Origin of the sequence: Shinella sp. AETb1-6 (assembly GCF_009826875.1) — a bacterium.
In the GTDB taxonomy this organism is placed as follows: Bacteria; Pseudomonadota; Alphaproteobacteria; order Rhizobiales; family Rhizobiaceae; genus Shinella; species Shinella sumterensis.
This window is the reverse complement of the sequence record NZ_WUMM01000009.1, coordinates 1-113681: the sequence shown is the minus strand read 5'-3', so window position 1 is coordinate 113681 and position 113681 is coordinate 1. Positions and strand designations below refer to the sequence as shown.

The window sequence follows — 113681 nt, the reverse complement described above, 5'->3', positions numbered from 1 at the left end:
GGCCTGCACGAGATCGGCCAGTTTGTAGAGGAGCTTACCGCGGGCCGTCGGCGTCATGGCCGGCCAGGCACCGATCCACAGTGCGCGCTGCGCGGCTTTTACGGCGCGGTCGACATCGTCTTCGCGAGCTTCGGGCATCGCGGCCCAGACGGTACCCGTCGCGGGGTCGATCGAGTCGAACCGCCCCGCACCATCTTCAAAAGCTCCATCGATATATTGCTGAAAGCTCTGCATGGCCGCCTCACCGGAACGCCGGCATGACATCGGCGATGAAGCGCTCGAGCGACGCCTTCTTACGCTCGAAGCTCATGCCCGTGTCGATCCAGAACGAATATTCGTCATAGCCGAGGTCTTCGTAGACCTTCAGCCGCTTGATCACGTCGTCCGCCGTGCCGATTGGCATGTTCTCGCGCATCTTCTGCGGCGAAAGGTTCGGATTGGCGGCGAGTTCTTCCTCGTTCAGACGCTTGATGAGACCTTGCTCGATCGGCCGCTCGTTCTTGAACCAGGCGAAGAAATAATTGTAGTAGGCGCTCACTTCCTTGGCGGCCTGCGCGATATCGGCCTCGTCCGAGCCGACATAGGTATGCAGCAGCAGCATGATCTTCGGCCGGGCAATGCCGGTTGCCTTTTCACAGGCCGCGTCGAACCGCTCCATGAGGCTGGCGATTTCGGCTTCGCCATTGGCGAGCGGCGTGCACTGCACATTGCAGCCGTTGGCGACAGCGAATTCATGGCTGTTCGGATCGCGGGCGGCGACCCAGATCGGCGGATGCGGCTGTTGCACCGGCTTCGGCGCGGAGGTGGTCTTCGGGAATTTCCAGAACTCGCCCTCATGAGCGTAGTCGCCGGTCCAGAGCCCCTTCACGGCGGGGATCAGTTCGCGCATCCTCAAGCCCGCACCCCAGGGGTCGAGGCCAGGCAGCAGGCGCTCGTATTCGAAGCTGTAGGCACCGCGCGCAATGCCGATGTCGAGGCGACCGCCGGTGATGATGTCGGTCATCGCCGCCTCGCCGGCAAGCTTGATCGGGTGCCAGAACGGCGCGATCACCGTACCCGTGCCGAGACGCACATTCTTGGTGCGGCGGGCGAGGTCGGCAATGTTGACGAAGGGGTTCGGCGCGATGGTGAAATCCATGCCATGGTGCTCGCCGGTCCAAATGGCATGCATGCCGCCCTTGTCCGCGATCTCGCAAAGCGCAATGAACTCCTCGTAGAGCGCCTGATGGTTCTGGCTGGCATCCAGCCGTTCCATGTGAACGAACAGGGAGAATTTCATGGCTTACCCCTTTGCGGCCACGGCGTGCACCCGGCCCTTTTCCTGATTTCCGAAGTAGACGCCGAAATTGCCGAGCGTGCTTTCCGCCCCGTAGCGCTTGACGATGTCGCGCACGGCGCTATCGGCGATCTCAGCCACCGGTGGAGCCTGGATGGGAAAGAACCGGCCATTTCTTACCGCACCCTGACCCAGTTCTGCGCGGTACACGACATGCTGCCTGCCCGTCTGAGTGTCCTCGTAGACGGAGTAGAGAAGCCCGGTCGTGAACGTCAGCCCTGCCGTCTCCGCGACATGCCGCTCAAGGACTTCCATTCCATCCCCCTCGGCCTTTTCGACGAAGGGGAGCGTCCAGCCTCCCTTACCGTCCTCGACCAGCAGGATTTCGCCGTTCCGTACGGCGACTGCCCCCAGAAGCAGGCATTCGGCCGAAGCGAGCAGGCTCTTTTCGGCGAGCGCGGGCGTGAAGTAGCCACCGCGGGCATAACCGAGACCGGTCTTGCCGCTGTTGTCGAACGCTTCGACCCGGCCGAGAAGAATGACATGATCGCCGGCGTCGACGACCGCATGCATCACGCAATCGAACCACGCGGCAACGCCTGCAAAGACAGGTGATCCAAAAGGGCCCCTCTGCCATTGGACCGCCGCGAAGCGATCCTCGACAGGGCGCGCGAACGCATTGGAGACATCCTTTTGCCCTTCGGACAGAATGTTGACGCCAAAGCCCTTGGCGCCGGTAAGCGCCGCATAATTGCGGGAGGTCTTGGCAAGACACACAAGCAGCAGCGGCGGATCGAGCGAAACGCTCGTGAAACTGTTGGCGGTGAAACCAATCGGCGAACCTGCATCATCGACGGCCGTCACGACGGTGACCCCGGTCAGAAACGCACCGAAGGCGTCGCGCAGGGCTCTCGCATCTGATGTCATGCTCTTCTCCCTGTTCACAGGACCGGATGTTTCAACGTGCGGCCAACCACTCGACAAGGGCCCGATTCACCTCGTCAGGCGCTGTCAGGTTCACCATGTGACGGTGCCCCTCGATCACCACGGCTCGTCCTCGTCGGGCGGCGGCGGCCATGTCCCGCGCCATGTCGGCCGTCGAATTCAGATCCCCATCTCCGGTCAGGAACAAAGCCGGACACTCGACCTCGCCCCAGCAATCCGCATAGATGGAATCTCCGCTGGCGAAGGCGGAATAGGCCGCGGCGTAGCCGGCAGGATCGACGGCCTGCAGCAGGTCTCGCACCAGAGCATAGGCTTTCGTTCGCTCTTCGTCCTCGGCAAACCAGCGCGCGAGTGGCGCCACCCGGTCGAACTCGCCCGAGCGGATTTCCCTTGCCCGCGCCTCCACCGCATTGCGCGCGTCGAGCCCGCGACGGTGCACACTATTCAGCAACGCCACGCGCCGCACCTGTTCGGGGGCTGTCGCAACGATACCGCCCGCAATCAGCGCGCCCATCGAGTGCCCAGCGACATTCACCTGCCCCAATTCCATTTCTTCCAGGAAACATCGGAACCATTCGACGTAGCTGGGCAATCCAGGAGCACCCTCCAGCGCGTCCGAACAGCCGTGGGCGGGGAGGTCGACCGCGATCACGCGAAGGTCGTTCGCCAGCCGGTCGATCTGCGGCTGCCAGGCCTCAATGCGCATGCCGACACCGTGGATGAGAACGAGGGTTTCATCACCCTTGCCCCGTTCCAGGTAGGCTGCGCCAGAAGGCGTCTTAGACCGCGGCAGGGTTTGCAACATCGTGACCCAGCTCCTTGAGGTCCTGGTACCGGTCGCCGATGCGGTGATGGGGACGGCCGCCGATGGAGGCACCAAGCGCGATGACGATCTCGTCCGCGGCAGGCGCATCCGGGATCGCGCATTGAATGGTGAGATAATGCGAACGGCGACCTTCGTCATTCTTGTCCATCAGCGGGATCATGATCGGCGCATTCGCCGGACCGCGTGTGTTGCAGAAGGCAAGATAGGACTTTGCACCGACGGCGCCGCGATAGTGATTGCCGAAGCGAAGCGTGTGAATGAGAGCCGAGGCGTGTTCGATTTCGCCGTCGAGACCGACGACAGCTGACTTGCCATAAGCCTCGACAGCCTCGCCGGAGCCGGCTTCGTCGATGATCATCCCAGTCAGGAGTTCGCCGATGACGGGTGCTACGGCATGGATCTCCGGCTTCAGGTCCTCCACGAAGCCGCGGCCAGCCCAAGGGTTTTTCACGACAGCCATCGCGGCAATGAGCTTCAGCGGCTTGGCCGCCTCTCTGCCGCCTTCCACGAAGGTCGTTTCCACATGCAGCAGCGTTTTCCGGACCAGCATCACCGAGGCATCCTTCTGTCATTCATCCGCCTACATCTTGGTATACCATCAGACAACGTGTCAAGCCATTGTCTGAAACCTTTTTTGGCGCTATGACTGTGCTGATGAAAGATAACGCCGAAAACCTTGCCGCCCTCCGCATTGAAACACCGCCCGCGACGCTTCGGGAGATCGCGCTCGATCGCATGCGCCGCGCCATTATCGGCGGCCTGTTCCAGCCAGGCGAACGTCTTGTAGAGCGAACGCTGTGCGAACAACTCGGCGTTTCGCGGTCCGTCATCCGCGAGGTTATCCGCCACCTCGAAGCGGAGGGTCTCGTCGAGATGCTGGCGAAACAAGGGCCGATCGTCGCGACCCTTGACTGGGATGATGCACGTCAGATTTACGAGATTCGCGCCGCGCTGGAATCGACCGCTGTTGCAGATTGCGCGAAAGTCGCCGGACCCGAGATTAAAGCCGCGCTTCGCAAGGCGATGAGCGAATTAGAACGCACATCCAGACAGAACTCACCGGTCGGCGTGCTGGACGCGACGACGGAGTTCTACAAGATCGTCTTTGAAGCCGGCGGTAACAATATCGCCTGGGAAATCGTCAGCCGACTGAACAGCCGCATCTCGCGCCTGCGTGTAATGACCCTCTCGACATCGAACCGCATGGCATCAGGGCCTTCGCAGATCAGGAAAATTTTCACGGCGATCGATGCCAATAATCCAGATGCAGCTGCGGCGGCCTGCCGTGCCCATATCGAGGCGGCGGCGGAAATCGCAAAGACGATCCTTGCCTGATCCTCAAATTTGGAGCGGATGGGTGACCCGGAGACCGCCGGAAGATCAAGGCATGTCTATAGTCACGTGCGAGGGGCGTCGTAGCGATTATCTTCGCTGCCCTTTTTTTCGTGCGGTGTCCTTCATCACATCCGATGGAGAGCAAGATGATCAGCGCCGATCTGGGAAACCAGCTCGAAAGCTATATCCAGCAACTCGTCGATACAGGTCGCTATGGTTCGAAAAGCGAAGTCCTGCGGGAAGGTGTGCGACTGGTCCAGGACCGCGAGACCCGGCTTCTAGATCAAGGGCGAGGACCTGATGCATGTGTCGGCGAAAATCGATCGCCACGCTGCGATTGAGCGATTGGCCGTTGGTGCCGCCGCCGCGGGCGGTGACCCTATGCAACCAGAGGCAGGGGTCCCTTTTGGGCTCTGACGCACATTCGATGATCATGCCCGGCATTGTAGCGGGATAACTTCTTGAACCAAAACGACTTTAAGCCTTGCTCGGAGCCGCCGAGCTACAACGCTGCTATAAACTGCCGGCGTGTATAGAAAAGCCCGCAATATCAATTACTTCTTTCATATCGAATGCCGAGAGCATCATCGAATGTGCGTCAGAGCCCCGTTACGACGCCGATTGACACTTTGACCTGTCAGCTCAGGATAAACTTGGCATTCGTCTTCGGGTCATGAATGATGTCAGGATCGATATCGAAGACGCGCCGGACATGCTCTCTCGTCATGATGATGTTCGGCGGCCCCTGCTGCACAAGTTTTCCCGCCTTGAACATGACGATATGATCGGCGTGCCGGGCCGCCTGATTGACGTCATGGAGCACGGCGACGACGGTTTTCCGACGGGATTTCACCAGCGCGGTTATGAGGCTCATGATTTCGGCCTGATGCGCAAGATCCAGGAACGTGGTGGGTTCGTCGAGGAGGAGGATCTCCGTCTGTTGCGCGAGTGACATCGCAATCCATGCACGCTGTCTCTGGCCGCCGGAGAGGTTTTCAAGCGGCTGTTCCCGCAGATCCGCCATGCCTGTCAGTTCGAGTGCTTCGTTGACCGCTTCCTCGTCCGCTCCGGACCAGCGCGAAAACAGACTTCGATGCGGGTATCGCCCCTGGCGTACAAGATCGGATACCGTAAGCCCCTCCGGCGCAACAGGACCTTGCGGCAGGATGGCGATGCGTCTTGCGCTTTCGCGCGCCGTGAACCTGGCGAGCGGCTTGCCATCGAGCAGGACAGTGCCTGCCTTCGGTTTGAGCAGGCCGGCACAGGCTCTCAACACCGTCGATTTGCCCGAGCCGTTGCGGCCGAGCAGGACGGTGAACGCCTGCGGCGGGATTTTGAGGTCCAGCTCTTCGACGATCATCCTGCTTCCGTAGCCGAGCGACAGCTTGTCGAGGCGCAGGCCAGATCCTGCTTCGTTGTCATTGAGCGGCATGGCGGCGTCCCCAGAGAAGATAGCCAAGGAAGGGGGCGCCGATCAACGCCGTGACGATACCGGCCGGCAACTGCGCCGGGGCAATGACGGTCCGTCCAATAAGGTCGGCCGCCATGAGGAGCAGCCCGCCCACCAACGCAGATGCCGGTATCATGCGCGCATGGCCGGCCCCCACCATCTTGCGGGCGACATGCGGCGCGATCAGGCCGATGAAGCCGATCAGACCGCAAGCGGCGACTGTCGCACCCGATATGGCCGTGCACAGCAGGATCAGAAAGGCGCGACCAAGATTGACACGCTGGCCGAGGCTTGCCGCGATATCGTCGCCGAAACGCATGAGATCGAGCTGGCGGAAGGCGAGACAGGCCAGCGCCACGGGCACGACAAGCCATGCGGCCAGAAGGCGCAGTGTTTCCCAGCTTGCAGCGTAGACACTGCCGGAAAGCCAGATCATCAATCGCTGCACATCCGCTACGTCGGAAAAAGCGATGAGGAAACTGCTTCCGGCGCCAGCAAGCGAGCCGAGCGCGATGCCGATCAGCACGATGCGCAGCGACGAGGTGCCATTTCGCCAGGAGAGCGCAAAGACCGCGGCAGCCATCAATGTCGCCCCGGCGAAGCCGGCCACTGGCAATAGCGTTGCCCCCGCGCCCTTCAAGCCGACGATGACCAGTCCGCCCGCCAAAGCCGCGCCCGCGTTGATGCCGAGAATACCGGGCTCGGCGAGAGGGTTGCGCATCACCGCCTGGGCGATCGCTCCTGCAATGCCCAGCGCCATACCAGCGGTGAGCGCCATCAGCGCACGCGGCAGACGCAGATCGAGCACGATCATGCGGATCTGCTCTGTCGCACTGCCATCGACAAGGCTTTCAAGATCGGCGCGCGAAACCGTCTGGTCGCCGAGAGCCAGGCTGGCGAGCAAGAGGGCTGGAACGCTCAGGAGCGCGACAGCCAGGACCACGTGCCGGGACGTCATGAACTGTGCAGCCGGTAACGGGCGAGCCACAGGAAGAACGGCGCGCCGATCAGCGCCATCGTGACGCCGACGGGAAAGTCCTGATTGGCGAACAGGCCGCGTCCGATCATATCGGCGATAACCAGCAGCAATGCGCCTCCGATGGCGCTGTAAGGCACGATCCAGCGATAATCGGCCCCGACCGTAAGGCGTGCGATGTGCGGCATGACAAGGCCGACAAAGCCGACGGGTCCCGCAAGCGCCACGGCACTCCCGGCGAGCAGCACCACGATGGCCACTGATATCGTGCGCCACAACAGCGCGCTCTGTCCCAGCGCGCCAGAGATGTCGGAGCCAAGGCTGAGTGTCGTGAACTGCCGCCGCAGCAAAAGCGCAGCCGCAAGACCCATGGCGATGTAGGGGGCGACAGCCATGACCTGCCCCATGGTTCGCCCCGACAGCGACCCGACGGTCCAGAGCCTTACGGCGTCGAGCGTCGCCTGATCGAAGATCAGGATGGCCGCGGTCAGCGAGGTGAGGAAGGTGCCGATCACCGCTCCTGCCAGAACGAGTTTCAGCGATGTCGGTCCGCCCGGCCCGAGTGATCCGAGCGCATGGACTGCGAAACCGGCGATGGCCGCACCACCGAAGGCGTACCAGATGAGGCCATTGCCGTCGCTCATCGAGCCGGTCATCTGAAGCGCCATGGCGGCGACCACGGCGAAGGCGCCGCCGGCATTGATGCCGAGCAGGCCGGGCGAGGCCAGGGGATTGCCGGTCGCCGCCTGCATCACCGCCCCGGCAACGGCGAGTGCTGCGCCCGCCATGGCACCGGCCAGCACACGCGGAAGCCTGAGCATGGTGACGACGAGGTGATCACGGGACCCGTCGAAGGCAAAGATTGCCTCGCAAATCGTCATCAGCGAAAGCCGCGACGTGCCCGCGCCGATCGCCAGCGCCGCAACCAGAATGCAGACGCAAAGCAGGATCGCGAGCCCGAGCGCCCGCAGGGGGTCTGCGTGCCTCTCTGTCACGGCGCATTCACGATGTAGCGTTCGACGTCGTCGAGAACGCGATGGGCGGAGGCGACCCCGTGAAAACCCATCCAGGTGGCGCGATTGACGCGGTAGGCCCGGCCGGCCTGTACGGCCGGCAGCATCTGCCAGAATGGATTTTCGGTCGTCGCGGCCTCAAGGGCATCGTCGGGCGCCTGATCGTATCCGCTCACGACCACGTAGAGCAGTGTTTTTCCATCGAGAAGGCCGATCTCCTCCCAGCCTGGACGCTTGAACGCGGTATTATCGGTGACCGTTTCGTAAGCCGTGCGCTGAACGCCCGCTTCGCGCAGCACGGCATAGGGTGCATAGGCGGCCGGGCCGGAGACATAGACATGGAACCCTGACGGCGTGATGCGCAGGATGGAGACCGGAAAATGGGGGACACGCGCGCGTATGGCCGCGACCCGGACTTCATAACCCGCGAGCAACTCTGCCGCGGTGTCCCTGCGGCCGGTCATATCCGCCAGGACCTGCAGATGGTCCTTCCAGTTCCGGACATCGATCAGCACGGTCGGCGCGACCTTTTCGAACATGCCGCGGACCTGGGCGTGCAACGTGGCGTCACCGATGATCAGATCGGGCTTCAAGGCAACGATACGCTCGAGGCTCGGTTGCCTTGCGTCACCGATATCCGTGACCGATGCCTTTTCCGCTGACCTACGCAGGTCTGGATCCTGCGCCGTCATCAGCGGCGCGCCGACAATCGGCAAACCGAGCTCGAGCCCCATGCCGAGATTGTAGAACGGATCGAGCACGACAATGCGGGATGGCGCCGTGGGCACGCAAACCGGCGCGCCGAGGACGTGTTCCGATATCGCCCGTCCCTGACATTGCGCAGCCGCTGGCGTCAGCGAAAGCAACATCGCCAGAGCGGAAATGATAAGGCACAACGCCGTTTTCATGCCGTGAAATCCCATACGTCGCGGCTGGAGCGATAGCCAAGGCATCGCTCCAGCCCGCATGCTCAGAACTTGACCTTGAGGTTCATGCCGACGCGACGGCGTTCACCCAGCGTGGCAGCGATATTGTTGTCGTTGTAGACGAAGTACTTCTCGTCCAGCAGGTTCTGCACGAAAGCGTTGATCTCCCAGCGCTCCGTCTTGTAGCCGGCCTGCATGTTCACGATCCAGCGGTTGTCCAGATAGTCGTGCGGCAGGCTGCCGAGCCGTGCCAGATAGCGAGACGTGTATTTTGCGTCTGTGCCGACGAAGACGCCGTTGTCGAACGTATAGCGCGCACCCAGCCCCACGGTCCATTCCGGCGCCTCCGGGAACGGCAGCCCGGTAAGGTCACCGTAAGTCAGATCGTTGAAGTCCTTGAACTCAGTGTGGACATAGCCGAGCGAGACGAAGGTCTCGAGATTGTCGTTCACCTCGTACGAGGGCTCGATCTCGAAACCCCAGGCTTCCGACGAGGCGGCATTGAGGATGCGGCGGGTCGTCGCGTCGGCCGGGTCGAGCTGCATCTGGACCTGCTGGTCGCTGTATTGGGTGAAGAAGACGTTCGAGTTCAGTTTCAGCCGCTCGTCCAGGAAGCTCCCCTTGTAGAAGATCTCGTAGGTCGAAGCCGTTTCCGGCTCATAGGTATAGGCTGTCGCGCTGGCAGAATTGTAGCTCGCGCCTCCGGTGCGGAAGCCCTGCGAATAGGTGACGCCGACCGTCTGGGTGTCGGTGAGGTCCTTCGAAAGGCCGATCTTGGGCACGAAATTGACTTCATCGAACGACGCGCCATAATTGGTGAGTACGGTCGTCGTGCCGCCCAATGGCTGGGTGCGGACGAGATGCTGGGTGATGTCCTGGTCAGTGTAGTCGAGACGGCCACCAAGGGTGACCTTCCATGTCGGAACGAACTCGTAGGTCGCCTCGCCGAAGATAGCGGCGTTGAACGATTTCTGGGTGTTGTGCTGGACTTGGTTACGACCGATCGTCGGCGTCAGCGGGATTGTGCGATCGTAGAAGTTCTTCTCGTCTTCATAGGCGAAGTAGACCCCGCCGACCCAGTTCCACTTTTCACCCGAGTAGTTCAGGCGCACTTCCTGCGATGCGATCCATTCCTTGTAATAGCCGTGATAGGTGTTGACCTCCCCTGCCGTGCCGTAGTTCGGCGAAAAGCGATCGGTGTCGGAATAACTGAAAGCCGATAGCGACGTCAGCTTCAACTCATCGGTGATATCGTGAGTTACGTCCAAGCCCACATTGTGTACGCGGGTTGGCCTGTATTCGATATAGGCCGGAATCTGGTAATCGCCGCGCTCTTCATCGAAGCTGAAGCCCAGGGAACCGGCCGGACCGCCGATGTCGCGGACATAGGGATCATCGTGCGAGAAGGAATAGCTCAACAGAGCGCGCGTTTCAGGCATCTCCGCCGGCTGGAAGAGGACCTTGCCGCGGATCTGATAATAGGTGTCATGCGTGAAATCGCTGTAGCGGTCGTAATTTTCGAATGTCGGGTAATTGATATCATTCTTGCTGCGCTCGAACTCCCCGGCGATACGCAGGGCGAGCACGTCCTCCACCAGCGGCGTGTTGACCATGAACGCCGTGCCATGGAGATTGCCCGTGCCGACCGTTCCGGAAAGTTCTCCCTCGCGCTCGAATACGGGATCCTTGGTTTTGACGTAGACGGCGCCCGCCATGGAGGCGCGACCGGACAGCGTCGACTGCGGACCCCGATAGACTTCGAGTTGTTCGACGTCGAACAGCCCGCGGGCGCCGCGCCGGGCACCACGCACCGTTTGCTGGACACCATCGACATAGAGTGTCGCAAGCGGCGCGCCACCGGGAACAAGCCCCTCGGAATTGACGCCGCGAATGACAAAACCTGCGTCGGTCCAGTCGCCGTCCATGACGTTGGCCATGCGCTGGAAACCATCGCGGATATTGCGGACCTGGCTGTCGGCAATCTCATTGGCGGTCAGGATTCCGACACTCGCCGAGGTATCATTGAGGGTCGTCGCATTGCGCGAACCATAGATCATGATCGGCGCCAGAACGGTATCGCCCGACAGGGCTGCGGTATCACCAGTGGTGACCGCCGACGTGCTGGCGATGGTAACGGTATTGCCGTTGGTGAAGCGGTACTGAAGATCCGTACCCGACAAAAGGACGGAAACAGCCTCGGACGCGGTCATGGAACCACGGACCGGGCGCCCATTCAGCGACGCCGCAGACGTTTCGTCAAATATGACGGCGAGGCCTGAGATCCGCCCGATATCGTTCATGGCCTGGCGAATGGGTTTTGCCGGAATATCGAAACTGTAGACCTGCTGTGTCGCGGTCTGCGCCATCGCGCTCCCAACGGCGAGTGGACCAACATCCACTGCGCCAAGCACTGTCGTCGCGAGCAGCATAGCCGCGTTGCGCCCCAATCTTCCGGTCTTCATCAAATGCCCCTATTCCCTCAGATCATTCGGGAATGGCGACAGATCCCCTTCTATCGGTCTGCCGTCATCCTGTTGAGGTAACGGAGCTGGCCGGGGGCCACCCTCATCAGAAAAGCGAAAAATTCAAACTTTTTGCACATAGACAAAAGAGCCGTTCAGGGCCTGACGATGACGAGGCGGCCCGCAACATCATTCATCGTGAATCCGACCAGTGACTGAACGGACGCAAGTGCCGCATCCGGGTCATCGACCGAGAAACTTCCGCTTACCCTTCTTTCCGCGAGCGTATCGGAAAGAAGCACAATTCGGCCCGGACGGTAGCGCTCGATCTGCCTGAGGACGTCCACGAGGCGGGCATTGTTGAACACGAAACGCCCATCATGCCAGGCTGTGCGCTCTCCAAGATCGACCTTCTGCGACCTGCCGATCCCGGAGGCGCTGTAGGCGACACCTTCTCCAGGCGCGAGGACCACACGCTGTGATGTCGCAGTGCCGGTGACCTGCAGACTGCCGCTTTCGAGCGTCACCGACACGCCGTCATCCTGCACCGCGACATCGAAGGTCGTGCCGAGAACCCTCGCCTCTCCGTCCCCGGCCTTCACGATGAAGGGGATATCGGATCGCTTGACCGTGAAGGATGCGGTTCCGCGCAGGAGTTGGACACGTCTTTCCGACGTCCCCATATCGACATCGATGGCCGTGTCCGCATCCAGGAGGATCGTCGAACCATCCTTCAATTCGACCGTGCGTCGCTCGCCGCGGGCCGTGACATAGTCGGCCTGAAGATCCTGAAACACGTTCGGTCTCTCAAGCCACATCCACGCCCCCGCCAGACAGGACATCAGACAGAGGCCGATGATCGCTCCGGCCTTGCCTGATGCCTTCTTCTCACGCATGCGCCGGACATTATCCAGATGACGTGAGAGGGTGTGTTCCTCCTCACGTGCCACGTCTGCGCCCGGCCCGCCAGCCGAGGACCACAGGATCTGAAGGTCGTCATAGGCGCGTCCGTGTGCCGGATCGGCGTTCAACCACGCCGCGAAGTGGTCACGATCGGCCCGCGAAGGCTTGCCGTTCATCCGGGTGAACCAGGCGACGGCTTCCGCTTCGACACCCGACAGGTTTCCGGCCGCCTTTTCATTATCTGCCATGGCCGTTATTACCCTAGATAGCGGAGGCAAGCGCTCGATCGATCTTCCCGTTCAAGATGATAACGGAGCGAAAGGCGACCGACCCTCATGCTGGAAGCGTTATTTGAAGCTTTCCCGGCAGGCAAGCAGGGCTTTCGCCATCTCGCGCTCCACCATGATGTAGCTGAGGCCCATCGTGGCGGCAATTTCCTGGTAAGTGCAGCCATGAACGCGGTTCAGCAGGAAGACGTGGCGGGTACGCTCCGGCAGGCGCCTGATGGTGTCGTCGAGATGACGGATGCCGTCCCTGGCTTCGACGATCTGGAGCGGCGTTGCGACTGGCGCGGCATATTGGTCAGCGGTGATCTTATCCGCCAAGGCCTTGTGACGCTTCTCGACGCGCAGCTGATCGATCGCCGAGTTGCTTGCGCAGCGGCTCAGATAGGAGGGCGTCAGCACGACATGTTCCTTGGCCTTCTCCCAGATTCGCGCGAAGACCTCCTGCACCACATCGGACGCCTGAGACGGGCCGACCTTACGCGTGACCATACGCTCGAGCCGGCGGCGCTCGGTCTGGTAAAGCCTCTCGATTTCGTCGGATCTGCTTGTCACTATGTCGGCCATGCAACGCCCATGCTACAAATTCACGCGTCAAGCATGCACATAACAGCGAAAAGTGGAATATAAAAATCATCTTTAAAGCCGGATGCAGTCAGCTTTCCGACGCGCTGTTGCCCTGAAACATCATCTTCATGTTGGCTGTCCGGCCGTCAGCAAGGCGACGTGTCTGCGCATGGTATCGAGCAGCTCGGCGTCGCGGATTTCCGGCTTTTTCAGAACGCAGGTCGAGCACAACGCGCCCTCCGCAACGGTGTAGTACCGACAGCAGCCACCCCTTGCCCGAAACGTCCAGGAACCGATTGGCTTGCGGTTATCATCGTGCAACGTCAGATCGAAGAAATGTAATTGCTTGTTATAAAGCGGCGAACCCGTGTGTTTGACCACGCGCATGGCGTCTTGCCGCGCCTGACTGAGGCAGTTGAGGTGTCGGCCGACCTCCAGCCATCGTCCGGCGACAGCGTCGGCGACCAGCCGCCACAGAGCAGGGCGGCCTAGACCGGACCTTTTCACCAGAACCTCGATCAACGCTGAAAAATGATTTTCGATGGCGACCCGGAAGGCATCGCAAAGCTCTCCTCGGCCAGGAAGAAGCGTCGCATCCGGATGATGACCAAGAGACAGTCGGTCCGTCGAAAAACGTTGGGAAAGGTAGCGGATATCGGCGCGACGAACGTCATGAACCTCGCCGTCGTGATCATGGCGGTCGTCGAACATCCGCAACGCAATGCGTTCAGGCGTCAGATCGGGCACGATACCCGATGCGGCGACGAGCGGGATCGTCGCCAACATGAAGACATAGCAGTAATCGATCATCATCAAGGCGGCACATGTCTTGTCGTCCATATGGCTGTGATGCGTGCGTTCATAATTCATGAAAGCGTCGATGGCAGCGGCATCGTCGAAAAACGCACGCGCCGTCGTCCAACTCTCCTCCATGCCCCCGCATTCTACACGGAATTCGGACCAGAAAGGGGACTGGGCGCCCAAAGCCTCTTCCAGTGGATGATGGTCCTGATCGGAAAAACTCAAATACCCCTGCCCCAGCCATCGAACGCGCCCTACATGTCAAAGCATGTGAGACAGGTCCATTCCCAACATGACGTGTTTCATATGCATAACGTCTGCCGGCGAGTGTTACCCTCACGTGGGATAAATCTACGAACGACAGCAGCAGCGGGCTTGTGTTTGGCACTCGGCAGGATGCAACACCGTCCCCCGGTGCCGAAGTGCATCATCGGGCGTTTTGTCATTATAGAGAAATGGCCCAATCATCGCGCAAAACAGCGAAAATCACGTCGAGGGACCTCAGCACCGACTCTCAGCACGGCGGCTGGGCATGATGTTTCCGCGCCGGAGGTGTCGGGCGACGGCTCGCTCCCTCTCTCGCCAGCGTCTGGTGCTCGGGAAAGGGCGCGCCTATTCTCGCCTGCATCATTGTTGCTGCTGGCGCGATCCTGCTCGGATCTTAGGATTTCTGCGACACTTGACCCCTTGACATAGAGTGCGCTCTAACCTGTAGCTTCCCGTGCGTCGTGACGAAAGAAGGGCGTTCATGAAGATTGGCGAACTGGCGAAGCGTTCGGGACTGTCGGCCCATACCATCCGCTACTATGAGCGGATCGGGCTGCTTCCCCATGCCGACAGGGACCAATCGGGCCAACGTGACTACGACGCATCAATCCTGATCTGGATAGAATTTCTCGACCGCCTCAAAACGACCGGGATGCCTATCCGAGAAATGCTGCACTATGCAGCCTTGCGGGAGCGCGGCGTCGGCACGGAAGCGGAACGCAGCGCATTGCTCGAACAGCACCGCGAGCGCGTCCGCGCCCATGTGGCCGAACTGCAAGCCTGCCTTGTCGTCCTCGACACCAAGATTGCCGGATATGCCGGCAAGGAACAGAGGATGAAGGACTATGACGCACCAATCCCCGAGCGCCGGCGAAAGCCGGCTGGAACGCGGCAAGCGGGTACTCGCTGAAATCGACGGCGCGGCCGGCCACAATGTCGTTGCCGCTCTGGCCGACATTGCCCCCGACTTCGCGAACTACCTCTTCGAGTTTCCGTTTGGCGACATCTACAGCCGTCCCGGCCTCGATCTGCGCGCCCGCGAGATCGCCACAATCGCGGCGCTGACCGCGATGGGAACCGCGACCCCGCAATTGAAGGTCCATATAGAGGCGGGGCTGAATGTCGGGCTGACCAAGGACGAAATCACCGAAACCATCATACAGATGGCTGTTTATGCCGGCTTCCCGGCGGCGCTCAACGGACTGTTCGCCGCCAAGGAAGTGTTCGCCGCCCGGTTCCCCGTCCAGCAGGAGCAAGCGGTATGATGAACCCTCTTCGTTTTCTGAGCGCCGCCGGCGCTCTCATCCTCGCCGTGGCGCCTGCTTTCCCCATCATGGCGCCGACGGCCGCATATGCGAACACGGCCGTGCCGGAAAAGCTATGGGACGGCTTTAGTTCGCCGGTCGGCATGGCGTTCGATGCTGCCGGCAATCTGTTTGTGGCTGAATGGAGTGCCGACCGGGTTTGCGCATCGACCCGGCCGGCAACCGCACGACGTTCGCGGATGGGCTTTCCGGCCCCTCCGGGCTGACCATTGGCCCTGATGGCATGATCTATGTTGCATCCTATTCCCGCGATGAAATCTATCGCTTTACACCAGCCGGCGAGCGCAGCGTGCACATGACCGGCATCGCGACACCGGCCGGCTTGAGCTTCGACAGGTCCGGCCGGCCTGTATGAATGGAAGAAGAAGTTTGCCGCGTCGAACGCCAAGGGCAACGATGAGGCCGAGGAGATCAGGCGGCTGAAGAAGGAACTGGCTCGCGTCACCGAGGAGCGAGACATCTTAAAAAAAGCGGCTGCGTACTTCGCCAGGGATGCAAAGTGCGGAGCCGTTGCGCGAAAAGATATGCCGTTTTGGGCAGACGCCTGCCCTTAGGACTGTGTGGCGGATGGCATTTTCGGCATATCTTCTGCTTCACCTGAGGCGCCCAGAGGCTGATAAGAGTCATCACTGCCATGGCCGACGCGGCAATGGATCTGGTGGCGCTGGCAAATCTCGTCAAAAATTGCACTGCTTTCCGGTAACGGTGCAAAACTTACAAAGGACTAAATCGATCAGTAAAAGCCAGCGAAGCGCTTTAGGATACGATCAGCTTCCATGCAGAAGAGCCTATTATTCCTGCAAGCGTCTCCAGAGAAAGCAAACCAAGTGCGCACGACCCTCACCATCAAGAACGCAGCCGCCTCTATCTTGGGCGCCATCGGGATCGCTCTCGCCGTTTGGACGCCGGTTCATGCGGCGACCCGGGACCAGACCGTGCCGGCTTGGCTGGAAGGGCATGTCGGCGAGGAAGACGGCCAGATTGCGCCGGTGGTCCTCAAGCGGGCCCGCGCGCTGTACATGCGAAAGGTCCGTGAGGGGACTGTCAGGAACCCCTGCTACTTCGCCATGGATGCGACGCGGCCGGCCGATCTCGGCGAAGGGCATCTCGGACGACGCTTCTACACCATATGCGAGGCGGAGCAGGCGTTTCGAGCCGTCCCCTCCGGCCATGGCAGCGGTCGCAATCTGAAAGGTGTCCTGGATTTCTCGAACGGCAGGACATGCGCCGCCAATTTCGGCAATGCCGAAGGATCCAACCTTACGGCCGGCGGCGCCTATATGACGAGCGAGGTCAAGACGTCGTTCAAGGGAATCTACCGCGACCAAAATCGGCAGGATGCTGCATTGATCCGCTCCTTCGTCCAGTTCGACGGCGAAGGAGAAACCGCCAATGCCCGCAGCCGCGCGATCGGGGGACATGCAGCCCAGCTCGTCAAGGGCATATGCCTTCGCAAGAGTCCGGGCGACGCGCATGCGAACAAGGATGGATATGTGCTGTTCGGCAAGCTGGTCGACTATGCCGCAGGACGCAGCAATGGCTGCACAAGCTGGTCCGCCTCCGACGCCAGGCAGATCATCCCGATGGTCAGGGATAACCCCACGACCCTCTACATCTATCCCGAATCCTCCGACATCGACGCCGTCACGAAAAGGGTGAAAGCCGGCGGCAAGTTGCCGGCGACCGGCGCCTATTGGAACGCGACATGCCTGAAGCAGATCGGCGCGCCGCGCTTCCTGCCGGCCAGCAAGCTCGAACCGATCATTGCGCAATACCAGGCGGATCATCCCGCGCCCGAACCACGATCGCTGCCGATCTGCGAACCGTAGCGGCGGCTACGACACGCCACCCGAAACGAGCAGGCCGCAGAGCATCGTCGCGCCGAACAGAAAGACGGCGCAGGCCCCGGCAAGTTCGAGGCCCGCTGTGAAACCTTGCGCTGCGCCCACCTTCGACAGGGCGAGCCGCGAAAGGAAACCGCGCGCCAGCACCGACAAGGCGGCGACGAAGATGACGGTCAAGGCAGTTCCCGCCGCCATGGCCACCACGGACATAGTCCCGGCCAGCGCAAGATGGCGTGACAGCGCAAAGACCAGCACGATCAGGGCGCCCGAACACGGGCGCAGGCCGATCGAAAGGATCGCTTGAAGCTTTTCCGTCCGGGACGCCCCCGGACCGGCCGTTGCCAGGCGATCGACGGGCAGGCATCCGCATGCCGCATCGTGCCGGTGAGGCCCCCTCACCTCCTCGCAGGCAAATGAGCCCGCCGGCCCCTCCACCCTTCCCCATCGACGCGCAAACAGCCGGCCTTTCGAAACGAGAAGGGTCAGGCCCAGCAGGGTGATCAGGCCGTAGCTGCCCATTTCCAGCTTGTCGGTGAGCGATGTGACCTGCGCGGCGGTCGCATCGAACAGCGCCGTCGCGGTAAAGATGATCGCGATTGCGGAGGCTGCCTGCAGGGCGCTGGCGAGCAGCGAGATCAGCACTGCCTGCCGCAATCGTTCTCCGGTCGCAAGCACGAAGGACGAGATGACGGCCTTTCCGTGTCCCGGACCCACCGCATGGAAGATCCCGTAGAGAAAACTCAAGGCCACCAGCCAAAGGCCCGCGTGCGGATCGCTGGAAAAGGCATCGAGGCCCGACGTGAGCTTCTGATAGAACTCGGTCTGCAACCGGATGGCAGCCAGATAGAGCGGCGCGGCCGGCCCCGAGATGCCGGCACCGGCAGGCGAGTCAGGCGTGGCGATGCCGAACGGACTTGTTGCGGCCAGCGCCACGCCATGTGCCGCAAGCGAGACGGCGAGCGCCAGCGCGATACGCAGGTCTTTCATGGGCATTTGACCGTGAAAATATTGGCAAGCCCCACTGCCGCATCCCTCAATGCCGACGGCAGGTCGTGCTCTTCGGCAGGAATGGCAGCCAGCGTTGCCATGATCTGATCATCGAGAGGCTTGGGAGGAATATAGGTTGCGCGGCAGCCTGACCCCGGGCCAGCGAGCTTGATCGCCCCCTGTTCCGGGAAGGTGTAGGCAACGAAATATTCCGGGTCGAACACCTCGATCTTAACGTCGTCATCGATGGGAGCCGGCGTCTTCAGAGGCATGCTGAAACTCAGGGTCAAGCGGCCGTGGGAGAAGCGATAGACGTAGTCCCGCGGCGTGGAAAGCTCCACTTCCACACCGTTTCGCGTAACCCAGGTGAAGAAATGGTAGTCGGCCAGCGACTTCATCGAGGTCTCGGCGAGGGACCTGAGTTCCGATGGCTCCAGCTTGCCGTCATGGTTCTTGTCGAGCCCGATGACCGCGAAGGACGAGAAAGGCTTGTCGAACGTCCACTCGTTCCTCACAGCCGTCAGCTGATGTGGCGCATCAAGGTCCAGGATCACCCGCCCGTCGGCAAAGACGTGTGGATGCGCCATTGCTGGAACAGTCAGCGCCACGAAGGACGCGGTCACCAAGGCATAGATTCCGGACTTGCTAATCACGATGAGGAGGCCGTTATTGCGCAGATTTCGGTGGTCGTAAGTGGGAGCTGAATTACGGCAATTCGATGGGTTCACCGGCGGAACTTGAATCGGCCGCGGCACATAAACCTCCGCAGCGGACAGACAATATAGGCGTGACAACGAGCAGCGGTCAGCCCGCCGTTTTCTCATTGTCCCCCAACAATTCCTGAAACCGTAGCAGACGGCCGGCATTGGCAAGCACCAGCAGCGTGCTGAGATTGTGCAGGATCGCGGCAACCAGCGCGCCGGCGACCCCGAGCAGGCCGAACATCGCCGCGATCATGATGCCGACGGTCCAGCCGAGGCCGATCACCACGTTGGCCTGCAGGATGCGGCGGCATTTGCGGCTGAGGCGCATGCAGGTGCCGAGCCGGCGCAAATCGTTGCCGACGAGGATGACGTCGGCCGAGGCAAGCGCGATGTCCGCCCCGCCGGCCCCTATGGCGACGCCGACGACGCCGGCCTTCAGCGCCAGCGAATCGTTGATGCCGTCGCCGACCACCAGCGGCCGGAAGCCGGCCTCGATTTCCTGGGTGACCGCTGTCAGCTTGTCTTCCGGCAGGGCCTGCGAGGCGACGCGGGCGATGCCGACCTCTCTCGCCACCGCCTCGGCGGCGCTGCGCCGGTCGCCGGTCAGCAGCATCTGGCGGCCAACGCCGAGGCTGCGCAGGTCAGCCAGCGCCGTGCCAGCCTCCGGCCGCGCCGCGTCGGAGAGCAGCAGCCAGGCGAGGAAAGTTTCGCCGAGCGAAAGCCCGACAATGGGGCCGTCCCAGACCGGCGCAGGCGGGGTCCCGACCCGCAATTGTGCAAACAGTTCCGGCCGGCCGAGCGCCGCCACCCCGTGCGCCGTCTCGGCGACGACGCCGAGCCCCTGCTGTTCGCGCACCGCCGCCAGCGGATGGCGGGCGTCGGGTGCGACGGTTGCCGCCAGCGCCCGGCTGACGGGATGGCTGCTGGCAGCGCCGAGGCTTGCGGCGAGCGGCAGAATGTCGGCCTCGACCGCACCCGGTGCCAAAAGAATATCCTGCAAATGCAGCGCGCCATAGGTCAGCGTGCCGGTCTTGTCGATGACCAGCGAGGTCAGGTCGGCGAACTCCTCCAGGAAGGCGGAGCCGCGCACCAGGATACCGTGGCGGGCGGCGACGGCGACGCCGGCAATGGCGGTGGCCGGGGCGGACAGCACCAGCGCGCAGGGACAGGCGGCGACGATCACCGCCAGCATGATCTCGGAATTGCCGGTCGCAAACCAGCTCAGCGCCGCCACCAGCAGCACCAGCCCGATATACTGGCCGGCATGGCGATCCAGAAGCCGCGTCACCGGCGGTTTCGAGCGCTCGGCACCCTGCATCAGGGAAATCACCTTGCCGAGCGTCGAATCCGCGCCGGTGCGGGTGACTTCGACGGACAGCAGCCCGTCGAGATTGATGGCCCCGGCGAAGACGTGCGCGCCGGCCATTGCCTCCACGGGTATGGATTCGCCGGTGATCGGCGCGGTGTCGAGGCTCGCCTGTCCCGTGAGCACGATGCCGTCGGCCGGAACCCGGTCGCCGGCGCGCACCTCGATGCGGTCGCCGGGCCGCAGCTCGTCACCATCGACTTCGGTGACGCTGCCGTCCGGTTCGATGCGCCGGGCGTGGCTTTTCGTCAGGTCGCGCAGGGCGGCGATCGCCTCCTGCGAGCCGACGATGCTACGTTCCTCCAGCGCATGGCCGACCGTCATGATCACCGGCAAAAGCGCGGCGGTAAGCAGGTCGCCGGTCGCCCATGCACCGATGACGGCAAGCGCCACCAACTGGTCGGTGACGCCATGTAGATCGGGATCGCGCAGGCTGCCGGCGGCGGCCGCGAGTACGGGAAGGCCGACCAGCAGCGAGGCCGCACCCAGCAGCAATTGCCCGACACCCTCCTGCCCGGCCAACATCCACGGCCACAGCATGCCGAGCACCAGCAGCCCGGCCGCCGTCATCGCCAGCACGATGCGGCGGGCCGCGATGCGTTTTTCTGCCGCCGTCAGCGCGCCGCCGCGCAGGATCGGGGCGTGGCCGTGGGAATGGATGTGGCCGCCGGTCATGTCGCTCATTTGTCACCGCCCTGCAGGATGAGATGCCGGCCCATGGCCGGATCGACCGTCGTAACCGAGCGAGCCTTCGCCAGGATGCCGGCGATGCGGTCGCGATAAAGCCGAGACAGAAGGCCCGTGTCGCTCTGCACCATCTGCGATAGGCTGATTATGGCGGCGGTGTCCGCCTTGGCCCGGGCGATGCGTTCGTCGGCGCCGGCTTGCGCCGCCTGGATGGTCTGGTTGGCGGCTTGCGTGGCGGCCTGCGCGGTCTTCGCCGCATCGTTGCTGGCGCTCGCAACGGCCTGGCGCGCTTCCTGGCTGGCGGTGAGCACGGCATTGAAGGCGGCAACCGCCGGTTCGGGCAGCGCCGAGCGGATATCGACGCGCTCGACGCGGATGCCGAGCCCGGCGCCGTTTTCCTGCAGGGCTGCAAGGCTGCGGTTGATGCCCTCGACCAGTTCGCCGCGCAGCCGCTCGCGGCGCTGGACGGCATCGCTATCGGCCCCGATCAGTTCGGGACGGGCAACGAGGATGCTGTCAAGATCGCGGCCGGCGCAGAGCAGGATCATGTTGCGCGTCGCCAGCCGGTTGAGCGCCGGCGTGATATGACCGGCCTGCAGCACGTAGCGCTCCGGGTCGGCGACCTTGTAGAAGACGCTGACCTCGAGCCGCACCACGCCGGCATCGCCGGTGAGCAGATAGCCCGTACCCGCCCCATCCTGCACTGGCTGTTCAAGGACACGATCCGGCGCGGGCACCAGCACGACATCCTCGAAGGGTCGCGGCCAGGCGAACAGCAGCCCGGCCTGCTGCAGGCGCTGCACCGCGCCGAAGCGGAAGACGACGGCCTGGTTGTCCGGCCCGATCTCGCGGATATTCGACACCGTCCAAGCGAGTGCGGCAACAACGGTCACGGCATAGAGAATGCGGAACCCCAGCCGCCCGGCCTGCAGCCAGGGGCTGTCCTCGCTGCCTGTCCGTTCCCCCGATGCTATGGATGCGTGCTCGTTCATTTGCCGCCGCTTTCCCCGGCCGTGCCCGAGGGTAGGCCGTCCGTCAGCATACGGAAGGGGGCGGCATCGGTGCGCAGGATCAGGCGGGTCTTCTCGCCGATGACGGCGCCGAGCGTATCGAGCGAGCGCAGCAGTTCGTAAAGCTGCGGGGCAGCCGCATGGGCCTTGCCGTAGATGGCGGCAGCCTCGGCGGTCGCGGCGGCTTCCGCATCGGCGGCCTTGACGCTGGCATCGGCCTGCAGGATGCGGGCATCCCGCTCCGCCGCCGAGCGGATTTCGGCCGCCTGCCGCCTGCCGTCGGCGGTGCGCTCGACGGCGATGGTTTCGCGCTCGGCCCGCATCCGGTCGATGGTGGCGTCGAGGGTGACGGCCGGCAGGGTGACACTCTCGATGCCGACCTGCGCGACGCTGATGCCATAGGTGTCGCGCAAGGGCCGCTCGATCTGGGCGCGCACCTTGTCCTCGAAACCTTGAAGCTCGAGTTTCGAGGGATCGGTGTTGATCAGGCTGGAGAGATTAAAGCCGCTTGCCGCCGTTTCCAGCGCCGAGCCGACGAAGCTGCGGATCTGGCCGGCCGCCTGGTCCGGCTCGTTGCGCACGGCGCGCATGAACAGGCGGATATCCTTGTCCTGCGGCTCGACCCGCCAGCCGACATAGGCATTGACGATGATGCGCAGGCCGTCGCGGGTGCCGACATCCTGCAAGCCGCTGGAGGTGGTGCGCAGCCTGAGATCAACTGCATTGGCCGTCTCCACCGGAACCGGCAGTTTCCAGGCTGGGCCCGGTTCAAGCAGCGTGCGCACCGGATTGCCGAAGCGGGTGATCACCACCGCCTCGCCGGCATGGACCTGCAACAGGCAGGCCGTCGCCAATGCCACGACGACCAGCAGCCCGCCGATCAGCGCCCGCCAGCGCGACAGCGGAGCGCCCTCATGGCCATGGTGATAGTGGTGGTGATGCCCGTGATGGTGATCGTCGGCTTCATGATGATGGTGATGAGTCACGGCTTTGCCTCGGTGGTGCCGTTGCTGGTGATGCCGTCGACCGGCGGCGTGAAGATGCGCAAATCGGTGACCGGCGCTTCCGTCTCCGCCAGACGATGGTCAACGATCAGGGCGCCTGCCTGCGACAGGCCCTTGCGCAATTGCTCGAAATAACGCTCCAGCAGGAATGTCTTGCCGCCGGCGGCATAAGCTTTCCGCTCGCCTTCGGCGCGGGTGGAGAGGGCGTTCGCGCTCGCCAGCGTCTCATGGGCCGTGGCGGCGGCGCGGTCGCGGGCGGCGGCGGCGGCAGTCTCGGCCTCGCTCGCCGTTGCAGCGGCCGCGCCGCGCTCGCGCACGACCAGCGCCCGCGCGCCGATTTCGGCGGCCTGCACGCCGTGATAGGCGGCGGCCGCGCCAGCCGGCGGATGCACCGCCTCGACCGCCACCGCGACGATTTCGACACCGCTTTGGAGCCGGTCGAGTTCGGCCTGCAGCGGTGACGCAATCTCCCGCTCCAGCGCCGTGCGGCCAGCGCTGACGACCTCATCCAGCGAGCGGGAAGCGAATTCACGCACCAGCACGCGGCCGGCGACATTGCGGATCAGCGCCGGAAGATCGGCGTGATTGTAGGCGGCAGCAAGGGCCGCCTCATCCGACAGGCCGATGCGGTAGAAGAAGCGGACGTCGAGATCGACAAGCTGGAAACCCTGGCTGTCATGGGTCGGGCTGGCGACGATCTGCGATTTTTCCGTCGGGTGGACCACGTCCCACAGCCGGTCGGCGCTGGCGGGGGCAGCGTCTTCGGCGGGCGCCAGTTTTTCCTCGCCCTCGGGCGGGAGGGTTGCGGCGGTCAGTTCGTGGACAATGCCGTATTCCACGGCGACCAATCGCCCGAACGGCCAGGGCAGGCCGGCGTGAAGCCCGGGGCCAAGCACCGCTTCGGGCCGGCCGAAGCGTTCGTAAATCCCCCTGCCGTTCATCGGGACTTCTCGAAGGCCGGTGCACAGCCAGCCCGCGACTGCGATGCCGAGCACGACGGGAAGCGAGATGCGACGCATGAAGGAAAACGCCCAGACCTGGCGCAGATCAATGCCGGTGCGGGCATAAATCCCCTCCTGAAGCGCGGAGAATTGCGTCAGCGGCGGCCAGCGCAGGAAGCCGCCGACGAAGCTGGTGGCCAGAGCGCGCGGCTCCTGCCGTTCGTCGCGCGGGCGAAACATGCCAAAAACGGCACAGACGAATAGCTCCAGCGCGGCGAGCATCGACAGCAGGCCGGCGATGGCGATCAACCGGCCCGGCCAGAGGCTGCCCATACGGCTGCCGAACAATCCGATCGCCGTCATCAGCAGCACGGCGATGGGCACGCGAGCGAGATTGGAGAGCATCGCCGCTTCTGGCCATTGCACCACTGGCACCGCCGCGAAATGCCGTTCCAGCACGAGGAGACCGAAGGCGGCAGCAAGTGCGACCGCGCCGAGTACCGAGGCGGCCGTGCCAGGATCGGCCGCCGGCAGGCTGGGATCCCAGCTTGTCAGTCCCGTGAGCAGCGCCGCCAGCGAAAAAACCAGGAGATCGACGGTTTCGGGGCCGACCAAACGGGCCACGATCGCCAGGATGCGACTGAGTTGCCGGCCGATCCAATCGCGTTCGTCCTCAGACGGAGGTGCCTCTTCCGCATCCGGTTCACCGCCGGCAAGTGCAGCCTGACGCCAGGCCGTCGCGTAGCCGACGGAGCGTAAACCGGCGGTAAGGACCAGCAGCGCGCCAGCATTGCCATAAAGCACCGGCACCAAGATCGAGACCGGCGCGAAGACGGCAACGGTCAGCGCTGAAATCAGCAGAATGGCACAGGCGGCAAGCAGGACGTGACCCGCCAGGCGCAACAACCGGTTTTGCGCCGCCGCGCCCTGGAAGCGCGGCAAGTCGGCATTATCGGGGCGCTGGTGGTAAAGCGCGCGCGTCAACGGCGGCATTGCGCGGCCCTTTGCTGATTCCGGGATTTGACGAATGGAAGAAAAGAAACGGGCTTGGCGGCGCATAAACAGTCCGTCATTCGCCTATTCCCTTCAAACCAAGCCTAGTCACAGCCTTTCTCCGTTGCCGATCGTTCCTGACACCCACCTGAACGTCACGTCTGTTAGACGGCCTCAGGACAAGCACTGCCAGAAGTTTGCTTTCCGCGGCACCCTCCCTTGCATTCGCAATAGCGATAACGTGTGGTGAGAGACGTTGGAGAATTTGAACTCACGCCCCGCAATCCGTACGATTCGGTTATGGTTTGACTTCGACCACGCCCTGCAGCTTGACCATGTCGAAATCGCCGATAAGCAGATCGATCCTCAACTGCCACTGCCCCGGCAATGGCAGGATTACGCCATCGCTCCGCCATGACCCATCTCTGAGGCGCGCACCTATAACCCAGGTGTTGAACGGATCAGAACTCCCTGTTCAAAGGCGGCGGCGATATCGTCATGCGTGACATCGGGCATTACCTTGTGAATGGAAGCTTGGATCGGCGGTTGCCCGGGGAACATCACAAGGATGACTGTCTCCTTGGGCGGGCAATCGGGTAGCGCGCATGAGAGCTCGTTGACGGATACGACAATGTCATCGCCGAGAGCCAAGAACTCACGAGTCCACGCCTTGATCGCTCTCGCCGACGCGACAACAGCCGGCTGGCGACGCGCCAGGGGATTGACGTAAGCACGGCTCATGCCAGCCTTCTCTCTATACGGGTAGGTCGCGGCGTGATCGTCTCGAAAAGCACCCTGATCTGCTTTTCCGGCATGTCTTGCCCGATGAGAACAAGCCGTGTGTTTCTATTGCCTTCGGGCCATCGCTCGAGCCGCTTTATCGGATAAAGGCGATGCTGAACTGCGTGCGCGACGGCGGGTTGCCCGGGTTGGTCCGTCAGCAAAAAAATGCCCTTCAGACGAAGAACCCCGGCATGCGCATTGCTCGTAACGATGTCGAGAAAGGTCATGACGGCGCGCGCATCGAGCGGTTCGTCGTGCGTCAGGCTGATCGCCTGAACCTTGTCGCCGTGACGATTCAGGTCGTGTTGGTGATGACTAGGGATCGACATCGACTCCATTGCGAGCCAGCCGGGGGCATCTTCTGCTTTGCCTTGCACCGAATAGGTACGCGTGCCGATGAGGTTCCCCACACAAAACCCGGACGCGTGGCAGTCATGGAATGCAGCGGCCGGGTTGAGATCACGCAGCTCTTCGGTCCATGAAGCCGAATCTCCGGCAATGTCGGTTTTGGTCAGGATGATATGGTCGGCAAAGGCGAGCTGCTTCCACCCTTCGATCAATCTATCCAAAGTCTCACGACCCGCGAGGACATCAAAGGTGGCCAGAACGCCGCTCAGGAAAAACTGACGCGCAACAACGTGATCACGAAGACCAAGCGCTTGTGCCCCTCCCGGTATAAGGCTGTTGATGATAGGCGCAGGGTCGGCAAGGCCTGTGGTTTCTATAATCACACGGGAGATCGGCGGAACCTGCTGCGTGAGGCGCGCCTCGTGCAGTTCGTAAAGCGAGACACGGATGTCGCTCGCGGCCGTGCAGCATATGCAGCCCGTCGTTGTCCGGAAATAGGACTCGGATCCGATTCGTACCAGATCATGGTCGACCGGTACTGTTCCGAACTCGTTGACGATGACAGCGGTGCCCGCCATTTCCGGATCGTCAAGAAGCTGGTTCAGCAGTGTCGTCTTTCCCGAGCCCAGAAAGCCGGTCAGGAGCGTCACAGGCACCGGGTCGTAGATGCGTAGCATTCCATCCTCGGGTGGTGCTTCCCGTTTCGCTTTGCGTCGCTTGAAAACGCGGCCGAACATATTGCAATCGTCCTGTTTCTGCTCCGTGCGGACAATGAGGCCTGCCCGGCTATCTCCGGGCAGGCCGTTCGATCAGCTTCCGACGATGGCAGCCTTCAGCGTCTCGACGTTGTAGCGGAACATGTCGAGATAGGTGGAAGCAGGACCGTCCTCGCCGGAAAGCGCGTCCGAATAGAGCGTGCCGCCAACCTTGATTCCGGTTTCGGCTGAAATCTGCTCGATGAGGCGCGGATTGGTGATGTTTTCCAGGAAGATCGCGGATGCCTTGTCTTCCTTCACCTGATCAATCAGCTTGGCGACGTCTGCTGCCGACGCCTCCGCTTCGGTCGAGATGCCCTCGGGGGCGATGAACTTCAGCCCATATTCGTGTTCGAAATAGCCAAACGCATCATGGGAGGTGATGACGGTCCGCTTATCGGCCGGAATCCCCTCGATCGCCGTCTTCACTTCCTTTTCAAGGTCTTCCAGCTTTGCGACATAGGCGTCCGCGTTCGCGGTGTAGGTGGCGCATCCCGCCTTGTCGGCCTCGCAGAAGGCGTCGGCGATGTTCTTCACATAAATCTCGGCATTGTGAATCGACTGCCAGGCATGCGGATCGAATTCGCCGTGATGATGATGGCCCTCATGGGCATGGTCGTGCCCGGCCTCTTCCTTTTCGTCGCCCTCGTGGTTGTGGCCGGCTTCTCCGGCCTTTTCGTCATGATGATGCCCTTCTTCCTCGGCCTTCAGCGGCTCGATACCCTTCGTCACTTCGACAACGGGCGCCTTCGTGCCGCTCGTCTCGATCAGGCGCTTCATGAACCCCTCGAATTCGAGACCGTTGACGAGCACGACATTCGCGGCTTCGAGCGCAACCGCATCGGCCGGGCGCGGTTCGTAGACGTGGGCGTCGCCATCTGGGCCGACGAGCGTCTTCACCTCGACACGCTCGCCGCCGACGTTCTTGGCGAAATCCGCGATGATGGAGAAGCTTGCCACGACATTGAGTTCGGCCGCCGTTGCGGTCGCGGCAAAGCCGCCGGAAAGCGCGAGCAGGCTGGCATAGGTTGCGATGCGGAACGTCCTGAACATGGAGATCTCCTTTTGCTGTCAGGCTGTCTTATGGCGGGAGGAAGCGAAGGCGTTGCGAAGAACGCCTCTGGATCCGCCCAGGGTGGAAAGGACGTAGAAGGCGCCTGCGGTAAAAATGATCGCGGGGCCCGACGGCATGGACGCATGATAGGAAAGAAGGAGCCCCCCGAGCGAGGAGACCGCTGCGATTCCCACCGCGATCAGGCACATTGGCCCCACACGGCTCGACCAGAACCGGGAGGCAGCGGCCGGGAGCATCATCAAGCCGACGGAGAGGAGCGTGCCGAGCGCCTGAAACCCGCCGACGAGATTGAGCACGACGAGCGTCAGAAAGAGGAAATGCACCGGCGCGCCAATACGGCTCACCGAGCGAAGGAAAAGCGGATCGAGGCATTCCGCGACGAGCGCTCGCCAGAAGACAGCAAGGGCAAGGAAGGTCACGGCTGCAATGCTCACGATCAAGATCAAAGCGTCATTGTTAAGCGCCAGGACGGAGCCGAACAGCACGTGCATCAGGTCAACGCTCGATCCGCGCCAGGACACCAGCAGCACACCGACTGCAAGGGAGATCAAATAGAAGGCCGCCATTGAGGCGTCCTCCTTCTGGATGGTGAAACGGGACACGGCTCCCGATCCAAGCGCCACCAAGAGCCCTACGACGAGGCCGCCGAATGTCATGGGCAGGACGTCGAGACCGAAGAGGAGAAATCCCATCGCCGCGCCAGGGAGAATCGCGTGCGCCATGGCGTCGCCCGTAAGGCTCATGCGGCGCAGCATCAGAAATACCCCGACCGGCGCGCAGCTAGCCGACAGAAGCAGCGAGCCGAACAAGGCGCGCTGCATGAAACCGTAGCGAATGAAGGGTTCGATCAGATACTCATACACGCGCGCGAGCCCTTCTGTGTTCATCTTCGTGCTCGTCGACGGCGACAACGCGGTCCGCCAAGGCGGATTGGCGTGGTTCGAAGGATTGGTTCGACACGCACTGGCCAGCCTTCTCGTCCCAAGCCTCCTGGAAGTCCCGTGCGCGAGCGAGATTATTGGCTGTTAGCACCCCTGCTGTCGGCCCCGCGGCGACGAGCGAGCGTGCAAGAAGAAATGCTTGAGGAAAATGCGCCCGGACGAGATCGAGGTCGTGCAGAACGCAGAGCACAGTACGGCCTTCAAGGCTCCAGCTCCTGATGAGATCGAGGAGATCACGCACCGTCCGGCTGTCGACAGCGTTGAAAGGCTCGTCCAGAAGGATGAGGTCGGCATCCTGCAGCATGGTTCGCGCAAAAAGCGCCCGCTGCATCTGCCCGCCTGAAAGGCTGTCGAGCGGACGCTTTTCAAAGCCCGTCAATCCCACAGCCTTCAAACTTCGCGCCATGTCCGCCCTGTCCTGCGGGGTGATACGCCCGAGCAATCCCCTCTTTTGCCAAAAACCCATCGAAACGAGGTCAATTACGCGCGCAGGAAAGCTGCGGTCGAGCTCGGATTGCTGAGGCAGGTAGGCAAGGCGATCACATGAAACCGTGCAGCGTCCCTCGATCGGTTTCAGGATTGAAGCGATCCCTTTCATCAGCGTCGACTTTCCGGACCCGTTCGCACCGACAATTGCCGTCAACGCGCCACGGGTCACTTCGCCGTTTATGTGGTGCACGGCGGGATGGCCCTGATAGCCGAGGGTCAGGTTTTCGAAATGCAAGCACGTACCGGTCATGTCCACTCCGGGGTTGACATCGACTGGATAGGTAATGTTATTACGTTCGTCAAATGGAAAGTTATGTAATAACGTTCTTTCAGAGCTAAACCGGCGTTGAGCTTTCGCCCGTTGACCGAGGAATGCGTAGACGGGGCGCGCGAATACCCCGAACGAAACAATTGGGAAACCTCTCAAGCACAGCAGGTTATGTTAGCACATATCATTTTATAGGAAGGGACCTTGATGCGCCTAAATATCATACGAAACTATCCCCTGGCCGTGGCTGCCACAGTTGCCTTGGCCGCCACGGCAGCGTTCGCCGATGACGATCACGAAACGAAGGAAGCGTGGAGGCTATTCGTCGCGGACCATACGAAACCTGTCGTCCGCGTCATCGATTTCGAAACCGGCAAGGAGCTCGGCAGCTATGACGTTCAGGGTTATGCCGCCTTGACCACCAGTGCCTCCGGGCAGATCGTCTTTGCAGCGCAGACCGAAGCCAATGTCATCAACGCTATCAAGACAGGCATTAATTTCTCGGATCATGGCGACCACCAGGATATAGAGGTCAGCGATCCGGCACTCCTTCCCGTGAAGTTCGAGGGGCAGCGTCCGGGCCATGTCGTCCCGCACGACGATCATGTGATCCTGTTCTACGATCGCGAGGACAAGGCGGAAATCATCGATGAAGCCGCCATTCTCGACGGCAAGATCGAGAAGCGCGCGGTCGATACTATCAAGGCCCACCACGGCGTCGCCGTAACCTTTGGGCGTCATGTCCTTGTTTCGGTCCCGAACACGGAAGTCGAAACCAAGGCGGATGAACTGCCCCCGCGGGTTGGCCTGCGCGTTCTCGACGATAAGGGCGAACAGATCGGCGATGTCGCCAAATGCACCGACCTTCATGGCGAGGCGACCTCTGCCCGGCTTGTGGCCTTCGGCTGCAAGGAAGGCGTTCTCGTCGCGCGTCCGGGTGGTGCGGAGGGTCCGAGCGTAGAGATGCTCACCTATCCGACCGACTTCCCGAAAGGTTACACGGGCACGCTGCTCGGCGGAAAGGCCATGCAGTTCTTCCTCGGCAACTACGGGGACGATAAGCTCGTCATCATCGATCCCGACGAAAAAGAACCCTATCGCCTCGTCGAACTGCCGACCCGGCGCGTGGATTTCGTGCTGGACAACGCCAATCCCCGGAATGCCTATATCCTGACGGAAGACGGCAACATCAATGTTCTCGACGTCCTGAAGGGGGAAATCGTTCGCCAAGCGCGGGTGACAGAGCCCTACAGCAAGGACGGCCACTGGAGAGACCCACGCCCGCGCCTGGCAGTAGCCGACGGGCAGATTGCGATCACGGACCCGCGCCAGTCGCTAGTTCGCGTGGTCGACCCTGAAACGCTGAAGGAGGTCCGTACCGTTTCGGTGGAAGGCCAGCCCTTCTCGATCGTCGCCGTTGGCGGTTCGGGCGCAACGCACTAAAAGCGGGGTGCCCAGATCCGGAGTTGAGGCGGCAGCTCCGGATCTCACCTTTCGCGGTTGGGAGAAGCACGATGACGGAAGCGGCCCAGGTTTACGATCTGAAATTGACGAAGAACCAGAGCCTCGTTCTCTCGGTGCTGGAGACGTCGCGGCAGCCGCTGAGTGCCTACAGCATATTGGACCGTCTTCGCGGACACGGGCTGAAGGCCCCCCTTCAGGTTTATCGCGCCCTGGATAAGCTTCTTGAAGCGGGCCGCGTTCATCGCCTTGAGAGCATGAACGCCTTCGTGCTCTGCTGCCATTCACGGCATGGGCAAATCCACCCCCGGATTACCGCTTTCGAGATTTGCGAGAGCTGTGGCAAGGTCAACGAATTCCACGACACAAAAGTCGAGAGCGCACTGATACAGCACGCACGAAGCAGCGGCTTCAAGATCAGAGCGACGACGATCGAGGTTCACGGACTGTGCGCTGACTGCCGATAGCGGACGGGACAGCGAGCATATGAAATCTTACACAGCAAGATTGTAACGTTATATCATAATAGGTGTTAAATGGCCAAGAAACTTCCAGTCACGGTCCTGTCCGGCTTCCTTGGGGCCGGCAAGACCACCCTGCTCAACCACATCCTTGCCAATCGTGAGGGCATGCGGGTTGCGCTCATCGTCAACGACATGAGCGAGGTGAACATCGACGCCGCGCTTGTGCGCGACGGCGGCGCAAATCTCTCCCGCACGCAAGAACAGCTCGTCGAGATGACGAATGGCTGCATCTGTTGCACGCTGCGTGACGACCTTCTGACGGAAGTACGCGCATTAGCCGAGCAGGACCGCTTCGACTATCTGCTGATCGAATCGACCGGCATCGCCGAGCCGCTGCCCGTCGCCGCGACCTTCGATTTCCGCGACGAGAACGGCCAGAGCCTTTCCGACGTGGCGAAGCTCGACACCATGGTCACGGTGGTCGATGCCGCCAATCTTCTCAAGGACTACAGCTCGACGGACTTCCTTTCCGATCGTGGCGAGACGGCCGGAGACGGAGACGAACGGACCCTCGTCGATCTTCTGGTCGAGCAGATCGAGTTTGCCGACGTGGTGGTGCTGAACAAGATCGGCATGGCGACGCCTGAGCAGCGTGACGCCGCACGCAAGATCATCGCCTCCCTCAATCCCGATGCCAGGCTCATCGAAGTCGATTTCGGGAAGGTCGACCTGAAGGATGTGCTGGGCACTGGCCGCTTCGATTTCGAGAAGGCCGAGCAGCATCCCCTCTGGTTCCAGGAACTGCACGGTTTCAAGGACCATGTGCCCGAAACCGAGGAATACGGTATCCGATCCTTTGTCTACCGTGCGAAACGGCCGTTTGATCCCGTGCGTTTCCAGAACTTCATCGACCGGCCCTGGCCGGGCGTCGTGCGTGCAAAAGGCTTCTTCTGGCTGGCGACGCGGCCGCACTATGTCGGCGAGATCAGCCAGGCCGGCGCTCTCGTACGCACCGGAAAGATGGGCCTGTGGTGGTCCTCCGTGCCGAAGGAGCAGTGGCCGCGCGATCCCGGCTTCCTCGCCATGATGAAACCCTATCTCGATCCGGTCTGGGGCGACCGGCGGCAGGAGATCGTCTTCATCGGCGCCGATCCGATGGACGAGGCGAAGATCCGGGCCGAACTGGACGCCTGCATTATCGACACTGACGCGTTTCAGCCGGAGCTTTGGCGCAATTTGCCAGACCCCTTCACAAGCTGGGACCGGCGTGCCGCGTGACCCTTTCGCTTGACAGGCATTCCGTTCGCCCCCTATCTGGGGCGGACGGTTCCCGAGGCAAAGCCGGAGGGATTAATAGGGAACACGGTGAGGACGACCCGAACGGGGCCGAAACCGTGGCTGCCCCCGCAACTGTAAGCGGTGAGGTCTTGTCATCCATGCCACTGGTCTCTGGACCGGGAAGGCCGGCAAGCCCTTCGACCCGCAAGCCAGGAGACCTGCCGTCATCTGACACAGCAACCGGACGGGGTGCGCCGGGGAACGTTGTGACGCCGTTGCCGCGTCCGCGCGCGCCGGCCGATCATCCTTCACCAGCCCCGGCCTGCCGAAGGATGACATGACCGGGACCTACGCCATCATCGCCTGCAGCCGCTGCAAGGACGCGACCGGCCAGCCGGCCGCGTCAGCGCTTTTGGCGCGGCTCGGCCCGCATGCGCCGGCCGGCGGCTTCCGCCTGGAGACCGTGGCCTGCCTCGCCGGCTGCGCGCGCCAGCTCGCCGTCGCCTTCGCCGGGCCCGCCAAGGCCACCTACCTTTTCGGAGATATTGACCCCGAGGGTGATGCCGAGGCCCTGCTCGCCTTCGGCTGCCAGTATCGCGACCTTCCAGACGGCTGGTGTAACGAGGGCCAGCGGCCGGACGGCCTTCGTGGCAAGACGATCGCCCGCATCCCGAATATCGGGGGACTCGTCTGATGAGCAGCATCCTTTCCGGTCAGCGGTTGACCTACGAGACCCGCTCCGGCGACCGGCTTGTCGGCGGCGTGTCGCTCGACGTCGAGCCGGGCGACCGTCTCGCCATCATTGGCCCGAACGGCGCGGGAAAGACCACGCTGCTTCGCATGCTCGCCGGCACATTGCGGCCGACCTCCGGCGCGGTCAACCTCTTCGGCGAGCCGCTGTCGGCAATGCCGCCGGTCAAGCGCGCCCGCCGCGTTGCCGTTGTCGGGCAGACGGACCAGCCTGACCATCGCATTTCCGTCCGCGACTACGTGGCGCTCGGCCGCATACCGCACACGGCGCGCCGATCGGGCGCGGAGGAAGCCGCCATCATCCGGGACGCGCTCGAGCGAACGGAGCTGCCGCTCCTCGCCGGGCGCGAAATGGGCTCGCTTTCGGGCGGCGAGCGACAGAGGGCGCAGATCGCCCGGGCGCTCGCGCAAGAGCCGCGCATCCTCTTCCTCGACGAGCCGACGAACCATCTCGATCCCCGCGCCCGCGGCGCCCTTCTCGCGCTGGTTGCCGACCTTGGCCTCACCATCGTCGCCGTCCTGCACGACCTTCACCTCGTCCCCGGCTTCGCCACGCGGATCGCCGTGCTGAAGCAGGGCGCGCTCGTCGCCTGCGGGCCGGTGGAGGAGACGCTCGACCGGCATGTCGTGCGCGACGTCTTCGGCATCGACCTCCTGCGCCTGCCCCATCCGCACGAGGATCGCCAGCTCACCGTCTTCGATATTCCCCTCACTCGCAGCACCGGAGCCTCTCCATGAAACGCCTGATCCTCGCCTCCCTTCTGTCGCTGGCGGCCTCCGCCGCCTTGGCCTTTCCCCTCACGGTCGACAGTTGCGGCGCGCCGCTGACCTTCGATGCCGCACCGAAGCGGGCGGTGATCCACGATATCAACATGGCCAAGATGGCCTTCGCACTCGGCCTCCAGCCCTCGATCATCGGCGTGACCGGCATCACCGGCTGGTACAAGACGGACGAAGCGTTTAAGCAGGAACAGGGTGCGATCCCCGAGCTTGCCCCGAAATATCCGACGATGGAAAACCTCGTCGCCGCCGATCCCGACTTCTTCTTCGCCGGTTGGTACTACGGCATGAAGCCCGGCGGTGAGGTGACGCCCGACACGCTCGCCCCGCACGGCATCAAGACGCTGATCCTCACCGAAAGCTGCATCCATCTCGACAAGGACCGCCCGGCCGCCTCCATGGACCTGCTCTATGCCGATATGGAAAAGCTCGGCAAGATCTTCGGCAAGGAGGCCGAAGCGAGCGCGCTTGTCGAGGGCTGGAAGACGCAGCTCGCCGACATCGAGAAGAAGGTCGGTGACAGGAGTGGCACCCGCGTGTTCCTCTACGATTCCGGGAGCGACAAGCCGTTCACCGCGGGCAAATACGCCATCACCACGGCGATGATCACCGCGGCCGGCGGCAAGAACATCATGGAGGACATGGAGACGAGCTGGGGCAATACGGACTGGGAGACCGTTGCCGCCCGCAATCCCGAGTTCCTCGTCCTACTCGATTACCAGGACGGCGGCGGCTACGCAAAGCTCCTCGACTTCCTGAAGGCGCATCCCGCCATGAAGGAAACGGACGCCGTGAAGAACGAGCGTTTCGTGGCGCTGCGCTATGAGGAGCTGACGCCCGGCCCCGACAATATCGCCGCCATCGACAAGATCGCCAAGGCTCTCCACCCGGACGCCTTCTGATCATGCGCCATCGTTTCGGCATCGGCGTGGCGGCGGCCCTTCTCGCCATCGCGGCGCTGGCTTCGGCCTCCGTCGTCTACGGTTCGACCGTCATCCCGTTTGCCGACGTCATCGCATCGCTCGCACGCGGGCTGGGGCTCGCATCCGGCGATGCCGGGCCGATCGACCGGATCGTGGTGGACCTGCGCTTGCCGCGGGCGATCCTTGCGATCGCGGTTGGCGCGGGGCTTGGCGTCATCGGCCTCCTGCTCCAGACCGTCACCCGCAACGACCTCGCAGACCCCTTCCTCTTCGGCCTCTCAGCCGGGGCGGCGGCGGGCGCGGTCGCGGTCATCACGCGGATCGGCGACCGCATTGGCATCTTCACCCTGCCGCTCGCCGCCTTCGCCGGCGGCATGTGCGCGACCGCCGTCGTGCTGATCCTCATCCGCCGCACGCAGGGCTACGGGCCGGAGCGACTGATCCTCGCCGGCCTCGCCGTTTCCTTCCTCTTCACCGCGCTGACCAACTACCTCGTCTTTTCCGGCGACCAGCGCGCCGCCCATTCCGTGCTGTTCTGGACAATGGGCGGGCTGGGGCTGGCAAGCTGGCGCAACATCGGCATTGGCATCGCGGGGGCGGCCTTGGTCCTCTGTTACGCGCTCATCCGTCACCGCCATCTCGACGCACTGCTCGGCGGCGAGGAAACGGCCGAAAGCCTCGGCGTCCCGGTCGCGCGCCTGCGCACCATGACTTTTCTCGTGGCGAGCTTCGCGACGGCGCTCCTCGTCTCCATCGCCGGTGTCATCGGCTTCATCGGATTGATGATCCCCCATGTAGCCCGCCCCCTCGCCGGCCCGCTCCACGGCCGCCTCGCGCTCACCTGCGCTCTGTTCGGCGCGGCCCTCCTCCTCGGCAGCGATCTCATCGCGCGTATCCTGCTCCCGCCCCAAGAACTCCCCGTCGGCGTGGTGACCAGTTCGATTGGTGCGCTTTTCGTCGTAAGCGTACTGTTGCGGCGGAAGGCATGACAAAAGCTAGCGTTGGCCCGCGCGGAGCAAGCCGCTAGGCTCAGGACCTATTAATTTGGTTTGAGATGTGCCACCATGGCCAGCACGGACATCGATGAGCTATGGACGTCGATGGAACTTAAATCGGTCGCAATCCACCGGCAGTCACTTCCCATGACCGCTCAACGATTTCGATGCCGGGTTACTGGCGCCATCCTGTCGCTCCTGGCTGGCATGCCGACAGCAGCATTCGCACATCCCCACATTTTCGTGGACGCGAAATTCGAGGCCGTGGCGAGCGCTGACGGGACGTTGCGCGAGCTGCGCGATACCTGGCACTTCGACGAGTTTTTCTCCTCATCCGTGGTGGTGGACTTCGACAAAAACGGGAACTCAACCCTCGATCCAGGGGAACTGACGGCGGTCGCCAGGACAGTGCGCGACTCCCTTGCGCAGTACAATTACTACACGAACATAACCGTCAATGGAAAAGCGGTGCGTCTCGCCAAGCCCGACGTCATCCATGCGTCCTATGAGAACGGCGCGCTGGTTCTGTCCTTCTCGCAGAAGCCAGCGGAGAAAACGCCGCTGACGGGGCTGATCGTTTTCGGCGTCTACGATTCCTCCCTATACACTGCCCTCGACTTTCTCAAGGACGACGACTTGAAGACGTCCGGCGAAGGGTTCAAGCGCTGCACGAGGAAGGTTGTCCGGCCGAATTCGGATGAAATCCTTGCCGCGAACCAGGCCATGCTCACGACCCTATTCTTCAGCGATCCTCAGGGCACCAATTATTCTCAGATCGTTGCGACGAGGCTGGAGGTTCGATGTTAGCCTGCGGACGTTCATCCGCTTCTCCACTGGCTCGACGGTAAGATGTCTGTGGCCATGGGCGATGAAGACGAAGCCTGCTCGACAAGCGACTTGCCATAGACATCGCTCGAGGGCTGCTCGTGATACCCGACGGCACCGCCCCCTTGGCCTAAAAGTTTTCCCAGCAGGACAGTTCCATGCTCGCGCTGCTGCCGGCACGAATGTTTTGCTGTTTCGCCGGTCGGATCAGCGAAGAGTGTTCGTTTCGACGCGATCGGCGGTTGTCAAGCGCCAAGGCTCGCCGCCATATACAGCTTTCGCCAATTGCTAGCTGACGAGAGGGCCACTCTTGTCGCGACGATGGTGCTGCCCGGCATGAGGTCGGCCAAACCGTCAACCAGCATCGCAGTCGCGCCCCGAAGCGCTTCTTCAGGCATGGTGTCCAGGCTCTCGAGGACGAACCACATCCGCCCGGACGCATGCTCCAGCCGCGTGCGGGTTCCCTGTCGCCAGTTCCAGCGCCGGCACGTCACCCCGACCTCGTCGCGCCAGATCACTTCGCCCGCCTCCGGGTTCTCGATCACGGCTTCGCCGTTCATCACGGTATCGAAGGCCTCCGTGCCATCGGCGATGGTGAGAAACGGGTGCCCGGCATAGGCATCCGCGTTCTCGCCGCCGACCGGAATGGCGTAACGCAAGCTCACGGCATTATAGAGATCGACGACGGGATTGATCACCGGCAGGCGGCCATCCCTCAGCACGCGCTTGCGCAGGGCCTGAGCCGAGCAGGGTGTGCGGTTGGGCTTGGCGCCAAAACGCTGATAGGCCTGCGCCCAGCTTGCCAGGTGGCTTTCGGCCCAGGCCGGGCCGCCGGCGGAGACGACGGCACAGGCATCCCCGAGGATATCCGGGTCCAGCGCGCACTGAGAGGCTGCGGTCGCGTCGACGAGCACGCTCATCGCCCGGAAGCCGGGGGCTATCGTTGCAATGCGTTCGTCGATCACCGGTTGTTCGAACATTCCGTCATTCTCCATCGGCGTTTCAAGGCTTGGTCATCCCGGCGACCGCATGGTCGTGCCGTTCGCCGCGCTCCGCAAGACCCAGCGCGACGCCCCTGCGGTCCTCTGCCGGACGGTTCTGGCTCATCTTCCGTTTCCCCTGCAAGGCGGCGATCGGCATGCGTATACCTACGATCCCCCGCAGTTGCGCCCTGATGAAAGTTTCGGGGGCGTCGGTCACCGCCCAGGGCACGGATCGGCCCCTCTCGTGAATCGCGGTCAGGCGGCTGACCACATCGAGCAGCCGCTCGCCATCGTCGAAGAATTCGACGGGACCGGATGCGTGGACCGCGGTGTAGTTCCAGGTCGGAACGACTTTTCCATGCTCCGCCTTCGCCGCATACCAGGAGGGAGTGACATAGGCGTCCGGACCCATGAACACGGCGAGGCCGTGGCCCATGGTCTCTGCCGCCCATTGCGGGTTCGGTCGGGCGAGATGAGCGTAGAGCACGCCCATCTCCCCTTCGGCCTCATCCAGGAACATCGGCAGCGGCGTCGACATCGGCCCGCCCGGCGTGGCGGTGATGAAGCTTGCGAGAGGACATTGCCGGAGCATGTCGAAAAGTTCGGTTTTGTCTGGAACGGCGAAAGCAGGTGGTGTGTACATGGTTTTCTTCCTTGACCGGATGTGATTATCGCAGGCAACTGGCATAAGTTGGAGAGCCAGTTTGCAAGATTGTGGGTGGTCCAGTTGCACAAGGAAAAACACAAGACAGGGACGGCGCGGGGCATCTATCTCGGCCTGCGCGAGCAGATCGCCAGCGGTGTTTACGGGCCGGGAGACCCGCTTCCCTCCACGCGGGCTCTGGCAGAGGAACTTGGGGTTTCACGCACGACGGTGACGACCGCCTTCGACCAGCTCATTTCCGAAGGCTATGTCCTTGTGCGCCAGGGCGCCAAAGCCACGGTCGCCGGCAATATAGCGAGCGGCGCCGTGCCTTCCACGAAGAATGAGCCTTCAGAACCCCGCCTTTCTTCCTACGCCGCGCGGGCGGTGGTGCTGCCCGCCAACCTGCCGCCGGCGGGCGGCCTTCAATACGACTTCCGTTACGGCGATATCGCGCCCGATGACTTTCCCAGGCTTGCTTGGCGCAAGGCCATGACCGCAGCCGTCCTCGCGCGCCGCGAGCGATTGGGCTATGGCCATCCGGCGGGCAGCACGGCTTTGCGCCAGGCGCTGCAAGGCTATCTGTGGCGGGCGCGCGGCATTCGGTGCGACGCCGGGCAGATCGTTGCCGTCAGCGGCTCGCAACAGGCCCTTGACCTGTGTGCACGCGTTCTCGTCGACCCTGGTGACAAGGTGCTGATCGAGGATCCCTGCTATGCGATGGCGCGGAATGTCTTTGCCGCCCTGAGCGCACAGTTGACCCCTGTTCCCTGCGACGCCGATGGGATGATGAGCGCGGCACTGCCCGAGCCGGGAGCGCATCCGCTTGCCCTGGTCACGCCGAGCCATCAGTTCCCGCTCGGAGGCGTTCTCCCGGCCAGCCGCCGCCGCGAGCTGGTGGCCTGGGCGGAAGCGGGAAACGCACATATCATTGAGGACGACTATGACGGCGAGTACCGCTATGACGTCCGGCCGATTCCACCCCTCTATCTCACTGGCAGGGGACGGGTGATCTATGTCGGAACCATGTCGAAAACGCTCTCACCCACCCTGCGTCTCGGCTATCTGGTGTTACCCGAGGCGCTTGTTGAACCCTTCGTTCGCTGCAAGCAGATCGCCGACCGACAAAGCTCCCTCTTCGAGCAGGAAGCGCTCGCCTTACTGATCGAAAGCGGTGCCTACGAACGGCATGTGCGCAGGATGAGAAGGATGAACGGCGAACGGCGTGCCGTCTTCCTCAAAGCCATGGCGGACATATTCGCGGATCGCGTGGAGGTCGTTGGGACGTCGGCCGGCCTCCACGTCGTTGTCTGGCTCCACGGCTACGAGGCATGCCATGAGGAAGGGCTTGCAAAGATGGCGGCGGAAGCAGGCATCGGCATCTATCCGATCTCGCGTCTGTTCTCGCGGGCGACGGATCGGCGAGCAGGCTTTGTCTTCGGCTACGCCGCGATGTCGGCGCAGCGGATTTCGGAGGGTGTCCGGCTGCTGGGGGGAGTTTTGCCCCGATATCGCGCATGAGCTCTCGAAGAGATTCGAAGCGTTGGGACTTAGGCAAAATTTGCCTAAGTCGTTCGCTTCCTTTGAATTTCGATAGCGCAGGCCGCTATTGTAGATGCCGTCCAAGCAAGCGCGGCGGCATGGACGTGGGAACACCCGCCTGTGACAAGATTTACCACTGGCCATTGCCTTGGATATATCCGACCCTGTTGCTTTCGCTAAGGCCGAAGTCACCCCACGCACGCCAGTGTTGTCTCAACCAAGCTGCAGGTTGACCGGCACTAGGATGCGGCCTCGCACCTTGCTCTCAAGGAACCGCGGTGTCGCCGCGACAACGTCGGCGAATTGGACTTCCGTCGTCATTGCCTCCAGTCTTGCCATATCGAGTTCCTGCGTCATGCCACTGCCCGGCCGCAACCTGATGGCAGTGCCGATGACAGAGATCGCGACGATAGAAGGGCCAGCGCAGCACGGCTCGACAACCAGTCTCATCGATATCGTTTTTCCCGGAGACACCAACCATCACGGCACCTTGTTCGGCGGAACGGGGCTTGCTCTCATGGATCGTGTTGCTTTCATCGCGGCAACCCGGTTCGGGCGAGCGCCGTTCGTGACCGCCTCATGCGAGCGCTTTTCGCGATGGCGTCTGCGGCCATCTACACGTCCCCTGAGCTCCGCCAAAGGCAGGCACGCTGCGTTCGATCTCGACGATAACGCGGTTTGGTGGAAATGCGTTCTTGCGCTTCGTCAAATTGATGGAAGGAGACATCCAACTCACGCCGGTGGGGTAAGCGCTTTGCCGCCAGCAGGACCGACAGGCGAAAGCAGCTGTGCGCGCAGTTTTGAACTGCTCTTGTTCCGACCCTGCTATGCAGGTTGCGCCTGAGAGTGCAGTTGCTATGGTACGCTGTCGTGATCGGCTGACTCCATTCATTTTAGGAAAATCTGATGAACGCCTTGAGGCAACTCTCGGACGACCTCCTGGTGAAGAGGCTTCAGCGAGCGGCCTTTTCCTATCTGGTCGACTATACCGATGCAAACACCGGCCTGGTTGCAGACACATCGCGACCGGGCTCACCCAGCAGCATCGCGGTGGTCGGCTTCGCTCTGTCTTGCTATCCTGTTGCCGCCCAGAACGGATGGCTGTCACGACGCGAAGCGGCGGACCGAACACTCAAGGTGCTCAGGTTTTTCCTCAATAGCCGGCAAAGCGAAGAGGGCGACGCCACCGGCTACAAGGGCTTTTATTATCATTTTCTAGATATGAAATCCGGAAAGCGCGTCTGGCAATGCGAACTCTCGCTGATCGACACCGCCTTGCTGATGGCCGGCGTTCTGGTGGCAGCTGGCTATTTCAATGGTAGCGGTGATGAGAGCGAGGTTCGCGACCACGCCGACGCCCTCTACCGCCGTGTCGATTGGCGCTGGGCGCAGAACGGGACCTCCGGCCTCTCACAGGGGTGGAAACCGGAATGCGGTTTTCTCCACTATGGCTGGGAGGGCTACAACGAGGCAACGATCCTGTATGTCCTCGGGCTTGGATCGCCGACCTTCCCGCTGGCGGCCAGCTGCTACGAGACGTGGAGCCTGACCTACCAGTGGGAAAACCTTCTCGACCGGAACGTGCTCTATTCCGGCCCGCTCTTCACCCATTTGTTTTCGCATGCCTGGATCGACTTTCGCGGCATCCGTGACGCCTTCATGCGCGAGAAGAACAGCGATTATTTCGAGAACACCAAGAGCGCCATCGCCATCCACCGTGAATATGGTGAGCGCAATCCCTACGCGTTCGAAGGCTATAGCCGTGATTTCTGGGGCGTGACGGCGGGAGATGGTCCATCGGTCGCGGCGCTGCACCAGAGCGGTCGGGATCGACGCTTCTACGGCTACATGTCGCGCGGCGTGCCCTATGGGCCTGATGACGGCACGATCTCTCCCTGGGCGATGCTCGCGACGCTGCCCTTCGCGCCGGAGGCAGCACTTTCCGGCACGCGCCGGCTTCTCGAGCGCTATCCGCAGGTGTGCCACGAGGACAGGTTCTCCAGCGGCTTCAATCCGACGCTGTCCGGCGAAGCGGGTGGGTGGCTGTCCGAGGGATGGTACGGGCTCGATCAGGGCCTTCTTGCCATGTCGCTCGAAAATCACCGCACCGGGCTGATCTGGGAGATCGTCCGAGGTTGCGGATATGTGCGCGACGGGCTGAAGCGGGCCGGGTTTGAAGGCGGGTGGCTATAGACATGCGACGCAACAGGCCGCGGGCGGCGGGGCCCGATGACGAAGCTCGCCTTCTACAACGTGTGCGGCCGCCGGGCTGGATCGACCCGCCACCGAAGGCGATCTACGATCTCGTGGTCGTCGGCGCGGGACCGGCGGGGCTGGAGGCGGCCGAGTGGGCGGCGCGGCGCGGCTTTTCCGTCGCGCTGATCGAGCGCGCCCATCTGGGTGGCAACTCGCTGAATGCCGGATCGGTGCCGTCGAAGGCGATCATCCGCACGGCGCAGATCCGGGACGGGATGCGTGACGCCGACGCCTTCGGCGCACCCCTCCCGAACGAGCTCCCGCTCGATTTCGGCGAGGTGATGGCGCGCATGCGCGGCATTCGCACGCGCGTCGCGGTCTATCATTCGGTTCATGATCTTGCCGCGCTCGGCATCGATATCTTCTTCGGTGCGGCCCGCTTTATTGGCACGCGCACGCTTGTAGTCAACGATGCGCGGCTTTCCTTCAGGAAGGCCCTCGTCGCCACGGGCGCCCGCCCGCGCATCCCTGATACTCCGGGCCTCGAACGGACGGGTTACCGTACGAGCGATACCATTTTCGACATGGCAGAACTGCCCAAACGCCTTGCCGTCATGGGCGGGGGGCCGCTCGGCTGCGAACTGGCGCAGGCCTTCTGCCGGCTTGGCGCACATGTGACGATCGTACAGAACGACGCGAAATTCCTTCCCCGCGAGGAGCGCGACGCCGCCGAGATTCTGTCCTGGTCGATGGCCCGCGACGGCATGGAGATCCGCCTGAACACCGCCGTCGTCGGGGTGCGGCGCGAGGGGGGCGCCAAGATTCTGGAGACCCTGAACAATGAGGTGAGGGGCGAGATCGCGGCCGATGAAATCCTCGTCTGCACGGGGCGGATCCCCAATGTCGAGGACCTCGATCTTGCGGCGGCGGATGTGGCGTTCGAGCCCGGCTGCGGCATTCGGGTGGACGATTTCCTGTGCAGCACGAACTCCGATATCTATGCCGCCGGCGACGTGTGTCTCTCGCTGAAGTTTACCAACGCCGCGCAGTCCTCGGCGCGCATGGCGGTGCGCAACGCACTGCAGCAGGCCGGGCAGCGCCACGACGGTTCAGCCATCCCCTGGTGCACCTTCTGCGATCCCGAAATCGCCCATATCGGCCTGCAGGTCTGGGAGGCGCGCCGACGGGCCATCCCGATCAAGAGCTATACGGTGATGCTGAGCGACGTCGACCGGGCCATCACGGATGGGCAGGAGACCGGTTTTGTCAAAATCCACGTGGCCGAAGGCAGCGACAGGATCCTCGGTGCGACCATTGTCGCCTCGCGAGCGAGCGAACTGATCAATGAGATGGCCGTCGTCATGAGTACCGGCATCGGCATGGACGCGCTGGCCGAGGTGGTCCACACTTATCCGGCGCAATCCCGGGCCCTCATGCTTGCTGCGCAGGCTTACAGGCGCGATGTCGACGGCACGGTTCAGCGCGAACCATCAGCCTGATTGAATGTCGACAGCAGGCGAAGGGTATGCGTGAAGAGGCCGCCGCCTGCTTGTTCCGTCCCCATCGCAAGGACCGCCGCGTCCGCCAGCGCGTTCTGCAACAGGGACGCGAACCTTTCTCCGTCACTACCGGCGGTCAGGTCGCCGATATCGTCGATCACTATCCAGCCGGGGCGATGGAGCAGCAGCTGGACGACGCTCAACATCCGACGCTCGTCATTGCCGAATTCGTGTTCCCAGCGAGCGCTGCGATCCAGTGACGGCGAGAGGCGCTCCAGCCCCGCCTGCCGCAGGCAGTTTTCGATCTCTCCGGTCGAATAGGCGTCGGCGTCGCGGGGGTAGCACAGAGCCGCGCGCAACGTACCGGACGGCAGGTAGGGATCGCGCACCACAAAGGCGACGTTGCCATCGTGTGGCAGGCGGACGCTGCCCTTGCCCCAGCACCATAGCCCGGCGATCGTATGCGTCAGAAGCGTCTTGCCGGCTCCCATCGCACCGGTGACCAGCACGCGGTCACCGGCGCGGATCGTCACCAGCGGTTCCGACAGCCGTACCGCCCCGGACGGTACGTCCATTTCCAGCTCCTCCAGCACGAGGGCGGGCTCTGATGAGCGCACGACGGCGATGCGGTCGGCGGCTCCACCGGCATCCTCGGCATCAAGCAGCGCGATCCGGAATGCCGCGACGCGAAGCAGGGTCGCACGCCAGTCCGCGATGGAGCCGATATTGTCGACGAACCATCGAAGCGAGGCATGGAACTGGTTGAATGCGCCGACGGCCATCATCAGCCCGCCAAACGTCATGTCGCCGCCGAAATAGACCGGCGCGGCGATGATGATGGGTGCGACGATGGTCACCCAGCCGTAGCCGGAAGTGACCCAGGCAAGGCGTACCGTCGCGGAGACGATCCGGCGCGTTGCGGCGATGACAGTGCCGAGGTCGCGCTGAAGCCGTCGGGCCTCGCTGGCTTCGCCTGACGAAACGGAGATCGCGTCGATCTGCTCGTTCACCCGCACCAGTGAATAGCGCAGATCCGCCTCCCGCGCGTAACGATCGCCGTTGAGAGCGATCAGCGGACGGCCGACCATCCAGCTCAGCCAAGAGGCCGTGCCCGAATAGAGGATCGCCGCCCAAACCATGTAGCCCGGTATCTGGAAGGCAGCCCCCCACAGATGGAAGACGAAGCCTGAAGAAAGCGCCCAAAGCACGCCGACGAAGCTCGCGAGCAGGACGCCTGCCTGCAACAGGCCGACGCCGAGATCCACCGACAAATCGCACAGATGGCGTGCGTCCTCATGCAGCCGCTGGTCGGGATTGACGCCGATCTGCCCCCGCCGCGCCAGGTTGAAGGCGCGCCCGGGAACGAGCCATTCGTCGATCATGTCGCGTGTCAGCGCTTCCCGGAGCTTGAGGTGCAGCATCTGGTTGAGCCAGAGCTGCGCGATATTGAGAACGAGCAGCGCCCCGGCGATCTCGAAGAAGACCAGCAGCTGGGCGAGGAAAGCCTGCATGTCGCGCTGCTGCAGCGCGTCGTAGAACGGCTTGTTCCAGCTGTTGAGGATGATCTGTCCATAGGCCGTGGCGAGGATGACGGCGAATATGCCCACCGCAAGCAGGATCAGGGTCCTGCGCAGCGGCGACCCGTTGAAGGCGGCCGCCATGCTCGCCAGATACTGGCGCAACCGCCGTTCTTCCGCCCCGACGGGTGTTGCAGGGGCTGCGGTCCCGGCACTGTCTCTGATCATGCACAAGTCCCTTGAGAGAGCGTGACGTGACTATAGCGCACCCTCGGGCGCCGTCCATTCGATGGTGGCGAGGTTCAGGTCAACGTCGTGTGTGGTCAAGGCACAGCCACCCTGGGTCACTGTTTCGGCTGCAGCGATTGGATGGCGGCGAACAGCCTCTCAATGTCGGCGAGGATGACGGAGGTCATGAAGGGTCATGACCTGGGCTAGCGATCAGGCCGACGACGACCGCGACGCCGGGCGCCACGTCCAGGCGAAGCCAGTGTTCGGGCAGTCGTCACATGAGCAAGGGGAAGAGACGCGCAGGTGTCCACCGAGGACTCTGCCTGCCATGCTTCTCTCCAGCAGGCGTTCCAACCCGGCACGGAGGTAGATCGCACAGACCACGGTATCGAACCAACTATCCATCAACCAAGAACACAATACTCCACCCAAGTCTTTTCAACACGAGCTCACGGACTTTGACGCGATCCCGTGTGATGGCCGACCTGAATATCGTTCTTTCCAACCAGACGAAGTGTTCATTTTGCCCGGACTTCATTCTGTCTCTGCTCTGATCTATCAGTGAAACCCGCGTGTTGAGAGTAATGTCACACGGAGGCGGCGCTGAGGCCGGTCCGGTCCTCGCGCGCGGCGAGCGTGAGCCGTGCACCCTGTCTTTCGGCAGCCGCCTTCGCAATCGCAAGCCCCAGCCCGCTTCCCTCGCTCTCCTGCGGCCTTGCGCGGAAGAACCGTTCGAAGATGTGCGGCATGTCATCCTCGGCAATGCCGGGGCCTGTGTCGCTCACCTCAACGCAGGCTTCCCGGCCGGCAATCCTCACAGCAATATCGACGGTTCCGCCCGGCGGCGTGTAGCGGACGGTATTTTCCACCAGGTTGTCGAGGACGACTTCGAAATCGGCCAGTGTTCCCATCGCGATGGCCCTGTCCTGACGGGTGATGCCGAGGTCGATGTTTCTGCTTTCGGCTAGGGGAGCGAGGCGTGCGACCGTGTCCAGCGCAAGCTGCACGAGATCGATCGGTCGCGGCGCGGGTGCCGCATCCTCGGCATCGTACCGCGCCAGCAGTAGGAGCTTTCTGACGAGCGCAGTGGCCCGGCCGATCCCGGCCTCGAGCTCGGTCAGGCGTTCGGAAAACCGGCCGTGCCTGTCGTCATTGCGCAGATTGTCGATCTGGATCTGCAAGGCTGCGAGCAGTGTACGCAACTCATGGGCCGGATCTGAGATGAAATGCCGCTGGCGCTCCAGCAGGGCTTGAAGCCGCGCGAGCAGCAGGTTGATGGCGCTGACGAAGGGCACGACTTCGGTCGGAACATCGACGGTCGGAAGCGGATCCTCTGCCGCCGTGTCGCGTGTGGTGACCGCGCCGGCCAGGTGCTTGAGCCGCGCCATGACCCGGTCGATGATCCAGCCCAATATCAACAAGGACATCGGGATGAGCACGATGATAGGGAGCGCCGCCTGGAGTGCCGCCGTGGTGGCGAGCTCCTGCCGGACACGTATGTCCTGAGAGATTTGCACCGTCCGGTCCGGCCGGGCCAGGGTATAGACGCGCCAGCGATCCCGGCCGGTCGCGATATCGGTAAACCCGGTCGCCGGTTGCCGGGCGATCCCGAATGCGGGATGCGATTGCCGCGACGGGAGACCGGAGGCGTCCCAGACCTGGACGATGAAATCGTCCTCAGGGTCGTGCTGTGCGGCGCCGTCTGATCCTGCGGTCAGCACCGACCGCTCATCGCCGACATAGAGCGCGATCTGGCGGAGCTGATTGTCTAGGAAATCGGCAGCTTCGTTCTGAACGAGGAGATAGGATGATGCCGCCGCGCAGATGCCGATGACAGACATCAGGCCGGCGAGCCACAGGAAGGCCGTGCGGCGGATCGACAGCGTCCTCATCATTTCGAGATCATCCAGCCGGCGCCGCTGATGTTGCGGATGATACGCGCGTCGTTCACCGCGTGACCTCGGAACTCGGCTTTGCCAGCGACAGCGCCTTCATCGCGCTCTTCCGGCAGATGACCGGCGAAACCCCGAGGCGCTACATCCCGTGCAGGGGCACGCCTTTACGAGACCCTTCCGCGTCTCGCGAGAAAATCGAGCACTGCCCGAATGCGCGACGGTAACTGGCCCCCCTGGCCGACATAGACGGCGTGAAATATCTCATGCGCGCCTGCATCGAGATGGTCGAGGACGGGTGCAAGCCGGCCGGCGGCAATGTCCGCGCGCACGGTGAATTCGGCAATGCGGGCGAGGCCCACGCCGCACAGGGCAAGGTGCCTCAACCCCTCGCCATCACTAATCTGGACCCGGTTCGTCACAGGCACGATGGTGGTTTCACCATTCTCGCGAAGCGGCCAGCCATTCACCTCCCGCGCATAACCGAGGCCCAGACGATTGTGCTGCTCGAGATCGGCAATGCTGCGCGGTTCGCCGTAGCGCTCCAGATAGGACGGGGCGGCGATGATGATCAGTGACGTCTCGCCGAGTTTGCGCGCGACGAGGCTGGAGCTTTTCAGCGGCCCGGCGCGAATGGCGACATCGGTGCGCTCGGCCAGCAGATCCACCACCGCGTCGGTTTGCACGATGTCGAGCGTGATGCCCGGATGCTGCGTCAGAAACTCCGGCAACGCCGGTGCGAGGATGTGGTTGAAGTAGGACGCGCTGGTATTGACGCGCACGCGGCCGATCGCCTGCTCACCGACGCCAGCGGCTCGCTCGGCATCCTCCATATCGGCAAGGATGCGCGATACCCGTTCGTAAAAGGCGCAGCCTTCAGGCGTGAGTTGAAGCTGCCGTGTCGAGCGGTTGAGCAGTCGCGCGCCAAGGCGTGCTTCCAGTCGTGCGATCAGTTTGCTGACGGCGGAAGGTGTCATGCCTGCGGCCCGTGCGGCGGGGGAGAAACCACCAAGTTCGACCACGCGAACGAACACCTCCATCTCGCTGGATCGGTTGACGTCGGGTCGTGCCATGATGAGTTCATCTCATAAATGATGTTCCTTCAGATGTTCTATTTCATCCAATGCTGGACGTCTATCTTCCACAATGTCATTCCGGATGAAGGTCAGGATTTGGGTCGTCCATACACCCGTCCTGGCATTCGATTCCGGCGGTCACCTCTGTATCCCGACGGCAAGGGCCCACGTCATATTCCTATGCGCTTCCCGGCCGCCGCCTCATCGATGGACGAAAGGATCATTGCATGGAATATCGACCGCTCGGCAAATCCGGCCTCAAGGTGCCGGCCCTGAGCTTTGGCGCCGGCACATTCGGTGGCTCCGGCCCGCTTTTCAGCAATTGGGGCACTTCCGATGCCACCGAAGCCCGCCGCCTCGTGGACATCTGCCTGGAGGCCGGCGTCAACCTCTTCGACACCGCCGATGTCTATTCCAATGGCGCTTCCGAGGAAGTGCTTGGCGCGGCCATCAAGGGTAGACGCGACGCCGTGCTGATATCGACCAAGACCAGCCTGCCGATGGGCGATGGACCGAACGATTCCGGTTCCTCGCGGTTGCGGCTCATCCGCGCTGTCGAGGACGCCTTGCACCGCCTCCAGACCGATCATATCGACATCCTGCAACTCCATGCCTTCGACGCCGGTACGCCGGTCGAAGAAGTGCTTTCGACGTTCGATATGCTCGTACGTGCCGGCAAGGTCCGATATGTCGGCGTCTCCAATTTCTCCGGCTGGCAGGTTATGAAGTCGCTGGCTGTCGCCGATCGCCACGGCTGGCCGCGCTACGTGGCCAATCAGGTTTATTACTCGCTGGTCGGGCGCGACTACGAATGGGATCTGATGCCGCTGGGTGCCGATCAAGGGCTTGGCGCGCTGGTCTGGAGCCCGCTTGGCTGGGGGCGGCTGACCGGAAAGATCCGTCGGGGAGCGCCGCTGCCAGAAGGTAGTCGTCTGCACGCGACCGAGCGCTTCGCGCCCCCAGTCGACAACGATCGCCTTTACCGCGTGGTTGATGCGCTCGACGCGATCGCCGAGGAAACCGGCAAGACGGTTCCCCAGGTTGCACTCAACTGGCTCCTGCAGCGTCCGACTGTGTCCTCCGTGATCATCGGCGCGCGCCATGAGGAGCAGCTTCGCCAGAATCTGGGCGCTGTCGGCTGGAATCTGACACCTGGGCACGTCGCGAAGCTCGATGAGGCAAGCGCCGTTACCGCCCCCTATCCGTATTTTCCCTACCGTCAGCAGGAAGGCTTCACCCGGCTCAATCCGCCGATGGCGGGATAAGGGCGGGAAACGCGGCGGGGCGACACCGAACCGGCGTTCGAACGCTTCGGAGAAGCGCGCGGCCGGCGAAAGGCCAACGTCGGCCGCCACCGATTTCAAGAAAGCCCGCGGCAGAGCAGCATGCGTGCAGCGTCGAAATGGGCCGGCGTTTGGCCGGCGCTGCAACGAATTTGCGGTGGAACGTCCGCGCGATTGCGCTTGGCTGGCCTTGTCGCAGATTTTCAGACTTGCCCCCATCGTTGATCATAGACATGGAATTTGCCGCTCCGAAAGTTGCGGAGCGAGCCCATGATTCTGAATGCTATTGCCGAGAAGCTGAAGCGCCAATCAAAGGATGACTTCAAAGGCAGGCATTTCGAGGCTTGGCTGGATTGTACAGGCGGTTGCCTGGTGCTTGCGCTACCCGCTTAGCTATCGTGACTTGCAGGAGATGTTTCGCGAGGGCACCATTCTGGCTCGGCAGAAAATTTGCAACAGGCCCGATGAATAGGAGCGTACCGGCTGCCTTCAGGTTCTCTGCGGGGGTCTTCGGCACGCCGCAGAACGCCGCTTGACATCCGCGGGAATGCCACATAGTAAGTTGTAGGCCTAACCCTACAATTGGATCTCATGCAACAGTTGTCTCCGAAATCAGCCGCCGTGTTTTCGCCTGCCGACCTTCCCGGTCGGGATGTGCCCATGCGCCGTTTGCGGCATCCTGGCCGCTGGATTAGCGGCGGCATCGTTCTGCTGCTGCTCGTCGTCATCGGCCGGGCCTTCGCCGTCGGGCAAATCCAGTGGACGGTCGTCGGGCAATTCCTGACGGCGGAGGTGATCATCGCCGGCTTCGGCTGGACATTGCTGATCTCGGCCTGCGCCTTGGCACTCGGCGTCGTGCTCGGCTTCGCCTTCGGCATCATGCGCCTGTCGGAAAACCCGATCCTGCGTTTTGCCGCCTGGCTCTATGTCTGGATATTTCGCGGAACGCCGGTGCTTCTCCAGCTTCTCATCTGGTTCAACATCGCGCTCGTTTTCCCGCGCCTCTACATTCCCGGTCTCGTCGACGAGCGCATGGTGGATGTAGTGACGCCCTTCGTCGCCGCGGTGCTCGGGCTTGGCGTCAATGAGGGCTCCTATCTCACCGAAGTCGTGCGCGGCGGTATCGGTGCCGTGGACAAGGGGCAAAAGGAGGCGGCGCATACGCTCGGCATGACGCCAGGCCAGACCATGCGCCGCATCATCCTGCCGCAAACGCTGCGGCTGATCCTGCCGGTGCTCGGCAACAGCGCAATCGGCATGCTTAAATTCTCGTCGCTTGCAGCTACCATCGCCATGGGCGAAATGCTGAACGCGGCACAGCGCATCTACTTCATCAATGGTGCCGTCATCGAACTCCTGTTCGTCTGCGCCGTCTGGTATCTCGCGGGAACCACGGTGCTTTCCATCGGCCAATATTATCTCGAACGCCATTTCGGCCGCGATGCCTCCGCCGCAAGCGGCAAGCGGACCTGGTTTAAGGGCTGGACGCAACGTCCGGCCGCCCCGGAGGAAGCATGAGTCTCGCAGTCAAGACGGTCGGTATCCGCAAGAGTTTTGGTACTCACGAAGTCCTGAAGGGTCTCGATCTCGACGTCACTCATGGCGAGGTTCTGTGCATCCTGGGCCCTTCCGGCAGCGGCAAGAGCACGTTCCTGCGCTGCATCAACCACCTCGAGGTGCCGAATGGCGGCTACGTCTGGGTCGATGGCGCCATCATGGGTTACGAGCTTTCCCGTGGCGCCCTGCAGGAATTGCCCGTCAAGCGGCTACGCGCCCAGCAGAGCCAGCTCGGCATGGTGTTCCAGCACTTCAACCTCTTCGCCCACCGCACCGTGCTCGGCAATGTGATCGAGGGGCCGATGGTGGTGCGCGGCCTCAAGCGCGCGCAAGCGGAAGCCCGCGCCATGCAACTGCTGGAGCAGGTCGGCATGGCCGGCAAGGCGGACAGCTATCCCTCGCAGCTTTCCGGCGGCCAGAAGCAGCGCGTGGCCATCGCCCGCGCGCTCGCCATGGAGCCGCGCGTTATGCTGTTCGACGAGCCGACCAGCGCGCTCGACCCGGAACTCGTCGGCGAGGTGCTGGAAGTCATGCGCAATCTGGCGCGTGGCGGCACCACCATGATCGTCGTTACCCACGAGATCGGCTTTGCCCGCGAGGTGGCCGATCGCGTGGTGGTCATGATCGACGGCGAAATCCGCGAAATGGGCGCGCCCGGAGATGTTCTCAGCAACCCTGCCGATCCGCGCGTGCGCTCGTTCCTGAGCCGCGTGCTCGCTTGAAACAATTCGCAGTTCAACAATGGGAGAACGGATAATGAAGAGACTGCTGCCGACGATGCTGGGGCTTGCCTCAGCCACATTCATCAGCCTTGCTGGTGCCGCCCAGGCAACCGGCGACGAAAAGCTTGCTGCAGCTCTGCCGGACGCCGTGCGCACCGCCGGCAAGCTGAACTTCGCGATCAGCCTCGCCTACCCGCCAATGGAATATAACGACGCAGGCTCGACCGAGCTGAAAGGCTTCGACATCGACCTCGCCAAGGCGGTCGCCGAGCGCCTCGGCCTGACGGCGGAATTCCAGAACGTCGAATTTCCGCAGCTGATCCCGCAGGTCGTCACCGGCCGTTCGGACATGATCATCACGGCCTTTTCCGACAAGGTGGAGCGCCAGACGCAGCTTGATTTCATCGACTACTTCAAGACAGGCAACGTCTTCTATTCCAGCGTCGACCATGAGGCAGAAATCAAGACCGAAGCCGATCTCTGCGGCAAGACGGTCGCGGTCGCCACAGGCACGAGCTGGGTTACCTGGGCGGAAGAGCTCGGCAAGTCAATCTGCCCTCCCGGAAAGCTGATCACCGTCATCCAGATACCGACCCAGGCCGAGCACATCATGCAGATCCGCCAGGGGCGCGCCCAGGCCTCGGTTATCGGTCTTGAGGGCCTGCTCGATTTGATGAAGCAGGAGCCGGGCAAGTTCTACCAGATCGGCGATGTCGGCGACGTCAACTATTACGGGATCGCTTTCGCCAAGGCGAACGGCGAACTGCGCGATGCCGTGCACGCCACACTCGATGCACTGAAAGCCGATGGCACTTATACACAGATCCTCGACCGCTACGGCTTGAAAGAAGCGGGTGTGGAAGAGTTCAAGATAAACGGAGCCACGAAGTAATCCAGCGTTCCCGGAGCCTGCCTTGACCCATCCTTCTACACCAGACGCCAATGCCGCGGACAAACGACCGGACGACCGGCTGTCGCGCTTTCGTCTCGATGATTATTCGAGCGAACAGCTCTACCGCCAGCTCTACCGGGCGCTGCGCGCGGCGATCCTAAGCGGCGACTTCTCCGAGGGGGAAGCCATTCCCTCAGAGAACCAGTTGCGCGACCAGTTCGGCATTGCCCGCACCACCGTGCGCAACGCCATGGCGCTTCTGGTGTCGGAAGGTTTGGTCCAGCAGGTGCGCGGACGCGGGACGATCGTCTCGCACCGGCCGATCAGCCACAATATCTGGAACTTCGGCAGCTTCACCGAACTCGCCCGCCGGCAGGGGCAGCGCCCCGTGACGAAAGTCCTGGAGCATCGAGTGGAAAACGGCGAACTGCTTCTGGTGCGAGCCCGTGGACTTGCGAATGATGAGACGATCAGCTGGCTGAACGTCGATACGTCCCAACTCGATCTCACCCTCTATCCCGGCATCGAGACCTACGATTTCGCGGCGCAATCGCTCTACGAGGTGCTTCGCCGCGACTATGACCGCCATCCCCTGCGCTCGGAGCTGCTGCTGACCGTCGTGCCGCCGTCCGATCGCCTGCGGGAGGTCTTTTCTCCGGCGCTCCATGTGCCGGGCTACCTTTGCGCCAGCGGAGACGTACTCGATGCGGACGACCGGTTGGTCGAGCGCACGTCGATCGTCTATTCGCCGGCCGTCCAGATGAAATTCGCAACGCGCTGGGGGCGCGATACCGCGCCCGCCTGAAGGCCGCGCGACGCAGGAGAATAGACATGAATCGTCTCATCGAGACCTTCGCCACCGTGAAACCCATTCTCGGCATGCTGCATCTTGCCGGCGATGGCCCGACCGCAAAACTCGCTCAGGCCGAAGAGGAAGCCCGCATCATGGCTGGTGAAGGCGTCGACGGACTGGTAGTGGAAAACTATTTCGGGGATGCCGACGACGTCGAGCGCGTGCTCGACCGGCTGAGCGGCCTCGTTCTTGGCGCAAAGATCGGCGTCAACGTGCTGCGCGACAACAAACGTGCCTTTGCGCTGGCCAAACAGTATCCGGTTTCCTTCATCCAGGTCGATTCCGTCGCCGGCCACCTGCCGCCGGAAAACGACGCCGCCTTCGCGGCGGATTTCGCGGCCCGGCGGGCAAGCGTTCCCTCGCTGCTGCTCGGCGGCGTGCGTTTCAAGTATCAGCCGGTCCTTTCCGGTCGATCGGAAGAGGAGGATGTGCGCCTGGGTGCCCGGCGTTGCGACGGCCTGGTGGTAACGTCGGATGCCACCGGCCAACCGACCGACATGGACAAGGTCGCCCGTTTCCGTGCGGCGGTCGGCGAGGCCGTTCCGCTTCTCATCGGTGCGGGCCTTACCGAAACGAACGCCGCCGAACAGCTGGCGCATGCCGATGGCGCCGTCGTCGGAAGCTGGTTCAAGCATGATCACAAGGATACCGGCCGCGTCGAAGCCGCCCACGTCGCGCGCCTGATGCGCGCGGTCCGCCTGGCACGGAGCGCGGCATGAACGCCGTCGTCGCACGGCCGGTGACGGCCGAGAATTTTGCCCGCTATGGCAAAGTCTACGATCTCGCCGGCGATGCAGACCCCGAGGTGATCTGGACGAAGGGCGACGGCTGGAACGACGGCTTTACCCGCACGCCGCTGATTGACGGTCCGGGCCATCTCGGCATGACCCGCGGCGGCAGCGCGCCCTGGTCTTGCGCCGCCATGGAACGGCACCCGCTGACCGAGGAGGCCCTGTTTTGCGCCGCCGAGCCGATCGTCCTTGCCGTGGCTCCGGCCTCTGACGCCGATGCGCCGCAGCACGACCAGATCGAGGCTTTCGTCATCGCCCCCGGCCAGGCCGTGGTGATGCACCGCAACGTCTGGCATGACGCCTGCCGGGGTTCCACACGTCCCACGACCTATTACTGGATGGCCGTGTGCGGCCTCGGCGCAAGCCCCTGGATCCCGGTTCTGGGCGGGCCGCGCCGGATCCAGCTGAATGACGGGCCTGCGGCATGACAACCTTCTTCATCGGAGACGTGGCGCTCGACGAATATTACACCGCCGACCGCTGGCCCGGCCGCGCCGACAAGGGCATGGTGCAGGAACTGCCGGCGGAAATCGGCGGCTCCATCGCCAATGCCGCCGTCATGCATGCGGCGTTGGGCGGAGAGACGCAGTTCATTTCCCTGCTGAACGACAGTGCGCTATCGCGGCGCCTTACGGGCGACCTCCGGCAGAGCGGCGTCGGCGTCGATCACATGCTGGTCGATCCCGCCCTTGCGGAATCGCGTAACCTGATCTTCCTGATCGACGGCGAGCACGTCGTCCTGACGGTCGAGATGGGCGAGCAGCCAATGTGGCTGACGCCGGCGACACTGGCGTCGCTACGCCAGCCGGGTTTTCTCTACACGACGCTCTACCGTGTCCGTCGACTGCATAGCCAAACGGGAAACGGTGTGCTGAAGCAGGCCGCCCTTCTGGCCGATCTGCGCCATCACGGCCGTCGCGCGATCTTCGATCTCGATGTCGGTGGCTGCGCGCCCGAGGACATACCCTACCTCACCGGCGCGGCCGTCATCATTTTCAACCAGGTCGGCTTCCGCGCCGCCTTCGGCCATGACGATATCTCTCGCATCGGCGGCTGGATACGCGAACACGGCATCGAGTGGGTGGTACGCACGAAGGCGGCGGATGGCGCCGAGGCCTTCGACGGCGAAACGCAGCTGCAGGCGGCTGGCTATCCTGTAGACGTGGTCGATGTGACCGGCGCCGGGGACACTTTCGGCGGGGCACTGACGTGGTGTCTGACACAGGGGCACTCCTTCGCCGAAGCGCTGGATTTCTCCATCGCCGCCGCGTCCCGCTCCGTCACGATCCATGGTCCACGCGGCGGGAAGGCAGACGCCAACATGGTGCGCGCATGGCGAAAGGAAAAACGCAGCCTTTAGGGTACGGGGATTACGGCGAGCGCACCCCTCAATCCTCGCGACTGATGGCGGGAAGCAGCAATCGTGCTGTGTCGGGTTTCACAAGGCCGAACGTTGCATTGACTCGAAGCCGGCTTTCTGGCCCATCCGGTAACCGTCGCAGATCGTCCGTCCCTGCGTTCCCTCTCGGGACGCCGCCCTCGGATCAGCTATCCGGCTTCACCGCTGGCGATTAGATTCTATCTTACCTCATGCAGCGATGCACATGGCTGAGGAGAAGGTGTGCGCGCATCGTCGTATCGATTTGCGATGCACCGCCAATCCTTGAGCTTCGCGAAGAGGTTCTCCACCTTGTGGCGCTGTCGTTAGAGGGCCTTGTCATAGGGATATGGTGTCTTCCTGCTACGGCTGGAGGGGCTACAGGCGCCATGGTCAGAGCGAACTCTGCCGAGCGCCAGGAATGCCCGCTTTGACTCGAATTTTTTCGATGTTCCTTTCTGACCTGGACACGATTTCAAACTCGAACCCGTCGCCTGCAATCCGCTCTCCCGCATCTGGAAGGCGGCCAAGCCGCCAGAGAATATAGCCGGCAACCGTTGCGTAGCGATCGGCCTCATCGACCAGATCGACGTCGAGCAGGTGCGATGCGCGTCTGACATCAAGAGCACCATCCATCAACCACGACCCATCCTCGGCACGTTCGGATATCATCGCTTCCTCGCCATCGTCAGGAAACTCTCCTGCGATCGCTTCGAGAATATCGGTTGGCGTGGCGATTCCCTGAAGCGAACCATACTCGTCGACGATGACCGCCATCTGGAGCGGCGCGTTGCGCAACTGCTCCATGACATGAAGCGCGCTGGCGCTTTCGTACACCATCAGCGGCTGGCGCAACGAGCGCTTCAGGTTCAACTGGCCATCCTGCAGGATGTCGCGCAACAGGTCTTTGGCAGCCGCCACCCCGATAAACGAGTCCGGTTTGCCTCGTGCCAGCATCAGACGAGAATGATCGAGTTCGAGAAGCCGGCTTCTGAGCGTCGCCTGATCCGCACCGACATCGAGCCAGCCGATCTCGTTCCTTGGCGTCATGATCGAGACCACGGGGCGCTCGGCAAGCGTCAGCACCCCGCGGATCATGTCCTTCTCCTCGGTTTTGAATAAATCCGTCCGCGCAGCCTCCTCGGCCATCACGTCGATCGTTTCGCCAAGCGGCTGATCGCCGACCCGGCCGCCCAGCAGGCGCAGTACGGCATTTGAAGTGCGCTCGCGCAGGTCGCCCGCCGTCACCATTTTCCCGCGATTGTGCCGGCCAAGCTGATTGGCGGCTTCGATCAGGATCGAGAAGCCGATCGCGGCGTAGAGATAGCCCTTGGGAAGGTGGAATCCGAACCCCTCGACGATCAGGCTGAAACCGATCATCAAGAGAAATCCGAGACACAGAATGACCACCGTGGGATGTTTGGACACAAAGCCCATCAGAGGCTTGGATGCAGCGATCATGATCGCCATGGCGACACAGACGGCGGTGATCATGACCCAGAGATTGTTGACCATGCCGACTGCGGTGATCACGCTGTCGAGCGAGAATACCGCATCGAGGATGACGATCTGCACGATCACCTGCCAGAAGACGGCATGGGCGACCTTGCCCTGCTTGGGCTTATGGGCGCCTTCAAGCCTTTCATGCAGTTCCATCGTACCCTTGGCGAGCAGAAACGCGCCGCCGGCGATGAGTATGAGATCGCGCCCGGAGAACGAGAAGTCGCCCAATGAGAACAGGGGCTGTGTCAGCGTCACGATCCAGGAGATTGAGAACAGCAACAGGATACGCATGATGAGCGCCAGCGACAGGCCCACGACGCGCGCCCGATGGCGCTGCTCGGGCGGCAGCTTGTCCGCCAGGATCGCGATGAAGACGAGATTGTCGATGCCGAGGACGACTTCGAGAACGATGAGGGTGACGAGGCCGATCCACATATTCGGATCTGCAAGGAATTCCATGATCGGGGCCTTATGAACGAACGCGCAAACGCAAAACACCCCGGATGGAACATCCGGGGCCGAAGCCCGCCGCGCTGGAATGAATGATGGAAAGTCGAGGCTGGCTCCGCATCGCGGAAGCCAGCCTCATTCGGTGTCGACTATCGTCGGTACTGTCGCCTTCGTCCGGCATGGCGGCGAAATCATCCTGCAACATGAATAGTTATGACAGCCGGGATAGCACTTAATGCGGCGCAGGTGAAGCGGCTCGTGTCTCGCGGTGACCTGTAATCCTATCACGGGTCTCCCGTGCTATGGAGAAGTCCTCTTGCCCAATCCTGTCACCTCCTCGATCTGATCTGGTCCGCGCGCCGCCGTGCTGGGGCCATACGGCGTGCAAACCACGCGCCCACGACCATGACCAGGATGGCTATCCCGGTCATCAGGACAGCCAAGCCAAGCCAATGGGCTTCCGTCAGGTCGCCGAACTGTTCCGCACCCTTCGCTGCCAGCCAACCCGGAGCCAGCATGGCCGGCGCCCAAATGACCGCCGATGCGATGTTCGCTGCCTGGAACCGGCGCTGCTCCATCCCCATCATCCCGGCCACCAACGGTACTGTGCAGCGCAGTGGCCCGAAGAAGCGGCCGAAGAAAACAGCCAGGAAGCCGTATTTGCGGAAGAACAGCCGCACCCGCGCCACGCGTTCGCGATAGTGCCGTAGCGGCCATTGATGAACGACGCCCGGCCCCAGCCATTGGCCCATCATGTAGGAGACGATGTCGCCGAGTACCGCACCAACGATCGCACCTGTAACGACCGGAAAAGGGTCAATGATGCCGCTGCCAACCAGTCCGCCGATCAGGAGCATGAGCGCGGTCGCCGGAATGATCAGCCCGAGAATGACGATAGACTCCCCGAATGCAATGAAACCAACCACCAAAGCCGCCCAGGCCTGATGGGTGCGAATGAAGGTCTCTGTCGCGTCCAGTAGGGTATCCAAATCTTTCTCCGGATCGGTTGGTTGTGCGCTGTGGCGGAACGGGGGCGGCTACCGCCAAGCCAAGGCGATCCGCCCGCGGGCAACTTCGCTTAGCCCGTCATTCCCGAGGAAATAAACCGCTACTTGGCTTTCCCACCGGTATCAGAGGTGATCAAGCTGTCCACCCCGGCCGCATTGCCATCAAGGATGCCTCGCAGAATTTCGATGCGGTCGTTGATGAGCCAACCATAGTAATTCTCGACCGGCAGGCGGCCTTTTGCGCCTGCATCGACCGCCGCGCGCAAAAGCGCCGCGCGCCGCCGGGGTTGGCCGACATTGTAGAGCGTGGCCGTGATCCCAGGATTGCCCGAAATGTCGAAACCTTGTTCACGATAGGCATCGATGGCATCCCTCAGGATCGCCGCTATGTAGACGATGCTTCGGTCGGGATCCATCACATCGCGATAGATGTTCGCGGGTCGGTCGACCGAGAGCTTTGGCAGTCCGCTGACCTTATTCACAAGATCGGTAACTTGTAGGGCAGTCAACGGGCTTATCTGGCCGAGGCCGAAGGTCTGCCCCGCATAGAAGGGCTGAAAAAACGCACGCTGGAATGAGATAGGCTCATAGTTGACGCCATCGACGGTCTTGCCGCGAAAATCTTCGTCCCAAACCGTGTCACGGCAACTCCATTGCTCCGACGTGCCGGCTAACCCATCGCATGTGTGGAATTCGGGCCGCGCCAGGAAAGCCTTCAACGTGGTGCCCTGATAGCTGAACCTTATGTCCAGGGCGGCGTAGGAGATCGCTTTGATGTAGTATGTTTGTAGTCGATCCACGGCCGAAACATTGAAGGTGTGCTCGCCCACGATAGCGCCAACAATATGGATGGGATCGATCCGATAGGCATCAGCCGCTCGTCTGATCTTGTCGAGCAGCGCAGGCTCGCCGTTCAGAAGATCGATCGTGTTCCGGAACTTGTTTTCATAGGTCGTATTCGAAGCCTTCGTCCTCAGGGCCGAGGCTCTTGGAATTTCCGGCTGTTGGGCTGTTCTGTTGCCCGAAGGAACCACAACCAGCTCTCGTGCAACAGCATCCAGTGGCAGGGAACCCAAAACCAGCACGAGAGCGGCAGCACGGGTGATGTCGGCGAATGAACTCATACTGTAATCCCGATGGCGCGGATGTTCTTTATGATGAACAATACCCTGATAGGCGGATTGCTCAATAACGACAAGCCAGTGTCCCTGCTTTTGCAGGCATTTGGCTGGAGACTGAATGACGCGGCAGTCGAACTCGGTATTCGCCCGTCATCGCGTCCGGCTTTCATTTTTGGTGATCGCTAAAAGTCTAACGGTCTGTTTCACGCGGCCGCAAGCGCCAGATGGCATCAAGCGTCAGAGGGAGCTGTCGGCTATGTATCCAAGAAGACTATTGCGAGTAAGTCTCGTTCTTTGCGCGATAGGGGTATTTTCACCGGCGCAAGCATCGCCATCGATGCCAGTGGGGGCGGCTACGTCACAGCCTGTCGGGCATTTCGAATTCTGCAGGCGGCACCCAACCGACTGCCGACCCACCAGAATCGAGTCGCCGATCCATCTCACGCAGGAGATATGGAAGACTGTCGTCAGGATCAACGCCTCGGTGAACGTCGAGATCGATCAGCGATCGGACATGGAGGTCTGGGGCTACGAGGACTATTGGGAATACCCGTTCAAAGGCGCGGGAGACTGCGACGATATCGTCCTGGAAAAACGCCGCCGGCTGATCGAAGCTGGGCTCCCGGTGTCGAACCTGCTCATTACCGTCGTGAAAGATGAACGAGGCGACGGCCACGCTGTTTTGACTGTGCGAACGGATCGGGGCGATTTTATCCTCGACAACATGAAAGCAAAGATATTCCGATGGGACGAGACGCCTTACGTCTACCTCAAGCGCCAGTCCACCAAACATGCTGGTAAATGGGTGGACATCGCGCCCTCCGGCCCGTCTGTTATTGCAAACCGGGATGCAGACCAGAACATCAGCGCTCCCGCAACCACCCGGCGGAACTTTTTCGACGCAATCTTAGGCCGCTGATTCAACGCGTATCCAGCTATTGAGGACGCAGAATAGAGAAAGGATAAGACGTGGCTTGCGGAAAAGAGCTTGTCCGGGCCTGTTGCAAACTTTCTGCCGAGTCAGAATGGTGCCCTCACGAACAAGCCCTCATGTTTTGTTAACCTTTTGCGGTCCGAAGAGGCGCGCAAGCCGTTTGCAGCGCTTTCAAGGATTTCGATCCTGTCGGCGAAGCCAAGTTCTGGGCGCAGACCATCACCTTGCGTACGAAAGGGGGAAGCCGGTGCTCAGTGGAGCGAAATGCGGGTCGTGGTCATGCCTTCTCCGGCATTTCGAGGACGATTTTGCCAAAGTTTCCTCCGCTTTCGAGAAGGCGGTGAGCGTCTGCTGCCTTCGTGAGTGGCAGGACGGCAGAAATAACCGGGCGTATTTCGTTTTCCCCGAGAAGCGGTAGAAGATGACGTGTGACATCCCGTGCGATGTCAGCCTTGTCCGCATCGGATTTCGGACGCAACGTCGAGGACGTCAGCCAAAGGGCCTTGTGCATCAGAACCCCGAGATCGATCTGCGCCATCGCGCCGGTCATGAAGGAAAGGCCCACATGCCGGCCACCCGGGCCCATGATAGCGAGGTGACGGTTGGTCGCCTCACCGCCTAGAATATCAATGCCTCGATCAACAGTATTTCACCGGAGCGGAGAGCACCCCGATCGAAGAGATTATGCCAGATGGTGAACAGCCCCTCAGGGAGTGCGGCGGCCTCGTTCAGCGTTAACCCGGCCGGGATCGGCAGACAATGGTCGGCGCGTGCGCAGACATGCGTAGCGTATCCGCCGGCCTTGGCGGCGGGTGGTATCGGAGGGTGTCGCGGATCGTTCGGTATCTCCTGTTCCCTCAAGACCCTCTCTGTCACAAAGGAACGGCCGGCACCCCATGGAAGGGGTTCCGACCGTTATCGCGGCATCAATCAACTCGCCGTTGGCCCGCGATGCTCATGATGCGTCTACGGAACGGATGCCGGGGCTCAACTGCCAAGGATGAACCGGGAAAATGCAAGGGAGTCCCGGGCATCTTTGTCCATCTGTGCGTCGTCTGCACCGTTGCTGAGATCGCGCCAGACCCGGATATCCGAACCGATGGTTCCACCCGTCTTTACGAAAGGTTCCATAACGACGGCGCCGGAATAATTGATTTCGCGAAGCGCGCGGCCAATCTCCTGCCAGGGAATCCTGCCTTTGCCTGGTACGCGGCGGTTGCTTTCACCTGTGTGGAAATGCCCCAGGAGTGCGCCAGCCGTGCGGATCGCGTCAGCGAAGCTGTCTTCCTCTATATTCATGTGAAAGGTGTCGAGCATCACTTTCACATTCGGCTTCCCGACATCTTTGACGAAGGCAACGCCTTCGGCAACGGTGTTTGCGTACGGGCAGATCGTTGGCGAAGACGCGGTAGCCCTCGGCCGCCAGGCGCTCGGCGATCGCTCGCCCGATGCCTTGAGACGCGCCGGTCACCAGTGCTGTCTTTTTCTGACCCTAGCCTCTTGCGCAACTGCAGAAGCTGACAAAGAGGATCAATGCGGACCACTACGCGGCCCAGCTATACACTGAACGCCGAAACAATGATCAACGGGGAGGCGGCTAAGCCGCCTCCCCGTTGATAGCCGCGCATGCGCGGGTGATCGCTCGCTTTATTTCACGTAGAACGTAAAGCCGCCATTAGCCGCTTCATCGACGGCAACCACGTTGCGCAATTCAACATCCTGTGCCTTCAGCGCTTCCGTGAGCGCCTTGTTGCCAGCGATAGCCTTCTGCAGAGACTTGGTATTGGCTGCATAGCTGTCCGGATTGGACATCGGGTCGCCGTTGTCGAGGGTGCTGATGTCAACGACGGTGAAGTTCTTTCCCTTCAGCGCCTTGACGGCGCTATCGAGATGCGACTGCTGGATATCCGCGCCGGGCCACATTTCAGCACGAGCGACGCCGGCCAAGGATGAGAGAGCGATGAGCGAAATGCCAACTGCGGATGCAAAGCGGTTCATAGTGATCTCCATGCGGTCTCCAGATCCGGTATGAATCTTCTTCGTGACCGTGAGGGGATCATGCAGGGCAGAATTTGCATGAGCTCTGCGCGAACTTTACATCTGTGTAAGTTTCTTCGGGCCTCAAATTTCGCACGGCATGCAGGTGCTCACAATAGCACGCCCTTGGCACGTTATCCTGTTTCCATCGGCCCCTATTGCTCCCTCATCGGAGCGCTATCGGTGCCATAGGTCTCAACAATGAAGGAATCTTCCACGGCCTTCAGCGCCTGGCTCGCCTCGCAATACTTCCGCGCCTCGGTCAGCTTTCCAGCGGCTTCGACGGACCGCAGGCTGGCATTGGCCGGAATGAGTGTGGCTGAGACTGTTACGTCGACATTCGCGGTTTTCAACACTGCGATCGCCAGTCTGTATTCACCTTTGGCAATGTACCTATTGGCTGCCTCGACCGCCATGCGTGCCTCACGCGTCGGCTTGAAGCCTTTCGACAGAACAAGCAGAACGTCGAGGGGGATGTAAGTGTCTTCCTCTTCCGCATGCTTTCCAACCGGCACGGCAAAGTCTTTCGCCTGGCGCTGCACGGCTTGCATGTCGGCCCTTGCCTCACCGATGTAAATTGCCGCCTTATCAGGGACACCCTCGAAGATTGCCCGCCGTGCCTCACGTATTTCCCGTACAGCTCGAAAGGTTTCATCGATGGGCCGGACCACGTCGGCGCTTTTCCAAACGGCATCAGGGACCGGAGCAGCGTGGGCAGACGCATCCGTACGGAGCAATATAATGCAAACTGCGGTGATTGCGATATCGAGATACGAGGGCATGGCGCGCTCTTTCTCCGGTCGCTTACGTGCATGCGCCGGCAAGAGGGAGGATAGACCAGTACGTTCGAGCGAGGCTGACGCGAAGCTTACAGAATGTTGATTTTCGAGCGTGGCGGGAAACGGATCGAGACCGCAAGCCCTGGGCGGTTATCCGAAAGGACGAGTGACGCGTCGTGCCGAACGGCAATCGCGCTGACGAGCGCGAGACCAAGACCGGTCCCCGGCACCGGTTTCTCGCTCTCGACCCTGTGAAAGGGCAAGAGTACGTCGTAGCGTCGGTCTGCGGGTATGCCCAGTCCGTCGTCGCATACGCGCAATACCATCGCTCCGTCCTCTTCCTTCATCGCATCGAGCGTGACGGTAGTGCCTGCCGGGCAATGCCGACTGGCATTCTGGACAAGATTGGCCAATGCCTGACGCAGCATGGGCTCATCTCCCAAAACGGTTAGCCCCCGGGATGCCTCGGGTTTGCAGATCAACCTCTGCCCTGCATCTTCCAGCAGCGGCGCGAAGGTCTCCTGCATCTCCGCAAGCACGTCCGGCACGGAAACCGTGGAAAGGCCGGCCTGGCCGCCTGAGGCCCTGATGCGAGAAATTCGCATGATGGCGTCAAACGTGCCATTGACGCTCTCCAACTCCGCGAGGACGTTCTCCATCCGCCCTCTCGCCCGGGCATCGTCGGCCATCTCGGAGGTGGCTTGCTGCACCTCCAGAAAGGCCCGGCCAAGTGGCAAGCGCAGGTCGTGCGCGATTGTGTTAATCGTATTCCTGGTGATATCGGACAGTACCGCGAGCCGCTCGATATGTGCATTGATGCGCTGCGCAATCCTGTCGATTTGGTCATCAAGCCGCGAGACGGGGATGCGCGCCGCCGTATCCCCTCGCGATACGGCCTCAAGTGTCCCTGACATCGTCTCCAGCTTGCTGAACATTCGCCGACTGACCGCATAGCCCGCTACCACAGATGCGGCCGTCACAGCAACGCCAGCTAGCATCAGCGCATATAGCAGCCGCCACTCCGCCTGTTGCAGCACCCGGATATTATATCCGACGACGAGTGTCGCGGTCACGTCTGGCGAAGCAATGCCGCTGGCATGGAGGCGATAGAGACCGTTCGGGCGGGGCAAGAGCTGGTCGAATTCGAGCGTCATCCAACCTTCCGAAAGAGGTAACGTGTCAAGATTTCCGGCAAGCCGACGCCCGCCGGCATCGAAGAGCCCTGCCATTCTGCGCCCGGCCACAGCCGGCGTCTCCAACTGACCGATGGCATCGACAAGCGCCTGCTGGCCATAACGATCATAGATCTGGCGGAAAAGCTCGGTTTCCTCGATGAGCTGTTCGTCCACATCCCGCTCCATGGCGCCGCTGAGGACAGCATAGAGGATCACACCAAGCGCTAGCAGCACGACCATGAACGCGCTGAGCGAGAGCAAGGCGGCCGTGAAAGCACCACCCGAAAGGATGTTACCGCGGCGCATGGATGCAGTAACCGACATTGCGTGTCGTGTGGATCAGAGCGATCTCGAACGGCTTGTCGACTTTGGCGCGCAGCCTGCTCATATGCGTCTCCACCACGGATGTCTGGGGGTCGAAACTGAAATCCCAGACCTTCTCGAGCAGCATGGTCTTGGTAATCATGCGGCCCGCATTGCGCATTAACACCTCAAGAAGCGCGAACTCCTTTGCCTGCAGATCTATGCTCATGCCGCAACGTCTCGCCGTGCGCGATAAGAGGTCGAGCTCCAGGTCGTGAACCGCAAGCACGAGCGTTTCAACTGGAGTCGCCGGTCGGCGAGCAAGAACCGCGATTCGTGCAAGAAGTTCAGAGAAGTGGAACGGCTTGGTGAGGTAGTCGTCCGCGCCCGACATCAGGCCTTCCACCCTGTCGCCCACATCGGACATGGAAGTCAAAAACAGGACTGGTATGGTCTTGCCGGCAGCACGCAGCGCCTTCAACACCGCCATGCCATCCATACCTGGCATTATTCGGTCCATGACAATTAGATCGGCCTCATTGTAGAGACAGTGACTAAGCACATCGCGGCCATCTGCGTAATGTTCGACGGAGTGCCCTGCCTGCGACAGCCCTTTGCGCAAGAAATCCGAAGTTGCACTATCGTCTTCTGCAAGAATGATCTTCATGGTCGCACCGACAATTCCCTGGCCGTTCTTTCTGTTACAGAGCCCGTCGTGGCACAGCTTAAATCTTTGTCAGGCGTCGTCAACTTAACGAAACCTGGACTTGAATGTGGGATGTTCGGCGATGACTAACAGAAACCCCCTCCACCGCCGCCATCGTTTTCCCGCCGAAATCACCGTCCATGCCGTTTGGCTGTCTTTCCGGTTTCCGCTCAGCCCGCGGATGGTCGAGGACATGCTGGTGGCGCGAGGAATATTCATTTCGCATCAAACGGTCCGGCTGCAGGCAGCCGCACCTTCGCCAAACAGATCCGGCAATGTTCATGCGGCCAGCTGGGTGATAAGGGGCATCTCGACGAGGCAACTCCGAGACGAGAAGCATTGGCTGCGGCGCGCCGTTGATCAGGGCGGGTTTGTGCTGGAGCTGCCGGTGTAAAGCCGCCGCGAAGCCGAGGCAGCCAAATGCCTGATGCGCAAGCTGCTGAAGTGCCAAGGTTGTCCCAAGCGTGACGACTAGCGCAGTGGACAAAGGGTATCCATAGTTTGACTGCTGCAATTGCGACGAAGCCGGGATAGGATTCCTTGGTCTTGTCATAGCGGGTAGCAACGCGCCGCCAGTTCTTGGGCTTGTTGAAAAGTCGTTCAAGCTGGTTGCGCCATTTGTATTTGGCTTTGTCATGCGGAATCGGTTCGCGCCTGTTGCTTTTTGATGGAATGACGGCCTCGATGTTGGCGCTGGTGATTTCGTCGCGAATGGTGTCGGCGTCGTAGCCCTTATCGGCGAGGAACGCCCCGATCCGGTCGGAGATCATCCGGAATAACGGTGCAAAGCCCTGTGTATGATGCGTTTGCCCGGGCGTCAGGACGAAGCCGAGCGGACGGCCTTTCGCATCGCAGCGGGCATGGAGCTTGGTGGTGAAGCCGCCGCGCGATCGGCCAAGCGCCTGGGTCTCTTCAGTCCCCTTTTTATGCCGACCGCACAATGATGTGCCCGGACGATGGTGCTGTCGATCATGTCGGCGCTTCGATCCTCGACTCCGCAGTCAACCTTTGTCCACGAGCGCTAGTGACAAGCTCTGCTGTTATGACACCGCCAAGCGAGAGATCATGCCCGGCGTGGAGCATCGACGCCACAAGGGCCTTAACAACCGGGTGGAGAATTCCTGTCAGCCAATCCGACGACGCGAGCGGTTCATATGGAGCGCTTCACGTCACGACGACAGTCGCAGCGCTTCGTCTCCATTCACGATCCGATTGTTAACCTCCTCCACATTCCCGCAACGGCTTTTCCGCCGAGCCTGTCGCCGGTGCCAGCCGGGAAGGCCGGATGCAAGGCCGCGCTGTATCTGATCCAGCGCCAGAACGAGCAAGCCTTTGTAACCGCCCCGTGCCCGGTCGGGTAAACGGCAACACCAAGATGAACCCCGCCCGGCTTCTACAGGGCGGGCTCCTCCTTCGTCCGACCGCTTCCCGGCTACATTATTCTACGATATTCTTCGTTTCGCACACTGTCCGGCCGGCACGCTTCATGTTTGCCCCCGCACCCGGCATACCAAGGGAAGTTCCAATGAGACGCATCGTTCCGGCGCTTATTTTGCCGATGGTGGCAGGCGCATTGCTTCTGTACCGGGCGGAATTGCAGCGTTTCATCGCCCTAAGTCCCGGTACCGCCGAGAAGCCGCCTACTTCCACATCCAGGACCGGTACAGGCAGGTCCGACACTATCGCTGCCGTCCTGACGACCGTCGCCAAATCCGGATCTCTGCCAATCATCCGCCAAACGATCGGCTCCGTCGTGCCGTTGCAGACGACCTCGCTCGGCAGCCCTCTTGCCGGTATCGTCTCGCAGATTGTCGCCAAGGGCGGCGCGGATGTGGTGGCGGGTGACCTGCTGGTGCAGCTCGACGACCGCACGACGAAGGCGAACGTGCAGAAGGACCAGGCGCTGCTCGCCAAGGATCAGGCGACGCTCGATGACGCGAACATGACCCTCAAGCGGATCGAGGGGCTGAACGCCTCCGGCATCGACACGCAGCAACAATATGGCGATGCTGTTTCCGCCGCCAAGCAGGCGGCCGCAACCATCGAGGTCGACAAGTCCGTTCTTGCTGCTGACAACATTCTCCTGTCGCAGACCCAGATCCGTGCGCCCTTCGACGGGCGGCTCGGCGCCGTCACCGTCTCTCCCGGCGCCTATCTTTCAGCCGGCGCGCCCGTCGTAACGCTCACCCAGATGAAGCCGGTCTATGCCGAGTTCACCCTTCCCGAGCCCGATCTCGGTCTCATCCGCTTGGCCATGGACGCCGGAACGCTGACGGTCGCAGCGATGCCGCCCCTTGGCCAGACCGGCGATCCGCCCCAAACCGGGCCCGTCGTCTTCATCGACAACGCCATCGATGCAGCCTCCGGCACATTCAAGTTGCGCGCGCAGCTTTCCAATGAGGCCCTGACGCTCTGGCCCGGTCAATCGCTCGATGTCACAGTCACAGCCGGTGCGCGGGACGGCGTGGTGATCGTACCGGCGGTCGCCCTCCAGCCGCAGGGCGATGGCTACATCTGCTTCGTCGTTAAAGCAGACCAGACCATCGAGATTCGCAAAGTCTCTGTTGGGCTGATCGTCGGCGACAGCGCCGGCGTCACATCCGGTGTGAAGGACGGTGAAGTCGTCGTCACGGAAGGTCAGGCGGGCCTTGTCGAAGGTGCACACGTTACCGCAACGGCAAAGGGCACGGCGCAATGATCCTGTCGGAACGCTTCATCCGCCGGCCAGTCGCCACCTTCCTCCTGATGGTGGGAATCATTCTCGCAGGCCTTGCAGCTTATCGAAACCTGCCCGTCGCGGCACTCCCTCAGGCCGATTTCCCGACGATCAACGTGTCGGCCCAGCTGGCGGGCGCCTCCCCCGACACGATGGCAAGTTCGGTTGCCACGCCCCTGATCAAGCAGTTCGAGACGATCGCCGGCATCGATACGATCAGCGCGACCTCCTCGCTGGGCAGCACCCAGATCACACTCCAGTTCGACCTGTCACGCGACATCGACGCGGCGGCGGCAGACGTGCAGGCGGCCATCGCCCGCACACAGCGCCAGTTGCCGGACAATCTCACCGCCCCGCCCAGCTACCGCAAATCGAACCCGGCGGATTCGGCCGTCATCATCCTCGCGCTCACCAGCGACACCGCCGATCTAACAAAGATGGACGACATCGCGGAGAACATCATCTCGCCTGCACTGTCAACCATATCGGGCGTCGCGCAGGCACAGGTCTTCGGCGCCAAGACCTATGCAGTGCGGGTGGAGGTCGACCCGACGCGCCTCGCCAGCCGCGGCCTTTCACTGGACGGACTTGCGACGACCCTCTCTTACGCCAACGATCAGTCGCCGATCGGCACCTTGCAGAACAAATCGCAGGCCCTGACGCTAGACGCTTCCACCCAGCGCACGAATGCCGACATGTTCCGCACCCTGATCATTGCCAGGCCTAACGGGCGGATCGTGCGCCTCGGTGACGTGGCGACCGTGAAAGACAGTGTAGCGGTGCTCAATCAGGGAAGCTGGCTGGACGGCACGCCGGCCATTGTGCTTTCCGTGCAGCGCCAGCCGAGCGCCAACACGGTCGCGGTGGTGGATGCGATCAAGGCGAAGATACCCGAATTACAGGCCAGCATCCCCGCCGGCATGCACATCAACGTGGTCAACGACGCCTCGAATTCCATCCGCGCGGCGGTGCATGACGTGGAAACAACGATGATGATCACCATCGCCCTGGTCGTGCTGGTCATCTATCTTTTCCTACGGCGCGTCAGCGCGACGCTGATCCCCGGCATCGCCGTGCCACTGTCGCTAGTGGCAACGCTCGCCGCGATGTATGCGCTCGGCTATTCGATCGACAACATTTCCCTGCTCGGACTGACGCTTTCGGTCGGCCTCGTGGTCGACGACGCCATCGTGATGCTCGAAAACATCATCCGGAAGGTCGAGGAGGGAATGCCGCCGTTCCAGGCCGCGATCGAGGGGAGCCGCGAGGTCACCGGCACCATCATCTCCATGTCGATTTCGCTGGCCGCCGTCTTCCTGCCGATCCTGTTGATGGGCGGCATCGTGGGCCGCGTGTTGAACGAGTTCGGTGTCGTCGTCACCCTTGCGATCCTGTCGTCCGCCGCCGTTTCGCTGACGGTGACCCCCATGCTCGCCGCCCGACTGCCGCATGACGAACGCGTGCGACCGGAAAAGGAAACCATCTTCGACCGGATTACAGCAGGCTATGGCGCATGGGTCGGCTGGTGTCTTCGCCACAGAGGCGTGGTGATGCTGGTCTTCGCGCTCACCCTTGCCGCGTCCGGCTGGATGTTTTCGAGCCTGCCTCGCAGCTTCTTCCCGACCGAGGACATCGGTCTGCTGACGATCTCGACACAGGCACGGCAGGATATTTCCTACCAGGCCATGAGCGCGTTGCAGGCGCAGGCGGCGGCAATCGTCTCAAAGAGCCCGGCCGTCAGCCATGTTACCTCCACCCTCGGCTCCGGCCCCGGCGGTTCAGCGCTGAACGCCGGGACGCTTCTCGTGCAGTTGAAGCCCGCAGCAGAACGGCCGGCCCTCGGCCCCATCCTCACCGACCTGCGCCATGCGCTTTCCGGCATTGCCGGTCTCAAATCCTTCATCACGCCACAGCAGAGCCTCCGCTTTGGTGGTCGCAGCACCCAGAGCCTCTACCAGGTCGTGTTGCAATCCATCGACGCCTCGGCCGCACGGCAATGGTCGCAAACGCTGGGGAACGCCATGCGTGCGGATCGCGACCACTTCGTCGACGTCGCCTCCGACCTGCAGAACAATGCGCTCCAGGCCCATATCGAGGTCGACAAAGACCGCGCGAGCACCCTCGGAATCTCCTCGCAATCCCTGCGCACGACCCTTGAGGCAGCATTCGGGAGCTATGTCGTGACACAGATCCAGACGACGGGTAACAGCTACGACGTCATCCTGGAATACGACCAGTCACTCGACTGGAACGAACAGGCGCTCGGCGCCATCCGCCTGGCGTCCTCCTTGGGGACGCTCGTACCGCTTTCCAGCTTCGCGACGATCACGCGCAAAGCCGGCCCGGTCACCGTCAACCAGACCGGCCAGCTCACCGCCGTCACGCTGTCGTTCAACCTGCCGGCCGGCGTCTCCCTCGGCACGGCGACCGCCCGGATCGAGGTGCTGAAGCAGGAAATCGCCCTGCCCTCGACGGTGACGACGAGCTATGCCGGCGCCGCCCAGATCTTCCAGCAGGCCAGCGACAATACCGGCCTCCTGATCGCCGCCGCCGTGCTGACGATCTACATCGTGCTCGGCGTTTTCTACGAGAGTCTGGTGCACCCGCTGACCATCTTGTCCGGCCTGCCCTCGGCCGCCTTTGGCGCCCTGCTGGCACTGAAGTTCAGCGGGATGGACCTTTCCATCATCGCCCTGATCGGACTCCTGATGCTCATCGGCATCGTCAAGAAAAACGCCATCATGATGGTGGACGTGGCCCTGACATTGCAGCGGAACGAAGGGCGACCGACCATCCAAGCCATTCACGATGCGGCCGTCAGGCGCTTCCGGCCGATCATGATGACGACGTTCTGCGCCCTGCTCGGCGCGCTTCCCATCGCGGTCGGAACAGGCGCTAGCTCGGAACTGCGCCAACCGCTCGGCGTTGCAGTTGTTGGCGGCCTGATCGTCAGCCAGATCCTGACCCTGTTCATGACGCCCGTCATCTTCGTCGAAATCGAGAGACTGTCGGCTGCCATCCAATCGCTGTTGCCGAAACGGCGGCCGGGGGTGGCTGTGTCTTGATCGATCACTCGCCGGCTGGCTACGGGCCACATAGAAACGCTCTATAACCGTTTCATTCGCTGGAGCCGGCTTGGCGTCTTCGACCGTATCTTTGCGGCGCTGGCCGGTGAAGGCCCCAAGCACGAGCGCATCATGATCGACGCCACGCACCTGAAAGCACACCGCACGGCGGCGAGCCTGCTCAAAAAGGGGATGTTCCCCGTCGTATCGGGCGAACAAAGGCAGATTGAATTCCAAACTGTACACCGTCTGCGATGGTGAAGGACGACGCCCGATCATCATGCTGCTCAGCGAAGGCCAGAGGCATACAGCCGTGCATCCCTTCCAGCCGGAGCCGCAAAGTCCCATTCGCCCACGACAAAGTCCTCTATCGTCAGCGCCACAAGGTTGAGAACCTGTTCGCCAAACTCAAGGACTGGAGGCGCATCGCCACACGCTATGATCGATGCGCCCACACATTCTTCTCAGCCATCTGCATCGCAGCCACAGTCATCTTCTGGCATTGATCAATGAGATGCTGTAACGGGGCCTGCGTCGTGCACCACCGGCTCGCGCATCTTGCAGTTGCCCACGGCAAGCTGTCGCTGTTCCCGTATCAGTCTCAATCGGAGGAATACGGGATGAAACTGTTTATCGGACTGGATGTATCACTCGCAAAGACCGCAGTCTGTGTGATCAACGAGCATGGCAAGATCGTAAAAGAAGCGCAGGTTCCCAGTGATCCCCAGGTTATCGCAGACTTTGCAAACACCCTGGAGGGAGCGGTCGCCATCATAGGCCTGGAAGCCGGACCGTTGTCCCAGTGGCTGCAGCGCGGTTTGACTGATGCGCGGCTGGATGTCGCTCTGATGGAAACCCGACAGGTAAAGGGCGCACTCAAGGCAATGCCGATCAAAACGGATCACCTATACCACGCTTGCGCGAGGCGGATTGCGTGCCCGTGCCGCATCTTGCGCCACGCCGGATTACCTCGCGTGCCGCGCTCGAGAAGCGTATCGGCCGCCTTTCCGAAGAAGCAGGTGTCGCGGATGTCCTCGTGATCGGCGGCGGCGTCAATCCGCCGGCCGGGCCGTTCGCCTCCTCGATGGATCTGCTGGAGACCGGTTTTCTCGACCGCTACGGGATCACAGACCTGGCGATTGCAGGGCACCCGGAAGGGAGCCCGGATTTTTCCGGGGCGGCAGCGGAGGAAGCGTTGCGCAGCAAGAAGGCTTTTGCAGAGCGTACCGGCGCACGGCTGCGCATCGTTACGCAGTTCGGTTTCGATGCGGAAAAGGCCATTGCCTGGGCTGAGGACCTATCGCGAGTCGGACTCGACATGCCGATCCGTATGGGGTTTCCGGGCCGGCGAAGATTAGGACGCTCATCAAATACGGAACATTGTGCGGCGTCGGCAACTCTCTTTCTATGCTGACACGGCATGCGAGCAGCCTCATGTCGCTGGCGGCCGGCTATTCGCCAGATACTTTCGTCACGCCGCTCGAACGACAATGGGGAGGGACTTCATGTCTTCCCCTTCGGCGGCCTGGACAGGGCCGCCGCCTGGCTGCGCAAGCGCGGTTCGTGGTAGCCCCTACGAGGCGACCGGTTCCGGCACGATGGTCTTGATGATCGAGGCGTCCAGCGCCTCGTAGGCATGCAGGCCGATCATGTCGTAGCGTTCGGTGCGGGTCTGCATGTTCTCGAGCATTGCTCTGGTCGAGCCGCTCGGGCGCGACCTGGAGATTGAGACCGGCCTTGAGCGTGGCGAAGCGTTCGACGGCGGCAATGAAGCGGTCCTGCTCGGGGATCGCGACGATGCCTTCGGCCAGCGTCCAGAACTTGTTGATGTAGTCCGGACGCTTGAACGGGCGCACGCCCCGAGAGGATTGATGGCTAAGCGCTAAGATAGCGACGCATGCAATAAAGCAGCGTTGCCTGTTCTTCGTTCTCACGGATATCGATTACGCGCCCGAAGAGGATACGGTGGGTCGCTTCGTCAACGGCATTGGTGAATTCGCATTCGAAGCTGACCGAGGCGTTCGCCAAGACTGGAATACCCGTGATACCCTCTCTCCAGTCACCATGTGCAAATCGGTCACTCACTGGCGTCTTTCCGCCGAAGACGTTCGAGATGTCCTCCTGGTTCGGCATCAGGGTGTTGACACAGAAATGGCGCGGGCGCTCGAAAGCAGGAAAACAGGAGCTCGCACGATTGATGCACACAAGAAGCGTTGCCGGCGTATCGCTGACACTGCAGACCGCTGAGGCGGTGAAGCCATAGCGCTTTCCGCCAGATTTGGTGGTTACGACGCTGACCGCCGCGCCGAGGCGCGACATTCCATTGCGAAACGTGGCTTTATCTACAATGTCGAAGCGGTGGTCGATCATGCCCATGTCGGCCTCTCAGGCGCGTGCGGGACTGGCGAAACCGAGGCAGCCGCCAACGTCCCCTGTCCGTATTCGGTTTATCAAAGTCCGTCGTCGCAGAATCAGCACGACCACACCGACGAAGTTGGTATAGCCGTGCTGGAATTGCAGTACCGACTGGTTTGCGACACCCCGGCCCAGCGAACTAGGCCGTGAGTTCTCTTCGGACGATCTCGGCGCCCGCGCTCAAGGCATTCAGTTTGCCTCTTGCCACGCGCCGTGACAGGGGCGCCATGCCGCAGTTGGTGCAAGGGCAAAGTTTGTCGGCGTCGACAAATTGCAATGCCTTTCGCAGAGTGTTGGCGACCTCTTCCGGCGTCTCGATGGTGTTGCTCGCCACATCGATGGCGCCGACCATCACTTTCTTACCCCGAACAAGTTCCATGAGATCCATTGGAACATGGGAGTTGTGGCACTCCAGCGAGATCATGCCGATACTGGATTTCTGCAGTTTGGGGAAAGATTCTTCATACTGCCGCCACTCCGACCCGAGGGTCTTTTTCCAGTCGGTGTTCGCCTTGATCCCGTAACCGTAGCAGATATGCACGGCCGTTTCGCACTTGAGCCCTTCGATTGCCTTTTCCAGGGTCGCAACACCCCAGTCATTCACCTCGTCAAAGAAGACATTGAATGCGGGCTCATCGAATTGGATGATATCCACGCCAGCAGCCTCAAGCTCCCTGGCTTCCTGATTCAGGATTTTGGCGAACTCCCAGGCCAGTTTTTCGCGGCTCTTATAGTGGTTGTCGAAGAGCGTATCGATCATGGTCATCGGACCCGGCAGAGCCCATTTGATGGGCTGCTTCGTCTGCTGACGCAGGAACTTCGCGTCTTCAACGAAAACGGGCTTCTGTCGAGACACGGCGCCGACGACTGTCGGAACACTCGCGTCATAGCGATCCCGGATTCTGACAGTCTCGCGTTTCTCAAAATCAACGCCATCGAGGTGCTCGATGAACGTCGTGACGAAATGTTGGCGCGTTTGCTCACCGTCGCTGACGATGTCGATACCTGCCTGTCGCTGATCGTCCAAGGACAGGCGCAAGGCGTCTTGTTTGCCCTCGATCAGTTCTTCATCCTGCAATTTCCAGGGCGACCAGAGTTTCTCAGGCTGTGCAAGCCACGAGGGTTTCGGCAGGCTGCCGGCGGTGGACGTGGGCAAGAGTGTTTTCATGTCAGGCAACCTTATGCGTTCAGCTCGTCAAAGAACGGCGTTGGAAGACCACTGCTCAAGAATGGTCTTATATGGTTTGATGAAGTGCTCCTCAGCGAACTTTCCCTGCTCGGCGGCCAGGCGGCTGCGTTCTTCCCGGTCATAGACAATTCGGGTCAAAGAATAGTCCGAGTGCTGCAAACTTGGCTGGTAGCATGCCCCTGCTGTGGAATTGGCGTTGTAGATTTCGGGCCGGTAGATCTTCTGGAACGTCTCCATCGTGCTGATGGTGCTGATCAGTTCAAGATTGGTGTAGTCACCAAGCAGGTCACCGAGAAAATAGAAGGCCAAAGGCGCAACGCTGTTCGGCGGCATGAAATACCGGACCTGCAATCCCATTTTGTGGAAATAATGGTCGGTCGAAGACAATTCGTTCTGCTGGTATTCAACACCCAAGACAGGGTGCTGATTGCCCGTCCGGTTATATGTCTTGCTGCTCGAAGCGCTCAGGCAGATCACCGGCGGCTTATTGAAAGCCTTTTTGTAGGCATCTGAACTCAAAAAGCTTTTGAACAATTTTCCATGCAGATCGCCGAAGTTGTCCGGTACGCTGAATTCAGCGCGGCCCTTGTTGTGCGCCGGCAGCAATACGCTGAAGTCATAGTCCCGGACGTAAGAGGAAAAATTGTTCCCGACAATGCCCTGAACGCGTTCGTTGGTTTTCCGATCGAGAATGCTCGTTTTCAGGATTTCGATCAGCGGGAAGGCATCACTACCGCCATCGTCGCCGATGGTCAGCTCAGCCGAAACGATTTCGAGTTCGACGGAATAGCGATCGCCCTTTGGGTTGTCCCAATGCGCCAAGGCATTGAATCGGTTGTCAATCATCTTCAAGGCGTTACGCAGGTTCTCCTGCCGGCTCTCGCCTCTGGCTAGGTTGGCAAAATTGGTTGTGATGCGCGTGCTATCTGAGGGGCGATAGTCCTCATCGAACGAAATGCTCTTAATAGAAAATATAAATTCGTCGTTCATGGCGATCCGAGGCGCGAATTTCCGAGCTGAACCCTGCATGTATTTCTCACTTGTCTGACTGTATTTTCCGCTTCCGCAGTTGGGAGCCTGCATACACTCTGCGGTCAACGGAGTTGCCAGCTATGTAGCTGAAGCATCAATCGGCTAAAAATGGTATTATCTCATCGACGGATGAGCCACGCTCATGGTTTGGCTTGATGAAGCCCCCTCCGCGACATTCCCGTGATCGGCACCTTGACCACTCCAGCGACATGCGACATTGGTTCATCATCGTGGTTCTGCGGGCGAAAGTCCGGAGCCAAGAGGGAATTCGGTGAGGGCTTTGTTGCAGCCCGATGCCGAAGCTGCCCCCGCAACTGTAAGCGGCGAGCGAAGGTCCATTCGTGTCACTGAGGCATGCCTTGGGAAGACGGACCAGAGCGAAGACCCGTAAGCCAGGAGACCTGCCGCGGTAGATAACGTCCACGGGCGGGGTGTCCCGGAGTGCCGCTTTCGCGATCGGCCCCCTCGTGCCGTCGTCTCTGCGTCATGCCACTGCCCGGCCGCAACTGATGGCAGTGCCGATGACAGAGATCGCGACGATAGAAGAGCCAGCGCAGCACGGCTCGACAACCAGTCTCATCGATATCGTTTTTCCCGGAGACACCAACCATCACGGCACCTTGTTCGGCGGAACGGGGCTTGCTCTCATGGATCGTGTTGCTTTCATCGCGGCAACCCGGTTCGGGCGAGCGCCGTTCGTGACCGCCTCATGCGAGCGCATTGATTTCAGGCAGCCCGCGCGTATCGGGCATATCGTCGAATTCTCAGCCAAGCCGGTCAAAGCCGGTCGCCGCTTCCTGACGGTCGAAGTCGAAATGGCGGCAGAGACCATTGTCGGTCGGCAGCGGCACATTTGTACGCGCGGCACCTTCCATATGGTCGCCGTGCCGGAGGGCGAGGACGCCGCGCATCACGCCTTGCCCGAACTGCTTCACAAAGAGGCACGGTGCACGGGCGGAGCAGTTACCATGGTCGAGATTGTGTTTCCCGATCAGGCAAACAGCGTCGGCCGGATGTTCGGGGGCGAAGCGATCGCCTACATGACCAAAGCCGCATTCGTCGCAGCATCGCGCTACTCCGGCAAGCTGGTGGTCCTCGCCTCATCGGAGCGTATCGATTTCGCAAGAGCAATCAAGATCGGCGAAATCGTCGAGGCGGAAGCACGCGTCGAGCGCGTGGGCCGTAGCTCCATGTCCATCGAGACCAGACTTTGGTCCGAAAACCTCCTGACGGGGGAGAGGCAGATTACGGCAGCCGGGCACTTCACGATGGTGGCGGTCGACAAGGATCATCGGCCAGTGCCGGTTGGGGATGTTGCCACGGCGGACATCGTTCCCCTTGAGCACGGGCGGGCATAGCCATGCTGGACAGGCAACATCTGTCGATCCTGCGTGAAGTCCACCGCCTCGGCAGCCTGACCGCTGCCGCGGAGCGGCTGAACGTCTCCCAATCCGCTCTCAGCCACACGATCCGAAAGCTCGAAGAGCGCTACGGCGTGGCAATGTGGGAAAAAGACGGCCGCAACCTTCGCCTCACCGAGGCAGGCCGCTACATCGTGACGCTGGCGCAACGCGTTCTGCCCCAGATCGAAAGGGCTGAAGATGTCCTGTCGGATTATCGCGACGGCCAGCGAGGTTCGCTCAAGATCGGTATGGAGTGCCATCCTTGCCACCAATGGCTGATGGGTGTCACAAAACCCTATCTCGTGGAATGGCCGGATGTCGGCCTGGAACTGACGACGTCGTTCGCTCTCGGGGGCGTGGCGGCGCTGACCGGATACGAGATCGATATCCTGATCACGCCGGATCCGATCGAGGCGCTGGGCATCCATTATCTGCCGGTGTTCGATTACGAACTGGTGCTTGCCGTTCCGGCCGATCATCCGCTGGTGCTCAAAAGCCATGCCGAGCCTGCGGATCTTCTGGATGAGACACTGTTCACCTATCCGGTACCGCCAGAGCGGTTGGACGTTTTCACGCAGTTCCTGGTGCCCGCCAACTGCCGGCCGCGGCATCACCGCAATGTCGAGACGACGGAAATGATGCTCCAACTCGTGGCGGCAGGCCGCGGTGTAAGTGCCATTCCGAACTGGCTGGTGCATCGGGAAGCGGCAGCGCTCGGTGTCCGCCCCGTCCGTATCGGTGAGAGCGGGATACAGAAAAGCATCCATCTCGGCTTAAGAGATGGCGACGACACTGTCGATTTTATCGCTGGGTTTCTCGCGACGTCACGCCAAGCGTCTGCATGACGGAACGCCATCCCCATTAGCATTGGGCTGGTAGAATTTGCTGATCTTGATCATCAAGCACAACTCGCCGCCTTTGCGCCAAATCCCGAAAAGCGCAGTTCCGGTAGATAGACCGGCTGAAAGGCTCTTGAGTAGATTAGAATCGCCGACTGGCGCCACCGCTTGAGCGCCCGTGATTTCCACCAGCGAACCGCACATAAAGGCCGCCTCGTCGGATGCAAGGAAAGCGACGAGGGCAGCGACCTCCTCCGGCTTGCCAATGCGACCGAAGGGCACCAGCCTGTCGAGGTCTGCGATGGTGCGCCCGGACCGTTTCACTCCGGCCTCCAGCATGGGCGTGTGGATTTCGCCGGGGCAGACGGCGTTGACGCGGATTTTGTCCGGCGCGTAATCACGAGCAAGGTTCTGCGTGAAGCTCGCCACCGCCGCTTTCGTGACATTGTAGGCAATGTGGTTCGGCGCCGGATGGAGCCCCCATTGTGAGGCCGTATTCACGATGGCGCCGCCGCCGGCCGCAATCATATGCGGCAGCGCCGCCTGGCAAAGGTGGAACATCGCATCGAGATTGACCGCGAAGCTCAGTCGCCAGTCCTCCGGTGTCAGCGACAGCAGATTGCCGCGGCGGTTGATGCCGGCATTGTTGCAAAGCACGTCGATGCGGCCTTCCGTTCCGATCACGTTTTCGACGATGGCCCGGCAACCTTCCGCGGTCGCAATGTCACTGGCGAAGGCGCGCGCCCTGCTACCCGCAGCGCCGATCTGCGCGGCCGCCGCGTCAGCCCCTTCACCGTTCATATCCGTAAGCACGACGCTTGCGCCCTCGGCGGCGAAGCGGGCGCTGATCGCTGCGCCGATACCGCCGGCAGCGCCGGTTACGATAACGACTTTATCCTTGAAACGCATGGGATTACCTCATGTAGCTGCCGCCGTTCACATCCAGCACCGCGCCGTTCAGCGACGCCTGCGAGGGACGGAAGGCAAAGGCGGTGATCTCGCCGATTTCCTGCGGGTCGGCCATCCGGGCGATGGGAATGCCGGCCAGGGCCGCCGCCTCGCCATGTTCGGCGATATAGGCTTCGGCCATTCCGGTGCGCACCCAGCCGGGCGCGAGCGCGACGGCAGTCACCCCCTCATGTCCGTGGCTCTGCGCGATGGATTTGGTGAGGTTGATCAGGGCGGCCTTCGAGGCGCCATAGGCCATGGAACTGGAGGTATAGCCGCGCTGACCGGCGCGGCTCGCCATGTTGACGATCCGCCCGCCGCCGTGGATGCGGAAATGCTGGATGGCGAGCTTCGACAGGTCGACGGCCGACAGGAAATTGACCCGCATCTCGCGCGCCCAGACCTGCTGCCATTCCTCCATCGGCGCGTCGACCGCGACTTCCGAGCGGATGCCGGCATTGTTGACGAGGCCCGTCAGGCGGCCGGCGGCGGCCAGCGCACCGTCCCACAAAGCCTGCGGGCCGGCCGGGTCCGAAAGATCGGACGGCACGCACCAGCCCCGCCCGTCGAGCGCTCTCACAAGTGCCTCGGCGGCATCGCGATTGCGGCCGTAGTGGACGACGACATTGGCACCGTCTGCAACGAGCGCCCGGCAGATTGCCTGCCCGATGGCGCCCGTCGCGCCGGTTACGAGGATCGATTGTCCTGAAAGCATCATAGTTCACCCACCTGCGGACCCCAGGCATCCGACAGGGCGAAACCCTGCGCGAAGGCATCCTGCGGATCGAGCCGCAATTGCTGGCGGCCGAAGACATAGCCCCGGCCGGTGATGCGCGGCAGCACGGCGGGGCGGTCGCCGACCGTCGTCTCGCCGAGGATTTCCGCCGTGAATTCTCCGCCGATGATGCTGCGGGAGACGCGGATATCGCCGGTCTTCGCCTGTCCGCGCGCATGGAGGATGGCAAGATTGGCCGAGGACCCCGTGCCGCAGGGCGAACGATCCACCCGACCCGGCTTCAACGTCGTGCAGGTCACGACCGAGCCGTCCGGCTGGTAGTCGCGGAACATCACATAGGCAATCTCGTCGAGATCAGCGATTTCCGGATGCTCCACCGCCACCTGTTCGGCCAGCAGCGCCTTGATTTCGGTGCCCGCCTCGGCCAGCGCGCGGGCATGCTCCGGTACGAGGCGCAGCCCCACGCGGTCCACGTCGATCTGGGCATAGAAGACGCCGCCGAAGGCGATATCACCGGTGATCTTGCCCCATCTCGGCGTGTCGATCATCACGTCGAGTGCATGGACGAAAGCCGGAACGTTGTCGAGGCTGATCGACAGGCAGCGGCCATCCTGACATTGCGCGCGGGCGACGATCAGTCCGGCCGCCGTATCCAGCCGCACGACCGTTTCCGGCTCCGTCATCGTGACGCGGCCGATTTCCAGAAGCGCCGTCACCACGCAGATGCAGTTGGAGCCCGACATCGGATGGGCGCGGTCCGGTTGCAGCACGATGAAGGCGGCGTCGGCATCCGGCCGGGTAGATGGCAGGAGCAGGTTCGTCGTGTGGACGACCTGCGCCCGCGGCTCGCGTGTCAGGAAGAGACGGAGTGACGGGTCCACGTCGTTGAGATGGTTCATCTTATCGAGGATGGTCGCGCCCGGGATTTCGGGCGCGCCACCGATGAGGACATTGCCGCTTTCGCCCTGGCAATGGACGAGCAGGATATCGAGCGCCTTGTCGAAGGTCATTTCAGATACCACCCCCAGGGCTCGTCGCTGACGAGGCGCGTGATCTGCTTGGTCTCCAGGTAGTTGTCGAGCCCCCAGCGGCCGAGTTCGCGGCCGATGCCGGACTGCTTGTAGCCGCCCCAGGGCGCCTCGGTGAAGGTAGGCTGCGAGCAGTTGATCCAGACGATGCCGGCGCGGAAGGCGGCCGCGACGCGCTCGCAGCGTTCGTCGTCCGCCGACATGACGGCGGCGGCGAGGCCGAAGCGGCTGTCATTGGCAAGGCGGATCGCCTCCTCCTCCGTCTCGAAGGGGCGGATGCAGACGACCGGACCGAAGATTTCCTCTACCCAGGCGTCGCTGTCGAGCGCCATATCGGTGAGGATGGTGGGAGCAACCCAGAAGCCCTTTTCGAAGCCGGCATGCCGGCCGCCGCAGGCGACGGTCGCGCCCTGCTCGACGGCGCGGTCGATGTGGCGCAGCACGTCCTCGTACTGGCCCCTGTTGACCAGCGGGCCGAGCAGCGTGCCCTCATCGAGGCCATTGCCCATCCTGATCTTCTTCGCCTCTTCCACCAATCGCACCAGGAGCTTCGGATAGAGCGGGGCCTCGACAAGAACCCTTGACGTGGCCGAGCAGACCTGGCCCTGGTTCCAGAAGATGCCGAACATGATCCATTCGACAGCTTTTTCGATGTCGCTGTCGGCGAAGACGATGAAGGGCGACTTGCCGCCGAGTTCGAGACTGATGCGTTTGATGTCCTTGGCACCGGTCGCCATGATGCGCGAGCCGACTGGACCGGAGCCGGTAAAGGCGACCTTGTCGACTTGCGGATGCTCGACGAGCGCCTGGCCGACGACGGACCCCTTGCCCGAGAGGATGTTCAGCACGCCCTTCGGAAGCCCCGCATCTTGCGCGATCACGCCGAGTTCGAGCGCCGTCAGGGAGGTGGTCTCGGCGGGCTTGAGGATCATGGTGCAACCGGCCGCAAGCGCCGGTGCCACCTTCCACGAGGCCATGAGCAGCGGATAGTTCCAGGGAACGATGGCGACGGCGACGCCAAGCGGTTCGCGCACGGCCTTGGAGACGAAGCGCGCGTCAGCAAGCTTCACTTCCTCCACTTCTCCATCCAGCTCCTCGGCAAGATCGGCGTAGAAATCGAAGCAGCCGGCGGCGTCCGTCAGGTCCCATTCGGATTCGGGCAGCGGCTTGCCATTATCACGCGTTTCCATGCGCGCGAGTTCCGCAAGACGGTCGCGAATGCCTTGCGCCATGGCCCGCAGGTATTTCGCACGCCCCTTCCCGGAAAGACGCGGCCATGGGCCTTTGTCGAAGGCTTCGCGGGCCGCTTTCACGGCCAAATCCGCCTCTGTAGCGCCGGCGGCGGCGATGTGGTGAAAGACCTCTTCGGTCGCCGGATCGATCACCGGAAGCATGGCGCCATCGGCCGGGGCCACCCATTGGTCATCGATGAAAAGCTTGTTCTGCATGGTGGTCCTCACATGTGGTCAAAAACGGTCGACACGATAGGGGCGCATATCGATGGGCGGCTTCGCACCGACGATCAGATCGCCCATCAGGCGCGCAGTCGTCGCGGCATAGGTGACGCCGAGATGGCCGTGGCCGGTGGCGTAAAACACACCCGGTGTCTTCGCCGAAGCGGACATGACCGGCACCGTGTCCGGTAATGCCGGGCGGTGGCCCATCCATTCCGAGAAATCCTCGCAGCGCAGGTTGGGCAGCGCCGTCTGCGCCCGCCGCACGGTGATCTTCGAACGGCGATAATCCGGCGCAGCGTCGAGGCCCGCCATCTCCACGGTGCCGCCGACCCGGATACCGCCGGCCGTCGGCGTGACCATAAAAGCCCGCGCCGGCCAGATGATCGAATGACGCATGGAAATGCCCGGGGACATGATCTGCGTGTGATAGCCGCGCTCGGTTTCGAGCGGCATCGGCTCCCCCAGCATCTTCGAAAGCAAGCCGCTGTAAGCGCCGGCCGCGATCACCACCTCCTCGGCAGCGATGCGGTCGCCTTCCGCAAGCCGGACGGCGGTGATGCGACCGGATCGATCGAAGCCCACGACCGTCCCGCGCCGGATTTCGCCGCCGAGCGCAGTGAAGCGTTGCGCAAGGCTGCTCACCAGCCGGAACGGGTCGCGAAGGCTCCGGTTCTGCGGAAACAGCACGGCAATGCCGATACTGTCAGATAATTCCGGCTCCAGGTCCCGCGCCTGCGAGCCCGTCAGCCGTTGATGCGGAAAGCCGAAGCGCTCGAGGATTTCGATATGCTCGCGATCGGCGCGGAACTCCACCTCGTCGCTATAGAGCGAGAGGCAGCCCTCCTCCGTCAGCTCGCCTTCCAGATCCGTTTCCCGCAACAACGGCAGCAGGTCGTCATAGACGCGCTTGCAGAGCGCTGCACCCTCGACCTCCAACTGCCGCAGCTTGCCCGGCCGCGAGGCGGCAACAAAGCGCGCGAACCACGGCAGGAGTTTCGGCATATAAATCGGCCGCACGCGAACCGGTCCCTCGGGATCGAGCATCCAGCCGGGAATCTGTTTCCAGATCGACGGCCGCGAGGCGGGCATGAACTCGGTCACGGCGATAGAGGCCATGTTGCCATAGGACGCACCGCGCCCGACCTCGCCCCTGTCGAGCAACACGACCTGCCGCCCGCGCTTTTGCAGTTCGTAGGCGATGGCCGTGCCGATGATGCCTGCGCCGACAACGACGGTGGTCATGCTCGTTTCTCCCATTGGGTATCAGGAAACGGCCGGGCAGCCATTGCGCCCGGCCCTGTCGGCTTACCAGTTGAGAATCGGCTGCATGGCGGCGCGGAATTCGGCCTTTTCCTCGTCCGTCAAGGGACCGAGCGGCGCGCGGCATTCGCCCATCGGCAGGCCCTGCAATTCGCAGCCATATTTAATCTTCTGGACGAATTTTCCGGATTCGAGGATGTTCATCGCCCGGTAGAGGATCTTCATCATCTCGCGGGCCCTGCCGAGATCGCCGGACTTGTAGGCGCGGTCGAGATCGCAGCACGCCTTGGCCATGCAGTTCGACGGGCCGCAGATCCAGCTTTCCGCCCCCCAGAACATGAAATCGAGCGCGATGTCGTCCGAACCCGAAACCAGCTGGATCCGGCCCTCGTAACGGCTGGCGATGTCGATCGCGCGCTGCAGCACGCCCGAGCTTTCCTTAATGCCGATGACACGCGGATTGCCGGCGAAGTGATCCATCAGTTCGAAGCTGATGTCCGACCCATCCTTGGCGGGATAGCTGTACAGCACGAGATCGACGTCGACCGCGGCGAGCACGGTTTCGTAGTGCATGATGAGTTCGGCCTGGGTGGGGCGGGTGTAAAAGGGCGGTGCGAGCAGCACCGTGTCGTAGCCGATTTCCTTTGCCATCGCGGTCTGTTCGATGACCTCCCGCGTAGCGGGTGCGTTCGTGCCGGCGATCAGGGTTTCACCCGGCCTGGCGAAATCCTTGACGAACTTGAGCACGTCGCGGCGCTCTTCGCTCGACTGGCTGAAATATTCGCCCGTCGAGCCGTTCGGCACCCAGCCGGTCACCCCGGCTTCGCGCAGATGCGTGAGCAAGTTTTCGAAAGCCTTGAAATCGACCCGGCCTTGCGTGTCGAAGGGGGTGACGAGGGCGGGCATGACGCCTGACAGTTTCATGGGGGTCTCCATTTTCGGGGGTTCGGATGCCGGTGCTTCAGACAGCCAGCCGCTTGAGGATGCGTTGTTCGACGACCGTGACGGCGCGCGTCAGCGGGAAGGCGATGACGAAGTAGATGAGAGCGACGACGGTTAGCACCTCGATGGGGCGGGCCGTGTTGTTGGAAATGTTCTGGCCGACAAACATGAGGTCTGCCATGCCGACCGCAGAGACCAGCGCGCTCTCCTTGAACAGGCTGACGCAGTTGGACAGAAGCGTCGGCGCGGCGCGCAGCACGGCTTGCGGCAGAACGACACTCGTCGTGCGCGTCCAGGCAGAAAGCCCCAAAGCTACGCAGGCGTCCATCTGCTCGCGGCCGACCGATTTCAGAGACGCGCGAAATGTCTCGCTGCTGATCGCCCCCATATAGAGCGTCAACGCGATCACGCCCGAGGCCATGTTGGAAAGCTCGACGCCGAGCACCAGCGGCAGGCAGAAGAAGATCCAGAAGAGCTGCACGAGTACGGGCGTGCCGCGGAAGAACTCCACATAGACGCTTGCGAGGGCCCTGAGCATTCTGCTTTTCGAGGTGCGGGCAAGCGCCAACAGGAAGCCGAGGACGCAGCCGAAGACAATGCAGATCAGCGTGAGCTTGAGCGTCATCCAGAGGCCGAGCAGAAGCGCGTCCTGATATTTGAGCACGATGGCGAAGTTCAGGGTCATCGTTCCGTTCCTCAGCTTGCCAGCGCTTCGCGGCGCCGTTCGAGATAGCCGACGATCTGCGAGACCGGGAACGACACGGCGAAATAGACGAGTGCGACGATGGTGAAGGTCTCGATGGGGCGATAGGTCTGGGTCGCGAGCGTCTTGCCCTGGTACATCAGGTCCTGCACGGCGACGATGGCGACCAGCGCGCTCTGCTGGAACGTCCCGATGCCGTTGGTCAGAAGGACGGGGATGGAGTTGCGCACAGCCGTCGGCAGCACGATGTGAAGGATGCGCTGCAGAGGCGTCAGGCCCAGCGCCACGCCGGCATCGAGCTGCTCGCGCGGCACGGCTTGTATAGAGGCGCGATACGCCTCCGCGTTGAAGGCCGCGAGGTTGAGGCCGAGCGCCAGGATCCCCATCGTGACCGAGCCGAGGAACACGTTGAACAGCATGGGCACGCAATAGAAGAACCAGACGATCTGGATGATCGCCGGCGTGCAGCGGAAGAATTCGATGAACAGCATGATCGGCAGGCGCACCACCGCCCAGCGGCTCATGACCAGCAGCGCCAGGGCGAAACCGAGCGTCAGGCCGATGGCGTTGGCCGCGACGGTCAGCTGGATCGTGACGAGCAGGCCGTCCCAAAGAGGTCCCAGATTGCGAAAGACGGATGCGAAGTCGAAGCTGTAGTTCATGGCCTGCTCCTCAATGCCTGATGTGGAACACCCGCTCGATGAACTCGCGCGTGCGTTCCTCCTTCGGCGTGCCGAGCACCTGTTCGGGCGGACCGTCCTCGACCACGACGCCGCCGGCGCAGAAGATCACGCGAGAGGCGATATTTCTGGCGAACCACATGTCATGGGTTACGATGACCATCGGCATCTGCTGCTGGGCAAGCTGCATGATCACCTGCTCGACTTCAGCCACCAATTCCGGATCGAGCGCCGAGGTGACCTCGTCGAACAGCATCAGCCTGGGGTCGAGCATGAGGGCGCGGGCGATGGCAACGCGCTGCTTCTGACCACCGGAAAGCTGGGCCGGATAGGCATTCGCCTTCTGCGCCAGACCGAACCGCGTGAGCAGCGCCATGGCCCTCGCCTCGGCTTCCGCCCTCTTCTCGCCCCTCACCTTCATGGGCGCGAGGATCAGGTTGCCGATCACAGTCAGATGAGGAAACAGCGTATAGTGCTGGAACACCATGCCGACCGAGCGCCTGACCTTCGTATCGATCACGGTCCTGCCGTCGCCATTGGCGGAAATATAGGGTTTGCCGCCAAAGGCGACGGAACCGCCGTCGATCTGCTCCAATCCCATCAGCACGCGCAGGAGCGTGGACTTTCCGCCGCCGGAAGGGCCGATGACGACGACGCGGTCACCCGCCTTCATCTCGATATCGAGGCCCTGCAGCACCTTCACGACGCCGCCGTAGCTCTTGTACAGTCCTTCGATCTTGACCAGTGGCGCGGTGCTATCCGACATCGTCAAAACTCTCCTCCTTGGAACAGACAGGCGGGGCCGCGGCAAGGCGGCCCCGGATGGTTCACTGGCCGGCCTTGAGAACCTCATCCACCGCCTTGCGGATCAGTTCCTCGACATGGCCGGTCGCGACCCGCTCCTCGAGGAAGATGTTGACCACCTCGACATCGGCGGCGGAAAGCTGGTGCGGCAGGCCGAAGGAAACGCCCTGCTTTGCGAGCGCCGGCTTCGGATTCAGCGCCACGGCCCAATCGGGGTTCGACTGGGTGAAGAGCTGGTTCGTGTCGGAGGCGTCGACCAGGATGTCCGCCCGGCGGGAGACGACGGCAAGACGGGTCTCGTCATTGGTCGGAAGGCGCAGGATCGTCGCGGTCTTGACGGCAGCGGAGATCGCCTTGTCCTGCGCGGTGCCCGACATGACCGCGAGCGTGACGTCGGCCTTGTCTATGTCAGAGACTGATGCGGCGCCGGCCGGAATCTTCGGGTTGTCCTTGTTGTAGGCGAGTGAGATCTGGTACTCCATCGCCGGGATGGAGAACTGCACGGCCATGGCGCGGGCCGGCGTGCGGTTCAGCGCCAGCGAGACGTCCCATTTGCCGGCCTGAAGGCCAGCTACGATATTGTCCCACGTCGTATCGACGAATTCGGGCTTTACCTGAAGTACCTCAGCGAATTCCCGGCAGAGATCGGCGTAGAAACCGGAATATTCGCCGCTTGCCGGATCGCGCATCACATAGGGCGGGGCGACGGCTGCGCCGCACCGCAGCGTGCCGCTCTTCTGGACGCCCTGCCAGTAGCCTTCGGCCGTCTGGGCCATGGCGGTGGTCGAAAGCCCTGCCACCAGAGCGAGCGCGGCCGTCGCCCGCAGAGCGGACGTCATCATAGTCGAAAGCATGTGCATTCCCCATTTTGAGCGCGTTCAACGCGCGGTTCCACCCGTCGGCTTCGGCCGTTCTTGCGGTCTTCTTCTGTCGGCTTCGTGTCGACTGATTATTTAATGTCGTCTCAGTGTCGACAAAGTCAAGCGGAAATTTTACGATTGCTGCGGCGCGGATTTTCTGGCCCAATGGCCATGAAATGCGGAAAGGAACGTAAGTGTCTGAGGAAATTGAATCGAAACGCGTGCGCGGCACGGGCTCGAAAAGTGTCTACGACACGCTGCGCAACGAAATCTTGGCGCTTACCCTGCCGCCCGGACAGTTGCTCGATGAAACGACACTGGCCGAGCGCTTCGCCATGTCGCGCTCGCCAATTCGCGAAGCGTTGATCCGGCTATCGGGAGAAGAACTGGTGGTGACGCTGTCCAACCGCAGCACCATCGTTGCGCCGATCGAGGTGGCAAGCTTTCCGAAATATGTCGAAGCACTCGACGTCGCCCAGCGCATGAACACGCGTCTCGCCGCGACACTGCGGACGGATGCAGATCTGAAGATCATCGCCAAGCGCCAGAAGGAGTTTGAAGCGGCGGTGAAAACTGGCGTGCATCTGAAGATGTCGGAGGCCAACAAGCAGTTCCACATGGCCGTCGCCTATGCCGGCAAGAACACCTACCTCGCCTCGTTCTACGAACGGCTGCTCAACCAGGGCCAGCGCATGCTGCATCTGCATTTCGAATATCTGGAACGCGGCGGCGATGGCTATCTGCTGACCGATGAGCACGAACTGATGCTGGAAGCGATCCGGGCGAAAAACGTCGAGCTGGCCGACGAACTGGCCCATGCCCACACGCGGCAGTTCCAGGACAACTTCATCGCGTTCCTGCGCGAGAACTACACGACCGATGTATCTTTCGGTCCTCTTGCCGCTGCGGAATAGTCACGACGTCGCCGGTAAGATCGTGACCCGCAGCCGCCAGGCTCTTGAACGGGCACGGACCTGTAGCCCCGCGGAAATCGATGTACCACAAGCCCTCGCGCTTACAGAGGGCCATGCGCTTGGCTTCGCAATGCGCCAGTTCCAGCACGTCGGCAGACACAAGGCATCGAAGAGAATGTCCTGCCTGCCAGATCGGAAGCCTCTCCCCGGGGCTTGACGCTCGAAAACCGATGGTGACGACAACGGGATCGGATATGGGCCGAGCTTCACTCCAGGACAAACCTGTTGCGGCCATGCCGCTTGGCTTGGTAGAGCAGCTTGTCCGCGTGGTCGAGGAGTGCCTGTGGCGTTGTCCCATCGAACGGCGAGGCCACGATACCGCCGCCGCTGATGGTCAAGACCGATGTGGTGGGCGAGCGTTCATGGGGTATTCCTTCGGAAAGGATCGCGTTGCGCATCGTTTCGAGAATGTATGCGAAATCGCCAATCCGTGGCATCAGCAGAACGAATTCCTCGCCGCCATACCGTGCGGCAACGTCGCCGGGTCGCATGGCGAAGGTGTCAATGATGCGGGCAACACGGCGCAGCGCCTCGTCGCCCGCGCCGTGGCCATAGAAATCGTTGTACTGCTTGAAATGGTCGACATCGATGATCGCGAGCCCGAGGGTCTCACGATCGCGCGCCGCCTGGCGCAGGGTGCGGTTCAAGGCATCGTCGAAGTAGCGGCGGTTCGCAATGCCCGTCAGACCGTCCTGCAACGATAGCCGTTCGAGTTCACGCCTCTGTGCAGCCAGTTTCAGATGAACGCGAATGCGTGCCCGCACGATGGAGGGGCGGATCGGCTTTTGCACATAGTCGGCCGCGCCGAGAAGCAGGCCGCGCTCCTCGTCGGCTTCCTCCGACATGCCCGTGATGAAGACGACACTTGTATCGGCCGTCTTCGGGTTCTCCCTGACGCGTCGCAGCACCTCATAGCCATCCATGCCAGGCATGGACACGTCGAGAAGAACGAGACTGACATCCTCCTGCATGAGGATGTTGAGAGCGGATGGACCGTCTTTGGCCAGAAGCAGTCTACACTCGTCCTTGAGCAATTCGGCCAGGGCGGCACGATTCAGCTTGTCGTCATCGACGATCAATACGGTCGGATGGAATGTGACCGTCATGTCAGGCTTCCCTCGCTGTTATAAGCTGGAGCTCGGCCTTCATCCGCTCCAGCGAGGCCACCGCTTCGGAAAGTTCGAGGTCATCGAAGAGATCCTGTATCTCGTCGATGAGTTCCCGCTGGCGTTTCCCCTCCAGTCCTGCCGCAAGCTTTTCCAGGAGGGACTTCGCCGCAAAGTCGCCGCGCTCCACAAGCGGCACGACCTGATCCATCAAGACGAGGGCCTGCCGCGCCGCCATTGTCGCTTCCTCGTCGCCTGCGGCGGGCGCATGCATGGCCGCGAGCATCGTTTCGAGTGTCCCGAGGCAGGACCGCAGAAGAACGGCGAAGAGCGGCGCCTGGGTGGCGACAGTTCCGTCATCTTCGTGGCGTGCCGCATGTTCCAGCGTGTCGGCAACCTTGCTCAACTCGACGGCCCCGAGATAACCGGCGCCGCCCTTGATCTGGTGAACCAGGTCTGCGACTTCGCCGAGCGCTCCGCGCAGCACCAACTCCTCCAGCGCACGGGGCGCATCGTTGAAGTCCCGCAGGAAACCACCGATCAGCCGTTCGACACGTTGACGGTTTCCTCCGAAGCGACTGAACAGCGCCGAGGCATCGATCTCGCTTGCGGTAGGGCGTTCGGGAACCACTTGGTCATCTGCAAGAAGATCCGGACCGTGGGAAGCAAGGCCCAGAACGCTCATCAGCATGCCGTAGAGAGCTTTTTCATCAATAGGCTTGGTGAGATGCGCTGTCATGCCCGCTGCCATGCCGGCTTGCTGGTCCTCAATGCGCGCCTGAGCGGTGAGAGCGATGACTGGGAGCATTGCCCATTGCGGCCGCTTGCGAATTTCGCGCACGGCTTCGAGCCCGTTCATTTCAGGCATGTGCATGTCCATCAGGACGACGTCGTAGGCGGTTGTCTCCATCTTCCGGATCGCGTCGAGACCGTTGACGGCAGTTTCCACCCTGGCTCCGACCAGCTCCAGGAAATCGGTCGCGACTTCGCGATTCAGCGCGTTGTCGTCCACCACGAGAATGTGGCGACCGGCAAGGGCTCTGTAATCTTGCTCCTGTGAAATATGGCGTGGGACAGCAGCCTTGTCCTGCCCGCTAACAGGCGGTGTCTCGAACAGAACCCCCTGAAGCGTATTGAACATCGTGGACTGGGTGATGGGCTTAAGAAGCATGCCCTGAAGACCGATCTCGTCCACCGCCTTGGCGACGATCTCGTGCCCGTAGGCGGTCACCATCAGAACGGCTGGCATATGGGCGAGGTCCGTATCGGCCTTGATGATGCGCGCCGTTTCAAGGCCGTCCATGCCGGGCATGCGCCAATCGAGAAGAACCAGATCGAATGGCCTGCCCCGTTCCGCCTCCTGCCTGAGCAGGGTTACGGCCTTGGGGCCGGTATCGACAGTATGGGTTTCCGGGCCGAAGCCGCGTACCATTTCGTTGAGCGCCAGCCGGGCGCTTTCGTTGTCGTCGCATATCAGGATACGCCGGCCGCGGAGCATATGCGAGCTTATGGCTGCGGTCGCGGGGAGCTCTTCGTTCTCCGCCCGCTCCAGTGAGACCGTGAAAACGAAGGTGCAGCCCTTGCCGTATTCGCTTTCGGCACGGATTTCCCCGCCCATCATCTCCACGAGACGCTTGCTAATGGCGAGCCCAAGACCGGTGCCACCATAGCGGCGCGATGTGTCGCTGTCGGCCTGGGTAAAGGGCCGGAACAGGCCGCTGATCTGGTCTTCCGTCAGGCCAATACCCGTATCCCTTACGGAGAATTCGAGCCTTATCCTTTCGGGTGCCGGTGATGGAAGAGGCCGGATGGACACAAGGATGTCGCCGCGCTCGGTGAACTTCACAGCATTGCCGACAAGGTTCATCAGCACCTGGCCGAGGCGCAGCGGATCGCCCTTGACGAAGGAAGGGGTGAGGGAATTGACGGCAAACGCCAACTCCAGCCCTTTTTCCTCCGCTTTCAAGGCCGTCACGGTGGAAACGGATTCCAGAACCGATTCGAGCGTGAAGGAGGTACCTTCGAGCATCAGCCCGCCGGCCTCGATCTTGGAGAAGTCGAGAATGTCATTGATAATGCCGAGGAGTACAGTCGCGGACCCGTCAATTTTCTTCAGGTAGTTGCGCTGCTTGGGGTTGAGCTCCGTCTGGAGCGCAAGCCGGGTCATGCCGACAATGGTGTTCATCGGCGTGCGGATTTCATGACTCATCGTGGCAAGGAAATCACTCTTCGTCCGCTCGGCGGTTTCGGCGGCTTCCTTGGCGGCTTGCAACGCGTCGGCCGCCTCGCGCTCGTGGGTGATGTCGCGGGCGATACCGTCCCATACCCGGTTGCCGTCGCTTTGCGCGCGCAGGGCCGCGCGCGCATGTATCCACAGGCTGCGCCCGTCGAGAGCCGTCACCCTGAATGCGTGATCGAGTACTTCGCCTTCTGCCTGCGAGCGCTCCAGTGCCTCATAAAGGCCGGGCTGGTCGTCGGGAAGAATTGCATCGCAAATCAGCTGCGTGCGCGCCATGACATCTGCGGCGGGTAAGCCGACCAATCGTTCGATCCCAGCACTGACATAAGCGATCCTGATGGTGTCTTCGCCATTGCGCTCCAGTCGGAAGATGACGCCACTCGGCAGGTTATCGGCCAGCGCCGCGAGGCGTTCGCGCTCCTCGATGCGTTCGCTGATATCCTGCACGGTACCAGTCAGCTTGGCGACGCGCCCCGCGTCGTCACGGATCGCCTTACCCTGTACGAACGCCGTGAAATGGCGGCCGTCCCTGTGCAGATGCTCGACTTCGAGCGCGTAAGGCTGGCCGGTTTCGATGCATGCGGCGATGGCGCGCTCGATCCGGGAGTAGCTTTCCGGCGCCAGAAGCCTGGAAAGATCCTCCACCTTCAACGGCGCCTCCTTCGGATCGGCACCGTTCAACTCGTAGAGCATCTCCGAACCGGTGAACTCGCCCGTCGCAAGATCAAGCGTCCAGCTTCCCATGCGAGCGAGCTTTTCTGCTTCCTGCAATGCTGCGGCGCTTCTTCGCGCAACCGTTTCGGACCGTTGGCTTTCGGCGAGGCTGCCGCGCAGCACGGCATCAGCCTCGTCCAAGCTGACGCGCAGGGTCTCGAACTCGGAGACGAACGAGGGAGGGACGTCGACGGCGATTTCCTTGCCATTCGCGGCCCGCGTTTCGGCTACGGCCTGCGCGCGGCTGACGAGATGGCTGATCGGACGGAGCACCCTCTGCGCCAACAGGAAAGCCAGCGCGAGCCCGCCGAGGATGGTCACGGACGATGCGAGCAGCATCACGATGAGAGGCTGTTTCCAGCGAGCATCGAAGCTTGCTGCCGGCTCGCCCACCACCGCCACCCAGCCCGGGGTGCCGGAAATCTTGTGGAACGAAAAGACGATTTCCCGGCCCTCTATCGTGAGCGCACGGAAAGAGCCGCTGGCGGTTCCCAGCGCGACAAGCGTGTTCCAATCCGGTACCGGCCGGCCGATGAAGCGCTCTGAATCCACCGATCTGCCGATGATCCTGCCCGTACCGTCGGTTATGGCAAGGACCGCCGATACGGACGCGTTGCTGCCGCGCGAAAGGGCGCGAACCATGTCTGCCGGATTGCCAACCTGCACGGCAACCTCTGTGGACCCGTCCCGGTTTCGGTCCGGCACGGCGAGCACGATGCGGAGTGCGCCATCGTCCGGTGTTGCGATATCGGTAATGTTCGAGACGGCGAACTCGCCGGAGGTGACCGCGGCCATGATGGTCTCCCGGACAATCGGAGCCATTGCCGCCGTTTCGGCTGCGATTTCGCCGTTTTCGACGTGGTAGACCATGGTTGGTGGTCCGCCAATCATCAGGTCGGGCTGGTGGCGCTCTTCGTCCTGCGCCTGCAACTTCCCGAATTCCCGGACGAGCCGGGCTGTGACGGCGAGCTCGTTTTCGACCGATTGCGCAACGACGCGTGCGGTTTCCAGAAGCTGGTTTGTGGAAGCTTCGCGATAAGAGTATCCTGCATTCAGCAAGGCCATAGCCACGACGCCGAGCGTCGGCGCCACCACGAGAAGCACGATAGCAGCGAGGCACGATTTTAACGACGGGCGCCGGAACCATTTTGTCATCGCAATCGCACCTTCCTACAGCGAGAATGTCCAATTCGCCAAAAACATAGCGGCGATGCAGTTAACGAACCTACCTCCTATGATTGCAAGTTTCAGCTTTTGGAGAATCTGTGGCCTTGATGGGGATCGAACCGCCGGCCCCACACAAACGTGGTCGATCAGCTTAGCGGCAGATTTTCTGGCCATTCTTGCGCGCCATGGAGTACGCGAAGACTTCGAACTGTCGTCTCGGCAACGGCGTAGGCGGCGATATACGGCGTGCCATTGATGACGCGTTCGCGTGTCCCGGCAGTTCGACCCACGCGCCCACTGGCAGGAAAGTCGAGCAAGCGACGGGCGGCAGCGGCTATCCGTTCATCGATCAAGACGGCAGCGGCGGGATTATCTGCCTCGATGTTGTGAAGATGGCGTCACGATCCGATAACGCAAAAGCAGACCAAGTAAGTTTCACGATTCTGGCACACCAGCTTTAAGGCGGGCCGCCGCTCGACGTTTGGCAAAGTGCGCCTCGGCCTCGTCGTCCGATAAATCCGGTCGAATATCGTTTAACGCTTCGAGCACCTTGGTCCGAAACCAGGCGTCATGCGCCTCACTGCCGGATAAAAGTTCAAGAGGCAGAGCGCCCTCGTTAGCAGTCCGGGTGAGCATGATACGAACCGCATCAGATACCGTGAGGCCCATGCTTTCAAGGACGGCAGAAGCACGATCCCGGACTTCGGAATCAATACGTGTTTGTACAAGAGCGTTTGCGGCCATGACTGTCTCCATATTCAAAGAGAATGCAATGCAATTGAATGACGTTTTTTAGCTGAAATTTCACGCCGTCATTCCCCGTTCACGGCTCTCTTAAAATCTTGACGGGATCTGAACCAGTGACCCCGCATGATCAAAGTACTCAGGCTCCATAGTTCGAATGCACGATATGGGCTGACTACAGAATACCTGCTGCTGGGCAGTGCAACTCGGCGATGCTAAGCCCCGAATGGCCCCTTAACGCACGCCAAACCGGTCGAGCACGTTTCGCGTTACGGTTTGAACTTGCATATCACCACGCGCGAGGCCCGCGACCCACTCACAGGTCGCCGCGGTAAAAATCTCGCCTTTGCCCTTCGACCAATGCACGATCATGCCGTTTCCACGGGCGCTGGCGTCCAGCGTTTCGGGCGTTACCGCACCGTAAAGGGATTGCGCCTTGAACGCGGCATCCGACGCGCCGATGTACTGTGTCTCGCCCCAAATCCGATTGTCGGTCTCGATGTTGGTCGCAAGGCCCATCGCGAGGATGGTGATGTCGAGGGATCCGCCATCGGTCCCCGTCGGAAACGGCAACCCGTCCTCCATGCGGTAATCCAACCCGTCCACCTCATAGCCGAAGATGCGCGAGGCGGCACCCAACTGGTCGCCATATCCCAACCCGGCTCCGGCGAAGGCCCAATGTCCTGATCGATAGACGGTAAATCCACCCGATCCGCCGCCGACACATCGGCCGAGTCCCGTATAGATCCCGCGCAGCGCATTGGTGCCGAAGGTCAGGGCGCCGGGCCGATTGACGGGGGCCAACTCCCAAGCCCCGGTGACGAGATGAGCCTGCTCGGTTCCCGTAAGAGGATCTTGCTCGGCCAAATATTTGTAGCAGATCTGCCGGCGCCCCTCTTCTTCCAGCCGGGTCTGCCACAGGAAATTGCCCGCGAACCGCGCGACCTTGCCTCCAGCCGCAACAAAGGCGTCGACGGCATCGCGCATCGGTGCGCTCCAGTATTCGTCATGCCCCACGAAAATCGCGCAGCTGTGGCCGTCTAAAAGGTCCGGGTCAGCGTCGAGGTCATGGAGGGTGGCGAAGTCGAGATCGTAGCCGGCGCTCTCGGCCCAGCGAGCGAAGAGGCGTTCATAGCTCGCCCAGCCGGCCGATGCGTATTTCTTGGAATAGCCATAGGCATAAGCCCATTCCATGTAGGGATAGCGCACCATGTCGTCGGGGCGCTGCGGCCGTTCGGGCAGCGCGCGCGGAGCGCCGGCGGGCAGCTTGCAGAATCCACGCGTCCAAGGGCGCTGCGTCGATAGAACCGGGGAAAAGGCGTTGCCCTCCGGTCCGGTGATGCCTTCGTAATGGTTGGACCCGCCCCAGCAGTTGTAGGCCAACCATGTGCCGGTCGCGCAAACCAGAAGATAGGGGGCGCGGGGAAGGTGCCGGGCGCGGCGGACCAGAATCAGGTGGTGTTCCTCGACCCGGTCGCCATCGCGTTCGGCGATGAGGGTGATCAGATATCCTCCCGGCCGCCAATCCGCCGGCACGATAAAGCGCGCACTCTCCGGCCAGCCGCAGCCCGTAACGGAGCAATCGGCCGGCGTATCGTGGTGATGGCCCGGCAGGTTCTCGACGGCAAGGACCGGCTCATACCGGGAACCGTCACGCCCGACTTCGTAGGACCAGCGCTCTGCCGTCGTCGAGACGTGCAGGACGACTTCGTCGCCGGGCGCATAGGCCATGCGAGGGGTGTAGCCCCAGATTTCCAGCACTGCGGCGTCCCGCGCCGGGCCGATATAGTAGTGATCGAGGATGTGACGCGCGCGGGCGCGCGTCCGTGGAGTTATGGCGGGGCCTTTGCCTTCGGTGGTCATCACATCACTCCGGAAGATATCGCGCGGACCAGCTTTCGCCGGCGACGCCAGCCTTGATCATCGCCGCAACCTCGGCTTCGCTATAGCCGAGACGCGACAGGATCGCCCGCGTTTGTGCGCCGGGCTTCGGGGCTGCTGCGGGAACCGTGATCGTCGCGTGCTCGGGCCGCACGGCATTGGGCGCGACCAGATCGACCCAACGGCCCATCGGGTGGCGGTCATGGCGGATCGCGCGATAGGTCGCTTGCCGGATGTCGGCCGGCCCCTCGCTTTCATGATGCAGACCGGCCTCGCGGTTGCCCGAAAGCGAGCCAAGCGGAACCACGCCAGCCGACCCTTCTCGGAATCGTCCTTGCCAATGGGAGACCGGGTGAAGGGCAAAGCGTTCCGCCAATCTCTCGATCAGCTCGCCTTCGCCAAGCCCGGCCAAATCTTCCAGCTCCGGCACGCGGGCGAGTGCCGCGCCCCTTTCGGTGGGCGCCGCGAAGAACATCCAGTCGTCGGCGGCGCGATAGCAGTGATAAAACGGCCCCCAGCCACGCGCCTGTCGCCCGGCAGGTTCGTCGAACGGCGCACGGCCGTCGAAATCATACATGAACTGCGCCTGGATCATCGCGCCGCAGCCGGCCAGCGCGGCGCGGGCGACACCGCCCTTGCCCGTAACCCGTCGCCGCTCCAACGCCGCGCCGAGCGCGACACAGGCCATGTAACCCGTCAGCGCATCGATGGTGCCGAAATGCGCATGCTCCTCGGGCGTGTCCGGCCCGCCACCGAACCTCACCATCACCCCCGTCGCGGCCTGAGCAAGATCGTCATAGCCCAGATGGTCGGACTTCGGCCCTCGGCGCGGTCCACCCCATGCATCGAGTTGCACCAGGATCGCACGAGGATTGAGCGCCGCCAAACGCTCGGGCGAGAGGTTCAAGTCATCGCGCTGCTGGTCCGTGCCGTTCATCGTCACCACATCCGCATCGGCGATCAGCCGCTCCAGAGCCACACGCCCCTGTTCGCTGCCCAGATTGAGAAGCACGCTCTCCTTGCCCCGATGGGCGTGCAGCCCGAACACGATCGCATTCCACGGATCGACCGAGGGAGTGACCGGCTGTACCGACGTGACCTCGGCGCCAAAGCGCGCCAGCGTCGATCCGATTGTCGGCCCCGCGATCACATTCGTCAGATCTACGACTTTCAGGCCGTCAAGCCAGCCGCCCCTGTTCCTGCCTTGCGGGTGGGGACGCGGCGGCTCGGCCATCAGATGAGGCAGATCGCTGCGGAACGCGTCAGACGTAGGCCCCGGCCGTTTCTCCAGCGCGCCGTCGTCGCCCAGCAGCCATGCCAGGTTCCCCATTTGCCGCATCCTACCGTGGCGCGGATCGTCGATCTCCAGGACCAGACCGGAGGCGCGCGCATGCGCATCGTCCAGCCATTCCCGCGTGCTGCGCTGCGCCGAAGCCGGCGCCTTTCCCGCACCGAACAGTTCCTCCCATTCCCACGAGGGGCGCGTGAGAAAGGCAGCTTGCATGGCCTCGGCCACACGCTTTCGGTCGCGCACACCGACGGGGTAGTTGCGCATCGCCCATTCGTCAGGCCAGTCCTTCTGGTCGAGATAGGCGTCGAAATCGGGCAGTGTCGCGGCGAGGTCGTCGAGACCCAGCACATGCAGGACCCGCCGCGGGTGCGTGACGATGGAGCAGGATACCACATAGAAGCCGCGCCCGTCGGCGCAGCGATAGGTTCGATAGAAGGGGTCGAGGAATTCGCCGAGATCGGCATAGCTGAGGTTCAACGGCAGATTTTCCGCGCGCCGGCGATCGAGTTCCACCTCGCGCGGCGATTTGTAGCGCTCCGGATAGTCTTCGATCTGCTCGCAATTATAGACCAGCCCCTCGAACAGGGCCGAGGCCAGCGGCACCTCGATATGCTCGCCGCCCATCCTGTCTTTCGCCCCGAGAGCAAACAGAACCGACATGGCGCCGAAGGCTGCGCCATAGGCCGAGGCAAGGCCGAGCGGCGTGAAGGAGGGGTTGATCCCCATCAACTGCCGGTTCAGCCCCATATCGGTGAACTGCCCCGTGCGCGCGGCAATCACCGCCTCCCAGGCGGCAAGCGGTGCAAGCTCGGGATCGGTCGAGGCAAAGCCAGGCAGCGAAAGCGAGACAATGCCGGGATTGGCCGCGCGCAGGTCCGCAGGCGCGAGGCCCAGCCGCACCATGACGCCCGGCCGAAAATTGTCGAGGACGACATCGGCGCGAGCGACCATCGCCAGGGCGGTTTGCCTATCGTTCTCCGTCTTAAGGTCGAGTGTCAAAGCTCGCTTGCCGCGCGACAGCATGTCGAATGCAGGATCGCGCCAACGCGGCCCGCCTGGCGGGTCGATGCGGATCACCTCGGCCCCCAGATCGGCAAGCATCATGCCGACCATCGGCCCGGCAAGGTAATGGCCAAAGTCTAGAACGCGGATGTGGTGGAGCGGGCGGTTCGTCATGAGGCTCTCCGGAATAGGTTTGCACCAACCTATCCTTGATTGAGGCCTCCTGAACGTCATATTCTGCCAAAGATGAAGCACGATCTGCCAAACGCGCAAAAGAAACTGCGCATCAATCTCCTTCTGTTCGAGGCCTTCTCGAACATGCTGCTTGCTTGTCTCATCGAACCGATGCGCGTGGTTCGGGACGAACATGGCGCGGATATCACCTGGACGGTGCTGACGCCCCACGACGAAACAGTGCATTCGTCCAGCGGCTTGGCGCAGGCCCCGCACAGGCCTCTTTCAGAGGCAGGGCCCTGCGATCTCCTGATCATGATCGGCGGCGACCGGTTTCGCAGCAATGCCGATGATCCCGCCGTGCGCCGCGCCTTGCGGCTGACCAGAAAGGCGGGCGCCGTCATCGCCGCCGATACCGGAGCGTGGCTTCTGGCGCGTGCCGGTTACCTGCATGGCCGGCGAGCAACGCTGCATTGGCAACTGCTGACCGAGTTTTCCGAAACCTTCCCCGACGTGCAGACGGTTTCAGCGCCTTTTGTGGTCGACGGACGGTGGATGACATGCGGCAGCGCCGCGGCGGCAATGGAATTGGCCTTGCAGGAAATCACGCGCAGGTTCGGCGCGGCGGCACGTTTCGATGCCGCGGCGATGTTCCTGAACGGCCCGCGGATGGCCAGGCCGGCCGAACCCGCCTTCGGGGCGTTTCCATCCCATCCCAACCCACGCCTGCGCCAGGCGCTGGACCAGATGGCGGCCCATATCGAGCGACCTTTCGGCCTGCCGGAGATTGCAGCCGCCGCTGGCTTAACCTTGCGGACTATGGCCCGGCTGTTCGAAGAAGAGCTGGAACTGTCACCGGGGCGCTGCTACCTCCATATGCGGTTGGCGCGGGCGCGCGAACATCTGCTTCAGCCCGGGCTCACCAAGGCCGAGGTGGCGGCCATGTGCGGGTTTTCATCGGCTGCTTCTTTATCGCGAGCATTGAGGCGGGCGCATGGCTAAATACCGAGTTCAGCAAAGCTCTTGAACCAATTCGAACCACCGACCGGAACGAAATTTTGCAAGGCACTGAAAACACATCCCTTTCGCGATCGATCGAGCGGTCGAGCCCCCATGGTAGAACAGACCTACCCTCGATTTGTGTGAATGGTCCGTCAGATTCGGTTAACAGGCGATCACGGGGGATCATTTTGACGATATCCCGGCCCTTCTGACCATGGATCGTCCCTGGTCCCACGCTGAACCAACAGCCCATGGAAACGGTGCGATCCAGCTCTCGCTTTGTCCCGAAAACCAATGAAGGATTGGTGTTCCTGCGCCCCCAATAGGCGCGGCCGCTCAGTGCGGTGTAACCCGGTCGACATCGAAGAGCCGGGTTAAACCAGAGCGATGGTTAGCCAAGCTGCCAAGGCATTGCGAAGTAGGCGTAGCCCTCGCCGTTGCGCGCCATTCGCCCGAAGCCGGGCCAGGGGAGATGCATCCCGCCGACGAAGGTCGTCTTGCCAGCGATAGCATCGAGCGTCCTTACTCTGCTCTCGACCCCGAGAGCAGGATCCACGTCTACTCCGACGCGCGCCCGCGGCGTCGGAAGCTGCAGCACGGGGGAATGCAGCACATCACCAAGGATCAGCAACGAGGCAGAACCGGATGTAAGCATGAACGACGTATTGCCCGGCGTATGTCCCGGTCCCGGCAGCGTCGAGAAGCCGGCAACGACCTCCTTCTCCTGGTCGGCGAAGCGGCGGATGCTGTCCTTGTAGGGCGCGATCGACCTGCGGGCGCCAGCAACGAAAGTCTCGCCCTGAGGCACCTTGGACAGGTTGGCGTCGTCCATCCAGAACTTGTACTCGGCCTCAGAAACGAGCACCTCGGCGTTGGGGAACACTTTCTTCCCGTCCGCGGTCGAAATGCCAAGCGCATGCTCCATGTGGAGATGGGTCAGCAGAATGGTATCGACCTTTTCCGGCGCGACGCCTGCCGCCTTGAGCGAGGCCTGCAGGCGACCAGTCGTCGGCAAGTAGGTCGGGCCGCCGCCGGCATCGATCAGCACGACATTCTTGCTCGTCTCAACCAAATACGCACCGACCGGAATCGCGAGCCCCTCAGGGTGCGGATAGAGCAGCGTGTCGAGCTTCGAGATCGTCTCCGCCGAGTCGGGGAAGAATTTCGCGAGGCCGTTTGTCGGCACCACGAAGCCGCCGTCCAACAGGGCGGTGACTTTTGCATCTCCTACAGTCGTCTGGAAGAACGCCGGCGTCTGGGATGCGGCACCGGTTCCTGAATAGGGGCCGGACTGTGCGGCCGCGGGCGAAACGAGACCGTGCCGACCCGCCGCTAGGGCGCCCAAGGCAGCTACGCCACCGACCATGACGCCACGGCGTCCAATCGCGATTTCAAGTGGGGATTTGGGAGGCATGTATTCATACTCCATTTTCAATTGTTTCCATAGGTTCGGCAATGACAAGAACGGATGGACCTTTTGGGAGGCGACTGTTCCGGCACCGGACCTCTGATGAAAACTCAAACTGACGCCTACCTGACGGTGCTGACGAGGCTGCTTCAGCTTCCGGTAAGTCTGAAGCGTAAAGGGCAGGACGGTAGTCGACACGATATTGTCGGCCCCGATGACAGAGAGATCTATCGCGATGGAGGTAGTAATAAAACGCGCGAGATGCTCATCGAACACTATCCGATGCGCGGCAAGTCAATGCGCGATCTGGTGACTGTACTCGGCAACGAGTGAATTGGCTGCTCCGTCTGGGGCGGAGCAGCCAATTGAGACCGGTTTTCCAACAGTTCGCTTAAGCATCGCGCTTCGCCCATCTGGAGCTGAGGCTCAGGTGCTTCAAGCTCCAGTACCTGCGGCGGAGATATTACTGCGCATGAGAAGCGCTGAGCAATTCTGCGGGCGTGACAAAGCCGAGGAAGTTTGGGGAACCACTCGACGGAGCAAAAACCGCGAATCCGCCTTCGGGAAATTCGCTCTGCGAGACAGAGCGGCCCAGGATCATGCCGAGCGGATAGATGTGGCCCACGAGCACGTCCACTTTTCCACCCTTGGACGGAACACCTAGGCGACGACTGACCCAGGCGACATTCGCCGCCAAGCGCGCCTGGTCATGCTCGTAATCGTCGGCTGTCAGCTCGGGAACCGCTTTGACGTTGGCTTCGCCGAATGCGAGTTGCGCCGTGTCGAGGGCGCGAAATACGGGACTGCTGAGGACTTCACCGACCGGTATGGTCAATTCCTTGAAGCTCGCGCCCAGGGCGGTCGCCTGACGCCGGCCTTCTTCCGAGAGATTGCGCTGCCCTTCTCGCCGACCGAGATCTCCGGTGTCGACCTGAGAGCGATCGGTAATGGAATGGCGCATGTATACCGACACTCCTCCGCGCTGGAGCGTCCTGACAAGTTCAGACGCATTCGCGGCGCGAACTGTCCGCGTGAGAGACATTGCCGCGTACGACATTGCGATCCCTGCCAATAGACGTCTTCTGGATATCAATTTCTAAGCCCCCATCAAAGACGATAAGATCTAATGGCTGATATCGTCGGTTGGATAGTGATGAAAAATTCGTAAAGGCCTGCAAACTATTGAATTAACATTCACATACAGGCGTACTTATCGACAAAAACTCGGCCGGTTCCGGGATGTATTCGTAACGGTTTATCGAGCTTTAACCTGACCGCAAGCTGACAATCTGCGGAACAGTGCTTCAGCTTCCCGTAAGTTTCTCTGATGAGAGGCGTGTTGACCCTCGGATCGACCTGAGCCGGAGGGCAGGTGAGGTGCGACTGCGGAACACTCGGCACGATGATCGTGATCGTAACCCGGAGAATTGGCCGATCCATGTCCTCATCGTTAGCACGGGCTTGCAAATCTTCGGTGCGGGCCAATGCCAGGAGGAAAAGCACGGCACCAAATCCCGTCGCAAATGGCGAAAGCTGCATTTGACGCTGGATGCAGACAGCGGCGACTCTGGCGAGAACGAGACCGCTGGCGTGCCGTCAACCAACTGTCGGCAGCTTCACGGTCACCCGGACGCCGGTACTTGATTCGGGGAGCGGTGAAGTCACCGAGAGTGTCGCGCCCAGGCGGTCGGCAATGATCTTGACGATGGCGAGACCCAGTCCATTGCCACCGATCTTGCCGGTGCCCCGTTCAAAGCGGCGCATAAGGCGGTCCAGCGCATCGGCTGGCACAGCTGGCCCCTCATTGGAGATGCAAAGCAGGCCGTCCGGCCTCAACGATATGTCCACAGCGCCGTCCTGCGCGCCGTGGCGCAATGCATTCTCGATGAGGTTGCGGCCGAGAATGCCGACGATATCTGGATCGAGCATAGAATGCACCGGGACCTCCGGCAGGACGAGCGCGATCCGCTGTTCCCCGGCCCGGACAAAATCGTCGATGATTAGGCGCAGGACCGTCCGCAGATCCGAAGGATCGTCGAGCTGCAAGCGACTGCCTTCGGCGCGGGCGAGTTGCATGAGCTTCTCGGACATGCGCATCAATCGCTTCAGCGTAGTCTCGATCTCCGTGGCACGTTGGCCCGTCCGCTCTTCGCGGGTTTCGGAGCGAATGCGCTGAGCCTGGGCAATGGCGCCGGCGACCGGCGTACGCAGCTCATGCGCCACATTGGCAGCAAAGCTACGTTCCGCCTCGAAGGCGTCCGTCAGCCGGCCGAGCAGTTGGTTGACGCCGGCGGAGATCGGGGCGAGTTCGCTCGGCAAATTGGCGTCCGGTAAGGGCGAGAGGTCCCGCGCGCCGCGCCGGGCAAGACCTTGCTGCAGTCCACGAACCGGTCGCAGGGAGCGGCGGACAGCTACGGCTATCGCCAGAAGGCTGAGGGGAGTGACGATGATCAGTGGCAGCGCCAGGCCGGCGAGCATCGTGTGCGACATTCCCCGGCGATGACTGAGCGGCTCGGCGACGTCGATCGTGAGGTTTCCGTCGCGGGTTGCGTCGGCGTAGATCTTGTGGGTCTTCGTGCACCGGAATCCGGGCTGGGTGAACGGCGGAAAGATGGAGGCGTCGACGCCGTCCGAAGCGAGTAGAACCCGGCCCTCCCGATCGCGCACGACGAAGGTGAGATCCTGTCCATAGCGGGCCGCGCGTCCGATCAATGTCGGACTGTCTCCCTCGTTGCCGGCGGTCGACGGTTCGCGCCGCAGGCGTCCTTCACGCAGGTCGCGCCGCGCGATCGGCAAAATGCGCTCCGCTGTGGTCTTCAGCCCGTCGTTGAAGACTTGCTCCATCTCTTGGCCAACGCGTCGCGCGGTGACCGCTGAGGCGGCGAGCCAGAGCACGGTCACCGACAGACCTATCGCGAGCGCCAGACGCGCCTGGATCGAGTCGAGCAGTCTCATGGCCTGCCTAAGCGATAACCGAGCCCGCGTTCGGTCTGGATGACATGCGCGCCGAGCTTCTTGCGCAATCGGCTGATGTGGACCTCGATGGCATTGCTCTCGATGTCGCTATCAAAAGAATAGAGTCGTTCCTCCAGGCGCGCCTTGGAAAAGAGCAGCCCGGGGCGCTGCACGAAGGCCTCGAACAACACCCATTCGCGCGCCGTCAGGATAACGGGTTTGCCGTTGTGGGCCATGCTGCGGGCGGCGAGATCGATCTGAAGCGGGCCGAGCGTCACGATGGGATTGGGATTGCCGGCATAGCGGCGCACCACCGAGCCGATGCGGGCGGAAAGCTCCTCTAGGTCGAACGGCTTTACCAGATAATCGTCGGCTCCGGCGTTCAGTCCGGCGATACGGTCGGATACCTGATCGAGTGCGGTCAGGATGATGACGGGCGTCTCCTCACCCCGCCCGCGCAGCATCCTGAGAAATGAAATGCCGAGCCCGTCCGGCAGCATTAGATCGAGTAGGATCAGGTCGAAATCGGCGGCGGCAAGCGCATCGTCGGCATAATCCAGACGGTTGACCCAATCGACGGAATGACCATCGTCGGCCAGCTGATCCCGGGTGGCCGCGCCCAGTACCAGGTCGTCCTCGATCAACAGCACCCGCATCGTCACCTCGATTTTCAACTCGCCGACATCCCGCAGCGCTCAAGCACGTGTACACCAAACAACGGCCGCAGAGCGGAACAACAAAAGACGCCTGGCCTGGAGCTAGTGGGATCCTGGACAGACATCTCCTGTCTGGACGTGCTCCTCAACCCTGTTGTCGCGGTTTGTTCGTCTACCCACCAGCTTACAGGAAGCTGAAGCAATGTCGGGTCGCGCGTCAGGTTGTGGTCAGTTTCGGCGCCGATTGATCGCCATAGTAGCCAGGACGGGTGGTTATGAAAGCTGGCGCCAAGCCTATCGGCAGACGCCAGTTGCGCACGGTCCGACTGGTTCAACAACCCTCTGTGGCAGATGAGGAGATTTAAGCGCATGCGTAACCTCTCACTGCTTGGAGCTTCCGCCGAATCAGAAAAGGACATGCGCATGAAGACCAACCTATCCCGCCGGACAGCCATCCAGGCATTTACCGCTTCGATCGTGACGGGCGCTCTGGCCGGCCGCGCGCTGGCGCAGCAGGGCCATTTCCACGGGGCACCGTTCTCCACGCTCAGCGGAACCACTGTCCAGGAACTGGCGCCGCATCAGATCGGACAGCGGCAATTGGAGAGTCCGGCGCCAAAGGGGCCTCAGGGAAGATGGGAGGCGCGGGCCGCGCTGCCACTGCCCAGATCCGAAATGGCCTGGGCGACGGCCCTGAACGGACGCATGCATGTGGTGGGCGGCTATGGGGAGGGCGCGGTCAACCGCGCCTACCACCATGTCTACGACCCGCAGGAGGACCGTTGGAGCATGCTTGCGCCTTTGCCGCGCGGCGCTAATCACATCGCCGTCGTTGCCGATGGCGACCGGCTCTATGCGTTGGGTGGATTTCTGGAGCAGAACCGGACGCCCGACGACAACGCCTTCGTTTACGATCTCAAGACCGATAGCTGGCGGTCGATCGCTCGCCTGTCGCGCGAGCGCGGTGCGGCCTCCGCGGTGGCGCTTGGCGGCAAGATCCATCTTATCGGCGGCGGCGCCCTGCCCACCCAGGAGCGGGCGAGCGTCGGCTGGCACGAGGTCTATGATCCGGCCGCCGACCGTTGGGAGTTGCGCAAGCCGCTTCCCGCCGCCCGTGATCACGCCGGCGTGGTCGCCCATGACGGACGGATCCATGTGATCGGCGGGCGCTTCAACACCTTCGAGTACAACACCGATCGTCACGACGTGTACCATCCCGATCGGGACAGCTGGGCGTCGGCCGCGCCCATCCCGACCGGGCGGTCCGGACACGGCCTCGTCATCTATCGCGGACGTTTCTTTGCGATGGGCGGCGAGCAGCGCGACTTCGACCGGAACTGGCAGCAGCATGACAAGGTCTTCGGTCAGCTGGAGAGCTACGATCCGACGAGCGATACGTGGCAAAGCCACGCGCCGATGACGACGCCGCGGCATGGCCTCGGCGCCGTCGCGCTGGGAGACTGGATCCATGTCGCCGGTGGCGGGCCGGTGGTCGGAGGCGGCATGCAGTCGTCGATCCACGAGGCCTTCACGCTGGGCTGAGCCCGGAGATGCGGTGCACCATTCGAACCGGATCTGCGACGCCGATGGTCTTCTTTTCCACCGGCTACCGTTCACGCTCGTCCGCTCGCAGCAGGTCTAGGCCGGCGATCATCAGGTCCAGCCCAAATGCGAACTCCTCCTCGAGGGGCACCGGTAGTTCATCCGCCAAGGCGAAGGTGGCCGGGAAGGCGGTCCGGTCCAACTGGTGGAAGACGGCGGATTGCGCGGCGTCCTCGTCAGCAGCGGCGCTCTGCCCGCCGAGTTGAATTGCGAATCCGAGGACAAAGCGCGCGAGGGTCGCATAGGCGCGCGCTGCAAGGGGGGGCGCGAATCCGTTGTCCAGCATCATGGCCAGGGCGCGTTCACGCAGGACCATCGCATGGGGTCCGTTCGGTGGCGCCTCGAGCAGAAGCTGAGCCACCCCGCGGTGCTGGCCCAGAACAGCAAACATGCGTCGCGCCAGCGCGCGACATGCCTGCCGCCAGTCCGCTTGCGGGACGGGCGAAGCAGGAAGCTCCGCTTCCTTGAACACGCAGTCGACGATCTGCAGGACCAGATCTGCCCGGCTCTCAAAGTGCCGATAGAGCATGGCCGTACTGGAATTGAGTTCACTGGCGAGGCGCCGCATCGTCAGGGCTTGTGACCCCTCCTCGTCAGCGATTTTTAGCGCAGCGGTCAAGATGCGATCGAGCGGAATGGCAGGGCGGCCTGGCAATGTGATCCTTACTCCGGAAATCAAAGATGAGTCGATGCTAGATGCGACTCTGCTTCTTGAGCTTTCTTTGCACAACGCGCAAGATTACCTGTTCGCGTAGCCGTCCCAGGATTCCGCTCGCCTCGATCTTGCCGAGCAGGCGTTGCCCGGACTCGGCCAGTCTGTCCCGCACCGTCCCGACATCGACATCGACCAGCGCGTGATCACGCTTGCGCCATCGGCCCGCGATCATCACCGCTTCGATATTCGCTATGCTCGCCTGCAGCGCGGCTGCAACCGGGTCGCGCGCAGGCCAAAGATTGAGAGCACGAGTGTCTATAGCGATCAGATCGGCCTGCATGCCCGGCGCCAGCTGACCGATGCGATCGGCGAGACCAAGTGCACGCGCGCCCTCGATCGTCGACCACGCCAATGCCTGCTTGCTCGTGATTGTCGGGGTGGGAGAAAACAGGCCGGTCGCGCGCCGCTGCTGCTCGTGATCGTGCCCGCGCTGCTGGGCAAGCGCGATCCGCGCCGCGATCAATACCTCGCCAGACACGGTCGTATCGATGTCGGTGCCAAGCGAGGGAGCTGCACCAAGACGCATTAGCCGGCCGGTGACGGGAAAGCCGTGACCCTGGCCGAGTTCGTTCTCGGGTGTGACCGTGAACGTCGCGCCAGCATCGACGAAGGTCTTGAGCCATTCATCGGGGATTTCGTTGCCATGCACGATGTTGGTGAGAGGCCCGATCAGGCCCGCATTCCGGACCGCTTCCCAGGATGTGCCCGGCCGACCGCCGCTTTGGTGCATGGAGACAAGTAGGCCGCGATCCCGCGCCGTCAGGAAATCGGCGATAGCGATCTTCGCGCTCGACAGTTGAGGTCCCGGAATGGCCATGCCGAGGTCCAGCAGATCGTGACGCGCGATAGGCCCCGCCAGCAGGCGATCGATCTCTGCTGCGGGATGTGCCCGCTCGCGAAGCCTGTGCGACATTCCGTGGAAAAATACAGAGCGAATGCCGGATTCGGCGAGGCCCTGGAGGGTTGCATCGGCATGCGCCGGGGTGCGCGCATTATGCGACCAGTCACCGAGCGTTGTGGTTCCACAGTTGATCTGGTTGAGCGCGCACGCCAGGGCGGCGATATGCATGTCTTTGGGCAGGTAATGTGACGCAAGGCCGCCATGCGTCTTGGCGAGATATTCGAGCAGGGTCCAGTCGCTGCCGATGCACCGCAGCGCGGCCTGCCAGCTGTGCAAATGCGCGTTGACCAGGCCGGGCATGAGGATACGCCCGGAGAAATCGATGGTCTCCGCGTCTGTCTCTTCCAGATGCTCGGCCATCGCCGCGATGCGTCCATTCTCCACAAGAATATCCAGCCGCTCGGCATCGGGCCGGTCCGTGGCCATGGTGATGACCGTTCCGCCGCGGAGCAGAATGCGCGTCATGGCGCCCTCCCGGCATTGCCCGTGGAATCGGAGGCAAACGATCGGCTCGAAGGCGTCAGCACGGCGACCGCCGCTTCCAGCCTGGTTCGCGCCGCTGGAGGAGCGATCTGGCCGACATAGCCGTCGGGTCGGATGAGGAACACGGTATCCTCGGCCACGCCATAAGCGCGGCGGAACGTACCGGCGTGATCGGTGAAGCTGTCCTGCGCGAAACGGGGATGGGAGACCTCAATGAAGATGCGCTGCAACCCTGCGCCCGCTACGGGCCAAACAAGGTCTTCGAGCACAACGGCGGCATCATCGCCATAGGCGATCGCGGTGAAGTGCGGGCCAGCAAAGGCGTCGTACAGACGGGTGGGACGTCCATCCGGCGTGACCAGGTCGGCATCCGGCGCACGATCGCCCGCCTGCAGGCGCGGGGTCCGCGCCGCGGGATCCTGCGCGAGGGGACCATCGCGATAGCTCAGCGAAAGCTGGCTTTCATCCTTGCCGCGCCGCACGCTAGACGGATCGAGTTTGGCGATACCCTCATATTTCTTCGTCGATAGCGACAGCACCGACGCCGCGATCGGCCGGCGTTCCTGTTCATAGCTGTCGAGCAGCCCTTCGTCGGCGCCAGCCAGCACCTGGCCGAGTTTCCAGCCCAGATTATAGGCGTCCTGAATTCCGGTATTGAGCCCTTGAGCTCCGGCCGGCGGGTGCACATGGGCAGCATCTCCGGCAAGGAACACGCGGCCGCGGCGATAATGCTCGGCGAGGCGAATGTTGGGCCGGAAGACCGATTTCCACTGGATGTCGTGCAGCACGATGTTCGGGTTGCCGATCCGCGCCTGAACGCGCCGGTTGATCGCCGCAAGGTCGAGTTCCGGCTCTTCGTCGGGCGGCAGCCGGATCATCCACTGGAAAAGTTCGCCATGCGGGAGCGGACAGGCGCCGACGAACCGTCCCGCCCGGCCGGGCCAGATATGCCAGCGGTTGCGCGACAGCCCACTCGTCACCGCATCGACGATGATCATCCGGTCGTCTTCGTGCGTCGATCCCTCGAACCCGATGTCCAGCTTCCGGCGTACGGCGCTGCCGCCGCCATCGGCGCCAACGATATAGCGGGCGGCAATCTCGCGCGTTTCGCCGTCGGCCGAGACGCTCGCGGTCGCGCTCTGTGCGTCCTGGGCAAGGCCGGTGAGTTCGCTACCGAATTCGACATCGCGGCCGAGCGCCTCCAGGCGCGCGTGCAGCGCGGCGTCGGTGCGGAACTGCGGTATCAACCAGGTACTCGGAAACGGGATGTCTGGCCGGCGCGGCTTTCTGGCGATCATCCGCCATGGGATCGTCAGCGGTCCCAGATGAAACCCCAGCAAGGGATAATCACTACCGCCCGCCAGGACATCGTCAAGCGCGCCCAGGTCCTGCAGCACTTCCAGTGTCCGGGGCTGGAGGCCCTTGGCGCGCGAACCCGGAAAGCTCGTGTTCGCCTTGTCGATGATGCGGATGTCGAGCCCGCGGCGGGCGAGATCGATCGCCAGCGTCGTGCCGGTGGGACCCGCGCCGACGATGAGGACGTCGATGATTTTGGTGCTCATGATGGCCCCCTTTGGGCTTTGACAAAGGAAGTGAAAAGCTCGGCAACCTCGCTTGGGCGCTCAAACGGAGTCATGTGCCCGCATGCGAGGACATGGCAGCGCTCCGGTCGCAGCAGGGCACGGGCGGCGTCGAGCTTGTCGATCGTCGTGACCTGATCCTCGCGGCCCCAGATCAACAACTTTGGCAGGGCGAGATCGCCGACACGCCGGTAGAGCTCTGTCCGGCCGAACAGGCCGAAATGCAGCAGCGTGTCGAAGAGCGCATGAAGCGAACCCTCGTAGCGATAGGCATCATGGATCATGGCCGATAGATCCGCCGCGTGCGTGCGATCGCCGAGATTGTGCGCCTGATGATTGTCGAGCCAGCGGCGCCCGAACCGGCGCGCGACGAAGCGCGCGAGGGGTTCGGCGGATTGCAGCAGACGTAACGCGGCGGGCATGTTGCCGAGCCCCGCGGGGCCCGCCACCGTCAAGGTGGCGACCGAAACTGGGTGTTCGACGAGGTAGCCCATCGCCACCAACGCGCCCATGGAAGAACCGATGACGTGGTGACGGCCGCCGGGGGCGAGGGCGTGAACGAGTCCCGCGATCTGGCGCACGAACAGCGCGTCGTCATAGGGTTTGCGCAGTCGCTCGGAATAGCCGCGCCCGTAGCCGCTATAGGCCAGTGTCCGAAAGCCGGCGGCGTGCAGGTGTGGGACGAAGCGGTCCCAATAGAACAGCGGGATGGTGAGGCCGCCGGCCAGTATCACAACGTCCCCACCCAGTGGCCCGGAAATTTCGTAGTGGGTGACGCCGTCCGGCAATTCGACGAAGCTGCCGCGAAGGCCTGCACAGGCCGTCGCATCGAGCCGGCGATCCTCGCCCCTTGCCACGAAATATTTCATGAGGTGCTGCTCCTGGTCGACGGCAAGCCGCCACGAAGCGCGTTCAGGAATTCTTCGATGGCGTTCGCGACCCAGACCGGCTCCTCCTCGGGAAGAAGGTGTCCGGCCGCCGGGTGGACCCGCTCCTGCGCCGCCGGGATATCGCGTGCGAAATGTTGGCCGTCGATGCCGGCGCTGCGTAGCACCAGGGTGGGTGTCACGATGCGCGGGATCTCCGCGCTGCGATCCGTCTGGTTGGTGTTTGCGAGATCCACGAAGGCTGAGCGGTTGCCGGGCAGCGACATCAGGGCATGTACGCGCTCGACCATCGCGTCGTCGACGATCCTCGATCCCTGGCCGACGATGGATCGCAGGTTCGCCCGGGTCGCACTGCGTGGCAGCCAGCGTCGCAACAGGGGGCGCAGCAGGGGATTGCGCGCCAGGCGCAATCCGGCGGGCAGGGATTTCTCGGGATAGCCGGTGGCGTTGATCAGGACGAGAGCGTCAAGCCGCTCGGGATGCTGGAGGGCAAGGTTCCACGCGATGTTACCGCCTAACGAGTTGCCAGCGATGCAGTACCTCTCAACGTCGAGCGCTGCCGTGAACGCGGCCATCGTCGCGACATAGGTTTCGATCCGGTAATCGCGATCCGTCCGCGGACCAGTCAGGCCGAAGCCGGGAAGGTCGGGCCGGATCACCGTGAATGAACGTGACAGCAAAGCGGCCACACGCTCGAAACCTTGCATCGATGAGCCGCTGCCATGGAGCAACAAAACCACCGGCCCGGAGCCGAGGCGTTTGAAATGCACCCGTAGTCTATCGACCTCCACAAAGTGCGAATCTGGCGTGGGTTTGTTCCAATCAATCATATCGGCTACGATGTATCCGAAATAGAAAAATGTCAAGTGTCAGGTCTGATAGCCAGGCGAGCCAGCGGCCGATTTGAAGGAATCGACGCGATGGAGTCCTCTAGGTTGGCGATCAGCCGGAGGCTTGTCAGTTCACCTTCCGGAACCGTCGGCCGACACCCTCGACCTTATAGATGCTGCCAGGCGCGGCGCCCGTGCGGTCTGTAGAGAAGGCTATGCCTATGCGAAGGCTACTGCCTTGGCTAATTCCGCCATTGCCCGCGTTGCCGATCGAAGTTGATCATCACCCATTTGGTAGGACAGCTCCTCTTTTGCTGATTTCCATATGGGCAAGGCGTCTGTCATGAGCTGGTATCCAGAACGGGTCAAGTTTAGTCGCTTTCCTGCGCGACCACGTCCACCTTCGGCACGAATTAAACCTCTCACTTCCAGATTCTGAACATTTCGGCTTAGGGTAGTCGCATCGACCCCCGCGCTGGCCGCGAGATCAACGAGTGTCGCGCCCTCGGCCGCTCCAATCCCAATCAACAGGCTGAATTGCTCGGCCGTCAGCCCGAGCGGCTTGAAGCAGGCGTTATAGTAGCGCGTGACCGCGCGCGCTGTTGCGCGAGCTTGAAAACCCGGACATTGAGTTGCAACGTCCCTGAAATATTTTGGATCAAACTCGCTCACGTCGGCACCTCTCGACAACCTGCTGCGGGCAGAATAATGTATATGCAGTATTTAGCAATAGTTGGAGAAGCATCATGCCAGCGTACGTGCATATCAATCTGCGTGTCATCGATCCTGCCAAGCAGGCGGCGCTGGCGCCTCGATTTCAGGCCGCCCTACAAGAAGCCGGTGGGCGGATTCTGCATTTCGGGCGTGTCGCGGAGGTCCTTGAAGGTAATGAGGCACCACTGCCAATAGCTGGCGTGTTTGAGTTTCCAACGCTTACCCAAGCGTTAGCCTTCTACAATTCCGAGAAATATGCACCGATCAAGGCCGAACGCCGGGAGGCCCAGGAGGCGCGGATGTTCGTTGTCGAAACCGGCTGAGACCTTGACTGAATCTAAGAATTAGAGGGCATCGCGTTGGGCGATGTCACGTTGTTTCATCAATGATGAAGCAAGGTGTGTGTCTGAGAAATCAGGCACGCGCGCCGGTCACGGCTTTCCACTGGGCTATAGCGCGGATCCGACGAATGTGGGTGGCCA

Annotated in this window: 105 protein-coding genes, 11 pseudogenes and 2 riboswitches (1 of these 118 running past the window's edge); of the genes and pseudogenes, 44 read left to right on the top strand and 72 right to left on the bottom strand. The window is 62.1% G+C overall.

Translation table 11 applies throughout. The features are described 5' to 3' along the window. The 5 genes in view from GR158_RS17075 to GR158_RS17055 are tightly spaced (at most 31 nt apart) and all read right to left on the bottom strand, a layout consistent with a single transcriptional unit that may run on beyond the window. Positions 1-234: the start of an aldehyde dehydrogenase gene (locus GR158_RS17075; protein WP_160871916.1), read on the bottom strand. Its footprint begins 1230 nt before the window's first position; 234 of the gene's 1464 nt are visible here — the first part of the coding sequence; its start codon is at positions 232-234; its stop codon lies off the left edge, out of view. 7 nt (positions 235-241) lie between these two features. After that, positions 242-1279, bottom strand: coding sequence for an LLM class flavin-dependent oxidoreductase (locus GR158_RS17070; protein WP_134652764.1), 1038 nt, complete (start codon positions 1277-1279; stop codon positions 242-244). Between the two features lie 3 nt (positions 1280-1282). Beyond that, complete coding sequence (locus GR158_RS17065) at positions 1283-2203, bottom strand: flavin reductase (protein ID WP_160871915.1); 921 nt, start codon at positions 2201-2203, stop codon at positions 1283-1285. 31 nt (positions 2204-2234) lie between these two features. Beyond that, complete coding sequence (locus tag GR158_RS17060) at positions 2235-3026, bottom strand: alpha/beta fold hydrolase (RefSeq protein ID WP_160871914.1); 792 nt, start codon at positions 3024-3026, stop codon at positions 2235-2237. Continuing rightward, on the bottom strand, positions 3001-3597 hold the full coding sequence (locus GR158_RS17055; RefSeq protein ID WP_160871913.1) for an amino acid synthesis family protein: 597 nt from the start codon (positions 3595-3597) through the stop codon (positions 3001-3003). The genes GR158_RS17060 and GR158_RS17055 overlap by 26 nt, the downstream gene beginning before the upstream one ends. A gap of 104 nt (positions 3598-3701) precedes the next feature. Here GR158_RS17055 and GR158_RS17050 point away from each other — a divergent pair, with 104 nt between their 5' ends. Together GR158_RS17050 and GR158_RS17045 are read left to right on the top strand one after the other, a co-directional pair. After that, positions 3702-4382 (top strand): GntR family transcriptional regulator, encoded by a 681-nt coding sequence (locus GR158_RS17050; protein WP_134652758.1) that lies wholly within the window; start codon positions 3702-3704, stop codon positions 4380-4382. 146 nt (positions 4383-4528) lie between these two features. Next, a pseudogene (locus GR158_RS17045) lies at positions 4529-4660 on the top strand (type II toxin-antitoxin system ParD family antitoxin); the annotation flags it as partial. A gap of 359 nt (positions 4661-5019) precedes the next feature. Here the strand turns inward: GR158_RS17045 and GR158_RS17040 are convergent. The 8 genes from GR158_RS17040 to GR158_RS17005 all read right to left on the bottom strand — a co-directional run bounded on the left by GR158_RS17040 (position 5020) and on the right by GR158_RS17005 (position 13989). After that, the gene (locus GR158_RS17040) at positions 5020-5742 is read right to left on the bottom strand and encodes an ABC transporter ATP-binding protein (RefSeq protein ID WP_246665692.1); all 723 of its coding nucleotides are present in this window, start codon (positions 5740-5742) and stop codon (positions 5020-5022) included. Positions 5743-5800: 58 nt separating this feature from the next. Further along, the gene (locus GR158_RS17035; protein ID WP_202402325.1) at positions 5801-6790 is read right to left on the bottom strand and encodes an iron ABC transporter permease; all 990 of its coding nucleotides are present in this window, start codon (positions 6788-6790) and stop codon (positions 5801-5803) included. Then, positions 6787-7803 carry an iron ABC transporter permease gene (locus tag GR158_RS17030; protein ID WP_160871911.1) on the bottom strand — a complete coding sequence of 339 codons (1017 nt, stop codon included), beginning with the start codon at positions 7801-7803 and terminating at the stop codon, positions 6787-6789. Before GR158_RS17030 ends, GR158_RS17035 begins: the two co-directional genes overlap by 4 nt. Continuing rightward, positions 7800-8729 (bottom strand): iron-siderophore ABC transporter substrate-binding protein, encoded by a 930-nt coding sequence (locus GR158_RS17025; RefSeq protein WP_160871910.1) that lies wholly within the window; start codon positions 8727-8729, stop codon positions 7800-7802. Before GR158_RS17025 ends, GR158_RS17030 begins: the two co-directional genes overlap by 4 nt. A 62-nt stretch (positions 8730-8791) precedes the next feature. Then, a complete protein-coding gene (locus tag GR158_RS17020) occupies positions 8792-11209 on the bottom strand; it encodes a TonB-dependent receptor (RefSeq protein ID WP_160871909.1) in 2418 nt (805 codons plus the stop codon). A gap of 155 nt (positions 11210-11364) precedes the next feature. Beyond that, a complete protein-coding gene (locus GR158_RS17015; RefSeq protein WP_160871908.1) occupies positions 11365-12360 on the bottom strand; it encodes a FecR domain-containing protein in 996 nt (331 codons plus the stop codon). Positions 12361-12459: 99 nt separating this feature from the next. Then, positions 12460-12951: an RNA polymerase sigma factor gene (locus GR158_RS17010; RefSeq protein ID WP_160871907.1), complete on the bottom strand. Its 492-nt coding sequence runs from the start codon at positions 12949-12951 to the stop codon at positions 12460-12462. Between the two features lie 138 nt (positions 12952-13089). Beyond that, positions 13090-13989 (bottom strand): ferric iron reductase, encoded by a 900-nt coding sequence (locus GR158_RS17005; RefSeq protein ID WP_160871906.1) that lies wholly within the window; start codon positions 13987-13989, stop codon positions 13090-13092. 523 nt (positions 13990-14512) lie between these two features. Between GR158_RS17005 and GR158_RS17000 the strand changes: the two genes are divergently transcribed. From GR158_RS17000 to GR158_RS16985, 5 genes and pseudogenes are all read left to right on the top strand, one after another. Further along, positions 14513-14941 carry a MerR family transcriptional regulator gene (locus GR158_RS17000; RefSeq protein ID WP_160871905.1) on the top strand — a complete coding sequence of 143 codons (429 nt, stop codon included), beginning with the start codon at positions 14513-14515 and terminating at the stop codon, positions 14939-14941. Beyond that, positions 14877-15296, top strand: coding sequence for a carboxymuconolactone decarboxylase family protein (locus tag GR158_RS16995; RefSeq protein ID WP_160871904.1), 420 nt, complete (start codon positions 14877-14879; stop codon positions 15294-15296). The genes GR158_RS17000 and GR158_RS16995 overlap by 65 nt, the downstream gene beginning before the upstream one ends. A gap of 199 nt (positions 15297-15495) precedes the next feature. After that, positions 15496-15711 (top strand): hypothetical protein, encoded by a 216-nt coding sequence (locus tag GR158_RS16990; protein ID WP_160871903.1) that lies wholly within the window; start codon positions 15496-15498, stop codon positions 15709-15711. After that, positions 15704-15861: pseudogene (locus tag GR158_RS25655) on the top strand (IS3 family transposase); the annotation flags it as partial. The gene GR158_RS16990 and the pseudogene GR158_RS25655, both read left to right, overlap by 8 nt. A gap of 373 nt (positions 15862-16234) precedes the next feature. Then, on the top strand, positions 16235-17185 hold the full coding sequence (locus tag GR158_RS16985; protein WP_371731735.1) for a hypothetical protein: 951 nt from the start codon (positions 16235-16237) through the stop codon (positions 17183-17185). Positions 17186-17191: 6 nt separating this feature from the next. Here the strand turns inward: GR158_RS16985 and GR158_RS16980 are convergent, their stop codons facing one another. The 11 genes from GR158_RS16980 to aztA form a co-directional block, all read right to left on the bottom strand. Next, positions 17192-18187: a nickel/cobalt transporter gene (locus GR158_RS16980; RefSeq protein ID WP_160871902.1), complete on the bottom strand. Its 996-nt coding sequence runs from the start codon at positions 18185-18187 to the stop codon at positions 17192-17194. After that, positions 18184-18942, bottom strand: a complete 759-nt coding sequence (locus GR158_RS16975; protein WP_160871901.1) for a DUF1007 family protein — start codon at positions 18940-18942, stop codon at positions 18184-18186. Before GR158_RS16975 ends, GR158_RS16980 begins: the two co-directional genes overlap by 4 nt. Positions 18943-18991: 49 nt before the next feature. Further along, positions 18992-20941, bottom strand: coding sequence for a cation-translocating P-type ATPase (locus GR158_RS16970; protein WP_202402324.1), 1950 nt, complete (start codon positions 20939-20941; stop codon positions 18992-18994). Beyond that, positions 20938-21936: a protease modulator HflK gene (gene hflK / locus GR158_RS16965; RefSeq protein ID WP_160871900.1), complete on the bottom strand. Its 999-nt coding sequence runs from the start codon at positions 21934-21936 to the stop codon at positions 20938-20940. The genes GR158_RS16970 and hflK overlap by 4 nt, the downstream gene beginning before the upstream one ends. Further along, on the bottom strand, positions 21933-22940 hold the full coding sequence (hflC, locus tag GR158_RS16960) for a protease modulator HflC (RefSeq protein ID WP_160871899.1): 1008 nt from the start codon (positions 22938-22940) through the stop codon (positions 21933-21935). Before hflC ends, hflK begins: the two co-directional genes overlap by 4 nt. Continuing rightward, positions 22937-24892 carry an SPFH domain-containing protein gene (locus GR158_RS25570; protein ID WP_160871898.1) on the bottom strand — a complete coding sequence of 652 codons (1956 nt, stop codon included), beginning with the start codon at positions 24890-24892 and terminating at the stop codon, positions 22937-22939. The genes hflC and GR158_RS25570 overlap by 4 nt, the downstream gene beginning before the upstream one ends. Positions 24893-25330: 438 nt before the next feature. Further along, a complete protein-coding gene (locus GR158_RS16950) occupies positions 25331-25633 on the bottom strand; it encodes a hypothetical protein (RefSeq protein ID WP_160871897.1) in 303 nt (100 codons plus the stop codon). Continuing rightward, positions 25630-26700: a GTP-binding protein gene (locus GR158_RS16945; protein ID WP_246665691.1), complete on the bottom strand. Its 1071-nt coding sequence runs from the start codon at positions 26698-26700 to the stop codon at positions 25630-25632. The genes GR158_RS16950 and GR158_RS16945 overlap by 4 nt, the downstream gene beginning before the upstream one ends. Before the next feature lie 132 nt (positions 26701-26832). Continuing rightward, positions 26833-27831, bottom strand: coding sequence for a zinc ABC transporter substrate-binding protein AztC (gene aztC, locus GR158_RS16940; protein WP_160871895.1), 999 nt, complete (start codon positions 27829-27831; stop codon positions 26833-26835). A gap of 18 nt (positions 27832-27849) precedes the next feature. Next, positions 27850-28740, bottom strand: a complete 891-nt coding sequence (aztB, locus tag GR158_RS16935) for a zinc ABC transporter permease AztB (RefSeq protein ID WP_202402323.1) — start codon at positions 28738-28740, stop codon at positions 27850-27852. Continuing rightward, positions 28709-29533, bottom strand: a complete 825-nt coding sequence (aztA, locus tag GR158_RS16930) for a zinc ABC transporter ATP-binding protein AztA (RefSeq protein ID WP_160871894.1) — start codon at positions 29531-29533, stop codon at positions 28709-28711. The genes aztB and aztA overlap by 32 nt, the downstream gene beginning before the upstream one ends. A 225-nt stretch (positions 29534-29758) precedes the next feature. Between aztA and aztD the strand changes: the two genes are divergently transcribed. The 8 genes from aztD to GR158_RS16890 all read left to right on the top strand — a co-directional run bounded on the left by aztD (position 29759) and on the right by GR158_RS16890 (position 37009). Next, positions 29759-30994 carry a zinc metallochaperone AztD gene (gene aztD / locus GR158_RS16925; RefSeq protein ID WP_160871893.1) on the top strand — a complete coding sequence of 412 codons (1236 nt, stop codon included), beginning with the start codon at positions 29759-29761 and terminating at the stop codon, positions 30992-30994. Between the two features lie 71 nt (positions 30995-31065). Next, on the top strand, positions 31066-31479 hold the full coding sequence (locus GR158_RS16920) for a Fur family transcriptional regulator (protein ID WP_160871892.1): 414 nt from the start codon (positions 31066-31068) through the stop codon (positions 31477-31479). Positions 31480-31548: 69 nt separating this feature from the next. Next, a complete protein-coding gene (gene zigA / locus GR158_RS16915; RefSeq protein WP_160871891.1) occupies positions 31549-32754 on the top strand; it encodes a zinc metallochaperone GTPase ZigA in 1206 nt (401 codons plus the stop codon). Positions 32755-32783: 29 nt separating this feature from the next. Beyond that, positions 32784-32995, top strand: a riboswitch (cobalamin riboswitch). Between the two features lie 96 nt (positions 32996-33091). Then, positions 33092-33448: a DUF1636 domain-containing protein gene (locus tag GR158_RS16910; RefSeq protein ID WP_160871890.1), complete on the top strand. Its 357-nt coding sequence runs from the start codon at positions 33092-33094 to the stop codon at positions 33446-33448. Further along, positions 33448-34242 carry an ABC transporter ATP-binding protein gene (locus tag GR158_RS16905; RefSeq protein ID WP_160871889.1) on the top strand — a complete coding sequence of 265 codons (795 nt, stop codon included), beginning with the start codon at positions 33448-33450 and terminating at the stop codon, positions 34240-34242. Before GR158_RS16910 ends, GR158_RS16905 begins: the two co-directional genes overlap by 1 nt. Further along, a complete protein-coding gene (locus tag GR158_RS16900) occupies positions 34239-35186 on the top strand; it encodes an ABC transporter substrate-binding protein (protein WP_160871888.1) in 948 nt (315 codons plus the stop codon). The genes GR158_RS16905 and GR158_RS16900 overlap by 4 nt, the downstream gene beginning before the upstream one ends. Before the next feature lie 2 nt (positions 35187-35188). Next, on the top strand, positions 35189-36196 hold the full coding sequence (locus GR158_RS16895) for an iron ABC transporter permease (protein WP_160871887.1): 1008 nt from the start codon (positions 35189-35191) through the stop codon (positions 36194-36196). 153 nt (positions 36197-36349) lie between these two features. Continuing rightward, complete coding sequence (locus GR158_RS16890; RefSeq protein WP_160871990.1) at positions 36350-37009, top strand: DUF1007 family protein; 660 nt, start codon at positions 36350-36352, stop codon at positions 37007-37009. A gap of 263 nt (positions 37010-37272) precedes the next feature. Here GR158_RS16890 and GR158_RS16885 read toward each other — a convergent pair whose 3' ends face one another. Both GR158_RS16885 and GR158_RS16880 read right to left on the bottom strand, forming a co-directional pair. Next, positions 37273-38007 carry a B3/4 domain-containing protein gene (locus GR158_RS16885; RefSeq protein ID WP_160871886.1) on the bottom strand — a complete coding sequence of 245 codons (735 nt, stop codon included), beginning with the start codon at positions 38005-38007 and terminating at the stop codon, positions 37273-37275. Positions 38008-38029: 22 nt separating this feature from the next. Then, positions 38030-38653, bottom strand: coding sequence for an FMN-binding negative transcriptional regulator (locus GR158_RS16880; RefSeq protein WP_160871885.1), 624 nt, complete (start codon positions 38651-38653; stop codon positions 38030-38032). 75 nt (positions 38654-38728) lie between these two features. On the opposite strand from GR158_RS16880, the gene GR158_RS16875 reads away from it, so the two are divergent. Continuing rightward, positions 38729-40174, top strand: coding sequence for a PLP-dependent aminotransferase family protein (locus GR158_RS16875; protein WP_160871884.1), 1446 nt, complete (start codon positions 38729-38731; stop codon positions 40172-40174). Between the two features lie 234 nt (positions 40175-40408). Here GR158_RS16875 and GR158_RS25185 read toward each other — a convergent pair whose 3' ends face one another. Continuing rightward, entirely contained in the window at positions 40409-40645 is a 237-nt protein-coding gene (locus GR158_RS25185) for a hypothetical protein (protein WP_202402322.1), read from the bottom strand. 456 nt (positions 40646-41101) lie between these two features. Between GR158_RS25185 and GR158_RS16860 the strand changes: the two genes are divergently transcribed. Together GR158_RS16860 and GR158_RS16855 are read left to right on the top strand one after the other, a co-directional pair. After that, complete coding sequence (locus GR158_RS16860; RefSeq protein WP_160871882.1) at positions 41102-42388, top strand: glucoamylase family protein; 1287 nt, start codon at positions 41102-41104, stop codon at positions 42386-42388. A 2-nt stretch (positions 42389-42390) separates the two neighbouring features. Beyond that, the gene (locus tag GR158_RS16855; RefSeq protein ID WP_160871881.1) at positions 42391-43890 is read left to right on the top strand and encodes a mercuric reductase; all 1500 of its coding nucleotides are present in this window, start codon (positions 42391-42393) and stop codon (positions 43888-43890) included. Here GR158_RS16855 and GR158_RS16850 read toward each other — a convergent pair. From GR158_RS16850 to GR158_RS16835, 3 genes are all read right to left on the bottom strand, one after another. Continuing rightward, positions 43869-45635: an ABC transporter ATP-binding protein/permease gene (locus GR158_RS16850; protein ID WP_160871880.1), complete on the bottom strand. Its 1767-nt coding sequence runs from the start codon at positions 45633-45635 to the stop codon at positions 43869-43871. The two genes, GR158_RS16855 and GR158_RS16850, sit on opposite strands and share 22 nt — an antisense overlap. 590 nt (positions 45636-46225) lie before the next feature. Then, a complete protein-coding gene (locus GR158_RS16845; RefSeq protein WP_160871879.1) occupies positions 46226-47533 on the bottom strand; it encodes an ATP-binding protein in 1308 nt (435 codons plus the stop codon). Positions 47534-47697: 164 nt separating this feature from the next. Then, positions 47698-48603, bottom strand: coding sequence for a LysR family transcriptional regulator (locus GR158_RS16835; protein WP_160871878.1), 906 nt, complete (start codon positions 48601-48603; stop codon positions 47698-47700). A 230-nt stretch (positions 48604-48833) separates the two neighbouring features. Between GR158_RS16835 and GR158_RS16830 the strand changes: the two genes are divergently transcribed. The 9 genes and pseudogenes from GR158_RS16830 to GR158_RS16790 all read left to right on the top strand — a co-directional run bounded on the left by GR158_RS16830 (position 48834) and on the right by GR158_RS16790 (position 56064). Further along, positions 48834-49871, top strand: a complete 1038-nt coding sequence (locus GR158_RS16830; RefSeq protein ID WP_160871877.1) for an aldo/keto reductase — start codon at positions 48834-48836, stop codon at positions 49869-49871. Positions 49872-50159: 288 nt separating this feature from the next. Next, positions 50160-50313: pseudogene (locus GR158_RS16825) on the top strand (IS6 family transposase); the annotation flags it as partial. 236 nt (positions 50314-50549) lie between these two features. Then, the gene (locus tag GR158_RS16820) at positions 50550-51407 is read left to right on the top strand and encodes an amino acid ABC transporter permease (protein WP_246665689.1); all 858 of its coding nucleotides are present in this window, start codon (positions 50550-50552) and stop codon (positions 51405-51407) included. Beyond that, positions 51404-52168, top strand: coding sequence for an amino acid ABC transporter ATP-binding protein (locus GR158_RS16815; protein WP_160871875.1), 765 nt, complete (start codon positions 51404-51406; stop codon positions 52166-52168). Before GR158_RS16820 ends, GR158_RS16815 begins: the two co-directional genes overlap by 4 nt. A 34-nt stretch (positions 52169-52202) precedes the next feature. Further along, positions 52203-53060 (top strand): ABC transporter substrate-binding protein, encoded by an 858-nt coding sequence (locus tag GR158_RS16810; protein WP_160871874.1) that lies wholly within the window; start codon positions 52203-52205, stop codon positions 53058-53060. 22 nt (positions 53061-53082) lie between these two features. Beyond that, complete coding sequence (locus GR158_RS16805) at positions 53083-53865, top strand: GntR family transcriptional regulator (protein WP_160871873.1); 783 nt, start codon at positions 53083-53085, stop codon at positions 53863-53865. 26 nt (positions 53866-53891) lie between these two features. After that, positions 53892-54632, top strand: coding sequence for a BtpA/SgcQ family protein (locus tag GR158_RS16800; protein ID WP_160871872.1), 741 nt, complete (start codon positions 53892-53894; stop codon positions 54630-54632). Further along, a complete protein-coding gene (locus GR158_RS16795) occupies positions 54629-55132 on the top strand; it encodes an ureidoglycolate lyase (protein WP_160871871.1) in 504 nt (167 codons plus the stop codon). Before GR158_RS16800 ends, GR158_RS16795 begins: the two co-directional genes overlap by 4 nt. Beyond that, positions 55129-56064, top strand: coding sequence for a carbohydrate kinase family protein (locus tag GR158_RS16790; RefSeq protein WP_160871870.1), 936 nt, complete (start codon positions 55129-55131; stop codon positions 56062-56064). Before GR158_RS16795 ends, GR158_RS16790 begins: the two co-directional genes overlap by 4 nt. Before the next feature lie 228 nt (positions 56065-56292). Here GR158_RS16790 and GR158_RS25400 read toward each other — a convergent pair. The 4 genes and pseudogenes from GR158_RS25400 to GR158_RS16775 all read right to left on the bottom strand — a co-directional run. Further along, positions 56293-56444, bottom strand: a pseudogene (locus tag GR158_RS25400) (IS5/IS1182 family transposase); the annotation flags it as partial. 31 nt (positions 56445-56475) lie between these two features. After that, the gene (locus GR158_RS16785) at positions 56476-58044 is read right to left on the bottom strand and encodes a TerC family protein (RefSeq protein ID WP_160871869.1); all 1569 of its coding nucleotides are present in this window, start codon (positions 58042-58044) and stop codon (positions 56476-56478) included. 320 nt (positions 58045-58364) lie between these two features. Further along, positions 58365-59024, bottom strand: coding sequence for a DedA family protein (locus tag GR158_RS16780; RefSeq protein ID WP_160871868.1), 660 nt, complete (start codon positions 59022-59024; stop codon positions 58365-58367). Positions 59025-59143: 119 nt separating this feature from the next. Further along, complete coding sequence (locus GR158_RS16775; protein ID WP_160871867.1) at positions 59144-60166, bottom strand: DUF1402 family protein; 1023 nt, start codon at positions 60164-60166, stop codon at positions 59144-59146. 30 nt (positions 60167-60196) lie between these two features. On the opposite strand from GR158_RS16775, the gene GR158_RS25180 reads away from it, so the two are divergent. Together GR158_RS25180 and GR158_RS16770 are read left to right on the top strand one after the other, a co-directional pair. Continuing rightward, positions 60197-60349, top strand: coding sequence for a hypothetical protein (locus GR158_RS25180; RefSeq protein WP_202402340.1), 153 nt, complete (start codon positions 60197-60199; stop codon positions 60347-60349). Between the two features lie 70 nt (positions 60350-60419). Beyond that, the gene (locus tag GR158_RS16770; protein ID WP_160871989.1) at positions 60420-61082 is read left to right on the top strand and encodes a transglutaminase-like cysteine peptidase; all 663 of its coding nucleotides are present in this window, start codon (positions 60420-60422) and stop codon (positions 61080-61082) included. A gap of 292 nt (positions 61083-61374) precedes the next feature. On the opposite strand, the gene GR158_RS16765 is transcribed toward GR158_RS16770, so the two are convergent. The 7 genes and pseudogenes from GR158_RS16765 to GR158_RS16735 form a co-directional block, all read right to left on the bottom strand. Further along, positions 61375-61683: a zinc-binding dehydrogenase gene (locus GR158_RS16765; protein WP_246665688.1), complete on the bottom strand. Its 309-nt coding sequence runs from the start codon at positions 61681-61683 to the stop codon at positions 61375-61377. 401 nt (positions 61684-62084) lie between these two features. Next, positions 62085-62489 (bottom strand): TIM barrel protein, encoded by a 405-nt coding sequence (locus tag GR158_RS16760; RefSeq protein ID WP_371731734.1) that lies wholly within the window; start codon positions 62487-62489, stop codon positions 62085-62087. Between the two features lie 7 nt (positions 62490-62496). After that, positions 62497-62568 (bottom strand): annotated as a pseudogene (locus tag GR158_RS25395) (SDR family NAD(P)-dependent oxidoreductase); the annotation flags it as partial. A gap of 176 nt (positions 62569-62744) precedes the next feature. Further along, the gene (locus GR158_RS16750) at positions 62745-63107 is read right to left on the bottom strand and encodes a hypothetical protein (protein ID WP_160871866.1); all 363 of its coding nucleotides are present in this window, start codon (positions 63105-63107) and stop codon (positions 62745-62747) included. 182 nt (positions 63108-63289) lie between these two features. Beyond that, positions 63290-63916, bottom strand: a complete 627-nt coding sequence (locus tag GR158_RS16745; RefSeq protein WP_160871865.1) for a YfdX family protein — start codon at positions 63914-63916, stop codon at positions 63290-63292. An 86-nt stretch (positions 63917-64002) separates the two neighbouring features. Further along, positions 64003-65412, bottom strand: coding sequence for a HAMP domain-containing sensor histidine kinase (locus tag GR158_RS16740; protein WP_160871864.1), 1410 nt, complete (start codon positions 65410-65412; stop codon positions 64003-64005). Next, entirely contained in the window at positions 65381-66058 is a 678-nt protein-coding gene (locus GR158_RS16735) for a response regulator transcription factor (RefSeq protein WP_160871863.1), read from the bottom strand. Before GR158_RS16735 ends, GR158_RS16740 begins: the two co-directional genes overlap by 32 nt. Before the next feature lie 121 nt (positions 66059-66179). On the opposite strand from GR158_RS16735, the pseudogene GR158_RS25390 reads away from it, so the two are divergent. Then, positions 66180-66551: pseudogene (locus GR158_RS25390) on the top strand (IS6 family transposase); the annotation flags it as partial. A 52-nt stretch (positions 66552-66603) separates the two neighbouring features. Here the strand turns inward: GR158_RS25390 and GR158_RS25385 are convergent. Next, positions 66604-67038 (bottom strand): annotated as a pseudogene (locus GR158_RS25385) (IS5 family transposase); the annotation flags it as partial. Positions 67039-67622: 584 nt separating this feature from the next. Here GR158_RS25385 and GR158_RS16725 point away from each other — a divergent pair. The 6 genes and pseudogenes from GR158_RS16725 to GR158_RS25170 all read left to right on the top strand — a co-directional run bounded on the left by GR158_RS16725 (position 67623) and on the right by GR158_RS25170 (position 73764). Beyond that, the gene (locus GR158_RS16725; RefSeq protein ID WP_160871861.1) at positions 67623-68795 is read left to right on the top strand and encodes an efflux RND transporter periplasmic adaptor subunit; all 1173 of its coding nucleotides are present in this window, start codon (positions 67623-67625) and stop codon (positions 68793-68795) included. Beyond that, positions 68792-71878: an efflux RND transporter permease subunit gene (locus GR158_RS16720; RefSeq protein WP_160871860.1), complete on the top strand. Its 3087-nt coding sequence runs from the start codon at positions 68792-68794 to the stop codon at positions 71876-71878. The genes GR158_RS16725 and GR158_RS16720 overlap by 4 nt, the downstream gene beginning before the upstream one ends. An 8-nt stretch (positions 71879-71886) precedes the next feature. Continuing rightward, positions 71887-72384: pseudogene (locus GR158_RS25375) on the top strand (transposase); the annotation flags it as partial. A gap of 114 nt (positions 72385-72498) precedes the next feature. Next, positions 72499-72918, top strand: coding sequence for a hypothetical protein (locus tag GR158_RS16705; protein ID WP_202402320.1), 420 nt, complete (start codon positions 72499-72501; stop codon positions 72916-72918). Then, on the top strand, positions 72915-73292 hold the full coding sequence (locus GR158_RS25650; protein WP_160871858.1) for a hypothetical protein: 378 nt from the start codon (positions 72915-72917) through the stop codon (positions 73290-73292). The genes GR158_RS16705 and GR158_RS25650 overlap by 4 nt, the downstream gene beginning before the upstream one ends. A gap of 262 nt (positions 73293-73554) precedes the next feature. Beyond that, positions 73555-73764 carry a hypothetical protein gene (locus GR158_RS25170; protein WP_202402319.1) on the top strand — a complete coding sequence of 70 codons (210 nt, stop codon included), beginning with the start codon at positions 73555-73557 and terminating at the stop codon, positions 73762-73764. Here the strand turns inward: GR158_RS25170 and GR158_RS16685 are convergent. The 3 genes from GR158_RS16685 to GR158_RS16675 form a co-directional block, all read right to left on the bottom strand. Next, a complete protein-coding gene (locus GR158_RS16685) occupies positions 73754-74254 on the bottom strand; it encodes a flavin reductase (protein ID WP_160871857.1) in 501 nt (166 codons plus the stop codon). The two genes, GR158_RS25170 and GR158_RS16685, sit on opposite strands and share 11 nt — an antisense overlap. A gap of 178 nt (positions 74255-74432) precedes the next feature. Then, positions 74433-75461, bottom strand: a complete 1029-nt coding sequence (locus GR158_RS16680; protein WP_160871856.1) for a methionine synthase — start codon at positions 75459-75461, stop codon at positions 74433-74435. 27 nt (positions 75462-75488) lie between these two features. Beyond that, positions 75489-76472 (bottom strand): DUF1852 domain-containing protein, encoded by a 984-nt coding sequence (locus GR158_RS16675; RefSeq protein WP_160871987.1) that lies wholly within the window; start codon positions 76470-76472, stop codon positions 75489-75491. 256 nt (positions 76473-76728) lie between these two features. Continuing rightward, positions 76729-76938, top strand: a riboswitch (cobalamin riboswitch). Positions 76939-77035: 97 nt separating this feature from the next. Here GR158_RS16675 and GR158_RS16670 point away from each other — a divergent pair. Both GR158_RS16670 and GR158_RS16665 read left to right on the top strand, forming a co-directional pair. Next, on the top strand, positions 77036-77872 hold the full coding sequence (locus tag GR158_RS16670; RefSeq protein WP_160871855.1) for an acyl-CoA thioesterase: 837 nt from the start codon (positions 77036-77038) through the stop codon (positions 77870-77872). Positions 77873-77874: 2 nt separating this feature from the next. Continuing rightward, positions 77875-78762, top strand: a complete 888-nt coding sequence (locus tag GR158_RS16665; protein WP_160871854.1) for a LysR family transcriptional regulator — start codon at positions 77875-77877, stop codon at positions 78760-78762. A 153-nt stretch (positions 78763-78915) separates the two neighbouring features. Here GR158_RS16665 and GR158_RS16660 read toward each other — a convergent pair. From GR158_RS16660 to GR158_RS16615, 10 genes and pseudogenes are all read right to left on the bottom strand, one after another. Then, a pseudogene (locus tag GR158_RS16660) lies at positions 78916-79665 on the bottom strand (SDR family NAD(P)-dependent oxidoreductase); the annotation flags it as partial. Between the two features lie 4 nt (positions 79666-79669). Further along, positions 79670-80422, bottom strand: coding sequence for an SDR family NAD(P)-dependent oxidoreductase (locus tag GR158_RS16655; protein ID WP_160871852.1), 753 nt, complete (start codon positions 80420-80422; stop codon positions 79670-79672). Next, positions 80419-81450, bottom strand: a complete 1032-nt coding sequence (locus tag GR158_RS16650) for a proline racemase family protein (protein WP_160871851.1) — start codon at positions 81448-81450, stop codon at positions 80419-80421. The genes GR158_RS16655 and GR158_RS16650 overlap by 4 nt, the downstream gene beginning before the upstream one ends. Then, entirely contained in the window at positions 81447-82916 is a 1470-nt protein-coding gene (locus GR158_RS16645; RefSeq protein WP_160871850.1) for an aldehyde dehydrogenase family protein, read from the bottom strand. The genes GR158_RS16650 and GR158_RS16645 overlap by 4 nt, the downstream gene beginning before the upstream one ends. An 18-nt stretch (positions 82917-82934) precedes the next feature. Next, positions 82935-84167: an FAD-binding oxidoreductase gene (locus GR158_RS16640; RefSeq protein WP_160871849.1), complete on the bottom strand. Its 1233-nt coding sequence runs from the start codon at positions 84165-84167 to the stop codon at positions 82935-82937. Between the two features lie 63 nt (positions 84168-84230). Continuing rightward, complete coding sequence (locus GR158_RS16635) at positions 84231-85109, bottom strand: dihydrodipicolinate synthase family protein (RefSeq protein ID WP_160871848.1); 879 nt, start codon at positions 85107-85109, stop codon at positions 84231-84233. A 37-nt stretch (positions 85110-85146) separates the two neighbouring features. Then, positions 85147-85812 (bottom strand): amino acid ABC transporter permease, encoded by a 666-nt coding sequence (locus GR158_RS16630; RefSeq protein ID WP_160871847.1) that lies wholly within the window; start codon positions 85810-85812, stop codon positions 85147-85149. Positions 85813-85823: 11 nt separating this feature from the next. Then, positions 85824-86492: an amino acid ABC transporter permease gene (locus GR158_RS16625; RefSeq protein WP_160871846.1), complete on the bottom strand. Its 669-nt coding sequence runs from the start codon at positions 86490-86492 to the stop codon at positions 85824-85826. A 10-nt stretch (positions 86493-86502) separates the two neighbouring features. Then, positions 86503-87276, bottom strand: coding sequence for an amino acid ABC transporter ATP-binding protein (locus GR158_RS16620; protein ID WP_160871845.1), 774 nt, complete (start codon positions 87274-87276; stop codon positions 86503-86505). 61 nt (positions 87277-87337) lie between these two features. After that, a complete protein-coding gene (locus GR158_RS16615) occupies positions 87338-88168 on the bottom strand; it encodes an ABC transporter substrate-binding protein (protein ID WP_160871844.1) in 831 nt (276 codons plus the stop codon). Between the two features lie 200 nt (positions 88169-88368). On the opposite strand from GR158_RS16615, the gene GR158_RS16610 reads away from it, so the two are divergent. After that, on the top strand, positions 88369-89088 hold the full coding sequence (locus GR158_RS16610; RefSeq protein ID WP_160871843.1) for a GntR family transcriptional regulator: 720 nt from the start codon (positions 88369-88371) through the stop codon (positions 89086-89088). 266 nt (positions 89089-89354) lie between these two features. Here GR158_RS16610 and GR158_RS16605 read toward each other — a convergent pair whose 3' ends face one another. The 6 genes and pseudogenes from GR158_RS16605 to GR158_RS16580 form a co-directional block, all read right to left on the bottom strand. Beyond that, positions 89355-90254: a diguanylate cyclase domain-containing protein gene (locus tag GR158_RS16605; RefSeq protein ID WP_160871842.1), complete on the bottom strand. Its 900-nt coding sequence runs from the start codon at positions 90252-90254 to the stop codon at positions 89355-89357. A 1-nt stretch (position 90255) separates the two neighbouring features. Next, complete coding sequence (locus GR158_RS16600; RefSeq protein WP_160871841.1) at positions 90256-94362, bottom strand: response regulator; 4107 nt, start codon at positions 94360-94362, stop codon at positions 90256-90258. Between the two features lie 158 nt (positions 94363-94520). Beyond that, positions 94521-94813 (bottom strand): annotated as a pseudogene (locus GR158_RS16595) (type II toxin-antitoxin system RelE/ParE family toxin). Further along, positions 94810-95118, bottom strand: coding sequence for a type II toxin-antitoxin system RelB/DinJ family antitoxin (locus tag GR158_RS16590; protein ID WP_160871840.1), 309 nt, complete (start codon positions 95116-95118; stop codon positions 94810-94812). The pseudogene GR158_RS16595 and the gene GR158_RS16590 overlap by 4 nt, the downstream one beginning before the upstream one ends. A gap of 234 nt (positions 95119-95352) precedes the next feature. Continuing rightward, positions 95353-96981 (bottom strand): N,N-dimethylformamidase beta subunit family domain-containing protein, encoded by a 1629-nt coding sequence (locus tag GR158_RS16585; protein WP_160871839.1) that lies wholly within the window; start codon positions 96979-96981, stop codon positions 95353-95355. 4 nt (positions 96982-96985) lie between these two features. Next, complete coding sequence (locus GR158_RS16580; RefSeq protein ID WP_160871838.1) at positions 96986-99466, bottom strand: CoA transferase; 2481 nt, start codon at positions 99464-99466, stop codon at positions 96986-96988. A gap of 72 nt (positions 99467-99538) precedes the next feature. Between GR158_RS16580 and GR158_RS16575 the strand changes: the two genes are divergently transcribed. Beyond that, entirely contained in the window at positions 99539-100468 is a 930-nt protein-coding gene (locus GR158_RS16575) for a GlxA family transcriptional regulator (protein ID WP_160871837.1), read from the top strand. Here GR158_RS16575 and GR158_RS25360 read toward each other — a convergent pair. After that, positions 100386-100721: a TatD family hydrolase gene (locus tag GR158_RS25360; protein WP_246665687.1), complete on the bottom strand. Its 336-nt coding sequence runs from the start codon at positions 100719-100721 to the stop codon at positions 100386-100388. The two genes, GR158_RS16575 and GR158_RS25360, sit on opposite strands and share 83 nt — an antisense overlap. 138 nt (positions 100722-100859) lie before the next feature. Next, positions 100860-101897 (bottom strand): MBL fold metallo-hydrolase, encoded by a 1038-nt coding sequence (locus GR158_RS16565; RefSeq protein ID WP_160871836.1) that lies wholly within the window; start codon positions 101895-101897, stop codon positions 100860-100862. A gap of 81 nt (positions 101898-101978) precedes the next feature. On the opposite strand from GR158_RS16565, the gene GR158_RS16560 reads away from it, so the two are divergent. Further along, positions 101979-102209: a hypothetical protein gene (locus tag GR158_RS16560; protein WP_160871835.1), complete on the top strand. Its 231-nt coding sequence runs from the start codon at positions 101979-101981 to the stop codon at positions 102207-102209. A gap of 130 nt (positions 102210-102339) precedes the next feature. Here the strand turns inward: GR158_RS16560 and GR158_RS16555 are convergent, their stop codons facing one another. Next, positions 102340-102837 carry a histidine phosphatase family protein gene (locus GR158_RS16555; RefSeq protein ID WP_160871834.1) on the bottom strand — a complete coding sequence of 166 codons (498 nt, stop codon included), beginning with the start codon at positions 102835-102837 and terminating at the stop codon, positions 102340-102342. A 470-nt stretch (positions 102838-103307) separates the two neighbouring features. On the opposite strand from GR158_RS16555, the pseudogene GR158_RS16550 reads away from it, so the two are divergent. Further along, a pseudogene (locus GR158_RS16550) lies at positions 103308-103442 on the top strand (IS5/IS1182 family transposase); the annotation flags it as partial. A 30-nt stretch (positions 103443-103472) separates the two neighbouring features. Here the strand turns inward: GR158_RS16550 and GR158_RS16545 are convergent. Continuing rightward, a complete protein-coding gene (locus GR158_RS16545; protein WP_160871833.1) occupies positions 103473-104831 on the bottom strand; it encodes a HAMP domain-containing sensor histidine kinase in 1359 nt (452 codons plus the stop codon). Further along, entirely contained in the window at positions 104828-105487 is a 660-nt protein-coding gene (locus GR158_RS16540; protein WP_160871985.1) for a response regulator transcription factor, read from the bottom strand. Before GR158_RS16540 ends, GR158_RS16545 begins: the two co-directional genes overlap by 4 nt. Positions 105488-105910: 423 nt before the next feature. On the opposite strand from GR158_RS16540, the gene GR158_RS16535 reads away from it, so the two are divergent. Beyond that, complete coding sequence (locus GR158_RS16535; RefSeq protein ID WP_160871832.1) at positions 105911-107029, top strand: kelch repeat-containing protein; 1119 nt, start codon at positions 105911-105913, stop codon at positions 107027-107029. 64 nt (positions 107030-107093) lie between these two features. Here the strand turns inward: GR158_RS16535 and GR158_RS16530 are convergent, their stop codons facing one another. The 6 genes from GR158_RS16530 to GR158_RS16505 all read right to left on the bottom strand — a co-directional run bounded on the left by GR158_RS16530 (position 107094) and on the right by GR158_RS16505 (position 113157). Continuing rightward, the gene (locus tag GR158_RS16530) at positions 107094-107708 is read right to left on the bottom strand and encodes a TetR/AcrR family transcriptional regulator (RefSeq protein ID WP_202402318.1); all 615 of its coding nucleotides are present in this window, start codon (positions 107706-107708) and stop codon (positions 107094-107096) included. 73 nt (positions 107709-107781) lie between these two features. Continuing rightward, positions 107782-109170 (bottom strand): amidohydrolase family protein, encoded by a 1389-nt coding sequence (locus GR158_RS16525; protein ID WP_160871831.1) that lies wholly within the window; start codon positions 109168-109170, stop codon positions 107782-107784. Further along, positions 109167-110750, bottom strand: coding sequence for an FAD-dependent oxidoreductase (locus GR158_RS16520; RefSeq protein ID WP_160871830.1), 1584 nt, complete (start codon positions 110748-110750; stop codon positions 109167-109169). The genes GR158_RS16525 and GR158_RS16520 overlap by 4 nt, the downstream gene beginning before the upstream one ends. After that, a complete protein-coding gene (locus GR158_RS16515) occupies positions 110747-111637 on the bottom strand; it encodes an alpha/beta fold hydrolase (protein ID WP_160871829.1) in 891 nt (296 codons plus the stop codon). Before GR158_RS16515 ends, GR158_RS16520 begins: the two co-directional genes overlap by 4 nt. Then, positions 111634-112521 carry an alpha/beta fold hydrolase gene (locus tag GR158_RS16510; RefSeq protein WP_202402317.1) on the bottom strand — a complete coding sequence of 296 codons (888 nt, stop codon included), beginning with the start codon at positions 112519-112521 and terminating at the stop codon, positions 111634-111636. The genes GR158_RS16515 and GR158_RS16510 overlap by 4 nt, the downstream gene beginning before the upstream one ends. A gap of 183 nt (positions 112522-112704) precedes the next feature. After that, on the bottom strand, positions 112705-113157 hold the full coding sequence (locus GR158_RS16505; RefSeq protein ID WP_160871828.1) for a MarR family winged helix-turn-helix transcriptional regulator: 453 nt from the start codon (positions 113155-113157) through the stop codon (positions 112705-112707). A gap of 74 nt (positions 113158-113231) precedes the next feature. Here GR158_RS16505 and GR158_RS16500 point away from each other — a divergent pair, with 74 nt between their 5' ends. Then, positions 113232-113522, top strand: a complete 291-nt coding sequence (locus GR158_RS16500; protein ID WP_160871827.1) for a DUF1330 domain-containing protein — start codon at positions 113232-113234, stop codon at positions 113520-113522. Positions 113523-113681: the final 159 nt, after the last annotated feature.

What these genes read in the sequence shown, in the direction of transcription:
- GR158_RS17070 (WP_134652764.1), bottom strand. Translation starts at nt 1,279, where the DNA reads ATGAAATTCTCCCTGTTCGTTCACATGGAACGGCTGGATGCCAGCCAG.
- GR158_RS17065 (WP_160871915.1), bottom strand. Translation starts at nt 2,203, where the DNA reads ATGACATCAGATGCGAGAGCCCTGCGCGACGCCTTCGGTGCGTTTCTG.
- GR158_RS17060 (WP_160871914.1), bottom strand. Translation starts at nt 3,026, where the DNA reads ATGTTGCAAACCCTGCCGCGGTCTAAGACGCCTTCTGGCGCAGCCTAC.
- GR158_RS17055 (WP_160871913.1), bottom strand. Translation starts at nt 3,597, where the DNA reads ATGCTGGTCCGGAAAACGCTGCTGCATGTGGAAACGACCTTCGTGGAA.
- GR158_RS17050 (WP_134652758.1), top strand. Translation starts at nt 3,702, where the DNA reads ATGAAAGATAACGCCGAAAACCTTGCCGCCCTCCGCATTGAAACACCG.
- GR158_RS17040 (WP_246665692.1), bottom strand. Translation starts at nt 5,742, where the DNA reads ATGATCGTCGAAGAGCTGGACCTCAAAATCCCGCCGCAGGCGTTCACC.
- GR158_RS17035 (WP_202402325.1), bottom strand. Translation starts at nt 6,790, where the DNA reads ATGACGTCCCGGCACGTGGTCCTGGCTGTCGCGCTCCTGAGCGTTCCA.
- GR158_RS17025 (WP_160871910.1), bottom strand. Translation starts at nt 8,729, where the DNA reads ATGAAAACGGCGTTGTGCCTTATCATTTCCGCTCTGGCGATGTTGCTT.
- GR158_RS17020 (WP_160871909.1), bottom strand. Translation starts at nt 11,209, where the DNA reads ATGAAGACCGGAAGATTGGGGCGCAACGCGGCTATGCTGCTCGCGACG.
- GR158_RS17015 (WP_160871908.1), bottom strand. Translation starts at nt 12,360, where the DNA reads ATGGCAGATAATGAAAAGGCGGCCGGAAACCTGTCGGGTGTCGAAGCG.
- GR158_RS17000 (WP_160871905.1), top strand. Translation starts at nt 14,513, where the DNA reads ATGAAGATTGGCGAACTGGCGAAGCGTTCGGGACTGTCGGCCCATACC.
- GR158_RS16995 (WP_160871904.1), top strand. Translation starts at nt 14,877, where the DNA reads ATGACGCACCAATCCCCGAGCGCCGGCGAAAGCCGGCTGGAACGCGGC.
- GR158_RS16980 (WP_160871902.1), bottom strand. Translation starts at nt 18,187, where the DNA reads ATGAAAGACCTGCGTATCGCGCTGGCGCTCGCCGTCTCGCTTGCGGCA.
- GR158_RS16970 (WP_202402324.1), bottom strand. Translation starts at nt 20,941, where the DNA reads ATGAGCGACATGACCGGCGGCCACATCCATTCCCACGGCCACGCCCCG.
- hflK (WP_160871900.1), bottom strand. Translation starts at nt 21,936, where the DNA reads ATGAACGAGCACGCATCCATAGCATCGGGGGAACGGACAGGCAGCGAG.
- GR158_RS25570 (WP_160871898.1), bottom strand. Translation starts at nt 24,892, where the DNA reads ATGCCGCCGTTGACGCGCGCGCTTTACCACCAGCGCCCCGATAATGCC.
- GR158_RS16950 (WP_160871897.1), bottom strand. Translation starts at nt 25,633, where the DNA reads ATGAGCCGTGCTTACGTCAATCCCCTGGCGCGTCGCCAGCCGGCTGTT.
- GR158_RS16945 (WP_246665691.1), bottom strand. Translation starts at nt 26,700, where the DNA reads ATGCTACGCATCTACGACCCGGTGCCTGTGACGCTCCTGACCGGCTTT.
- aztC (WP_160871895.1), bottom strand. Translation starts at nt 27,831, where the DNA reads ATGTTCAGGACGTTCCGCATCGCAACCTATGCCAGCCTGCTCGCGCTT.
- aztB (WP_202402323.1), bottom strand. Translation starts at nt 28,740, where the DNA reads ATGAACACAGAAGGGCTCGCGCGCGTGTATGAGTATCTGATCGAACCC.
- aztA (WP_160871894.1), bottom strand. Translation starts at nt 29,533, where the DNA reads ATGACCGGTACGTGCTTGCATTTCGAAAACCTGACCCTCGGCTATCAG.
- aztD (WP_160871893.1), top strand. Translation starts at nt 29,759, where the DNA reads ATGCGCCTAAATATCATACGAAACTATCCCCTGGCCGTGGCTGCCACA.
- GR158_RS16920 (WP_160871892.1), top strand. Translation starts at nt 31,066, where the DNA reads ATGACGGAAGCGGCCCAGGTTTACGATCTGAAATTGACGAAGAACCAG.
- zigA (WP_160871891.1), top strand. Translation starts at nt 31,549, where the DNA reads ATGGCCAAGAAACTTCCAGTCACGGTCCTGTCCGGCTTCCTTGGGGCC.
- GR158_RS16910 (WP_160871890.1), top strand. Translation starts at nt 33,092, where the DNA reads ATGACCGGGACCTACGCCATCATCGCCTGCAGCCGCTGCAAGGACGCG.
- GR158_RS16905 (WP_160871889.1), top strand. Translation starts at nt 33,448, where the DNA reads ATGAGCAGCATCCTTTCCGGTCAGCGGTTGACCTACGAGACCCGCTCC.
- GR158_RS16900 (WP_160871888.1), top strand. Translation starts at nt 34,239, where the DNA reads ATGAAACGCCTGATCCTCGCCTCCCTTCTGTCGCTGGCGGCCTCCGCC.
- GR158_RS16895 (WP_160871887.1), top strand. Translation starts at nt 35,189, where the DNA reads ATGCGCCATCGTTTCGGCATCGGCGTGGCGGCGGCCCTTCTCGCCATC.
- GR158_RS16890 (WP_160871990.1), top strand. Translation starts at nt 36,350, where the DNA reads ATGACCGCTCAACGATTTCGATGCCGGGTTACTGGCGCCATCCTGTCG.
- GR158_RS16885 (WP_160871886.1), bottom strand. Translation starts at nt 38,007, where the DNA reads ATGTTCGAACAACCGGTGATCGACGAACGCATTGCAACGATAGCCCCC.
- GR158_RS16880 (WP_160871885.1), bottom strand. Translation starts at nt 38,653, where the DNA reads ATGTACACACCACCTGCTTTCGCCGTTCCAGACAAAACCGAACTTTTC.
- GR158_RS25185 (WP_202402322.1), bottom strand. Translation starts at nt 40,645, where the DNA reads ATGAGACTGGTTGTCGAGCCGTGCTGCGCTGGCCCTTCTATCGTCGCG.
- GR158_RS16860 (WP_160871882.1), top strand. Translation starts at nt 41,102, where the DNA reads ATGAACGCCTTGAGGCAACTCTCGGACGACCTCCTGGTGAAGAGGCTT.
- GR158_RS16855 (WP_160871881.1), top strand. Translation starts at nt 42,391, where the DNA reads ATGCGACGCAACAGGCCGCGGGCGGCGGGGCCCGATGACGAAGCTCGC.
- GR158_RS16850 (WP_160871880.1), bottom strand. Translation starts at nt 45,635, where the DNA reads ATGATCAGAGACAGTGCCGGGACCGCAGCCCCTGCAACACCCGTCGGG.
- GR158_RS16845 (WP_160871879.1), bottom strand. Translation starts at nt 47,533, where the DNA reads ATGATGAGGACGCTGTCGATCCGCCGCACGGCCTTCCTGTGGCTCGCC.
- GR158_RS16835 (WP_160871878.1), bottom strand. Translation starts at nt 48,603, where the DNA reads ATGGCACGACCCGACGTCAACCGATCCAGCGAGATGGAGGTGTTCGTT.
- GR158_RS16830 (WP_160871877.1), top strand. Translation starts at nt 48,834, where the DNA reads ATGGAATATCGACCGCTCGGCAAATCCGGCCTCAAGGTGCCGGCCCTG.
- GR158_RS16820 (WP_246665689.1), top strand. Translation starts at nt 50,550, where the DNA reads ATGCGCCGTTTGCGGCATCCTGGCCGCTGGATTAGCGGCGGCATCGTT.
- GR158_RS16815 (WP_160871875.1), top strand. Translation starts at nt 51,404, where the DNA reads ATGAGTCTCGCAGTCAAGACGGTCGGTATCCGCAAGAGTTTTGGTACT.
- GR158_RS16810 (WP_160871874.1), top strand. Translation starts at nt 52,203, where the DNA reads ATGAAGAGACTGCTGCCGACGATGCTGGGGCTTGCCTCAGCCACATTC.
- GR158_RS16800 (WP_160871872.1), top strand. Translation starts at nt 53,892, where the DNA reads ATGAATCGTCTCATCGAGACCTTCGCCACCGTGAAACCCATTCTCGGC.
- GR158_RS16795 (WP_160871871.1), top strand. Translation starts at nt 54,629, where the DNA reads ATGAACGCCGTCGTCGCACGGCCGGTGACGGCCGAGAATTTTGCCCGC.
- GR158_RS16790 (WP_160871870.1), top strand. Translation starts at nt 55,129, where the DNA reads ATGACAACCTTCTTCATCGGAGACGTGGCGCTCGACGAATATTACACC.
- GR158_RS16785 (WP_160871869.1), bottom strand. Translation starts at nt 58,044, where the DNA reads ATGGAATTCCTTGCAGATCCGAATATGTGGATCGGCCTCGTCACCCTC.
- GR158_RS16775 (WP_160871867.1), bottom strand. Translation starts at nt 60,166, where the DNA reads ATGAGTTCATTCGCCGACATCACCCGTGCTGCCGCTCTCGTGCTGGTT.
- GR158_RS25180 (WP_202402340.1), top strand. Translation starts at nt 60,197, where the DNA reads ATGATGAACAATACCCTGATAGGCGGATTGCTCAATAACGACAAGCCA.
- GR158_RS16770 (WP_160871989.1), top strand. Translation starts at nt 60,420, where the DNA reads ATGTATCCAAGAAGACTATTGCGAGTAAGTCTCGTTCTTTGCGCGATA.
- GR158_RS16765 (WP_246665688.1), bottom strand. Translation starts at nt 61,683, where the DNA reads ATGGGCCCGGGTGGCCGGCATGTGGGCCTTTCCTTCATGACCGGCGCG.
- GR158_RS16750 (WP_160871866.1), bottom strand. Translation starts at nt 63,107, where the DNA reads ATGGAGATCACTATGAACCGCTTTGCATCCGCAGTTGGCATTTCGCTC.
- GR158_RS16745 (WP_160871865.1), bottom strand. Translation starts at nt 63,916, where the DNA reads ATGCCCTCGTATCTCGATATCGCAATCACCGCAGTTTGCATTATATTG.
- GR158_RS16740 (WP_160871864.1), bottom strand. Translation starts at nt 65,412, where the DNA reads ATGTCGGTTACTGCATCCATGCGCCGCGGTAACATCCTTTCGGGTGGT.
- GR158_RS16735 (WP_160871863.1), bottom strand. Translation starts at nt 66,058, where the DNA reads ATGAAGATCATTCTTGCAGAAGACGATAGTGCAACTTCGGATTTCTTG.
- GR158_RS16725 (WP_160871861.1), top strand. Translation starts at nt 67,623, where the DNA reads ATGAGACGCATCGTTCCGGCGCTTATTTTGCCGATGGTGGCAGGCGCA.
- GR158_RS16720 (WP_160871860.1), top strand. Translation starts at nt 68,792, where the DNA reads ATGATCCTGTCGGAACGCTTCATCCGCCGGCCAGTCGCCACCTTCCTC.
- GR158_RS16705 (WP_202402320.1), top strand. Translation starts at nt 72,499, where the DNA reads ATGAAACTGTTTATCGGACTGGATGTATCACTCGCAAAGACCGCAGTC.
- GR158_RS25170 (WP_202402319.1), top strand. Translation starts at nt 73,555, where the DNA reads ATGTTCTCGAGCATTGCTCTGGTCGAGCCGCTCGGGCGCGACCTGGAG.
- GR158_RS16685 (WP_160871857.1), bottom strand. Translation starts at nt 74,254, where the DNA reads ATGGGCATGATCGACCACCGCTTCGACATTGTAGATAAAGCCACGTTT.
- GR158_RS16680 (WP_160871856.1), bottom strand. Translation starts at nt 75,461, where the DNA reads ATGAAAACACTCTTGCCCACGTCCACCGCCGGCAGCCTGCCGAAACCC.
- GR158_RS16675 (WP_160871987.1), bottom strand. Translation starts at nt 76,472, where the DNA reads ATGAACGACGAATTTATATTTTCTATTAAGAGCATTTCGTTCGATGAG.
- GR158_RS16670 (WP_160871855.1), top strand. Translation starts at nt 77,036, where the DNA reads ATGACAGAGATCGCGACGATAGAAGAGCCAGCGCAGCACGGCTCGACA.
- GR158_RS16665 (WP_160871854.1), top strand. Translation starts at nt 77,875, where the DNA reads ATGCTGGACAGGCAACATCTGTCGATCCTGCGTGAAGTCCACCGCCTC.
- GR158_RS16655 (WP_160871852.1), bottom strand. Translation starts at nt 80,422, where the DNA reads ATGATGCTTTCAGGACAATCGATCCTCGTAACCGGCGCGACGGGCGCC.
- GR158_RS16650 (WP_160871851.1), bottom strand. Translation starts at nt 81,450, where the DNA reads ATGACCTTCGACAAGGCGCTCGATATCCTGCTCGTCCATTGCCAGGGC.
- GR158_RS16645 (WP_160871850.1), bottom strand. Translation starts at nt 82,916, where the DNA reads ATGCAGAACAAGCTTTTCATCGATGACCAATGGGTGGCCCCGGCCGAT.
- GR158_RS16640 (WP_160871849.1), bottom strand. Translation starts at nt 84,167, where the DNA reads ATGACCACCGTCGTTGTCGGCGCAGGCATCATCGGCACGGCCATCGCC.
- GR158_RS16635 (WP_160871848.1), bottom strand. Translation starts at nt 85,109, where the DNA reads ATGAAACTGTCAGGCGTCATGCCCGCCCTCGTCACCCCCTTCGACACG.
- GR158_RS16630 (WP_160871847.1), bottom strand. Translation starts at nt 85,812, where the DNA reads ATGACCCTGAACTTCGCCATCGTGCTCAAATATCAGGACGCGCTTCTG.
- GR158_RS16625 (WP_160871846.1), bottom strand. Translation starts at nt 86,492, where the DNA reads ATGAACTACAGCTTCGACTTCGCATCCGTCTTTCGCAATCTGGGACCT.
- GR158_RS16620 (WP_160871845.1), bottom strand. Translation starts at nt 87,276, where the DNA reads ATGTCGGATAGCACCGCGCCACTGGTCAAGATCGAAGGACTGTACAAG.
- GR158_RS16615 (WP_160871844.1), bottom strand. Translation starts at nt 88,168, where the DNA reads ATGCTTTCGACTATGATGACGTCCGCTCTGCGGGCGACGGCCGCGCTC.
- GR158_RS16605 (WP_160871842.1), bottom strand. Translation starts at nt 90,254, where the DNA reads ATGACGGTCACATTCCATCCGACCGTATTGATCGTCGATGACGACAAG.
- GR158_RS16600 (WP_160871841.1), bottom strand. Translation starts at nt 94,362, where the DNA reads ATGACAAAATGGTTCCGGCGCCCGTCGTTAAAATCGTGCCTCGCTGCT.
- GR158_RS16590 (WP_160871840.1), bottom strand. Translation starts at nt 95,118, where the DNA reads ATGGCCGCAAACGCTCTTGTACAAACACGTATTGATTCCGAAGTCCGG.
- GR158_RS16585 (WP_160871839.1), bottom strand. Translation starts at nt 96,981, where the DNA reads ATGACCACCGAAGGCAAAGGCCCCGCCATAACTCCACGGACGCGCGCC.
- GR158_RS16580 (WP_160871838.1), bottom strand. Translation starts at nt 99,466, where the DNA reads ATGACGAACCGCCCGCTCCACCACATCCGCGTTCTAGACTTTGGCCAT.
- GR158_RS16575 (WP_160871837.1), top strand. Translation starts at nt 99,539, where the DNA reads ATGAAGCACGATCTGCCAAACGCGCAAAAGAAACTGCGCATCAATCTC.
- GR158_RS25360 (WP_246665687.1), bottom strand. Translation starts at nt 100,721, where the DNA reads ATGGGCTGTTGGTTCAGCGTGGGACCAGGGACGATCCATGGTCAGAAG.
- GR158_RS16565 (WP_160871836.1), bottom strand. Translation starts at nt 101,897, where the DNA reads ATGGAGTATGAATACATGCCTCCCAAATCCCCACTTGAAATCGCGATT.
- GR158_RS16560 (WP_160871835.1), top strand. Translation starts at nt 101,979, where the DNA reads ATGAAAACTCAAACTGACGCCTACCTGACGGTGCTGACGAGGCTGCTT.
- GR158_RS16555 (WP_160871834.1), bottom strand. Translation starts at nt 102,837, where the DNA reads ATGCGCCATTCCATTACCGATCGCTCTCAGGTCGACACCGGAGATCTC.
- GR158_RS16545 (WP_160871833.1), bottom strand. Translation starts at nt 104,831, where the DNA reads ATGAGACTGCTCGACTCGATCCAGGCGCGTCTGGCGCTCGCGATAGGT.
- GR158_RS16540 (WP_160871985.1), bottom strand. Translation starts at nt 105,487, where the DNA reads ATGCGGGTGCTGTTGATCGAGGACGACCTGGTACTGGGCGCGGCCACC.
- GR158_RS16535 (WP_160871832.1), top strand. Translation starts at nt 105,911, where the DNA reads ATGAAGACCAACCTATCCCGCCGGACAGCCATCCAGGCATTTACCGCT.
- GR158_RS16525 (WP_160871831.1), bottom strand. Translation starts at nt 109,170, where the DNA reads ATGACGCGCATTCTGCTCCGCGGCGGAACGGTCATCACCATGGCCACG.
- GR158_RS16520 (WP_160871830.1), bottom strand. Translation starts at nt 110,750, where the DNA reads ATGAGCACCAAAATCATCGACGTCCTCATCGTCGGCGCGGGTCCCACC.
- GR158_RS16515 (WP_160871829.1), bottom strand. Translation starts at nt 111,637, where the DNA reads ATGAAATATTTCGTGGCAAGGGGCGAGGATCGCCGGCTCGATGCGACG.
- GR158_RS16500 (WP_160871827.1), top strand. Translation starts at nt 113,232, where the DNA reads ATGCCAGCGTACGTGCATATCAATCTGCGTGTCATCGATCCTGCCAAG.